At 63.5% G+C, this 114,589-nt stretch carries 103 protein-coding genes, 1 tRNA gene and 1 pseudogene (1 of these 105 only partly in view); 53 read left to right on the top strand and 52 right to left on the bottom strand.

Annotation, left to right across the window (positions count from 1 at the left end):
- Nucleotides 1-1,355, top strand: partial view of a carboxylesterase/lipase family protein gene (locus tag NVV93_RS16765; RefSeq protein ID WP_258251772.1) — the 3' portion only. Its footprint begins 340 nt before the window's first position; only the last 1,355 of its 1,695 coding nucleotides appear in the window; the start codon falls outside the window, past its left edge; it ends in the stop codon at nt 1,353-1,355.
- Between the two features lie 37 nt (nt 1,356-1,392).
- Here NVV93_RS16765 and NVV93_RS16760 read toward each other — a convergent pair whose 3' ends face one another.
- Both NVV93_RS16760 and NVV93_RS16755 read right to left on the bottom strand, forming a co-directional pair.
- Entirely contained in the window at nt 1,393-1,842 is a 450-nt protein-coding gene (locus tag NVV93_RS16760; RefSeq protein WP_258251771.1) for a DMT family transporter, read from the bottom strand.
- Between the two features lie 359 nt (nt 1,843-2,201).
- The gene (locus NVV93_RS16755) at nt 2,202-3,449 is read right to left on the bottom strand and encodes a DUF1835 domain-containing protein (protein WP_375162934.1); all 1,248 of its coding nucleotides are present in this window, start codon (nt 3,447-3,449) and stop codon (nt 2,202-2,204) included.
- A gap of 283 nt (nt 3,450-3,732) precedes the next feature.
- Here NVV93_RS16755 and fdnG point away from each other — a divergent pair, with 283 nt between their 5' ends.
- The 7 genes from fdnG (at nt 3,733) to NVV93_RS16720 (ending at nt 13,472) form a co-directional block, all read left to right on the top strand.
- Complete coding sequence (gene fdnG, locus NVV93_RS16750; RefSeq protein ID WP_258251769.1) at nt 3,733-6,810, top strand: formate dehydrogenase-N subunit alpha; 3,078 nt, start codon at nt 3,733-3,735, stop codon at nt 6,808-6,810.
- A gap of 11 nt (nt 6,811-6,821) precedes the next feature.
- The gene (gene fdxH / locus NVV93_RS16745; protein ID WP_258251768.1) at nt 6,822-7,757 is read left to right on the top strand and encodes a formate dehydrogenase subunit beta; all 936 of its coding nucleotides are present in this window, start codon (nt 6,822-6,824) and stop codon (nt 7,755-7,757) included.
- A gap of 128 nt (nt 7,758-7,885) precedes the next feature.
- Nucleotides 7,886-8,521, top strand: a complete 636-nt coding sequence (locus NVV93_RS16740; RefSeq protein WP_258251767.1) for a formate dehydrogenase subunit gamma — start codon at nt 7,886-7,888, stop codon at nt 8,519-8,521.
- Nucleotides 8,522-8,811: 290 nt separating this feature from the next.
- Nucleotides 8,812-9,741, top strand: a complete 930-nt coding sequence (gene fdhE / locus NVV93_RS16735; RefSeq protein WP_258251766.1) for a formate dehydrogenase accessory protein FdhE — start codon at nt 8,812-8,814, stop codon at nt 9,739-9,741.
- A 272-nt stretch (nt 9,742-10,013) separates the two neighbouring features.
- Complete coding sequence (gene selA / locus NVV93_RS16730) at nt 10,014-11,420, top strand: L-seryl-tRNA(Sec) selenium transferase (protein ID WP_258251765.1); 1,407 nt, start codon at nt 10,014-10,016, stop codon at nt 11,418-11,420.
- Nucleotides 11,417-13,333 carry a selenocysteine-specific translation elongation factor gene (selB, locus tag NVV93_RS16725; RefSeq protein WP_258251764.1) on the top strand — a complete coding sequence of 639 codons (1,917 nt, stop codon included), beginning with the start codon at nt 11,417-11,419 and terminating at the stop codon, nt 13,331-13,333. The genes selA and selB overlap by 4 nt, the downstream gene beginning before the upstream one ends.
- 43 nt (nt 13,334-13,376) lie before the next feature.
- Nucleotides 13,377-13,472 (top strand) — tRNA-Sec (locus NVV93_RS16720).
- 297 nt (nt 13,473-13,769) lie between these two features.
- On the opposite strand, the gene NVV93_RS16715 is transcribed toward NVV93_RS16720, so the two are convergent.
- The 10 genes from NVV93_RS16715 to NVV93_RS16670 form a co-directional block, all read right to left on the bottom strand.
- Complete coding sequence (locus NVV93_RS16715; RefSeq protein ID WP_258251763.1) at nt 13,770-14,441, bottom strand: hypothetical protein; 672 nt, start codon at nt 14,439-14,441, stop codon at nt 13,770-13,772.
- A 404-nt stretch (nt 14,442-14,845) separates the two neighbouring features.
- Complete coding sequence (locus NVV93_RS16710) at nt 14,846-15,511, bottom strand: M15 family metallopeptidase (RefSeq protein WP_258251762.1); 666 nt, start codon at nt 15,509-15,511, stop codon at nt 14,846-14,848.
- A 338-nt stretch (nt 15,512-15,849) separates the two neighbouring features.
- The gene (locus NVV93_RS16705) at nt 15,850-16,311 is read right to left on the bottom strand and encodes a glycine cleavage system protein H (protein ID WP_258251761.1); all 462 of its coding nucleotides are present in this window, start codon (nt 16,309-16,311) and stop codon (nt 15,850-15,852) included.
- Entirely contained in the window at nt 16,308-16,682 is a 375-nt protein-coding gene (locus NVV93_RS16700; RefSeq protein ID WP_258251760.1) for a DsrE family protein, read from the bottom strand. The genes NVV93_RS16705 and NVV93_RS16700 overlap by 4 nt, the downstream gene beginning before the upstream one ends.
- Nucleotides 16,683-16,697: 15 nt before the next feature.
- Nucleotides 16,698-17,258, bottom strand: a complete 561-nt coding sequence (locus NVV93_RS16695) for a DUF4136 domain-containing protein (RefSeq protein WP_258251759.1) — start codon at nt 17,256-17,258, stop codon at nt 16,698-16,700.
- A gap of 91 nt (nt 17,259-17,349) precedes the next feature.
- Nucleotides 17,350-17,949, bottom strand: a complete 600-nt coding sequence (locus tag NVV93_RS16690; protein ID WP_258251758.1) for a DUF4136 domain-containing protein — start codon at nt 17,947-17,949, stop codon at nt 17,350-17,352.
- A gap of 114 nt (nt 17,950-18,063) precedes the next feature.
- Entirely contained in the window at nt 18,064-18,813 is a 750-nt protein-coding gene (locus NVV93_RS16685; protein WP_258251757.1) for a methyltransferase domain-containing protein, read from the bottom strand.
- The gene (locus tag NVV93_RS16680) at nt 18,810-19,115 is read right to left on the bottom strand and encodes a nucleotide pyrophosphohydrolase (RefSeq protein WP_258251756.1); all 306 of its coding nucleotides are present in this window, start codon (nt 19,113-19,115) and stop codon (nt 18,810-18,812) included. The genes NVV93_RS16685 and NVV93_RS16680 overlap by 4 nt, the downstream gene beginning before the upstream one ends.
- Before the next feature lie 67 nt (nt 19,116-19,182).
- On the bottom strand, nt 19,183-20,037 hold the full coding sequence (locus NVV93_RS16675) for a MaoC/PaaZ C-terminal domain-containing protein (RefSeq protein ID WP_258251755.1): 855 nt from the start codon (nt 20,035-20,037) through the stop codon (nt 19,183-19,185).
- 237 nt (nt 20,038-20,274) lie between these two features.
- Nucleotides 20,275-21,504, bottom strand: a complete 1,230-nt coding sequence (locus NVV93_RS16670) for an alpha/beta fold hydrolase (protein WP_258251754.1) — start codon at nt 21,502-21,504, stop codon at nt 20,275-20,277.
- 267 nt (nt 21,505-21,771) lie between these two features.
- Here NVV93_RS16670 and NVV93_RS16665 point away from each other — a divergent pair, with 267 nt between their 5' ends.
- From NVV93_RS16665 to lipA, 12 genes are all read left to right on the top strand, one after another.
- Nucleotides 21,772-23,037, top strand: coding sequence for a glutamate-5-semialdehyde dehydrogenase (locus NVV93_RS16665; RefSeq protein WP_258251753.1), 1,266 nt, complete (start codon nt 21,772-21,774; stop codon nt 23,035-23,037).
- Nucleotides 23,030-23,680, top strand: a complete 651-nt coding sequence (nadD, locus tag NVV93_RS16660; protein ID WP_258251752.1) for a nicotinate-nucleotide adenylyltransferase — start codon at nt 23,030-23,032, stop codon at nt 23,678-23,680. The genes NVV93_RS16665 and nadD overlap by 8 nt, the downstream gene beginning before the upstream one ends.
- A 33-nt stretch (nt 23,681-23,713) precedes the next feature.
- On the top strand, nt 23,714-24,073 hold the full coding sequence (gene rsfS, locus NVV93_RS16655; RefSeq protein ID WP_258254402.1) for a ribosome silencing factor: 360 nt from the start codon (nt 23,714-23,716) through the stop codon (nt 24,071-24,073).
- A gap of 9 nt (nt 24,074-24,082) precedes the next feature.
- On the top strand, nt 24,083-24,550 hold the full coding sequence (gene rlmH, locus NVV93_RS16650) for a 23S rRNA (pseudouridine(1915)-N(3))-methyltransferase RlmH (protein WP_258251751.1): 468 nt from the start codon (nt 24,083-24,085) through the stop codon (nt 24,548-24,550).
- 14 nt (nt 24,551-24,564) lie between these two features.
- Nucleotides 24,565-26,463 carry a penicillin-binding protein 2 gene (mrdA, locus tag NVV93_RS16645; protein ID WP_258251750.1) on the top strand — a complete coding sequence of 633 codons (1,899 nt, stop codon included), beginning with the start codon at nt 24,565-24,567 and terminating at the stop codon, nt 26,461-26,463.
- 38 nt (nt 26,464-26,501) lie between these two features.
- Nucleotides 26,502-27,605, top strand: a complete 1,104-nt coding sequence (gene rodA, locus NVV93_RS16640; RefSeq protein ID WP_258254401.1) for a rod shape-determining protein RodA — start codon at nt 26,502-26,504, stop codon at nt 27,603-27,605.
- Between the two features lie 11 nt (nt 27,606-27,616).
- Nucleotides 27,617-28,627 (top strand): lytic murein transglycosylase B, encoded by a 1,011-nt coding sequence (gene mltB / locus NVV93_RS16635; RefSeq protein ID WP_258251749.1) that lies wholly within the window; start codon nt 27,617-27,619, stop codon nt 28,625-28,627.
- A complete protein-coding gene (locus NVV93_RS16630) occupies nt 28,627-29,625 on the top strand; it encodes a septal ring lytic transglycosylase RlpA family protein (RefSeq protein WP_258251748.1) in 999 nt (332 codons plus the stop codon). Before mltB ends, NVV93_RS16630 begins: the two co-directional genes overlap by 1 nt.
- A gap of 62 nt (nt 29,626-29,687) precedes the next feature.
- On the top strand, nt 29,688-30,845 hold the full coding sequence (locus NVV93_RS16625) for a D-alanyl-D-alanine carboxypeptidase family protein (RefSeq protein ID WP_258251747.1): 1,158 nt from the start codon (nt 29,688-29,690) through the stop codon (nt 30,843-30,845).
- An 86-nt stretch (nt 30,846-30,931) separates the two neighbouring features.
- Nucleotides 30,932-31,210 carry a DUF493 domain-containing protein gene (locus NVV93_RS16620; RefSeq protein WP_258251746.1) on the top strand — a complete coding sequence of 93 codons (279 nt, stop codon included), beginning with the start codon at nt 30,932-30,934 and terminating at the stop codon, nt 31,208-31,210.
- A complete protein-coding gene (lipB, locus tag NVV93_RS16615) occupies nt 31,210-31,869 on the top strand; it encodes a lipoyl(octanoyl) transferase LipB (protein WP_258251745.1) in 660 nt (219 codons plus the stop codon). The genes NVV93_RS16620 and lipB overlap by 1 nt, the downstream gene beginning before the upstream one ends.
- Nucleotides 31,866-32,870, top strand: a complete 1,005-nt coding sequence (lipA, locus tag NVV93_RS16610; protein WP_258251744.1) for a lipoyl synthase — start codon at nt 31,866-31,868, stop codon at nt 32,868-32,870. The genes lipB and lipA overlap by 4 nt, the downstream gene beginning before the upstream one ends.
- A 69-nt stretch (nt 32,871-32,939) precedes the next feature.
- Here the strand turns inward: lipA and NVV93_RS16605 are convergent, their stop codons facing one another.
- The 5 genes from NVV93_RS16605 to leuS all read right to left on the bottom strand — a co-directional run bounded on the left by NVV93_RS16605 (nt 32,940) and on the right by leuS (nt 39,089).
- On the bottom strand, nt 32,940-34,244 hold the full coding sequence (locus NVV93_RS16605) for a lytic murein transglycosylase (RefSeq protein WP_258251743.1): 1,305 nt from the start codon (nt 34,242-34,244) through the stop codon (nt 32,940-32,942).
- 65 nt (nt 34,245-34,309) lie between these two features.
- On the bottom strand, nt 34,310-34,468 hold the full coding sequence (gene arfA / locus NVV93_RS16600; RefSeq protein WP_258251742.1) for an alternative ribosome rescue factor ArfA: 159 nt from the start codon (nt 34,466-34,468) through the stop codon (nt 34,310-34,312).
- Between the two features lie 240 nt (nt 34,469-34,708).
- Nucleotides 34,709-35,746: a DNA polymerase III subunit delta gene (gene holA / locus NVV93_RS16595; RefSeq protein ID WP_258251741.1), complete on the bottom strand. Its 1,038-nt coding sequence runs from the start codon at nt 35,744-35,746 to the stop codon at nt 34,709-34,711.
- Between the two features lie 45 nt (nt 35,747-35,791).
- A complete protein-coding gene (gene lptE / locus NVV93_RS16590; RefSeq protein WP_258251740.1) occupies nt 35,792-36,403 on the bottom strand; it encodes an LPS assembly lipoprotein LptE in 612 nt (203 codons plus the stop codon).
- A gap of 79 nt (nt 36,404-36,482) precedes the next feature.
- Nucleotides 36,483-39,089 (bottom strand): leucine--tRNA ligase, encoded by a 2,607-nt coding sequence (leuS, locus tag NVV93_RS16585; RefSeq protein ID WP_258251739.1) that lies wholly within the window; start codon nt 39,087-39,089, stop codon nt 36,483-36,485.
- Between the two features lie 256 nt (nt 39,090-39,345).
- On the opposite strand from leuS, the gene NVV93_RS16580 reads away from it, so the two are divergent.
- Together NVV93_RS16580 and NVV93_RS16575 are read left to right on the top strand one after the other, a co-directional pair.
- On the top strand, nt 39,346-39,792 hold the full coding sequence (locus NVV93_RS16580; RefSeq protein WP_258251738.1) for a hypothetical protein: 447 nt from the start codon (nt 39,346-39,348) through the stop codon (nt 39,790-39,792).
- Between the two features lie 24 nt (nt 39,793-39,816).
- Entirely contained in the window at nt 39,817-40,578 is a 762-nt protein-coding gene (locus NVV93_RS16575; RefSeq protein ID WP_258251737.1) for a YdcF family protein, read from the top strand.
- A 23-nt stretch (nt 40,579-40,601) separates the two neighbouring features.
- Here NVV93_RS16575 and lnt read toward each other — a convergent pair whose 3' ends face one another.
- From lnt to miaB, 5 genes are all read right to left on the bottom strand, one after another.
- Nucleotides 40,602-42,122 (bottom strand): apolipoprotein N-acyltransferase, encoded by a 1,521-nt coding sequence (lnt, locus tag NVV93_RS16570; RefSeq protein ID WP_258251736.1) that lies wholly within the window; start codon nt 42,120-42,122, stop codon nt 40,602-40,604.
- A gap of 206 nt (nt 42,123-42,328) precedes the next feature.
- Complete coding sequence (locus NVV93_RS16565; protein WP_258251735.1) at nt 42,329-43,168, bottom strand: HlyC/CorC family transporter; 840 nt, start codon at nt 43,166-43,168, stop codon at nt 42,329-42,331.
- A gap of 21 nt (nt 43,169-43,189) precedes the next feature.
- Entirely contained in the window at nt 43,190-43,645 is a 456-nt protein-coding gene (gene ybeY, locus NVV93_RS16560; RefSeq protein ID WP_258254400.1) for an rRNA maturation RNase YbeY, read from the bottom strand.
- A complete protein-coding gene (locus tag NVV93_RS16555; protein ID WP_258251734.1) occupies nt 43,638-44,642 on the bottom strand; it encodes a PhoH family protein in 1,005 nt (334 codons plus the stop codon). Before NVV93_RS16555 ends, ybeY begins: the two co-directional genes overlap by 8 nt.
- Before the next feature lie 87 nt (nt 44,643-44,729).
- Entirely contained in the window at nt 44,730-46,085 is a 1,356-nt protein-coding gene (miaB, locus tag NVV93_RS16550) for a tRNA (N6-isopentenyl adenosine(37)-C2)-methylthiotransferase MiaB (RefSeq protein ID WP_258251733.1), read from the bottom strand.
- 129 nt (nt 46,086-46,214) lie between these two features.
- On the opposite strand from miaB, the gene NVV93_RS16545 reads away from it, so the two are divergent.
- Nucleotides 46,215-46,538 carry a DUF1820 family protein gene (locus NVV93_RS16545; protein WP_258251732.1) on the top strand — a complete coding sequence of 108 codons (324 nt, stop codon included), beginning with the start codon at nt 46,215-46,217 and terminating at the stop codon, nt 46,536-46,538.
- Between the two features lie 43 nt (nt 46,539-46,581).
- Here NVV93_RS16545 and NVV93_RS16540 read toward each other — a convergent pair whose 3' ends face one another.
- The 4 genes from NVV93_RS16540 to NVV93_RS16525 form a co-directional block, all read right to left on the bottom strand.
- On the bottom strand, nt 46,582-47,148 hold the full coding sequence (locus NVV93_RS16540; RefSeq protein ID WP_258251731.1) for a tetratricopeptide repeat protein: 567 nt from the start codon (nt 47,146-47,148) through the stop codon (nt 46,582-46,584).
- Nucleotides 47,149-47,303: 155 nt separating this feature from the next.
- On the bottom strand, nt 47,304-48,587 hold the full coding sequence (gene hemL / locus NVV93_RS16535) for a glutamate-1-semialdehyde 2,1-aminomutase (RefSeq protein ID WP_258251730.1): 1,284 nt from the start codon (nt 48,585-48,587) through the stop codon (nt 47,304-47,306).
- Nucleotides 48,588-48,609: 22 nt separating this feature from the next.
- A complete protein-coding gene (gene thiE / locus NVV93_RS16530) occupies nt 48,610-49,245 on the bottom strand; it encodes a thiamine phosphate synthase (protein ID WP_258251729.1) in 636 nt (211 codons plus the stop codon).
- A gap of 13 nt (nt 49,246-49,258) precedes the next feature.
- The gene (locus NVV93_RS16525) at nt 49,259-50,053 is read right to left on the bottom strand and encodes a hydroxymethylpyrimidine/phosphomethylpyrimidine kinase (RefSeq protein ID WP_258251728.1); all 795 of its coding nucleotides are present in this window, start codon (nt 50,051-50,053) and stop codon (nt 49,259-49,261) included.
- Between the two features lie 198 nt (nt 50,054-50,251).
- Between NVV93_RS16525 and NVV93_RS16520 the strand changes: the two genes are divergently transcribed.
- The 4 genes from NVV93_RS16520 (at nt 50,252) to amn (ending at nt 56,895) form a co-directional block, all read left to right on the top strand.
- Nucleotides 50,252-52,657 carry a 7TM diverse intracellular signaling domain-containing protein gene (locus tag NVV93_RS16520; RefSeq protein WP_375162896.1) on the top strand — a complete coding sequence of 802 codons (2,406 nt, stop codon included), beginning with the start codon at nt 50,252-50,254 and terminating at the stop codon, nt 52,655-52,657.
- A 269-nt stretch (nt 52,658-52,926) separates the two neighbouring features.
- Nucleotides 52,927-53,574 carry a TetR/AcrR family transcriptional regulator gene (locus NVV93_RS16515; RefSeq protein WP_258251727.1) on the top strand — a complete coding sequence of 216 codons (648 nt, stop codon included), beginning with the start codon at nt 52,927-52,929 and terminating at the stop codon, nt 53,572-53,574.
- Nucleotides 53,575-53,576: 2 nt separating this feature from the next.
- A complete protein-coding gene (locus NVV93_RS16510) occupies nt 53,577-55,226 on the top strand; it encodes an acyl-CoA dehydrogenase family protein (protein WP_258251726.1) in 1,650 nt (549 codons plus the stop codon).
- Nucleotides 55,227-55,419: 193 nt separating this feature from the next.
- On the top strand, nt 55,420-56,895 hold the full coding sequence (gene amn / locus NVV93_RS16505; RefSeq protein ID WP_258251725.1) for an AMP nucleosidase: 1,476 nt from the start codon (nt 55,420-55,422) through the stop codon (nt 56,893-56,895).
- Between the two features lie 168 nt (nt 56,896-57,063).
- Here the strand turns inward: amn and NVV93_RS16500 are convergent, their stop codons facing one another.
- Nucleotides 57,064-57,984, bottom strand: coding sequence for a LysR family transcriptional regulator (locus NVV93_RS16500; RefSeq protein ID WP_258251724.1), 921 nt, complete (start codon nt 57,982-57,984; stop codon nt 57,064-57,066).
- A gap of 212 nt (nt 57,985-58,196) precedes the next feature.
- Between NVV93_RS16500 and NVV93_RS16495 the strand changes: the two genes are divergently transcribed.
- Together NVV93_RS16495 and NVV93_RS16490 are read left to right on the top strand one after the other, a co-directional pair.
- Nucleotides 58,197-59,543, top strand: coding sequence for an aspartate aminotransferase family protein (locus NVV93_RS16495; protein ID WP_258251723.1), 1,347 nt, complete (start codon nt 58,197-58,199; stop codon nt 59,541-59,543).
- Nucleotides 59,544-59,774: 231 nt separating this feature from the next.
- Nucleotides 59,775-61,271: a CoA-acylating methylmalonate-semialdehyde dehydrogenase gene (locus tag NVV93_RS16490; RefSeq protein WP_258251722.1), complete on the top strand. Its 1,497-nt coding sequence runs from the start codon at nt 59,775-59,777 to the stop codon at nt 61,269-61,271.
- A gap of 449 nt (nt 61,272-61,720) precedes the next feature.
- On the opposite strand, the gene NVV93_RS16485 is transcribed toward NVV93_RS16490, so the two are convergent.
- From NVV93_RS16485 to NVV93_RS16435, 11 genes are all read right to left on the bottom strand, one after another.
- A complete protein-coding gene (locus tag NVV93_RS16485) occupies nt 61,721-61,996 on the bottom strand; it encodes a hypothetical protein (RefSeq protein ID WP_258251721.1) in 276 nt (91 codons plus the stop codon).
- A 62-nt stretch (nt 61,997-62,058) separates the two neighbouring features.
- Nucleotides 62,059-62,289 carry a hypothetical protein gene (locus tag NVV93_RS16480; RefSeq protein ID WP_258251720.1) on the bottom strand — a complete coding sequence of 77 codons (231 nt, stop codon included), beginning with the start codon at nt 62,287-62,289 and terminating at the stop codon, nt 62,059-62,061.
- Between the two features lie 243 nt (nt 62,290-62,532).
- On the bottom strand, nt 62,533-62,733 hold the full coding sequence (locus NVV93_RS16475; protein WP_258251719.1) for a heavy-metal-associated domain-containing protein: 201 nt from the start codon (nt 62,731-62,733) through the stop codon (nt 62,533-62,535).
- A 494-nt stretch (nt 62,734-63,227) separates the two neighbouring features.
- Nucleotides 63,228-64,442 carry an enoyl-ACP reductase FabV gene (gene fabV, locus NVV93_RS16470; protein WP_258251718.1) on the bottom strand — a complete coding sequence of 405 codons (1,215 nt, stop codon included), beginning with the start codon at nt 64,440-64,442 and terminating at the stop codon, nt 63,228-63,230.
- Between the two features lie 405 nt (nt 64,443-64,847).
- Entirely contained in the window at nt 64,848-65,660 is an 813-nt protein-coding gene (locus tag NVV93_RS16465) for an NYN domain-containing protein (RefSeq protein ID WP_258251717.1), read from the bottom strand.
- A 187-nt stretch (nt 65,661-65,847) separates the two neighbouring features.
- Entirely contained in the window at nt 65,848-66,219 is a 372-nt protein-coding gene (locus NVV93_RS16460) for a nuclear transport factor 2 family protein (RefSeq protein ID WP_258251716.1), read from the bottom strand.
- Nucleotides 66,220-66,456: 237 nt separating this feature from the next.
- Nucleotides 66,457-66,798 carry a zinc ribbon domain-containing protein YjdM gene (locus NVV93_RS16455; RefSeq protein WP_258251715.1) on the bottom strand — a complete coding sequence of 114 codons (342 nt, stop codon included), beginning with the start codon at nt 66,796-66,798 and terminating at the stop codon, nt 66,457-66,459.
- A gap of 79 nt (nt 66,799-66,877) precedes the next feature.
- Complete coding sequence (gene gstA / locus NVV93_RS16450) at nt 66,878-67,486, bottom strand: glutathione transferase GstA (RefSeq protein ID WP_258251714.1); 609 nt, start codon at nt 67,484-67,486, stop codon at nt 66,878-66,880.
- Nucleotides 67,487-67,578: 92 nt separating this feature from the next.
- Nucleotides 67,579-68,067 carry an LEA type 2 family protein gene (locus NVV93_RS16445; RefSeq protein WP_258251713.1) on the bottom strand — a complete coding sequence of 163 codons (489 nt, stop codon included), beginning with the start codon at nt 68,065-68,067 and terminating at the stop codon, nt 67,579-67,581.
- On the bottom strand, nt 68,068-68,949 hold the full coding sequence (locus tag NVV93_RS16440) for a neutral zinc metallopeptidase (RefSeq protein WP_258251712.1): 882 nt from the start codon (nt 68,947-68,949) through the stop codon (nt 68,068-68,070).
- Between the two features lie 100 nt (nt 68,950-69,049).
- A complete protein-coding gene (locus tag NVV93_RS16435) occupies nt 69,050-69,490 on the bottom strand; it encodes a DUF411 domain-containing protein (RefSeq protein WP_258251711.1) in 441 nt (146 codons plus the stop codon).
- A 430-nt stretch (nt 69,491-69,920) separates the two neighbouring features.
- Here NVV93_RS16435 and NVV93_RS20210 point away from each other — a divergent pair.
- Nucleotides 69,921-70,649, top strand: a pseudogene (locus tag NVV93_RS20210) (PAS domain-containing protein); the annotation flags it as partial.
- Nucleotides 70,650-70,658: 9 nt separating this feature from the next.
- Nucleotides 70,659-71,237: a methyl-accepting chemotaxis protein gene (locus NVV93_RS20205; protein ID WP_258254398.1), complete on the top strand. Its 579-nt coding sequence runs from the start codon at nt 70,659-70,661 to the stop codon at nt 71,235-71,237.
- 94 nt (nt 71,238-71,331) lie between these two features.
- On the opposite strand, the gene trmA is transcribed toward NVV93_RS20205, so the two are convergent.
- Together trmA and NVV93_RS16415 are read right to left on the bottom strand one after the other, a co-directional pair.
- Nucleotides 71,332-72,417, bottom strand: coding sequence for a tRNA (uridine(54)-C5)-methyltransferase TrmA (trmA, locus tag NVV93_RS16420; RefSeq protein WP_258251710.1), 1,086 nt, complete (start codon nt 72,415-72,417; stop codon nt 71,332-71,334).
- 247 nt (nt 72,418-72,664) lie between these two features.
- On the bottom strand, nt 72,665-73,960 hold the full coding sequence (locus NVV93_RS16415) for an NCS2 family permease (RefSeq protein ID WP_258251709.1): 1,296 nt from the start codon (nt 73,958-73,960) through the stop codon (nt 72,665-72,667).
- Nucleotides 73,961-74,365: 405 nt separating this feature from the next.
- On the opposite strand from NVV93_RS16415, the gene NVV93_RS16410 reads away from it, so the two are divergent.
- Nucleotides 74,366-74,917: a DJ-1 family glyoxalase III gene (locus tag NVV93_RS16410; RefSeq protein WP_258251708.1), complete on the top strand. Its 552-nt coding sequence runs from the start codon at nt 74,366-74,368 to the stop codon at nt 74,915-74,917.
- Nucleotides 74,918-75,017: 100 nt separating this feature from the next.
- Here the strand turns inward: NVV93_RS16410 and NVV93_RS16405 are convergent, their stop codons facing one another.
- Nucleotides 75,018-76,253 (bottom strand): MFS transporter, encoded by a 1,236-nt coding sequence (locus NVV93_RS16405; RefSeq protein WP_258251707.1) that lies wholly within the window; start codon nt 76,251-76,253, stop codon nt 75,018-75,020.
- A 604-nt stretch (nt 76,254-76,857) separates the two neighbouring features.
- Here NVV93_RS16405 and NVV93_RS16400 point away from each other — a divergent pair.
- Genes NVV93_RS16400 through NVV93_RS16390 form a run of 3 tightly spaced genes read left to right on the top strand, consistent with a single transcriptional unit; the run spans nt 76,858 to nt 79,445 of the window.
- Nucleotides 76,858-78,297 carry a cytochrome ubiquinol oxidase subunit I gene (locus tag NVV93_RS16400; protein ID WP_258251706.1) on the top strand — a complete coding sequence of 480 codons (1,440 nt, stop codon included), beginning with the start codon at nt 76,858-76,860 and terminating at the stop codon, nt 78,295-78,297.
- Nucleotides 78,298-78,300: 3 nt separating this feature from the next.
- Nucleotides 78,301-79,308 (top strand): cytochrome d ubiquinol oxidase subunit II, encoded by a 1,008-nt coding sequence (cydB, locus tag NVV93_RS16395; RefSeq protein ID WP_258251705.1) that lies wholly within the window; start codon nt 78,301-78,303, stop codon nt 79,306-79,308.
- The gene (locus tag NVV93_RS16390; protein WP_258251704.1) at nt 79,308-79,445 is read left to right on the top strand and encodes a DUF2474 domain-containing protein; all 138 of its coding nucleotides are present in this window, start codon (nt 79,308-79,310) and stop codon (nt 79,443-79,445) included. Before cydB ends, NVV93_RS16390 begins: the two co-directional genes overlap by 1 nt.
- 244 nt (nt 79,446-79,689) lie before the next feature.
- Here NVV93_RS16390 and NVV93_RS16385 read toward each other — a convergent pair whose 3' ends face one another.
- On the bottom strand, nt 79,690-80,814 hold the full coding sequence (locus NVV93_RS16385) for a class I SAM-dependent methyltransferase (protein WP_258251703.1): 1,125 nt from the start codon (nt 80,812-80,814) through the stop codon (nt 79,690-79,692).
- 154 nt (nt 80,815-80,968) lie between these two features.
- Between NVV93_RS16385 and NVV93_RS16380 the strand changes: the two genes are divergently transcribed.
- Both NVV93_RS16380 and NVV93_RS16375 read left to right on the top strand, forming a co-directional pair.
- On the top strand, nt 80,969-81,745 hold the full coding sequence (locus NVV93_RS16380) for a ferredoxin--NADP reductase (RefSeq protein WP_258251702.1): 777 nt from the start codon (nt 80,969-80,971) through the stop codon (nt 81,743-81,745).
- 284 nt (nt 81,746-82,029) lie between these two features.
- A complete protein-coding gene (locus NVV93_RS16375; protein WP_258251701.1) occupies nt 82,030-83,595 on the top strand; it encodes a TerC family protein in 1,566 nt (521 codons plus the stop codon).
- A gap of 50 nt (nt 83,596-83,645) precedes the next feature.
- Here the strand turns inward: NVV93_RS16375 and mscL are convergent, their stop codons facing one another.
- Entirely contained in the window at nt 83,646-84,047 is a 402-nt protein-coding gene (gene mscL, locus NVV93_RS16370) for a large-conductance mechanosensitive channel protein MscL (protein ID WP_258251700.1), read from the bottom strand.
- Between the two features lie 195 nt (nt 84,048-84,242).
- Between mscL and NVV93_RS16365 the strand changes: the two genes are divergently transcribed.
- The 3 genes from NVV93_RS16365 (at nt 84,243) to radA (ending at nt 86,263) form a co-directional block, all read left to right on the top strand.
- A complete protein-coding gene (locus NVV93_RS16365; protein ID WP_258251699.1) occupies nt 84,243-84,488 on the top strand; it encodes a YdcH family protein in 246 nt (81 codons plus the stop codon).
- A gap of 87 nt (nt 84,489-84,575) precedes the next feature.
- Nucleotides 84,576-84,851, top strand: coding sequence for a hypothetical protein (locus NVV93_RS16360; RefSeq protein WP_258251698.1), 276 nt, complete (start codon nt 84,576-84,578; stop codon nt 84,849-84,851).
- Nucleotides 84,852-84,901: 50 nt separating this feature from the next.
- Nucleotides 84,902-86,263, top strand: coding sequence for a DNA repair protein RadA (gene radA, locus NVV93_RS16355; RefSeq protein WP_258251697.1), 1,362 nt, complete (start codon nt 84,902-84,904; stop codon nt 86,261-86,263).
- Nucleotides 86,264-86,316: 53 nt separating this feature from the next.
- Here the strand turns inward: radA and NVV93_RS16350 are convergent, their stop codons facing one another.
- Nucleotides 86,317-86,682, bottom strand: coding sequence for a PilZ domain-containing protein (locus NVV93_RS16350; RefSeq protein WP_258251696.1), 366 nt, complete (start codon nt 86,680-86,682; stop codon nt 86,317-86,319).
- Between the two features lie 28 nt (nt 86,683-86,710).
- Nucleotides 86,711-87,172 (bottom strand): isoprenylcysteine carboxylmethyltransferase family protein, encoded by a 462-nt coding sequence (locus NVV93_RS16345; protein ID WP_258251695.1) that lies wholly within the window; start codon nt 87,170-87,172, stop codon nt 86,711-86,713.
- A 123-nt stretch (nt 87,173-87,295) separates the two neighbouring features.
- On the opposite strand from NVV93_RS16345, the gene NVV93_RS16340 reads away from it, so the two are divergent.
- The 4 genes from NVV93_RS16340 (at nt 87,296) to yjiA (ending at nt 91,378) form a co-directional block, all read left to right on the top strand.
- Nucleotides 87,296-87,802, top strand: a complete 507-nt coding sequence (locus NVV93_RS16340) for a DUF3015 domain-containing protein (protein ID WP_258251694.1) — start codon at nt 87,296-87,298, stop codon at nt 87,800-87,802.
- Nucleotides 87,803-87,960: 158 nt separating this feature from the next.
- Nucleotides 87,961-90,027: a carbon starvation CstA family protein gene (locus NVV93_RS16335; RefSeq protein WP_258251693.1), complete on the top strand. Its 2,067-nt coding sequence runs from the start codon at nt 87,961-87,963 to the stop codon at nt 90,025-90,027.
- A gap of 71 nt (nt 90,028-90,098) precedes the next feature.
- A complete protein-coding gene (locus tag NVV93_RS16330) occupies nt 90,099-90,302 on the top strand; it encodes a YbdD/YjiX family protein (RefSeq protein WP_258251692.1) in 204 nt (67 codons plus the stop codon).
- A 98-nt stretch (nt 90,303-90,400) separates the two neighbouring features.
- Nucleotides 90,401-91,378, top strand: coding sequence for a GTPase (yjiA, locus tag NVV93_RS16325; RefSeq protein ID WP_258251691.1), 978 nt, complete (start codon nt 90,401-90,403; stop codon nt 91,376-91,378).
- Here the strand turns inward: yjiA and NVV93_RS16320 are convergent.
- From NVV93_RS16320 to NVV93_RS16310, 3 genes are all read right to left on the bottom strand, one after another.
- Nucleotides 91,375-92,013: a 3'-5' exonuclease gene (locus tag NVV93_RS16320; protein ID WP_258251690.1), complete on the bottom strand. Its 639-nt coding sequence runs from the start codon at nt 92,011-92,013 to the stop codon at nt 91,375-91,377. The two genes, yjiA and NVV93_RS16320, sit on opposite strands and share 4 nt — an antisense overlap.
- A gap of 98 nt (nt 92,014-92,111) precedes the next feature.
- Complete coding sequence (glyA, locus tag NVV93_RS16315; RefSeq protein WP_258251689.1) at nt 92,112-93,365, bottom strand: serine hydroxymethyltransferase; 1,254 nt, start codon at nt 93,363-93,365, stop codon at nt 92,112-92,114.
- A 123-nt stretch (nt 93,366-93,488) separates the two neighbouring features.
- Nucleotides 93,489-97,691: an EAL domain-containing protein gene (locus NVV93_RS16310; RefSeq protein WP_375162895.1), complete on the bottom strand. Its 4,203-nt coding sequence runs from the start codon at nt 97,689-97,691 to the stop codon at nt 93,489-93,491.
- Nucleotides 97,692-97,999: 308 nt separating this feature from the next.
- Between NVV93_RS16310 and ettA the strand changes: the two genes are divergently transcribed.
- Both ettA and gdhA read left to right on the top strand, forming a co-directional pair.
- On the top strand, nt 98,000-99,667 hold the full coding sequence (gene ettA, locus NVV93_RS16305; protein ID WP_258251688.1) for an energy-dependent translational throttle protein EttA: 1,668 nt from the start codon (nt 98,000-98,002) through the stop codon (nt 99,665-99,667).
- A gap of 178 nt (nt 99,668-99,845) precedes the next feature.
- A complete protein-coding gene (gdhA, locus tag NVV93_RS16300) occupies nt 99,846-101,183 on the top strand; it encodes an NADP-specific glutamate dehydrogenase (RefSeq protein WP_258251687.1) in 1,338 nt (445 codons plus the stop codon).
- Nucleotides 101,184-101,269: 86 nt separating this feature from the next.
- Here the strand turns inward: gdhA and NVV93_RS16295 are convergent, their stop codons facing one another.
- Nucleotides 101,270-102,490, bottom strand: a complete 1,221-nt coding sequence (locus NVV93_RS16295) for an RtcB family protein (RefSeq protein WP_258251686.1) — start codon at nt 102,488-102,490, stop codon at nt 101,270-101,272.
- A 67-nt stretch (nt 102,491-102,557) separates the two neighbouring features.
- Here NVV93_RS16295 and NVV93_RS16290 point away from each other — a divergent pair, with 67 nt between their 5' ends.
- Entirely contained in the window at nt 102,558-102,704 is a 147-nt protein-coding gene (locus NVV93_RS16290; RefSeq protein WP_258251685.1) for a hypothetical protein, read from the top strand.
- Between the two features lie 49 nt (nt 102,705-102,753).
- Here the strand turns inward: NVV93_RS16290 and NVV93_RS16285 are convergent, their stop codons facing one another.
- Nucleotides 102,754-104,712, bottom strand: a complete 1,959-nt coding sequence (locus NVV93_RS16285; RefSeq protein ID WP_258251684.1) for a LuxR C-terminal-related transcriptional regulator — start codon at nt 104,710-104,712, stop codon at nt 102,754-102,756.
- A 51-nt stretch (nt 104,713-104,763) separates the two neighbouring features.
- Between NVV93_RS16285 and NVV93_RS16280 the strand changes: the two genes are divergently transcribed.
- Nucleotides 104,764-105,042 (top strand): hypothetical protein, encoded by a 279-nt coding sequence (locus NVV93_RS16280; RefSeq protein WP_258251683.1) that lies wholly within the window; start codon nt 104,764-104,766, stop codon nt 105,040-105,042.
- A gap of 382 nt (nt 105,043-105,424) precedes the next feature.
- On the opposite strand, the gene NVV93_RS16275 is transcribed toward NVV93_RS16280, so the two are convergent.
- A complete protein-coding gene (locus NVV93_RS16275; protein ID WP_258251682.1) occupies nt 105,425-106,792 on the bottom strand; it encodes a DUF1329 domain-containing protein in 1,368 nt (455 codons plus the stop codon).
- Nucleotides 106,793-106,820: 28 nt separating this feature from the next.
- Nucleotides 106,821-108,734, bottom strand: a complete 1,914-nt coding sequence (locus NVV93_RS16270) for a DUF1302 domain-containing protein (protein ID WP_258251681.1) — start codon at nt 108,732-108,734, stop codon at nt 106,821-106,823.
- Between the two features lie 930 nt (nt 108,735-109,664).
- Between NVV93_RS16270 and NVV93_RS16265 the strand changes: the two genes are divergently transcribed.
- From NVV93_RS16265 to NVV93_RS16245, 5 genes are all read left to right on the top strand, one after another.
- Nucleotides 109,665-110,672 carry an AraC family transcriptional regulator gene (locus NVV93_RS16265; protein WP_258251680.1) on the top strand — a complete coding sequence of 336 codons (1,008 nt, stop codon included), beginning with the start codon at nt 109,665-109,667 and terminating at the stop codon, nt 110,670-110,672.
- 185 nt (nt 110,673-110,857) lie between these two features.
- On the top strand, nt 110,858-111,973 hold the full coding sequence (locus NVV93_RS16260) for a CaiB/BaiF CoA-transferase family protein (protein ID WP_258251679.1): 1,116 nt from the start codon (nt 110,858-110,860) through the stop codon (nt 111,971-111,973).
- A 244-nt stretch (nt 111,974-112,217) separates the two neighbouring features.
- Nucleotides 112,218-112,781: a DUF2889 domain-containing protein gene (locus tag NVV93_RS16255; RefSeq protein WP_258251678.1), complete on the top strand. Its 564-nt coding sequence runs from the start codon at nt 112,218-112,220 to the stop codon at nt 112,779-112,781.
- 218 nt (nt 112,782-112,999) lie between these two features.
- Nucleotides 113,000-114,190, top strand: coding sequence for a lipid-transfer protein (locus NVV93_RS16250; protein ID WP_258251677.1), 1,191 nt, complete (start codon nt 113,000-113,002; stop codon nt 114,188-114,190).
- Nucleotides 114,191-114,246: 56 nt separating this feature from the next.
- Nucleotides 114,247-114,372: a hypothetical protein gene (locus NVV93_RS16245; RefSeq protein WP_258251676.1), complete on the top strand. Its 126-nt coding sequence runs from the start codon at nt 114,247-114,249 to the stop codon at nt 114,370-114,372.
- The last annotated feature ends 217 nt before the right edge of the window (nt 114,373-114,589 follow it).

Raw genomic sequence — 114,589 nt, 5'->3', positions numbered from 1 at the left:
CCAACGCCACGGCGTCGTCCAAGCTGCCGGTAATGGTGTGGATCCACGGTGGCGGCTTCCAGGTCGGTTCGGCGCGCAACTACGACGCCACCGAATACGCCAACCAACACAACGTGGTGGTGGTGTCGACCAACTATCGCATGGGCGCCATGGGCTTCCTGGCCCTGGATGGCCTGCGCAGCGAGGCGGCGGATCAGTCCACCGGCAACTACGGCCTGCAGGACCAGATCGCCGCGCTGCAATGGGTCAAGCGCAATGTCGCGGCGTTCGGCGGCAACCCCGGCAACGTGACCATCGCCGGCGAGTCGGCGGGCGCCATCAGTGTCATGTCGCTGCTCACCTCGCCGAAGGCTGCCGGGCTGTTCCACCGCGCCATTGCACAGAGCGTGCTGGCGCTCGGCGAGCAGGGCGAGGGCTCGGTGCACAGTATGAGCACCTCGCTAAGCAAGGGTGGCGACTTCGCCGCCCAGAACGGCTGCCCGAGTGGCCCGACACAGGTCGCCTGTATGCGTGGCAAGAGCGGTGCCGAGATCGGCCAGAACAGCCAGTTCGCCTTCAGCGCGCTGCAGCGTGCTATCGAGACCGATCTGCCGTGGGCGCCGACCGTCGATGGTGTAGTGCTCGGTGACTTCCCGCGCAAGCTGATCCGCCAGGGCAACTTTCATCGCGTGCCAGTCCTGATTGGCTCCAATCAGGGAGAGGTCAAGGGGCCGATAGGCATCACCGAGTTCGTCAATAACCAGCGTTTGACCAGTGACCAGTACAACACCATCCTGCAGTCGCTGGCACCGAGCGTTACCTGGGTTGGCATGCGTGCCACCTACCCGGTGATCGGCTACGGCTCGCCAGCCCTGGCGGCCAACGCATTGCTCACCGACGCCACCTTCGCCTGTGCGACTCAGAGTCTGCGCCAGGACTTGATGCGCTACACCCAGGTGTACGGCTACGAGTTCATCGACCCGAACTCCGAGCCGGCGCTCGGCCCGGCCTCGGTGGCGATCTCCAACGACACCCGTGGCTCCAGCCATGCCGACGAACTGGCCTACTTGTTCAACCGGCAGAGCCCGATTGGCTACTACCTGACCAACATGTCGGTAAAGCAACTCGAACTGTCCGGGCGGATGACCGCCTACTGGGCCAACTTCATCCGCGGCGGCAACCCCAACGGCTCGGGCTTGCCGAACTGGAAGGCATTCAGCAACGGCGTGCTGGGCCTGGAGCGCGAGGGGGTGATGATGCTGGAACCGGGCAAGGCCAAGATGGTGTACTCCAGCGTGTTGTTGTCGGATTTCAATGACGACCATAAATGCTTGTTCTGGGGGCCGATCTTGCCGCTCGCCGGCATATTCATGTAAGTGCTATGCCAAGGGGTCCATTCGGGCCCCTTTCTCGTCAGCCGCGACGAATCAGCCAGATACCCGCGATGATCGCCAGCACGCCGAGCAGCTTGCCGAGGCTGATCGGCGCCTCGCGGAAACCGGCCCAGCCGAAGTGGTCGAGCAGCAGCGCCATGCCCAACTGGCCGGCGATCACCAGTGCCATGAACAACAGCGCGCCGACCCGCGTCCCGGCATAGGCCGCGGTGACGATGAAGAACACACCGAGAAAGCCGCCGCACCATTGCCACCATCTGACCCCGCGCAGCACGTCGAGGCCCGGAATTTCCCGTTGCCAGAGGACCAGCAGCAGCAGGGCCAGGCTGCCGACGGTGAAGGAAATCAGCCCGGCGGCCAGCACGCTGGACACCTGCCTGGCCAGCTGACCATTGATACCGGCTTGCAGCGGTAGGCAGGCGCCAGCGATGAGGGGCAGGGCAAGCAACCACCAAGCAATAGTGGGCATGAGCGATCTCCAGACGGGAGGCAAGATTATGCCGGCAATTGATTCGTCGGGTCAGTCGAGCGAGCCGTGGGCTGGCGGTGTTGTGTCGGCGCGGATTTATCCGCGAATAGGGCCGGGCCATTTCGCGAATTAATTCGCTCCTACGAAAGCCGAAGCTTTTGTAGGGTGGGTTAGCCGCGTAGCGGCGTAACCCACCAGCGGCACGACTCGGAACACTGGCGTCCAGTCCGGTCCTTCGGCTAACCCACCCTACGAATCATCGTCGCAGGCATCACCTGGCGGGCCTGCACGTCTCAACACGTAGCTGGGACATAGCCAATGAATTCGCTCCTACGAAAGCCTAAGCTCGTTGAGTGGGATCAACCGCGCAGCATCGGTCTCATTTGGTCGTCGATACACCAATGCGGCTCACCGGCGCGCAAACGCACGCCGCCGACCCAGCGTTCGGGCGCATCACAGTCCAGCCAATACCGCCGCCCCGCCAGCACCTCACGACCCAGCTCGGTGAGTTGCAGAGGGCGCTTCGGCCAGGGCAGTTCGGGGTGCTCTTCGCGCAGTAGGGGCGTCGCTGAGTCGAGCAGCGGGCGTAGCAGCGCATGGAACATCATGTCGCCGAGATAAGGCAGCGGCTCCGCGCGGCTCATCAGTTGGGCGAATACCAGGCCGAAGGTCGGCTGTTCCCGTTCGGCGACCAGACCCAGGCTGAGTCGCTCGGTCAACGACAGACCGTCATGGATGCCCGGCAACTCCTGCAGCTGGCGCCGCAAGGCCGGGCCGAGCAACGGCAGCGCCGGTGTCTCGGCCTGAGCCAATTCCGCCCAGACGCGTGGATCGGCGCTGCTGTAGGCGCTCCATGCCTGGCGCGCCAGGCTGATGGCGGCGGTGCCCAACACGCGGCGTTGCGGCCACAGCCAAGCCAGTAGATCGGGCGCCAGTTGGCCGATGCCGATAAAGCGCTCGACTCCTGGTACGCGGTCGATTTCGATCAGTTCAAAACGCTCCGGCAGTTGCTGCGCCCCGGCGAGGACGCGGATCAGAAACAACTGGTCGTAGGCATCGGCCTCGCACCACAGCACCACCCGCGAATACTCGTGCAGGCGCTCGAGCAAGGCGTATTCGCGCTGCGAACCGGCGAGCACGTCGCTGGCGTTCATGGCGAAGGTCGCGGCGACAAATTCGCTGCGCACCGCGAGGTACTCGGGCAATGGCAAGTCCGGCACCGGGCCCATCACCAGCGGATCGATGAAGCTGTGGAACTCGCCCTGAAAACCGGCCAGGCGCAGCGTATGGCTGATGTCGTTGCCGCAGCGCAGGTGCAGCGTGGCGGCTTCATCGTCGGCGCGGAAATTCGGCTGGCGGGCGGCGAAGGCGACCGCGTCGAGGTGCGCCTTGAGCTTCGGCCAACTGGCGAACCCCAGTTCGCGGGCGATCAGGCATTGCGCATCGGCCAGGCGCACCTCAGCCGGTGTGCTGGCCAGGCTATGCGTGCGCATCGCCTGCCAAGCCTGCGGGTCGGCGGCCTTCAGTTGGCGCAGCAGTTCCTTGGCGCGTTTGCGTTGCTGTTCGAGATTGATGCGGCCGTCGTGGCAGGCCGTGGCGTAGCGGATGGGTTGTGGCGTGGACAAACGTGGCGTGGACATACGAACCCCTATGGCTGGCCTTGTCCGCTGGGAGGCCGGGAGTCGTATGACGAAGTCGGCAAATGCAGCCTGGGCGCAGCCCTTTCCGCGGACGGGTGGCGTGGCGAACGCCGTGCCCGACTATAGCCGATGGGCCTGGATGCGCCTACCCAGAGCGCTGCTGGATTAATACTGGGGGAGGGCTACCCTCTATGGGGCGAGATGCCCGGCAATGCCCCGGGCATCCACTGCCTGATGCAGGAGAGCCACGATGGACATGAACCGTCGACAGTTCTTCAAGGTCTGCGCTGTGGGCCTTGGAGGATCGAGCCTGGCGGCTCTGGGGGTAGCTCCCCCGGCAGCTTTCGCCGACCAGGTGCGCCATTTCAAACTGGCGCGCACGATCGAGACGCGCAACACCTGCCCCTACTGTTCGGTCGGCTGCGGCCTGATCATGTACAGCCAGGGTGATGCGGCGAAAAACGTCGCGCAAAACATCATCCATATCGAGGGCGACGCCGACCACCCGGTCAACCGCGGCACCCTCTGCCCGAAAGGCGCCGGTCTGTTGGATTTCATCCATAGCCCGAACCGCCTGAAGTATCCGCAAGTTCGCGAGCCCGGTACCAAGGAATGGAAGCGCATCGAATGGAATGAAGCGCTCGATCGCATCGCCAAACTGGTGAAAGAAGACCGCGACGCCAACTTCATCGAGAAGAATGCCGACGGCTTGACGGTCAACCGCTGGCTGACCACCGGTTTCCTGGCGGCCTCGGCCTCGTCCAATGAAGCGGGCTACATCACCCATAAGGTGATGCGTTCTCTCGGCATCCTGGGATTCGATAACCAAGCGCGTGTCTGACACGGCCCGACGGTGGCAAGTCTTGCCCCGACGTTTGGCCGAGGAGCCATGACCAACCACTGGACCGACATCAAGAATGCCGATCTGGTGCTGATCATGGGCGGCAACGCCGCCGAAGCGCATCCCTGCGGGTTCAAATGGGTCACCGAAGCCAAGGCGCACAATAACGCTCGGCTGATCGTGGTCGATCCGCGTTTCACCCGTTCGGCCTCGGTGGCGGATTTCTACGCGCCCATCCGCACCGGCACCGATATCGCCTTCCTTGGCGGGCTGATCAATTACCTGATCGAACACGACAAGATCCAGCACGAATACGTACGCAACTACACCGATGTGTCGTTCATCGTGAAGGAAGGTTTCAGCTTCGAGAACGGCATGTTCAACGGCTACGACGCCGCCAAGCGTACCTACCCGGACAAATCCGCCTGGGGCTATGAGCTGGACGAGCAAGGCTTCGCCAAGGTCGACCCGACCCTGGAAAACCCGCGTTGCGTGTTCCAGTTGATGAAGCAGCACTACAGCCGCTACACCGCGGACCTGGTCAGCAGCATCTGCGGCACGCCGAAGGACGCCATGCTCAAGGTCTGGACGGAGATCGCTGAGACTTCGGCGCCCGGCAAGGCCATGACCATCATGTACGCGCTTGGCTGGACTCAGCACTCGGTCGGCTCGCAGATGATCCGCACCGGCGCCATGGTCCAGTTGCTGCTGGGCAACATCGGCATGCCCGGCGGCGGCATGAATGCCCTGCGCGGTCACTCCAACATCCAGGGCCTCACCGACCTCGGCCTGCTGTCCAATTCGCTGCCCGGCTACCTGACTCTGGCGATGGATGCCGAGCAGGATTACCCGGCCTATATCGCCAAGCGCGCGAGCAAGCCGCTGCGCCCAGGGCAGATGTCGTATTGGCAGAACTATGGCAAGTTCCACGTCAGTCTGATGAAAAGCTGGTTTGGTAAGAACGCCAGCGTCGAGAACAACTGGTGCTACGACTGGCTGCCGAAGCTCGATGTGCCCGGCGGCTACGATGTGCTGCGCTACTTCGACATGATGTATCAGGGCAAGGTCAACGGTTACTTCTGCCAGGGCTTCAACCCGCTGGCCTCGTTCCCCAACAAGGCCAAGGTCAGCGCCGCGCTGGCCAAGCTGAAATGGTTGGTGGTGATGGACCCGCTGGCCACCGAGACCTCGGAGTTCTGGCGTCACGCTGACGAATACAACGAAGTCGATACGGCGAACATCCAGACCACGGTGTTCCGCCTGCCGATCAGTTGTTTCGCCGAAGAGGACGGCTCGATCGTCAACAGTGGGCGCTGGCTGCAGTGGCACTGGAAGGGCGCTGAACCGCCCGGCCAGGCGCGTACGGATATCTTCGTCATGGCGGGTTTGTACCATCGCCTGCGTAGCGCCTATCAGAAAGACGGTGGGGCTTTTCCGGCGCCGATCCTCGGCCTCGACTGGGCGTATCTGAAGCCCGAAGAGCCGGGCCCGGACGAACTGGCCAAGGAGTACAACGGCAAGGCGCTCGCCGATGTCAGCGACCCAGCCAGCGGTGCCGTGTTGGCCAAGGCCGGCGAACAATTGCCCGGTTTCGCTCTGCTGCGTGACGACGGCAGCACGGCCAGCGGCTGCTGGATCTTCTGCGGCTCCTGGACTCAGTTGGGTAACCAGATGGCCCGGCGTGACAACTCCGACCCCTACGCCATGGGCCAGACCGCTGGCTGGGCCTGGGCCTGGCCGGCCAACCGGCGGATTCTCTACAACCGCGCCTCGGCCGACGTGTCCGGCAAACCCTGGGACCCGGTGAAGAAACGCCTGGTGTGGTGGAACGGCAAGGCCTGGGCCGGTACCGACGTGCCGGACTTCAAGGTCGACGTGCCGCCGGAGGCGGGCATGAGCCCGTTCATCATGAACCCGGAAGGGGTGGCGCGTTTCTTCGCCATCGACAAGATGGCCGAGGGGCCGTTCCCTGAGCACTACGAGCCGTTCGAGACGCCGATCGGGCGCAACCCGTTGCACCCGAACAATCCGCAGGCCACCAGCAGTCCGGCGGCACGGGTGTTCAAGGGCGACATGGAGCTGTTCGGCAAGGCCGACGAGTTCCCCTATGCGGCGACCACTTACCGGCTCACTGAGCACTTCCACTTCTGGACCAAGCACTGCCGACTGGCCGCGATCACCCAACCCGAGCAGTTCGTCGAGATCGGCGAAGTGCTGGCCGGCGAGCTCGGCATCGTCGCTGGCGAGCGGGTCAAGGTGTCCTCCAATCGCGGCTATATCAAGGCGGTGGCGGTGGTCACCAAACGCCTCAGACCGCTGACCGTGGACGGCAAAACCGTGCACCAGGTCGGCATCCCGCTGCACTGGGGTTTCTCCGGTGTGGCCCGCAACGGCTACCTGACCAACACCCTGACCCCCTTCGTCGGCGACGGTAATACGCAGACGCCGGAGTTCAAGTCGTTCCTGGTCAACGTGGAAAAGGCATAAGGAGCTGAGCCATGGCCTCACAAGACATCATCGCCCGCTCCGCCACCACCACACCGATGCCCTCGGTGCGCCAGATGGACGAGGTGGCCAAGCTCATCGACGTGTCCAAGTGCATCGGCTGCAAGGCCTGCCAGGTTGCCTGTTCGGAATGGAATGATCTGCGTGACGAGGTTGGCCAGAACCATGGCACCTACGACAACCCGGCGGACCTGAGCGCAGAAACCTGGACCCTGATGCGCTTTACCGAAAACGTCCGCGGCGACGGCAACCTCGAATGGCTGATCCGCAAGGACGGCTGCATGCACTGCGACGAGCCCGGCTGCCTGGCGGCCTGCCCGAGCCCCGGGGCGATCGTCAAGTACGCCAACGGCATCGTCGACTTCAACCAGGACCACTGCATCGGTTGCGGCTATTGCATCACCGGCTGCCCGTTCAACATTCCGCGCATCTCGCAGAAGGACCACAAGGCCTACAAGTGCACCTTGTGTTCCGACCGCGTGTCGGTGGGCCTGGAGCCAGCCTGCGTGAAGACTTGCCCGACCGGCGCCATCGTCTTCGGCACCAAGGAAGACATGAAAGTGCACGCCGAGGAACGCATCGTCGATCTCAAGTCGCGCGGCTACGAGCACGCCGGTCTGTACGACCCGGAAGGCGTCGGCGGCACCCATGTGATGTACGTGCTGCACCACGCCGACACCCCGGCGCTGTACGCCGGCCTGCCCGCCGACCCGCACATCAGCCCGGTGGTCAGCCTGTGGAAGGGAGTGAGCAAACCGATCGGCCTGCTGGCGATGGGCATGGTCGCCCTGGTCGGTTTCTTCCACTACATCCGGGTCGGCCGCAACGTGGTCGAGGAAGACGAAGAGCCGGGCGTGGTGGTCGGCGAATCGGCCGTGCATCAGGTCGATCCGGCCGTGCACACCTTTGATCCCAAGGCGCCGCGGTAGGCCTGTTAGCTCCCTCTCCCATTTATGGGAGAGGGTTGGGGAGAGGACCGTGTCGCCTGACGACCCTCTCCCCCGGCCCCTCTCCCACCGGTGGGAGAGGGGAGACTGAGCAAGTTCAGGAGTCGACGATGAACAAAGACATCCAGCGCTACAACGCCTCCGAACGCACCAATCACTGGGCGGTGGCGATCTTCTTCGTGCTCGCCGGGTTGTCCGGGCTGGCGCTGTTTCATCCGGCGATGTTCTGGCTCACCAACCTGTTCGGCGGCGGGCCGTGGACGCGCATCCTGCATCCGTTCCTCGGCATCGGCATGTTCCTGTTCTTCCTCTGGCTGGCGGTGCGTTTCGCCGGCCACAACCGCCTCGACCGCAGCGACGGGCAATGGCTCAAGCAATGGCGCGACGTGGTCAACAACCGCGAGGAAAACCTGCCGGAAGTCGGGCGCTACAACGCCGGGCAGAAGCTGCTGTTCTGGACCCTGATCCTGTGCATGCTGGTGCTGCTGCTAAGCGGGGTGGTGATCTGGCGCGAGTACTTCAGTCACTGGTTCGGCATCGAATTGATCCGCGTGGCGGCGCTGGCTCATGCGCTCGCGGCCTTCGTGCTGATCGCCTCGATCCTCGTGCATATCTACGCCGGTATCTGGATCAAAGGCTCGGTCGGCGCCATGACCCAAGGCTGGGTCAGCCGCGGCTGGGCCCGCAAACACCACCGGCGCTGGTATCGGCAAATGACCGAAGGCAAGGGCGACGGCAAGCCGTAACCAAGGCGACGTGCGGGCTTTTGTAGGTTGGCGTTGAGCGCAGCGATACCCAACGACTCACGCCAGCCGCAGGTTCCGCGTTGGGCATCAGCGCCTTGCGCTTCAGCCCAACCTACGACCACCCCGCAACGGCGCCTTTCCCCGTAGGTTGGCGCTGAGCGTAGCGATGCCCAACGGCCTGTAGCCAGACAGCCACCTGAATCCAATCCGGCAGCCTCCCGACTTCAGCAACGGTCGCCTATAACCACCTACGCTCTAACCAAGCCCTCAACCCTGCGAGGAGTCCTTGCGTGCCAGGCATCATTCTCGAATCCGGCCAGATCGAAGCCGCGGCGAATATTCCGCCGCTCTTCAACCTGCCGCTGCATGACCTGTTCCAACTCCGCGCCGCACGCCTGCGGCACCTCGCCGAAGGTCATCCATTGGCCGGCTATCTGGGCTTGATCGCCGCGCTTTGCGAAGCCCAACAACAGGTGCTGGATATCCCGCCTAAGCTACCCGGCCCGACACCCGAAGCGCTGGCCCTGAGCCAGGAGCACCGCATGCCGCCGTTGGCCTTCGAGGCGCTGGTGCGCGCCGACGGCTGGTTGCCGGCGCTGGATGCGTTGCTGCAGGTTTATCAGGCGCGCAATCCGCTCGTCGCCACCGCGCTGGAACAGCTGCACAGCGCCGACAGCGGCCAGCGCAAAGCCTGGGCGATCGGCCTGCTCAGCGGCCAGTTTGATCTGCTCCCGGCGGCGCTGGTGCCGTTCCTCGGCGCGGCCTTGCAAGTCGCGTTCAGTCACTGGCTGCTGGCCTTGCCGGACGGCGCGGTGGTGGAGTCCGAGGCGCAGACCCTGTGCCCGGCCTGCGGCTCGCCGCCGGTCACCGGGCTGATCCGCCATCGCGGCAAACAGGCCGGCCTGCGTTATCTGGCCTGTTCGCTGTGCTCCTGCGAGTGGCATTACGTGCGGGTCAAATGCAGCCATTGCCAGGAGAGCAAGCAGCTCACCTATCTGTCCCTGGAGCGTGACGGCGTGAAGGGTGAGCATGCGCCGATCCGCGCCGAGGCCTGCCCCAACTGCCAGGGCTATCTGAAACAGTTCTATCTCGACCACGACGCTCACGCCGAAGCCCAAGCCGACGACCTCGCCAGCCTCGACCTCGACCTGCGCCTGAACGAGGAAGGCTTCCAGCGCCGCGCCCCCAACCTGCTGCTCGCACCCGGCGGCAGCGATTGACGCGATTTGCTTTTCCTCCCCTCTCCCGTCCACGGGAGAGGGGCTGGGGGAGAGGGAAGAGTGACGTAGGGCGGGTGCAACCCGCGAGTGGTGAACCTTGGCGGGTTGCACCCGCCCTACAGGCCTGTGTTTGTCGATGGGCTGCGCGGTTGCCAGGCCGTAGACCGGATGCAATCCGGAGTATCAGGCAACTCCCCCGTTCTGCCTCTATTCCATAACCCCACGCGATCCCTGCCTACACTGGTGAAGGTAAATCGTCACGAGACTCGTGCATGACTGCCATTCGCCTGCCCTCCATCGACCGCCTGTTGCGCAGCCCGGCCTGTTCGCCGCTGCACCAACGCTACGGCCGCGATGCCCTGCTGAAAACTCTGCGCGACCTGCTCGACGAACTGCGCGAGCCGGCCCGCCACGGCCACCTCGCCGCCGTCGAACTCAGCGAAGCGGTGCTCGCCGGACGCGCCGGCGAACGCCTGGCGGCCGGTCACGCGAGCAAGGTGCGGCGGGTGTTCAACCTCACCGGCACCGTGCTGCACACCAATCTTGGCCGCGCGTTGCTGCCAGACGAAGCGATCGAAGCGATCACCCTGGCCGCGCGTTACCCGCTAAACCTCGAATTCGACCTGGCCAGTGGCAAGCGCGGCGACCGCGACGACCTGATCACTGGGCTGATTCGCGAGCTGACCGGCGCCGAGGCCGTCACCGTGGTCAACAACAACGCCGCCGCGGTGCTGCTGGCGCTGAACAGCCTCGGCGCGCGCAAGGAAGGAGTGATCGGGCGCGGCGAGCTGATCGAGATCGGCGGCGCCTTCCGCATCCCCGACATCATGGCCCGCGCGGGCGTGAAGCTGGTCGAAGTCGGCACCACCAACCGTACCCACGCCCGCGATTACGAGGCGGCGATCACTCCGCGCAGCGGCCTGCTGATGCGCGTACACACCAGCAACTACAGCGTGCAGGGCTTCACCGCCAGCGTGCCGACCGCCGAACTGGCGGCCATCGCCCACGCCCACGGCCTGCCGCTGCTGGAAGACCTCGGCAGCGGCAGCCTGCTCGACCTCACGCGCTGGGGCCTGCCCAAGGAACCGACCGTGCAGGAGGCCTTGGCCGATGGCGCCGACATCGTCACTTTCAGCGGCGACAAACTGCTCGGCGGCCCGCAGGCCGGGCTGATCCTCGGCAGCAAGGAGCTGATCGCCAAGATCAAAAAGAACCCGCTCAAACGCGCCCTGCGTGTCGACAAGCTGACCCTCGCCGCGCTGGAAGCGGTGCTCAACCTGTACCGCGACCCGGACCGCCTCGCCGAGCGCTTGACCACCCTGCGCCTGCTCAGCCGACCACAGGCGGAAATCCAGACTCAGGCCGAACACCTGCTGCCCGCCGTGGCCGCGCAACTCGGCACTACTTGGCAGGTCAGCGTCGAACCGGCATTAGGGATGATCGGCAGCGGTGCGCAGCCGGTCGCCCGCCTGCCCAGCGCCGCCTTGTGCCTGCGCCCGCAACAACCCAAGCGCCTGCGCGGGCGCGCCCTGCGAACGTTGGAAGAGTTCCTGCGCAGCCTGCCGATTCCGGTGCTCGGCCGTCTCGACGATGACGCCCTGTGGCTCGACCTGCGCCAGCTCGACGACGAGCCGGCCTTCCTCGGCCAACTGGCCCTGCTGGCGGAGGCGTCGGTTTGATCGTCGGCACGGCGGGGCACATCGACCATGGCAAGACCGCGCTGCTGCGCGCCCTCACCGGCATCGAGGGCGACCGTCGCCCGGCCGAGCGCGCGCGCGGCATCACCATCGACCTCGGCTACCTCTACGCCGACCTTGGCGACGGAGCGCTCACGGGCTTCATCGACGTACCGGGCCACGAGCGCTTCATCCACAACATGCTCGCCGGGGCCAGCGGCATCGACCTGGTGCTGCTGGTCGTTGCCGCCGACGACGGGGTGATGCCGCAGACCCGCGAGCACCTGGCGATCGTCGAACTGCTGGGCATTCCCCGCGCGCGCGTGGCCCTGACCAAGGTCGACCGGGTCGACGCCGCGCGCGTCGCCGAAGTGCGCGAGCAGATCGGTAGCCTGCTGGCCGGCGGGCCCTTCGCCGGTGCGCCGATCCATCCGGTGTCGAGCATCACCGGAAGCGGCATCGACATGCTGCGCCTGACCCTGGCGGCGGACGCCGCGGTGGCCGGAGAACGGCGCGCCGAAGGCCACTTTCGCCTGGCGGTGGACCGCGTGTTCACTGTCGACGGCGCCGGGCTGGTGGCGGCCGGCACCGCCTTCGCCGGCCAGGTGCGGATTGGTGATGAATTGCTGCTCAGCCCGTCTGGCCTGCGCTTGCGGGTACGCGACCTGCGCGCGCAGAGCCTTAACGTTGAGCACGCCGGCGCCGGCCAGCGGGTTGCCCTCAACGTCGCCGGCGACAAACAGGCGCTGGAACGCATCCAGCGCGGCGACTGGCTGCTGGCGCCGGTGCTGCACGCACCGACCACGCGGATCGACATTCAACTGCGGGTTCTGGCCAGCGAAACGCGGGCGCTGGCGCACTGGACGCCGGTGCACGTGCACCTCGGCGCCCAGGACGTCACCGCTCGCGTCGCACTGCTCGACAGCGAGCGCCTGGCGCCCGGTGACTACGGCCTCGCCCAGCTGCTGCTCAACGCCCCGGCGCACGCCGTGCATGGCGACCGCCTGGTGCTGCGCGACCAGTCGGCGCAGCGCACGATTGGCGGCGGCCGGGTGCTCGATCCCTTCGCCCCGGCGCGCGGCCGCCGCAGCCCGGAGCGCCTGGCACAACTCGAGGCTCTGCGCTCGACGAACCTGGAGGCCGCACTGCCGGTATTGCTGGAGCGCGCCGACAACGGCCTCGACCCCGCCGTGCTGGAGCGCCAGTTCAACCGCGCCGCCGGCACCTGGCAACTGCCGGTGGCCGTCTGCACCGCGAACACCCGCCAGGGCCCACGACTGTTCGCCACGGCTCGCTGGACCGCGCTGCAGATCGACGTGCTGGAAGGTCTGGCGCGCTTTCATGCCGAACAGCCCGACGAGCTAGGCCCGGACCGCGACCGCTTGCGCCGCTACGCTTTTTCGCACCTGGAACGACCGGTGTTCATCGCCCTGCTGGACAACCTGCTCGGCGACGGCCGCCTGCAGAGCAGCAGCCCCTGGCTGCACCTGCCCGAGCACCAAGTGCAGCTCAGCGAAGCCGACGAAGCGTTGCGCCAACGCCTCTGGCCGCTGCTCGAAGCCGGCGGCTTCGACCCACCTTGGGTGCGCGAACTGGCCGGCGCGCTGGAGCACAGCGACGCCGAGGTGCGCCTGCTGCTGCGCAAGCTCGCGCGCCTCGGCCTGCTGCATCAGGTGGTCAAGGATCTGTTCTACCCCGAAGCGACCATCCGCCAACTGGCCGCAGTGCTGGCCAAGATGCAGGACGAAACCGACTCAATCGCCGCCGCCCTATTCCGCGACCGCATCGGCGCCGGCCGCAAACGCAGCGTCCAGATACTCGAATACTTCGACCGGATTGGTTTTACGCGGCGGCATGGCAACGAGCGCAAGATCAGAGCTGATTCGGCGCTGGCAATGAGTTCTGGCTCTGGCTGAGAGGCGAGGGAGGTGCGAAGTAGGAGCGGTAAATCCAGTACATGGAAGGCAATCACGCCCGGTGGCGTGGCCGGGCTTCAAACCCGGTGGGGGACGGCAGCCGTTCCTGGGTGGGTTCGACTCCCACTGCCTTCCGCCATTTCCCTGTCTGGAGGCCCCTATTTATGGGCACCTCAGCGTGGTTCGCTCAGGCTGTTGAGGCCAAGTATCGAATTGTCAGCGTACCTGCCCCCAGACCTCGACTGCATGCGTGCTGACTTTGCATTCGCCTTGACCATGCGGCGCCGAAGGCGCGACCGGTAGCCCGCGGCCAGAAGCTACCGTTCGAGGAGGGCAGTTTTGACCCTAAGCTGCCGGTGGCAACTGGCAGAAATCGGCCAGAAGCAGACGCAAGGAGATGTCGACAAAATTAGGGGCGATTCAGTTTGCGTCATTTTTAACTCCTTTTAATTGAATGAACTTCAATAAATCGGAGTGATTGGCTTGAAACCTGCCCCCATGAACCTAGAAGAACACCGTCAAAACTAATAGTTACGGCGGCTGATTTATTCGGCAGGTACTGAATTAGCTCACACCTACGTGCATTCTCTAGACCCACAAGCCGACAGGTCATAAATAAATCAACCTTCGAGCCATCTATTCTCCAGTAGTACTCCTCCTCTCTCCCTTCAAGACTCCTCGTAAACCGATACAGGCCGAGACTTTCATTAAACATGGACTTGCTGACCTGTGAGACTCCAACTCCAGCTTTTGCAGACAAGAATCTCGAAAAATCAGTTTGTCCGGAAACAACTGAGTCAATTTTTATGGTTATGTGGTCGGGATTTGGATCAGATTGAATTGGTAAATTTCCGGCCGGAGTAAAATCAGGCCAATAAACCTCAAGACTCAAACTGCTGATTTCGTCTTTACAGCCTCGCGAACGGCGTGCTTTCCCTCTCTCCCAGTCGCTATCGCCTTTGTAGCTAACCCAAAAATAATAAAACTCTTTCTCAAACTTCACCTCGGAATCGCCGATCGTTCCACACCCAAACTGCGATGTGGCTTCGTCAGGCTGACTGCATCCGGTCATCCATAAAATAAAAAATGCGAGAAGCACGGTCTTCATCGGTGACACCTGCAATATTTTTTCGCCTTTTAGCGTTGCATGGCAAAGCTATCGTTTATTTAGATTTTCGTTAAGACTGAATCGACCCTGTTTTTGTGGACGCTTCCGAACGTCCGCAAAGGGTCGAAACAGTCCCAGCAGAAAGCCTTCGACGACCGATACAACAGCAACGAATGTCGATTCTGGCGAGAAATGAATGCCGAAAAACCCTAGCGAGAGAACCCGAAGCGGGTTGGCTCGCGAATGTCCGTAGTGTCGATAAAAATTCGAAACTGAAGGCTCGCAATGGCCATTGACCACTCTTGGTAAAATGCTCGCGCCAGCAATGACGCGGCATGACCCACACTGGCTCTCACAAAGCGCGAGCTCGACTCCCACTGCCTTCTGCCATTTCTCGCCCGCCGCTACTGCGCCGGAAAATCGAAGTAGGTGTCTGGATAGAGCTCGTCGCGCAGGCGGTAGTGCCACCATTCGGCGGCGTAGGGTTCGAAGCCGTGGCGGCGCATCAGGTCGCGCAGCAGTTGGCGGTTGTGGCGCTGCGCGGGGCTGATCAGCGAAGTGTCGTGGTGGGAGATGGGACCGAAAAAGTCGAACGGGCTGCCCATGTCCAGTTCCCTTCCGCTCTTGGTGTCGACTAGGGTCAGGTCGACGGTGCTGCCCCGTGAGTGGCCGGATTTTTTTGCGATGTAGCCGAGGTGGAACAGCTGCGGTTTGTCCACGTCGGGATAGAGGTGGGCTTTCATCCGGGTGTCTCGCGGGTCGCTGGCCCAGTGTTTGAAGTCGTCCACGGCCCGTTGCGGGCGATAGCCATCGAAGATTTTCAGGCGCAGGCCGTGTTGCTGGGCGTCGCGTTCGACGGCGGCGAGAGCCGTGGCGGCGGCTTGGCTGAGGATGACGCGCGGTGTGTGGTAGCCGTCGATGCGTCGGCCGACGAAGTTGTCGCCGCTGTAGTAGCGGACTTCGTAGAGGGCGCAGCAGAGGGTTTGGTCGAGGTAGATGAGGTCGGCCGGGCGCTGGGTAGTGCAGGCGGCGAGGATTAGGAGGAGGGCGGGGGCGAAGAGTTTTTTCATCCAGTCCTCCGTGGGAGTTTGATTCGATGGGTATTGCTGCGCTCGACCTGGGAGGCCCCACCCATCTTACGAACCATGGTTGGGCGGTTGATCGGCGTTGCCTGTTTCCCCTCACCCTAGCCCTCTCCCCGGAGGGGCGAGGGGATGTAAGCAGAAGCACTCGGGGCAGCATCGGCGCTGGGGTGGGTTGATGGTGCGAGCGCGTAGGCGGCGACCGCTCGTCCTGCGGCTGTTGTAGGAGCGAATTTATTCGCGAAGGGGCGAGTCGGGGTCAGCCATTTATCGCGAATGAATTCGCTCCTACGGATTTTCGGTTCCGCTGCTGTAAGCGAGGGGGCTTAGGGTCGGAGCGCTTGGACGCCGGTGTCGTCGGGATCGAAGTTGTCGAGGCGCATGCGTTCGGCGAAGGCGGCCAGGGCGGTGGCGCCGCTGAGCAGCTGGCTGCGTGCTTCCGGCCAGTCGTCGGGCTGCAGGCGGATCATCCAGCCGGCGCCGTAGCAGTCCTGATTGATCAGCGCCGGGCGCCGCACCACCGCCTCGTTGCTGTCTAGCAGTACGCCGCTCAGCGGGCTGCGCGCCGAGGAGGCGGCCTTGGCGAATTCGACCACGCCGAAGCCGCGGTCGCGCTCGATGTGTTGGCCGTTGCGCTTGGGGGTGAAGGCGAAGATCTGCCCATACACCGCGCAGCCGTAGGCGCTGAGGCCGATGGTCAGACTGTGATCGGGCTCTTCCTGCAGCCACAGGTTGTAGTCCGGGGCGTAGAGCAACGCGTCGGGAAACTCCAGGCCGTGCAGGTTCATAGGCTCAGCACCCGGTCGAATTCGAGGATCATCTGCGCCAGTTCGCCGCCGCTGGTGATGTCGTCCAGCTCAGGGATCAGCGTCTGCGGGTCGATCTCAACGCCCGGCGCGCGGCACATCAGCAGGCGCACACCGGCTTCTTTGGCTTGCTGGATAAAGTGTCGCAGCGGCTCGCCGCCCGGCGCGGCGTACAGCGTGTCGGCGACCGTCTGGCGTGCCAGCTGCGCGCCTTCGCCACTGAGAAACAGCGTCACTTGGGCGTCCATGCAGGCCAGCAGGGTGGCGGTGTGAAACGGCGCCGCGCAGCGCGCCGGCGTGCTTGGCCCGCTGGTGACCAGAATCAGCACGCGTGGCGCGGATGCGGCGGGCATTGGCCGATTCCTCGGTCAGTGCGGCGGGTACTGGGTGAGGATCTTGCCGATCGTTTCGCGAATCGCCGCCTCGCGCTCCTGCGGGCTCGGTGGGGCGCTGCGCATGATCTGCTCGCCGCTGCCGCGCCAGACGAGTTTGCCGTCTTTGGCGTCGTACAGGTCGATCTGCAGGGTGGCGACTTTGTAGGTCACGTTGCGGGTTTCGGTGACCGCGGGGCCGCCCCAATAGCCATTCCAGTAACCGCCCCAGTAACCGCCGTAGCTGGTGCTGACCTGGTTTTGCTGCTGTTCTACGATCAGCGCGGTTTGCACCAGCAGGTCGCCGCGACCACCGGTCGGCGCGACGCGCACGCCACGTTGGTCGAGCTGCTGCTCGGTGGCCTGGCGAATGCGCTGTTCGGTGAGGTCGCTTTTGATCCGCGGATCGTCCGGAGTGTAGAGCAGTGCCGGTTGCTTCCAGGTAAAGCTGCGGTAGGCGCCGAAGTCACGGGCGGAATCGTAATCGCGGCTCAGCTGCACGGATTCGCAGCCACTCAGCAGGAGTACAAAAGACAGGACTAACAGACGTAACGACATGATGAATCTCCCAAGCTAGAGCCTTTAGCCAAGCTTACCGGCAGGGCGCTGACAAGTCCGCGAGAATTCCGCGACAGCGCCGGAAGCCGATTCAATGCGGCGGGTAGTTAGCCAGTGCATCACGCACCGCCTGACGCAGCGCATCGCTGCGCTTGGCGCGATCACCATCGGCCGTCGCCTCGGCGCTGCCGCTCCAGACGGGTTGGCCGTTGCGGGTATCGAACAGGTCGACATGCAGGACCATCACTTCCTGCTGATAGGTGCGAATCAGCGGCACGCTGGCGTAGCCGCCGTAGCGATCGCCCCAGTACGGGCCGCTGCCGTAGTAACCGCCGACGTTGTCCTGCACTTGGTACTGGCGCTGTTCGATGCTGACGTTGGCGCGCGCCTGCAGATCGCCGGGGCGATTCGGTTGCGCTTGGCGCAGGCCGCGCTGTTCGAGGCCATTGCCGAGCATCTCCTGCAACTGTGCGGCGCTCAGCGTGCCGGTGGCGTTGGGCAACGTCTGCCAACTCCAGGTGCGGTACTGCGCGTAATCGATGGGCGCCGCCGGATAGGCGCTGAAGTCGTGCGTGGTGGCGGCAGCCGGCGGCGCCGGGGGCAGGGCGGCGGAGTCGCTTTTGTAGGGGTTGACGCTCTGGCAGGCGGCCAGGCTCAGACCGATCAAGGTGATGGCGATGACATGCTTCATGGTGCTCTCCTCGCCTTATTCGCTAACGGTGCGGCGCTTGCCTGGCGGCTGTAGGAGCGAATTCATTCGCGATGCGGATAACCCGATCGCGAATGAATTCGCTCCTACACGCGTTTAGAGCGGCCGGCAGATCCAGTGCAGATAACGACCGAGGCCGGCGAAGGCTGGATGGCGACGGTAGGCCAGCTCCATTTCGAGCAAATCCTGCAGTTCGGCCTTGGCCTGAAACTCGGCGGGCATGTAGTCGTGGAAGACCCGCACACCACTAGTGTTTTCGACCTGCCAGTGGCCGGCGAGTTGCGCCGACAATTCGCGTGGATCGAGCGGCGTTTGCGGGGTCAGGCTCTGCCGCACGCCTGCGAAGTGCTGCTTGCGCAGCTTGCGGAAATGGCCCTTGAGCAGGTTGCGGTAGATCAACGCGTCCTTGTTATAGAAGGCCAGCGATAGAAAGCCGTCGGGCGCGGTGAGCTGGTGCAGCACGGGTAGGATCGCATGCGGCTCGGCCAGCCATTCGAGTACCGCGTGGCAGAGCACCACGTCATAGGGTGCGGTGAGCTGGCCAAGCAGTTCTTGCCAGGGCGCGAGGAGAAAGGTGGCCGACTGATTGGCGGCGGCGAAGCGCTCGTGGGCGCCGGTGAGCATCGGCTCGGCGGGTTCGGCGAGGGTCACCTGATGGCCGCGCTCGGCCAGCCACAAGGCCATGTGGCCAAGGCCGGCGCCGATGTCGAGAATCCGCAGCGGGCGCTCGGGCAGCACTTCGGCCAGATCGGCCTGGAGCACGGCCAGGCGGATCGCACCCTTGGCGCCGCCGTAGATCTTCTCGGCGAAGCGCGTCGCCAGCTCATCGAAATGGCGGTCGCTCATGAGGCGAACCGCCGTTCGTTGTCGGCCAGCTTGGCGCGCACCACCTGTTCCATGTCGATGCCCAGTTCGGCGCACATCAGCAACAGATAGAGGACGATGTCGCCAACTTCCTGGCCGGCGTGTTCGAGGGTCGGCGCCGGCAGCTCGCGGGACTGCGCCTCGCTCAGCCACTGGAAGATTTCCACCAGCTCGGCCATTTCCACGCTGGCAGCCATGGCCAGGTTTTTCGGGCTGTGAAATTGTTGCCAGTCATTGCGGTCGCGAATGGCGTGCAGGCGTTGGGTCAGTTCATCGAGGTTCATACGGCTCTCCTTCAGCCGCATAGCTTCGGCCGCATCGACGGACCCTGCAAGCACGCCGCGCCGCCGCTCAGCTTTTTAGTCGCCAGCTGCCGCTCATGTGCAGCAGATCGTCCTTACCCTGCAACTGGAACTGACCCTGCTCGGCGGGCGCACTGGCCAGCAGGCGCACATGGCTGGGCAGCAGTACCGGCTTGCGGAACTGCACCTCGACTTCGTAACCCGCAGCGGGCAGGCGATCGGCGAGGGCGGCCAGGGCGCGGCCCTTGTTCCATAGGCCATGAGCGATGGCGCGCGGAAAGCCGAACAGACGGGCGCTCAGGGCGGTCAGGTGGATCGGGTTGTAGTCGCCGGCCACCCGCGCATAGCGGCGACCGATATTGGCCGGCGCCGCCCAGTCGGCTAACGGCAGCACCTCAAGTGGCGCGAGTTCGCCGGGCTCGCTCGGTGCGCCGTCGAGCTGCACGCTGCGGCACAGGAAGCGACTTTCGCCTTCCCAGAGCAGGCCGAGCTGATCGTCGAGACGAGTAATCAGGCTGAACAGCGCGCCCTTGGCATGCGGCTGCAGATTCTCCAGCTGCACGCTGATCTGGAACGGCCCCAACCCGCCAAGCGGACGCAGCACGTGCACACGGTTGTGCAGATGCACCAGGCCGAGCAGCGGAAACGGAAAGGTTTTGTCGGTGAGCAATTGCATCTGCAGCGGAAACGCCAGCAGATGCGGATAGGCGGGTGGCAGCTGGCCGTTGTCGGCTGCATTGCAGAGCTGCCGATAGGCCTGCAGATGCGCCGGGTCGACGCTCACCGGGCAGCGCAGGCCGAAGTCCGGGAGCTGCTTGCCGGTCACGCTGCGGCGCAGCAGGGCGCGCGCGAAAAGAGCGGGCAACGCCGGCGGCGCGGGCAGATCGTGCCAATCGATGGTCATGGAAATCTCCTGTGGCTGATGCCAGCAGAGTAGCCAGCTCAGCCGCGCATGCATTGGCTGGGTGGCGGGTAACGGCGGCGACGTAGTCAATGACGGGTAGTGGATCACATCGGCATGCGGTTATTCAGCCACTCGTGGGCAGGAGGGTTGCTGCGGATGGCCGCGACCTGGGTTGCAGATAGAGCCCGAACGAGGCGAGCGGGCCGGTCGCACCCGCCTAACCAGTTACAGGTCAGCTCACGCGCACGCCGCGGTGGGCAGGGGCTGCGCGTGGCGCGCTTCGGCCAGGGCGGCGCTGGCCAAGGCATCGGTGTGGGTGAAGATGCAGGCCAGACCATTGTGATCGCGGCGCAGCGGCAGCAACGGCAGGGCGGGCAGCTCATCGGCCAGCAGCAACCAGCCGCGCGCCGGCAGTTCCGCCGGTAGATCTCCGTGCAGCAGGCAACCGAAAAACCCCAGTTCGGCCATCTCCACCGACCATTCGGCGCCGCTCAGGTGGCGCAGGCGGGCGCGCCGCTGGCGTGGCGCATGGCGCACTTCCTGGCGGCGCTCGAGGTGTTCCAGCTGACCCCGCGACAGGCGAGTGGCGCCCGGGCTGCTGAGCGGCTGCTCGGCGCCGCGCAGAAACGGCGCATACAAGCCCGCGCACGCGGCGCGCCGCTCGAACTGGGCGAGGTGGTCGGCGCCGTGGATCAACGCGCAATCCGCCTGGGCGCAGGCGGCGGCGAACTGGGCGTGCTCCCAGGGTTGGGTGAAATGATCGTGCTCGCCGGCCAGCACCAGAGTTGGGCACTGCGGATGCTGGGCAAAGCCGCTGAAGTCGAGCAGGCGGCGGCTGTTCTGCCGGTAGCGTTCGATTTCCGTCGGGCCGAGACGCTGCAGCTGGCGCAGCAAGACCTTGCGAAACAACGGCGAAACCCCGGTCGCTTCGCTATGCAGGGGGTTGAGCAGGCCGGTCAGGGCGCCTTGAGCAAACGCGTCGAGTTGACCTTCGTCGAGCAACTCCAGGCTTTCCTCAAGCAGACGGCGCGCACCGGGACGGCCAAAAGCGGTGATGCCGGCCAGTAACAAGCGCGCGCAATGTTGCGGATGGCGCACGGCAAACAGCGCGGCGAGGGCCGAGCCGTAGGACAGGCCGATGGGTTGCACGGCCGGCAACTGCATCTCTTCGACGAAGGCGGCGATCAGGTCGGCGAGGTCTTCCAGGCGCAATTCGGCGGCCAACTGGGTATTGCAGCCCTGGCTCGGCAGATCGAGCAGGATCACCGGATGTTCGCTGAGTAGCTCGGCGGCTTCGGCGGCGAACGAGCGAAAGCTCTGAAACGCGCCGCCGAGCAGCAGCACCGGTGCGCGCTTGTCGTCGGCGTGGGCGGAGAAGGCCAGGTAGTGCAACTGCCAGCGGCCGATAGTGAGCACGGCGGGAGCGTCCGCTAGCAGGCTGACGTGGTAGTCGGTACGGTATTGCATGACGGTTGCTCCGGCAGTTTCTTGTTGTTCGGCAAACTGCGCCGGTGGGGAGTCAACTTGAAGGTAAACAGCCAGCATGGGTTTGGTTACCCAACCTTCGGGCGGCATGCGCGGCGAGTGTCACCGTCTTGCCGATTTTGCGCCGCCGAGCGTTACCGCACGGTGCCAATCAGGCATGCGCTCGACTATCCGCCCGGCGCCGCTGGGCGTAGGACGGCGCGACCGCTATAATCAGCCACTTTTCTCAACTTCCAGACCTCCGAGACCATGACCGAGTCCGTACTCGACTACATGACCCGCCTGGGTCGCGCCGCCCGTGAGGCTTCGCGCGTGCTTGCCCGTGCCAGTACCGCGCAGAAGAATCGTGCCCTGCACGCCGCCGCCGATGCGCTCGACGCCGCTCGCAGCGAACTGACTGCCGCCAACGAGCAGGACCTGGCCACTGGCCGCGCCAACGGCCTGGATGCGGCCATGCTCGATCGCCTGGCGCTGACCCCGGCGCGCATCGACGAGATGATCGAAGGCCTGCGTCAGGTCGCCACGCTGCCCGACCCGATCGGCGAGATCCGCGACATGCGTTATCTGCCTTCGGGCATCCAGGTCGGCAAGATGCGCGTGCCGCTCGGCGTGATCGGCATCATTTATGAGTCGCGGCCCAACGTAACCATCGATGCCGCCAGTCTGTGTCTGAAGTCCGGTAACGCCACCATCCTGCGCGGCGGCTCGGAGGCGATTCACTCCAACCAGGCGATCGCTCGCTGCATCCAGCACGGCTTGGCCCAGTCCGGTCTGCCGGCGGCGGCTGTGCAAGTGGTGGAAACCACCGATCGCGCCGCGGTCGGTGCCTTGATCACCATGCCGGAGTTCGTCGACGTGATCGTGCCGCGCGGCGGCAAGGGTCTGATCGAGCGCATCAGCCGCGACGCCAAGGTGCCGGTGATCAAGCATCTGGACGGCGTCTGCCATGTCTACATCGACATCGCCGCCGATCTCGACAAGGCGATCCGCGTCGCCGACAACTCGAAAACCCAGCGCTACGCGCCGTGCAACACCATGGAAACCCTGCTGGTGCACGCCGCTATCGCCGCGCGGGTATTGCCGCCGCTGGCCGCCATCTACCGCGACAAGGGCGTTGAGTTGCGTGGCTGTGCGCGTACCCAGGAAGTCTTGGGTGCCGACGTGCTGGCCGCCAGCGAAGACGACTGGTTCGCCGAGTACAACGCGCCGATTCTGGCGATCCGCGTGGTCGACGGCCTCGAGCAGGCCATCGAGCACATCAATCACTACGGCTCGCAGCACACCGACGCAATCGTTACGGAAAATTTCAGCGATGCGCGGCGCTTCCTCACCGAAGTCGATTCCAGTTCGGTGATGGTCAACGCTTCGACCCGCTTTGCCGACGGCTTCGAGTACGGCCTGGGCGCGGAGATCGGGATTTCCACCGGCAAGCTGCACGCCCGCGGCCCGGTCGGCCTGGAAGGCCTGACCAGCGAGAAGTACGTAGTGTTCGGCGACGGACACGTGCGTGGTTAAACCTCGACGCATCGGCCTGTTCGGCGGCACCTTCGATCCTGTGCATATCGGCCACTTGCGTGGCGCACTGGAAGTCGTCGAACAATTTCGGCTCGACGAGCTGCGCCTGATTCCCAGCGCGCGGCCGCCGCATCGCGACACTCCGCAAGTGGCGGCCGCGGCGCGCCTGGCGATGGTCGAACTGGCGGTAAACGGTGTGGCCGCGCTGACGGTCGACGACCGTGAACTGCGCCGCGACAAGCCGTCGTACACCATCGATACGCTGGAATCGCTGCGCGGCGAACTGGCCGCCGATGATCAGTTGTACCTGTTGCTGGGCTGGGACGCCTTCTGTGGGCTGCCGACCTGGCATCGCTGGGAAGAGCTGCTCGACCATTGCCATATCCTTGTGCTGCAACGCCCGGATGCCGACAGCGAACCGCCGGAAGCCCTGCGCAACCTGCTCGCGGCGCGCAGCAGCACCGATCCACAGGCCATCGACGGACCCTCCGGACAGATTGCTATCGTCTGGCAGACGCCGCTTGCGGTCTCCGCCACGCAGATTCGCCAGTTGCTCGTCAACGGCAAGTCCGCGCAATTCCTGGTGCCCGACGCGGTACTGGCCTACATCCATACGCACGGTCTGTACCGTGCTTTGAACTGAACTGAGAACCCCGAGTTATTTATGAGCAAAAAAATGCAAAGCGACGCGCTGGTTACCCTGGCTGTCGCGGCCCTGGAAGACATGAAGGCGCAGGACATCCTGACCATCGATGTACGCGACAAAACCAGCATCACCGATTACATGGTGATCGCCAGCGGCACCTCCAACCGCCACGTCAAGTCGCTGGTCGACAACGTGCTGGAGAAGACCAAGGAACAGGGCGTGCGCCCGATCGGTAGCGAAGGCATGGACACCGGCGAGTGGGCGCTGCTCGACCTCGGCGATATCGTCGTGCACGTCATGCTGCCGGCCACCCGCCAGTTCTATGACCTCGAACGCCTCTGGCAGGGCGCCGAGCAGAGCCGCGCACAGCATCAGGCCGAGCAGGAATAAGGGCATCCTTTGCGTCTGCGATTGATCGCGGTGGGTTCGCGCATGCCTGGTTGGGTCGAGGAAGGTTGGCGCGAGTACGTCAAGCGCCTGCCTGCCGAGCTGCCGCTGGAGCTGGTGGAAATTCCCCTTGGCACGCGTGGCAAGAACGCCGACGTGGCGCGCCTGATTCGCCAGGAAGGCGAGGCGATGCTGGCCAAGGTGCAGCCGGGTGAAAAGGTGGTGACCCTGGAAGTCACCGGCAAGCCCTGGACCACCGAGCAGCTGGCGGTCGAGCTGGAACGCTGGCGGCTGGACGCGCGGACCATCAACCTGATGGTCGGCGGCCCCGAAGGGCTGGCGCCCGAGGTGCAGGCGCGCAGCGAGCAACGCTGGTCGCTATCGCCGTTGACGCTGCCGCATCCGTTGGTGCGCATTCTGATTGGTGAACAGATTTATCGCGCCTGGACGGTATTGTCCGGGCACCCTTATCACAAGTAGTCCCGCCGTCGCCGATGCCGCAACCGATTCGCCTCAAAGATCACGAAAAAGACGCCCGCCTGGTCCGGGCGCGGGTCATCGTGGGCGCCGTTGCGGTGCTGCTGCTGACCTGCGTGCTGATCGCCCGCCAGTATTACCTGCAGGTGATCCAGTACGACTACCACTCGACCCTGTCGGAAAATAACCGCGTCCACGTGCAGCCGATCCCGCCGACCCGCGGGCTGATCTTCGACCGCAATGGGGTGGTGATCGCCGACAACCGGCCAAGCTTCAGCCTGAGCATGACCCGCGAGCGCGCGGGCGACTGGCAGCAGGTGCTCGACGTGATCGTCGAGGTGTTGGGCTTGTCCCAGGAAGACCGCACGCTGTTCGAGAAGCGCATGCGCCAGGGGCGCCGGCCGTTCGAGCCGGTGCCGATTCTGTTCGAGTTGTCCGAAGAGCAGATCGCCCGCATTGCGGTGAACCAGTTCCGCCTGCCCGGCGTCGAGGTGGTCGCCCAGCTGGTCCGTCATTACCCGCAGAAGGAGCACTTCGCGCATTCGGTCGGTTATGTCGGGCGGATCAACGAGGCCGAGCTGAAGAAACTCGACCCGATCAACTACAGCGGCACCCACCACATCGGCAAGACCGGTATCGAACGCTTTTATGAGGACAAGCTGCACGGCAAGGTCGGCTACGAGGAAGTCGAAACCAACGCCCGCGGCCGCGTGTTGCGGGTGCTCAAGCGGACCGATCCGATCCCCGGCGATGACCTGGTCCTGGGCCTCGACGTGCGGCTGCAGGAGGCCGCCGAACAGGCCCTCGGCGGGCGACGTGGCGCGGTGGTGGCGCTTGAGCCGAACACTGGCGAGGTGCTGGCGATGGTCAGCCAGCCGAGCTTTGACCCCAATCTGTTCGTCACCGGGATCAGCTTCAAGGCCTATTCCGAGCTACGCGATTCGATCGATCGGCCGCTGTTTAATCGGGTGCTGCGTGGCCTGTATCCGCCCGGCTCGACGGTGAAACCGATGGTGGCGATCTCCGGCCTGGATGCCGGCGTGGTCACGGCGGCGACGCGGGTCTTCGATCCGGGCTTCTATCAACTGCCCAATTACGATCACAAGTACCGCAACTGGAACCGCACTGGCGATGGCTGGGTGAATCTGGAGACGGCGATCATGCGTTCCAACGACACCTACTTTTACGACCTCGCGCACAAGATGGGCATCGATCGGCTGCACAGCTACATGAGCCGGTTCGGCTTCGGTCAGCGTATCTCGTTGGACATGTTCGAAGAGTCCGCCGGGCTGATGCCATCGCGTGACTGGAAGCGCGGCCGTTATCGGCAGGCCTGGTACCCGGGCGAAACGCTGATTCTCGGTATCGGCCAGGGCTATATGCAGTCGACGCCGCTGCAGTTGGCCCAGGCGACGGCGCTGGTGGCCACCCGTGGCAAGTGGATTCGCCCGCATCTGGCCAAGACCATCGAAGGTCAGCCGCCGGTCGATCCCAATCCGCTGCCGGACATCGTCCTGCATGATCCGAAATTCTGGGATTATGGTCGCAACGGCATGGAACAGGTGATGCACGGCGCCCGCGGTACGGCGCGCAAGGTCGGTGATGCGGCGGTCTACCGGATCGCCGGCAAGTCCGGTACCGCGCAGGTGGTGGCGATCAAGCAGGGCGAGAAATACGATCGCTCGAAAGTTCAGGAACGGCACCGCGACCACGCCTTGTTCATTGGCTTCGCGCCGGCGGACAACCCGCAGATCGCGGTGGCGGTGATGGTCGAAAACGGCGAGTCTGGCTCCGGCGTGGCCGCGCCGGTGGTCAAGCAAATCATGGATGCCTGGCTGCTCGGCGAAGACGGTCAGCTCAAGCCCGAATACCGTCTGCCGCAACCGACCGACGACAAATTGAGTGTCAGCCGATGAACAGCAATTTCGACCGCACCCTGTCCAGCGAAGACGTGCTGCGCCGCCGTTCGAGCCTGCTGCAGCGCCTGCACATCGATGGCTGGCTACTGTTGCTGCTGCTGATCTTGGCCTCCGGCAGCCTGTTCGTGCTGTATTCGGCCAGCGGCAAGAACTGGGATCTGCTGATTAAACAGGCGACCTCATTCGGCCTCGGCCTGGCGGGCATGATCATCATTGCCCAGTTCGAGCCGCGCTTTCTGGCGCGCTGGGTGCCGCTCGGCTATGTGATCGGGGTCGGCTTGCTGGTAGTGGTCGACGTCATGGGCCACAACGCGATGGGCGCCACGCGCTGGATCAATATCCCCGGCGTCATTCGCTTTCAGCCTGCCGAATTTCTGAAAATTATCATGCCGGCGACCATCGCCTGGTATCTGGCCAAGCGCAGTCTACCGCCCAAGCTCGGGCATGTTGCGGTGAGCCTGGCGCTGATCGTCGTGCCCTTTGCTTTGATCGTGCGGCAACCCGACCTGGGCACCGCGTTGCTGATTCTCGCTTCCGGGACGTTCGTGCTGTTCATCGCCGGGCTGCAGTGGCGCTGGATTCTCGGCGCGGTGGCCGGCGTGGTGCCGATTGCGGTGGCGATGTGGTTCTTCGTCATGCACGACTACCAGAAGCAACGGGTGCTGACGTTCCTCGATCCGGAAAGCGATCCGTTGGGCACCGGCTGGAACATCATTCAGTCCAAAGCAGCCATCGGTTCCGGCGGCGTGTTTGGCAAGGGCTGGCTGCTCGGCACCCAGTCGCACCTGGATTTTTTGCCGGAAAGCCATACGGACTTTATCATTGCGGTGCTTGGCGAAGAGTTCGGCCTGGTCGGTATCTGTCTGTTACTGCTGGTTTATTTGCTTTTGATCGCCCGTGGACTGGTGATCACCGTCAATGCACAGACATTGTTCGGTAAGCTGTTGGCCGGAAGTCTGACGATGACGTTCTTCGTCTATGTATTTGTAAACATCGGCATGGTCAGTGGCCTGTTGCCGGTGGTGGGGGTGCCCTTGCCCTTCATTAGTTACGGCGGAACTCACCTGGTGACGCTGCTGTCTGGGTTTGGGCTTTTAATGGCGGTCCACACGCACCGCAAATGGATCGCACAGGTTTGATGGGGAATGTAATGCAAGTACTGCGTCGCTGGGCGGCTCGAAGGGTATGTGGAGCTGGTCTGGTCGGTCTGTTGGGGGTTGCCCCGGCAGCGCTGGCTGCCGACTACGAAGGGTCGCCGCAGGTTGCCGAGTTCGTCGCGGAAATGACCCGCGACTATGGCTTCGCCGGCGAGCAATTGATCGGCCTGTTCAATGAGGTCGAACGCAAGCAGAGCATTCTCGATGCCATCTCGCGCCCGGCCGAACGGGTCAAGCAGTGGAAGGACTACCGGCCGATCTTCATTACCGACAAACGCATTGCCAATGGCGTGGCCTTCTGGCGCGAGCACGAGGCCAGCTTGACCCGTGCCGAGCGCGAGTACGGCGTGCCGGCGCAGTTCCTCGTCGCGATCATCGGGGTGGAAACCTTCTACGGCGGCAATACCGGCAGCTTCCGGGTGATGGACGCGCTGTCCACGCTGGGCTTCGACTATCCGCCGCGCGCCGATTTCTTCCGCAAGGAGCTCAAGCAGTTCCTGCTCCTGGCCCGCGAACAGCAGGTCGATCCGCTGACCCTGAAAGGTTCGTATGCCGGTGCCATGGGCTTGCCGCAGTTCATGCCGAGCAGCTTCCGTGCCTATGCCGTGGATTTCGACGGCGACGGCCACATCAATATCTGGAGCGACCCGGACGATGCCATCGGCAGCGTCGCCAGCTACTTCAAACGCCATGGCTGGCAGAGCGGCCAGCAAGTGGTCAGCGCCGCGACGATCAGCGGCGGGCAGGCCGATGCGGGGCTGAGCCCCGGTCTCGACCCGATGAAGACAGTCGGCGAACTGCGGGCCCTCGGCTGGGCCAGCCAGGAGGCGCTGCGTGACGACCTGCCGGTGACTGCCTTCCGTCTGGAAGCCGAGGCCGGCCCGGAGTACTGGCTGGGTTTGCCGAACTTTTATGTAATCACTCGTTATAATCGCAGCGCGATGTACGCCATGGCGGTCTATCAACTGTCCGAGGCATTGGTGAAAGCACGGAGCACCAAGTGATGCAAGCACTGCCGACCAGGCTGATGGCCTATGGCGCACTAGCGCTGGCGCTGGCCAGTTGTTCGACCAGCCGTGCGCCACAACCGGCGCAGCCCAGTCCGACCTTGTCCGGCCCTGGTGACTACAGTCGCCCGCATCGCGATGGCGCCCCCTGGTGGGAAGTCGACGTTTCGCAGATTCCCGATGCCGTACCGATGCCGCACTACGGCGCCTACAAAGCCAACGCCTACACCGTGCTCGGGCAGACCTACTACCCGATCAACGACGCGCGCAATTATCAGGCGGTCGGCACCGCGTCCTGGTACGGCACCAAATTCCACGGCCAGGCCACCGCCAACGGCGAGAAATACGACCTCTACGGCATGAGCGCGGCGCACAAGACCCTGCCGTTGCCGAGCTACGTGCGGGTCACCAACCTGGATAACGGCAAGAGCGTGATCCTGCGCGTCAACGACCGTGGGCCGTTCTATTCCGATCGGATCATCGACTTGTCTTTCGCCGCGGCAAAAAAGCTCGGCTATGCCGAAACCGGCACCGCGCGGGTCAAGGTCGAGGGCATCGATCCGCAAAAGTGGTGGGCCCAGCAGGGTCGCCCAGTGCCGATGGTCCTGGCCCAGCCGCAAATGGCGCAGGTCAAGCCGCAGCCGGTGACTCAACTCGCCAGTGCACCGATCGAGCAATACACTCCGCCGCCGCAACAGCACGCTGCGGCCGTCGTGCCGGTGCAGATTGACGCAAAAAAAAACGCTTCAGTCGGAGTCTCTGGCCTGTATCTCCAAGTGGCAGCCTTCGCCAATCCGGACGCTGCCGAACTCCTCAAGGCGAAGCTGAGCGGGACAGTGGCTGCGCCGGTCTTCATCAGCTCGGTAGTGCGCAACCAGCAGATCCTGCATCGGGTCCGCCTGGGGCCGATCGACACGCAGGGTGAAGCCCAGCAACTGCAGAACAGTGTGCGGCTGGCCAATCTCGGTCAGCCCACCTTGGTCAAGCCGGAATAACCGCTGACCGCACTAGGCCCGCCAGGGCACGCTTTTTTTCATTGAGAATCTCAGAGAGACGGATGAACATCACCACCTTTGCCAAACGCCTGTTATTGCCTGCTTTGTTGATCCTCACGCCCACCGCTTGGGCCGCCGAAGTGGTGCCGGCGGCACCGCAATTGGCCTCCAAAGCTTATGTGTTGATGGATGCCGCCAGTGGCAATGTGCTGGTGGAAAACAACGGTGACCAGCGCCTGCCACCGGCCAGCCTGACCAAGCTGATGACCGCCTATATCGCCACCCTGCAAATCCGCAAGGGCCAGATCGGCGAAAACGACTTGGTGACTGTCAGCGAGCACGCCTGGCGTACCGGTGGTTCGCGGATGTTCATTCAGGTCGGTACCCAGGTCAGCGTCAGCGATCTGCTGCACGGCATCATCATCCAGTCCGGCAACGATGCCAGCGTCGCGCTCGCCGAGCACATCGCTGGTAGCGAAGACGCCTTCGCCGACATGATGAACACGACGGCCGCCACGCTCGGCATGTCCGGTAGCCACTTCATGAACGCCACCGGTCTGCCGAATCCGGAGCATTACTCCACCGCTCATGACATGGCTCGCCTGGCCCGCGCGATCATCTATGAAGATCCGGCGCACTACGCGATCTACTCGCAGAAAGAGTTCTTCTGGAACAACATCAAGCAGCCCAACCGCAATCTGCTGCTGTGGCGCGACAAGACCGTCGACGGTCTGAAGACTGGCCACACCGACGAGGCCGGTTACTGCTTGGTGGCCTCTGCCGTGCGCGACAACATGCGTCTAATCTCCGTGGTGTTCGGCACCAACAGCGAGCAAGCGCGCGCGGCGGAAACCCAAAAACTGCTGACCTACGGCTTCCGTTTCTATGAAACCCGCACCTTCTACCAGAAGGGTGCAGAACTGGCCCAGGCGCCGGTATGGAAAGGCGCCGATCGGCAGATCAAGGCCGGCCTGGCTGAAGACCTGACCATGAGCATGCCGCGTGGCCAGGTGAAGAACCTGACCGCCAACATGAGCATGAACCCGCAACTGATCGCGCCGATCAAGCAAGGCGACGTGATCGGCAAGGTCGAGGTCAAGCTCAACGACCAGGTGGTCAAGACCGCCGACCTGATCGCCCTGCAGAATGTCGACGAAGGTGGTCTGTTCCGCCGTCTGTGGGATAGCATTCGCCTGTTCTTCTACGGGCTGTTCAACTAAGTCCGTTCCACCTGTTGCTGACTAGCGCCCCCGGCCCCCAAAAAGCGGCCGGGAGTACTGGCTCCGCGGATCACGAGTTCGCCGCCATGACCGATACCGAAATTCAGAACGTCACCATCCAGTTTCCCTGCGAGCGCTATCCGATCAAGGTGATCGGTGATGCCGGCGAAGGCTTCGTCGATCTGGTCATCGAAATCCTCCTGCGCCACGCCCCCGACCTCGATGCCGGCACCCTGGTATTGCGCGACAGCCGCACTGGTCGTTACCAGACCGTGCAGTTGCTGATTACCGCCACCGGGATCGAGCAGTTGGAGGCCCTCAACAGCGACCTGCGGGCCACCGGCCGCGTGCACATGGTGCTCTGATGCCTGTAACGGCATGCTTGGGCTTTCATGAGCTTGGCCTGGTGCCCTACGAACCGACCTGGCAAGCGATGCAGCGCTTCACCAGCGAACGGGGGGCGGATACCGCCGACCAAGTCTGGTTGCTGCAGCACCCACCGGTGTTCACTCAGGGGCAGGCCGGCAAGGCCGAGCATTTGTTGGTACCGGGCGACATTCCGGTCGTGCAGGTCGATCGCGGTGGGCAAGTGACCTACCACGGCCCTGGACAATTGGTCGGTTACCTGATGTTGGACGTGCGCCGCTCGGGCATTGGCGTGCGCGAGTTGGTCAATCGCATCGAACGCAGCCTGATTGCCCTGCTCGCCGACTATGGCGTGCAGGCCGAGGCGCGGGCCGATGCACCGGGCGTGTATGTCGAGGGCGCGAAGATCGCCTCGCTCGGCCTGCGCATCCGCAACGGCCGCTCCTTCCACGGCCTGGCCTTGAACGTCGATATGGATCTGCAACCCTTCCAGCGCATCAATCCATGTGGGTATGCCGGTCTGGCCATGACCCAATTGCGCGATCTGGTCGGACCGCTTGAATTCGCTGAGGTATGTGCCAGGTTGCGCGCGCAACTCGTCCACCACCTTGACTACGCTGAACAGACGACCCTGACGGGCGGAATCGAATCGCTATGAGCACAGTAGAAATCGCGGGCCTGGGCCCGTCTGAGGCGACCTCGGCGAAGGCGCCTCCGGCAAAAGTGGAAGCCGGCGTGAAGCTGCGTGGCGCCGAGAAGATGGCGCGCATTCCGGTGAAGATCATCCCCACCACCGAGCTGCCAAAAAAGCCGGATTGGATTCGTGTGCGTATCCCGGTATCGCCCGAGGTCGATCGCATCAAGCAACTGCTGCGCAAGCACAAGCTGCACAGCGTCTGCGAAGAGGCGTCCTGCCCGAACCTTGGCGAGTGCTTCAGCGGCGGTACTGCGACGTTCATGATCATGGGCGACATCTGCACCCGGCGCTGCCCGTTCTGCGATGTTGGCCACGGCCGACCCAAGCCGCTGGACGCCGACGAGCCAATGAACCTTGCCGTGGCGATCGCCGATCTGCGCCTGAAGTACGTGGTGATCACCTCGGTGGACCGCGACGACCTGCGCGACGGCGGCGCCCAGCACTTCGTCGATTGCCTGCGCGAAATCCGCAAGCTGTCGCCGGGGGTCCAGCTGGAAACCCTAGTCCCGGATTACCGCGGGCGCATGGACGTGGCCCTGGCGATTACCGAGCAGGAGCCGCCGGATGTGTTCAACCACAACCTGGAAACCGTGCCGCGTCTGTACAAGGCGGCGCGTCCGGGCTCGGACTTCGAGTGGTCGCTGGACCTGCTGGAAAACTTCAAGAAGCGTGTTCCGCACGTGCCGACCAAGTCCGGGCTGATGCTTGGCCTGGGCGAGACGGACGAGGAAGTGATCGAAGTGATGCAGCGCATGCGCGAGCACGACATCGACATGCTGACCCTCGGCCAATACCTGCAACCGTCGCGCAGCCACCTGGCGGTGCAGCGTTTCGTGCACCCGGACACGTTCGCCTGGTTCGCTGAGGAAGGCGCCAAGATGGGCTTCAAGCATGTCGCTTCAGGGCCGCTGGTACGTTCGTCGTACCACGCCGATCAGCAGGCCCATGGGGTCAAAAGCTGAGTTGCTCTGACATGAAAAGGGCGACCCGTGGGTCGCCCTTTTTTATGCCTGATCGTGACGCTCGATGGGTCAGGGTTTTCCGCGCATTTGTTCGAGCAGCTGCAAGCTTGGGTAGCCGTCGGCCGGCTCACCGAGGTGCTGCTGGTAGGCGCGCACGGCTTTGCGTGTGTTGGCACCGATGATGCCGTCCGCTGCGCCGGGCTCGAAGCCTTGCTGAACCAGGCGCTCCTGCAGCTCGATACGTTCGCTGCGGCCCAGCTGGCGGTCATCGCGTGGCCAAGGCGCCAGCACTTGGCTGGTGCCGCCGCGTAGGCCGTCAGACAGCAGGCCGATCGCCAAGGCATAGGACGAGGAGTTGTTGTAGCGCAGGATGCTGCGGAAGTTGTTCAGCAGTAGGAACGCCGGGCCGCGATGGCCGGCGGGTAGCAACAAGGCCGCCGATTCGCCGGACAGCGTCGGGGCGATGGCGCCATTGACCGGTTGAATGCCCAGCGCGGTCCATTCGGCGACACTGCGACGGCTGTCGGGGTCGGCCAGGTTGAAATCGAAGCCGTTCGGTAGCCGCACTTCGAAGCCCCATGGCTGGCCACTCTGCCATTTGGATTGCTGCAGGTAGTGCGCCGCGGAGGCCAGGGCGTCGGCAGAGGAATTCCACAGGTCGCGGCGACCATCGCCGTCGAAATCCACCGCGTGTTCGTTGTAGGTGGTGGGCATGAACTGGGTCTGCCCCATCGCCCCGGCCCAGGAGCCGATCAAGCGCTCGGGAGCGATGTCGCCATGCTGGAGAATCTGCAGGGCGGCGAGCAGCTGTTCGCGCCAGAACGCCTGGCGGCGGCCTTCATAAGCCAGCGTAGCCAGCGAACGGATCACGTTGTGGTTGCCGATGTGGCTGCCATAGGCGCTTTCCATGCCCCAGATCGCCACCAGGACTTCTTCGGCGACGCCATAGCGCTTCTGAATCTGCTTCAGGGTGCTCTGGTTCTGCGCAATCAGCGCCTTACCGCGCGCGATGCGCGATGCGGAGACGGCACCGTCGAGATACTCCCAGACCGGTCGGGTGAATTCCGGCTGGCTGCTATCGGCGGCCACGACGCTCGGGTCGAGGGTAACGCCGGCGAAGGCACGATCGAACAGGCTGGCGCTGATGCCGGCGGCCAGGGCTTCCTGGCGCAGCTGGTCGCGCCAGGCGGCGAAGCTCTGCGCGGGGATCGGCGTCGGTGCAGCCGCAGGTGGCTGGCTGGGTCCGCTTTTACTGCTGGCGGTGGCGGCGGGAGGAGTGATGGTTTGCGCTGGCGCATCGGCGCAGGCAGAGAGCAAGCCCAGATGCAGGCTCAGGGCGGCGCACGTCAGGCTGCGCAACGGCTGTTTCAACATGAACAAAATCTCATAGCGTTTAAAACCAGCGGCAACCTTAGCATGGCTCGCCCCGGAAGCGACTTTCACGCCGCCATAAGCGACGAAGCCCCCCAGTTGTCCTGGGAGGCTTCGCGGCGGTAGCTACCTTTGCCTTTTTTCGCGCGCTGTTGGCGACAGCGAAACAGGGGTTGGGCGATCAGTGATTTGGCCTTGTTCGGGCCGTGGGCGGGTTGCTTGGCCATGCGCGCTCCTCGTGGTCAATGCCTGCGGTTGCAAGCGCGCGGATCATCGGCCAGGCCTGGGGAAAAGTCCAGCGGCTGGTTAGTGGCCTGCTTGGTTAATTCAGTTAGTCAATTTCGGCGCCGGAGACCCTGATACTGCGTTACCGCTCCTCGCCATAGCCCTGCTATGACTCGTCGCGGCGCCTTGTCTCAGCGCCTCAGTCATCCGAACTTGAGATAACCAATTAACCGCACAGGCCACTATGCGCCAGGCAGCGACAGGCGTTTGCCGGCCAGCAGCAGGGTCAAGCGGCTGAGGCTCGTCCACGGATCGCCGGCCGCTTGGCCTTTGATCTGCGCATCGATGAGCTGAGCGTCCTGCAACAGTTGTCCCCAGCGCGCTGCACTATGGCGTTGCAGGGCTTTGCCGATCAGCGGCTTGCGCTTGTCCCAAACCGGTGGGCGGGCGGCGGCGAAGGCTTTGTCCAGCGGCACGCCCTGGCTGTGTTGATGGGCGATACCGGCGAGCAGGCGCAGTTCGCGTGCTAGTGCCCAGAGGATCACCGCGCTTTCCACGCCTTCGCCGCGCAAACCTTCCAAGGTGCGCAGGGCATGAGCGGGTTCGCCGTTGAGGGCGGCATCGATCAGGCCGAACACGTCGAAGCGCGCGCTGTCGGCCACTGCCGCCTGAACCGTGGCGACATCGACCTGACCGCCCTCGGCGAGCAATTTGAGTTTCTCGATTTCCTGGGCGGCGGCCAGCAGGTTGCCTTCCACGCGCGCGGCGATCAGCTCGACGGCGGCCTGATCGGCGGCCAGCCCGGCTTGCGCCAAGCGCTGGCGAATCCACTGCGGCAGCTGGCCGACATCGACCGGCCAGATCTGCACGAACTGTGCGGCCTGACCGTCGATCAGCGCCTTTGCCCACTTGGTTTTCTGCGCGCTGCCATCGAGTTTGGGCAGGCTGATCAGAAGGACCGTGTCTTCCGGCGGGCGGGCCAGGTATTCCAGTAGGGCCGCAGTGCCTTTGTCGCCCGGCTTGCCGTTGGCGATGCGCAGTTCCAGCAGGCGCTTCTCGGCGAACAGCGACAGGCTGGCACCGGCTGCGTAGAGCAGGCCCCAGTCGAAATTGGCGTCGGCATTAAACACTTGGCGCTCGCCGAAACCCTGAGCGCGGCAAGCGGCGCGGATGGCGTCGGCGGCTTCCTGGCACAGCAGCGGTTCGTCGCCGCTGACCACGTAGACCGGGGCCAGGCCGTTCTGCAAGTGTTTACCGAGTTGGGCAGGGTTGAGCTTCATGGAGAGAGACCTGTGGGGCCGCGTGAGCGGCGGCCCTGGAGGGTCTTAGCGCATCTTGATCGGCAGTTGCAGCGGCGATTGCTGCGGCTGCGCGTCGCGAGCCTTGTTGGCCTGCTCGATGGCCTCTGCTTCGGCCTTGGCCTTGGCTTCGGCGGTTGCCTGCAGCTGGTCGAGCTGGGTGGGGCTGAGCTGTTGCAGGCGCTGGGCCAGTTGCTGAACCAGGTCGCGGCGGATTTCCTGACGCAACTGGGCGGCTTCCTGATCGGAACCGACCAGGTTGTTGTCGTCTTGTACGTAGACCTTCTGTACTTCCAGCTTGTCGCTGGTCAGCAGCAGGTCGTTAGCGCCGCGCAGTTCATAATCCAGGGCCAGCTGCAGTTCGTACTCGGCGCTGCGCGCATTGGTGGTGTAACTGACGGTGCGCTGCGATTCGCTCTCGCGGGCGAGGACCAGGGTGTACGGCGCGCCGGTATAGACTTTGACGTCGTTGTTTTCCAGAACCTGACGCACTTGCTTGACGGTTTCGCCATAGGTGTTGCGGGCGGTGAGGTTGAGTTCCGTGATAGCGAACTGCGTATCGCCGGTGCCGCGCAGCTGAAAGCCGCAGGCGCTGAGCAGGGCGGCCAGGCCGATTACCATCAGATTCCGTTTGAGCATCGTGTATCCCCTTACCATGTGGCGCGCCACCCTGCGGAAGGCGCTACCGGAAGTCATTCCCTGCGAATGCAGAGCTTAATCAGCTGGCGACGATGTTGACCAGCTTGCCGGGCACGACGATGACCTTGCGGATCGTCAGGCCGTCGGTAAAACGCAGCACGCCTTCATTCTGCCGAGCCGTGGCTTCGACCTGCTCGCGGCTGGCGCTGGCCGGGACTTCGATATGCCCGCGCAGCTTGCCGTTGACCTGCACGACCAGTTGCAGGTTTTCCTGAACCAGAGCCGACTCATCCACCAGCGGCCACTGGGCATCGATGATCGCGCCGCGGTTGCCCAGTTGCTGCCACAACTCGTGGCTGATATGCGGGGTGATCGGAGCGAGCAGCAGGGCGACGGTTTGCAGACCTTCATGCAGCAAGGCGCGGTCGAGATCGGTGGCCTGCGCGGATTTTTCCAGCACGTTCATCAGGGTCATCACTTGGGCGATAGCGGTGTTGAACTTGTGGTGCTGGCCGACATCCTGGCTGGCCTGCTTGATCGCCAGGTGGATGGCGCGGCGCACGGCTTTCTGCTCGTCGCTCAGGCTGCTGATCGCTACTGCGCCCGGCAGGCCGGCGCTGACGTGGCTGTGGGCCAGGCGCCAGACACGGCGCAGGAAGCGGCTCGCGCCTTCGACACCGGAGTCGGACCATTCCAGGCTCATGTCGGGCGGCGAGGCGAACATCATGAACAGACGGCAGGTGTCGGCGCCGTAGGCATCGATCATCGCTTGCGGGTCGACGCCGTTGTTCTTCGACTTGGACATCTTCTCGGTGCCGCCGATTTCCACTGGCAGGCCGTCGGATTTCAGTTTGGCGCTGATGACCTTGGCTTTGCTGTCACGTTCCAGCTCGACATCGGCCGGGTTGAACCAGTCCTTGCCACCATTTTCCAGGGTGCGGTAGTAGGTTTCGGCGACCACCATGCCCTGGGTCAGCAGGTTCTTGAACGGTTCGTTGGAGGAGACCAGGCCTTCGTCGCGCATCAGCTTGTGGAAGAAGCGTGCATAAAGCAGGTGCAGGATGGCGTGTTCGATGCCGCCGATGTACTGGTCGACCGGTAGCCAATGGTTAGCCGCGGCTGGATCGACCATGCCGCCGGTGTACTGCGGCGAGGCGTAGCGGGCGTAGTACCAGGACGACTCGACAAAGGTGTCCATGGTGTCGGTTTCGCGCTTGGCCGCGCTGCCGCATTTCGGGCAGGTGCAGCCGTAGAACTCCGGCATGCGCGCCAGCGGCGAACCGGCGCCGTCCGGCACCACGTCTTCCGGCAGCACCACCGGCAGCTGGTCTTCCGGTACCGGCACGTCACCACAGCTGTCGCAGTGGATGATCGGAATCGGGCAGCCCCAATAACGCTGGCGGCTGATGCCCCAGTCGCGCAGGCGGAACTGGGTGCGTGCCTGGCCGAGGTGTTTTCTCAGCAGGGCGACTTCGATGGCGTCGAAGGCACCAGGGAAGTCGAGTCCGTCGAACTCACCGGAGTTGATCAGCTGGCCGTGTTCGCCGTAGGCATCCTGCCAGGGCGCCGGGGTGTGATCGCCGGCACTGGTGCGCACCACTGGTTTGATCGGCAGGTCGTATTTGTGGGCGAATTCGAAATCGCGCTCATCGTGGGCCGGAACGGCCATCACCGCGCCGTCGCCGTAATGCATCAGTACGTAGTTGGCGACCCACACCGGGAGCAGTTCGCCGGTCAGCGGGTGCTGCACGCGCAGGGCCGTGGCCAGGCCTTTTTTCTCCTGGGTGGCAATGTCCGCTTCGGCGACACCACCGCGCTTGCATTCGTCGATGAACGCTTGCAGCTCGGCATCGTTCTGCGCCGCTAGGGTGGCCAGCGGATGTTCGGCGGCGACGGCCACGTAAGTAGCGCCCAGTAGGGTGTCCGGGCGCGTGGTGAAGACTTTCAGTGCGCCTTCGCTGCCGATACTGGCGGCGTCGTAGGGGAAGCTGACTTCCATGCCGCGCGACTTGCCAATCCAGTTGCGCTGCATGGTCTTGACCTGTTCCGGCCAACCATCCAGTTCGTCGAGGCTGCTCAAGAGCTCATCCGCATAAGCGGTGATCTTGAAGTAGTACATGGGGATTTCGCGCTTCTCGATCAGCGCACCGGAACGCCAGCCGCGGCCGTCGATGACCTGCTCGTTGGCCAGTACGGTCTGGTCGACCGGGTCCCAATTGACGGTGCCGTTCTTGCGGTAGATCACGCCTTTCTCGAACAGCTTGGTGAACAGCCATTGCTCCCAGCGGTAATAGTCCGGCTTGCAGGTGGTGACTTCGCGAGTCCAGTCGATGGCCAGGCCCAGGCTCTTCAGCTGGGTCTTCATGTAGTCGATGTTCTCGTAGGTCCACTTGGCCGGCGCCACGTTGTTTTTCATCGCGGCGTTTTCCGCCGGCATGCCGAAGGCGTCCCAGCCCATCGGCTGCAGCACGTTCTTGCCCTGCATACGCTGGTAGCGGGCGATCACGTCACCGATGGTGTAGTTGCGCACGTGACCCATATGCAGCTTGCCGCTCGGGTACGGGAACATCGATAGGCAATAGAAAGTGTCCTTGCCTGGCTGTTCGCTGACGACAAAGGATTTCTGCGAGTCCCAATGGGTTTGGGCGGCGGCTTCGATTTCGCGGGGCTGATACTGTTCGTGCATGGCTACTGGCGCTGAAAAAAGAGGATTTCATTCCATTGCCGCTCGGGCCTCGGCCGGAGAAGTCTGCGGCTCGCGTGGCCGAGCAACGCTTGGAATTACAGGAAGCGCCGTAGCATACATGACCCCCCTTGGCCGAGGGAAACCCTGATTGCGCGCGGCTCGCGCTGCTCCGCCGTTGGTCGCGGCGTGTCGCCGTACGGAACGCTGCCGCTAAGCTTTCAGCATGGGCGATTCTTCGCCTGCGTGAGGTGTGTGAATGTCGGAGTTGCGGCGAGCGGAAGGGGGCGGCGGCCTATATGAGCGGTTGCTGCACCGGCTGGCCTTGGCCCTCGACGAGGCCGATAGCGCCGAGCGGCTGCGCAACGAGTCTCCCGGGGAGCTCGAGTTGCAGGGTCTCAGTCCGGCCGAAGTCGAATTGATCCAGGCGTACATGGCTCACGATCTGCGCTGGTTGAGTGGCTGGCACGCCGCTGCGGAGGAGTTGGCGCTGATCGAACGCAAGCCGCTGCGCCCGGCCAAATCGTTACGCAATGGCCAGCACCCAACGATCCGCGTGCCGGGGCGAGTCAAGCCCTTGGCCAGGCGTCATCAATGTTTGAGCTGTGCGCTGTGTGGCACTCCGGCCGATTGGCGTCCCGGGCAAGGCATCCGCGGTTGTGCGGTGTGCGGTTCGCGACTGTTCCGCGCCAGCAGTCCCCGTTAGGCTAAGGCCCCTCAAGGGGGGCTGATGCTGATTCGCTATATTTTCAAACAATTGTTATTGCCGCCGGGCGGGCTACTGCTCCTCATGCTGGCGGCCTGGTGGATGCGCCGGCGCTTTCCGCGCCTGGCCCGTGCGTGTTTCGTGCTCGGCTTCGGCGGCCTGTGGCTGATGAGCCTGCCGATCATGGTCGAGTGGTCGGCCGCCCTTATCGAGCGCGAGGCGCCGTTGCTGGAGGCGCAGTGGCCCGGTCTGGCCCAGCGCGCCGATGCAATCGTCGTGCTGGGCGGCGGTCGGGAGCCGGGCGATCCAGCGTGGGGCAGTGATCAGCCGGCGTTCGCGGCCGTCGAGCGTCTGCGTTATGCGGCGCGCCTGGCGAAAGCCAGCAATCTGCCGGTGCTGACCAGCGGTGGCCTGCCGTATGGCAAGCCGCCCAGTGAAGCCGCACTGATGGCCGACAGTCTGGCCCGCGATTTCGGCGTGATCGCGCGCTGGCAGGAAGAACAGAGCCATACCACCTGGGAAAATGCCCGCGACAGTGCCGAATTGCTGGCAGGGCAGGGCATCCGGCGGATCGTATTGGTCACCCAGGCCAGCCATATGCCGCGGGCGCGCTGGTGTTTCGAGCAGGCCGGCTTCGAGGTGATCGTCGCGCCGTTTGGTTATCTCAGTGTGCCGAATGGGCGCCCGGGCGGTGGTTGGCTGCCGGAAGGCAAGGCGCTCTGGCAGAGCACTCAATTGCTTAATGAAGTGCTCGGGCAATTGGTGTATCCGCTGGTCTATCGCTGAAAGCGGTAGACCAGCAGCCAGCTTCAGAGCGTTTTGGCCATCCGGCTGGCCAGCAGCGCCCAGGCGAGTAACAGGAGGCAGAGCACCGCCAGCGGCCAGCCGCGCCAGTACAGGTACGGCGTCAGCTGCTGCATCGGCACCACTTCGCCATACAGCACGCCTGGCTGGAACTGCGGGATTTGCGTGGTGATCTGGCCGAACGGGTCGATCAGTGCGGTGACCCCGTTGTTGGTGGCGCGAATCATCCAGCGGCCGGCTTCGAGGGCACGCATCTGCGCCATCTGCATGTGCTGCAACGGGCCGATTGAGGTGCCGAACCAGGTGTCGTTGCTGACCGTCAGGAGCAATTGGCTCTGCGCGGCGAGACCGGCAGCGAACTCCGGGTAGACCACTTCGTAGCAAATGTACGGGGCGATGCTGTAGCCCTTGGCCTGTAGCAGGGGTTGGTCGGCTGGGCCGCGGGCGAAGTCCGACATCGGCAGGTCGAAGAAGGCGATCAGACCGCGCAGCACATCCTGCAGCGGCACGTACTCGCCAAACGGCACCAGTTTTTGCTTGAGGTAGGTGCCCTGGCCTTCGCCGGTCACCGTGATGCCGTTGTAGTAGCGCTTTTCGCCTTCCGGAGTCAGCTGGCGGATCGGTACGCCGGTGATCAGCGCCGCCTGGCGATCCTGGGCGAAACGGCCCATCACCCCAAGAAAACCTTCGGCAAACTCCTTGAGCACCGGCACGGCGGTTTCCGGCCAGACGATCAGGTCGGTGCGCCGAGCGCTGAAGCTCATGTCGCGGTACAGCTGGAGCTGCGCCTCCAGTTGCGCGGGCTCCCATTTCATCTGTTGGGCGACATTGCCTTGGATGGCGGCGACACTCAGCGGCGCGCCCGCTGGCACGGTCCAGGCATGACCCTTGAGCGCCAGGCCGGCGATCCACGGGCCGAGCAACAGGACCACGCCAAGGGCCAGGAACAGCTTGCGCGTGCGCAGCTTGAACAGATTGACCAGCAGCGCCGCCGTCAGCGCCAGAACGAACGACACCAGCCACATGCCGCCAATCGGCGCGAGGCCGGCGAGCGGTCCGTCCAGCTGGCTGTAGCCGGCATACAGCCAGGGGAAGCCGGTGAGGAACCAGCCGCGGAACGCTTCCTGGGTCAGCCACAGGGCGGCAAAGGCCAGCGCGTCAGCCAGCGGCGCCTCGTTGCGGCGCAGCCAGCGCGCCCAGAGCCAGGCCGGCACGGCGAAGAAAAAGGCAATTGCGGCACTGAACGCGATGGTCAGGAAAGCCGCCAGTGGCATCGACGCGGCGCCGTAATCGTGAATGCTCACATAGATCCAGCTGGTACCTGCCGCGAACAGGCCGAAGCCGAACAGCCAGCCACGCCACAACGCCTGCCGTGGGGTCAGCTGGCGCAAGCCCACGTAGAACAGGGCGAGCGACAGCAGGGTCAGCGGCCACAGATCAAACGGTGCCAATGTCAGCGGCGTGAGGGCGCCGGCCGCTAGGGCCAGGAGATTGCCGGGCCAGCCGGGGCAGGTAATCCAACGCATCGTGTGCAGGTCCTTGGATTGGAAAGGGCGAGTCGAGCCGTGCGGGAACCGTATTTACAGGAATCCAGGCGAGCTGGCGATATGGACTGTGATTCGAAGCATGGGCGCGGCAGGCATGAGGTCTGCCTCCGGTGCGCTCACAGGCGTGCTCGTGGCGGGGTCAATCTGGCGCTCGGCAGAGTTGCCGAGCGCCAGGCGATGCAAACCTACTGATCCAGCGGCGTCAGGCGCAGCAGGTGAATCCGCCGGCTATCGGCGCTGAGCACGCGGAAGCGGAAATCGCCGATCTCGGTCACTTCGTTGCGCTTGGGCAGGTGGCCGAAGGAACTCATCACCAGGCCGCCGACGGTGTCGAACTCGTCGTCGCTGAACTGGCCCTTGAAGGTCTCGTTGAAGTTCTCGATCGGCGTCAGTGCCTTGACTAGGAAGTCGCCACTGGGCAGCGGCTTGATATAGCTGTCTTCCTCAACATCATGCTCGTCCTCGATATCGCCAACGATCTGCTCGAGCACATCCTCGATGGTCACCAGGCCGGCGACGCCGCCGTACTCGTCGATGACGATGGCCATGTGGTTGTGGTTGGCGCGGAACTCGCGCAGCAGCACATTGAGGCGCTTGGACTCCGGCACGAAGGTCGCCGGGCGCAGCAGATCCTTGAGGTTGAAGACCTGGTCGGCATTCTGCAGCACCAGCGGCAGCAGGTCCTTGGCGAGCAATACGCCGATCACGTCATCGAGGCTTTCGCCAAACACCGGGTAGCGTGAGTGGGCGGATTCGATGATCGCCGGGAGAAACTCGCTGGGCATGTGGCTGGCCTTGATGCTGACCATCTGCGAGCGCGGCACCATTATGTCGCGTACCTGCAGATCGGCGACCTGGATGGCGCCTTCGACGATAGCCAATGCTTCGCTATCGAGCAGCTTGTTCTGGTGGGCTTCCCGCAGCAACTCGAGTAGCTCCTGGCGGTTCTTCGGCTCATGGGCAAAGGCCTGGGTGATTTTTCCCAGCCAGGACCTGTGCCCGTTGCTCGATCGATCTTCGCTCATATGTCCTTGCTCAGTGTTTGCTTATTCGTCATCGCGATAGGGGTCGGGATGACCCAGTTCGGCCAGCAATTGTCGTTCCAGGGCTTCCATCTCTTCGGCTTCGACTTCGTCGATATGGTCGTAGCCGAGCAGATGCAGGCAGCCGTGGATGACCAGATGCGCCCAATGCGCCTCGCTGGTCTTGCCCTGTTCCGCTGCTTCGCGCTCGACGACGGCAACGCAAATCACCAGGTCGCCAAGCAGCGGGATATCCAATAATTCGTCGGGAACTTCGGCAGGGAAGGACAGCACGTTGGTGGCGTAATCCTTGTGCCGGTAGGTGCTGTTCAGCTCGCGCGCTTCCGCTTCATCGACCAAGCGGATGGTCAGCTCGGAGTCGGCGCTGCGCTGGCGCAGGGCCAGTTCGCACCATTGCTGGAACTGGCTGATGGTAGGCGTAGCGGTTTGGGTGGCAACCTGCAGATCCAGCTCAAGCATCGTTGCCATTCGCCTCGTCGTCGACCTTGCCGTGCATACGGTTGTCGTACCGTTCATAGGCCTCGACGATCCGTTGCACCAGCGGGTGGCGAACCACGTCCTTGGATTTGAAGTGGGTAAAGGAGATGCCCGGAACTTCGTGCAGGACATCGATCACGTGGGTCAGACCCGAGCGCGTGCCGCGCGGCAGGTCGACCTGGGTGATGTCGCCGGTGATCACCGCGGTGGAGCCGAAGCCGATCCGGGTAAGGAACATCTTCATCTGTTCCAGAGTGGTGTTCTGGCTTTCGTCGAGGATGATGAAGCTGTTGTTCAGCGTACGACCGCGCATGTAGGCGAGCGGGGCGACTTCAATGATCTGTTTCTCGATCAGCTTGGCGACCTGCTCGAAACCGAGCATTTCGTAGAGCGCGTCGTATAGCGGACGCAGGTACGGGTCGATCTTCTGCGACAGGTCGCCTGGCAGGAAGCCGAGCTTCTCGCCCGCTTCGACCGCTGGACGCACCAGCAGGATGCGTCTGATCTGCTCACGCTCCAGGGCATCCACCGCGCAGGCTACCGCCAGGTAGGTCTTGCCAGTACCGGCTGGGCCGATGCCGAAATTGATATCGTGCTCGAGGATCGATTTGACGTAGCGCTGCTGGTTAGCGCCGCGCGGGCGGATGCTGCCCTTGCGTGTGCGCAGGGTGACACTGGGCTCGACGCTGGGATTGACCAGCTCTTCGATGCCGGATTCCTGCAGGAACAGATGGACCATGTCCGGCGACAGTTCAGTCGCCTGCGTCTCGCGGTACAGGCGGCGCAGCAGTTGCTCGGCGGCGTGGGTTTTTTCCACCGCGCCAAGCAGTTCGAATTGGTTACCGCGATTGCGGATTTCGATGCCCATGCGCTGTTCGATCAGGCGCAAATGCGCATCGAACTGTCCGCTGAGGTTGGCGAAGCGGAGCGCTTCGAAAGGTTCGAGGGTGAAGCGAAGAGGCTGTGTGGGTGCGTTCAATGTGGTGTGAGGCCGCCAGTCGGCTGGGGTGATAAGACGAAGAATAAACCCAGGCGCGCGACTGTGAAAGTCGCAGCGCCTGCGGCTTTAGTGCAAGGTCGTGGCATGCGCGCCGTCGCCACGCAGCGAGCCGCGCAGTGAGTGGGGATACGCCTCGTCGATATGCACATCGACGAACTGGCCAATCAGGCGGGGATTGTCGCAGCGGAAGTTGACGATTCGATTATTCTCGGTGCGGCCGGTGAGCATGCCAGGGTCGCGTTTGGAATAATCGTTGACCAGGATGCGCTGAACGCTGCCAACCATCCGTCGGCTGATCTCGAAGCCGTGCTGGTTGATGCGTTGCTGGAGGATGTTCAGGCGCTGCTTCTTCAGCTCTTCCGGGGTTTCATCGAGCATGTCCGCGGCTGGAGTGCCGGGTCGCGAGCTGTAGATGAAGGAATAGGAGAAGTCGAAGCCAACGTCCTCGATAAGCTTCATGGTCTGCTCGAAGTCTTTTTCGCTCTCGCCGGGGAAGCCGACGATGAAGTCCGAGCTGATGCAGATGTCCGGCACCGCGGCGCGCAGCTTGCGGATCCGCGACTTGTACTCAAGCGCGGTGTGATTGCGTTTCATCGCGGCGAGAATCCGGTCGGAGCCGGCCTGCACCGGCAGGTGGACGAATTTGACCAGCTCCGGCACTTCGGCGTGCGCGGCGATCAGTGCGTCGGAAAATTCCAGCGGGTGCGACGTGGTGTAGCGGATGCGGTCGATGCCGTCGATGGTCGCGACGATGCGGATCAGCTCGGCAAAATCGGCGATGCGGCCATCCTGGGTGGCGCCGCGGTAGCCGTTGACGTTCTGGCCAAGCAGCGTCACTTCACGCACGCCGTGCTCGGCCAGGTGAATGACCTCGGCCAGCACATCGTCGAGCGGGCGGCTGACTTCTTCGCCGCGGGTATAGGGCACCACGCAGAACGTGCAGTATTTGCTGCAGCCTTCCATGATCGACACGAAGGCGCTGGGGCCCTCGACGCGCGGTTCGGGCAGGCGATCGAATTTTTCGATTTCGGGGAAGGAGATGTCGACCTGCGCGGTCTTGGTGCTGCGCGCGGCGTCGATCATCTCCGGCAAGCGGTGCAGGGTTTGCGGGCCGAAGACCACGTCGACGTAGGGTGCGCGGTCGCGGATCGCGGCGCCTTCCTGGCTGGCCACGCAGCCGCCGACGCCAATCACCAGGTCCGGGTTGGCCAGCTTCAACTCGCGCCAGCGGCCCAGCTGGGAGAACACTTTCTCTTGGGCGCGCTCGCGAATCGAGCAGGTGTTGAGCAGGATCACGTCGGCTTCGGCCGGATTCTCCGTGACTTCCAGAGCCTGATGTTCGCCCAGCAAATCGACCATGCGCGAGCTGTCGTACTCGTTCATCTGGCAACCGTGGGTTTCGATGTAAAGCTTCTTGGTCATGCGCGTTCGTCGGCAGGTTCACAGGACCGCGCATTATAGGGCGCGCGCGGCTGGCTTCCTAGCGTAGTGCGTCGGAACCCTGTGGTATGATGCGCGCCCTCATTTTTCCCCGCCGTCAGTCTTCCTTTTATGAGCAAGCGCGAACCCATCTACAAGGTGATTTTTCTTAACCAGGGCCAGGTCTTCGAGATCTACGCCAAACAGATCTATCAAAGCGATCTGTGGGGTTTTCTCGAGGTGGAGGAGCTGGTTTTCGGTGAGCGCACCCAAGTAGTGGTCGATCCCAGCGAGGAAAAGCTCAAGGCGCAGTTCGACGGTGTGGTGCGCAGCTTCCTGCCGATGCATGCCATCGTGCGCATCGATGAAGTCGAGCGCCTGGGTATCCCGAAAATCAGCGAAGCACGTGGCAGCAGCAACGTCATGCCGTTTCCGGTGCCAATGCCGGAAAAGTAAGCGCTAGGAGACAGGCTGAGCGGCCGGCTTTACCTGTCCGGCGTCAGGGCGACAGGGGTGGCGGCGGTAGCGGGGCGAACGGTGTGGTGCCGTCGGCGGTCTGCAACTCTTGCAGATAACTGCGGAAGATTTGCCCTAGTACCTGAGTAGCAATTTCCAGTTCATCGCTGCGCATCTGCGCGGCGACCAGGTCGGCGCTATCCATGGCGTCTTCGGCGCCGTTGACGGCAGCCATCTTCAGCACGATATAGGCCTGCACATTGTTGGCTGGCACGCCTTCGCCGCGGAAGAACATCATCCCCAGACGTGATTGAGCCAGCGCGTGGCCTTGTAGCGAGGCTTGTTCGAACCAGTTCAATGCTTGACTGAGATCGCGTGGAGCGCGTTGGCCGTCGTAATAGAACTCGCCGAGCTCGTACTCGGCCTGTACGTCGCCGTTTTGCGCGGCTTGCCGGCAGGTGGACAGCGCGTCGGCCAGGGCTTCGGGCGCGGTATTCAGCGTGCAGCGGCCAGTCGCTGGAATCAGCAGGGAGTTACCGCCCGCTTGAGCCAGCAGGGGCAGGATAAGCATCAGGCAGCCCCAGAACAGGCTGCGGCCGGTGCGATTCATGGAAATCCAGACGCCTCAAAAACCGAGCGGGCGGTAGGCCCACCGACGAAACGCGTCGGCTTTCACATTATGAAATAAGCGGGCTCGTTCTTACAAAGGCTTTACTTGCTTTTCTGCGCCGACGATCAACGGCCTGGCCATCGGCGCAGTGCGCCTCATTTCAGTGCAGCGAAGGCGCGCTCGGCGGCATCCAAGGTGATCTTCAGCTCGGCATCGCCGTGGGCGATGGAGGTGAAACCGGCCTCATAGGCACTCGGTGCCAGGTACACGCCACCATCCAGCATCAGGTGGAAGAAGCGCTTGAAACGCTCGGCATCGCTGGTCATTACGTCGGCGAAGGTAACGATATCGTCGGCCCCGCTGAAATACAGGCCAAACATGCCGCCGGCCTGAGTGGTGACGAACGGGATGCCGGCCGCATCGGCGCGATTCTGCAGGCCTTGCAGTAGATGGCTGGTGTAGTCGCTCAGCTCGGCATGGAAGCCCGGACGGCTGATCAGTTTGAGGGTGGTCAGGCCGGCGGCCATCGCCAACGGGTTACCGGACAAGGTGCCGGCTTGGTAGACCGGGCCGAGCGGGGCGATCCGCTCCATGATCTCGCGCTTGCCGCCGAAGCAGCCGACCGGCATGCCGCCGCCGATGATCTTGCCGAAAGTCGACAGGTCCGGAGCGATGCCGTAGTGCGCCTGGGCGCCGCCGAGGGCGACGCGGAAGCCGGTCATCACTTCGTCGAAAATCAGCACCACACCATGTTTGTCGCATTGTTCACGCAGGCCTTCGAGAAAGCCCGGCGCCGGCGGTACGCAGTTCATATTGCCGGCCACTGGTTCGACGATGATGCACGCGACCTCCTGACCGACTGCGGCCAGGCATTCTTCTACCGCATCAAGATCGTTGAACGGCAGAGTCAGGGTGTGTTTGGCGAAGGCCGCCGGCACGCCAGCGGAATTCGGCACGCCTTGGGTCAGGGCGCCGGAGCCGGCTTTGACCAGCAGGCTGTCGGAATGGCCGTGGTAGCAGCCTTCGAACTTGATGATGCTGTCGCGGCCGGTGAAGCCTCGAGCCAGACGGATGGCGCTCATGGTCGCCTCGGTGCCGGAGCTGACCATGCGTACCATTTCCATCGACGGCACCAGCGTGCAGACCAGGTCGGCCATCTCCACTTCCAGCGCGGTCGGCGCGCCGTAGGAGAGGCCGTGTTCGAGCTGCTTGCGCACCGCCTCGAGGACGTCCGGGTGGCTGTGGCCGAGGATCATCGGGCCCCAGGAGCCGACATAGTCGACATAGCGCTTGTCGTCCTCGTCGGTGACGTAGGCGCCGGCGGCGTGCTTGAAGAACAGCGGCGTGCCACCGACGCTCTTGAACGCGCGCACCGGCGAGTTGACGCCGCCGGGGATGTGTTTCTGGGCGTTGGCGAACAGGGTTTCCGAACGGGACATGGCGAGGCTCTCTAAAGCGGAATCAATGAGTGTCGAACAGGGCGCTGAAGGCGCGCGCGCGGAGTTCGACTTCGAGGGCTGAGTCGGCGGCGAATAGCGCATGGATCACCGCGATCGAGCTGGCGCCGCGGGCGATCAGGGCGGCGGCATTGGTGTGGCTGATGCCGCCAATCGCGACGATCGGCAGTGTGAAGCGGCGCCGCGCCTCATCCAGCAGTTCGACGTTGGCGGCTGGTGCACCGGGTTTGGTGGTCGAATTGAAGAAGCGGCCGAAGGCGATATAGCTGGCGCCATCGGCGACGGCTTGGGCGGCGAGTTCCAGCTGTGCATGGCAGGTGGCGCCAACTATGGCCTGCGGGCCGAGGCGCTGACGGGCGACGGCGAGTGAACCATCGTCCTGGCCGAGGTGCACGCCAGCGCCGAGTTGCGCGGCCAGTTCGAGGTCGTCGTTGATCAGCAGCGTTGCTTCGTAGCGTGCGCAGAGATCGGCCAACGCGCCGGCTTCGTCCCGGCGTCGGCCGGTGTCGGTGGACTTGTCGCGGTACTGCAACAGTCGGGCGCCACCGGCCAGCGCGGCTTCGACGTAGGGCAACAGCTTGCCGCCAGCCAGCAGTTGGCTGTCGGTAATCGCATACAGGCCGCGCACGGAATGGCTCACGAACAGCTTTCCATCAAAGGTCATCCAGCGGCAGGCGGCGCGGCACGAACTGCCCGCGGCCCGGTTGCTCGGCATCGCGCAGGGTGCGCCAGGTATAGGCCAGCGCCGTTTGCACCGCGCTGACCAGGTTTTCGCCGTGCGCCAGGCGACCGGCCAAGGCGCTGGCCAGGGTGCAGCCCGAGCCATGGTAGCTGCCTGGCAAGCGCTGGCAGGTGAAGGTGTGCTGGCTGCCGTCGCGGGAGTACAGGCGGTTATGCACTTCGCTCTCGTCGCCGTGGCCGCCGGTGATCAGCAGGTGTTGGATATACGGCAGCAGCTTCTCCGCGCACTGATCGGCGCTGCCGTCTGGCAATTCGGCGAGGATGCGCGCTTCCGGCAAATTCGGCGTGGCGATGCTGGCGATCGGGAACAGTCGCTCGCGCATCGCGTAGCCGACTTCATCCTTGCCCAGCGCACCGCCGCCGCCGGCGCGCAACACCGGATCGCAGACCAATGGCACGCCCGGCAGGCGCTGCATGATTTCCAGCACGGTTTCGACCATCTGCACCGAGCCGAGCATGCCCAGTTTGACTGCGGCGACCGGCAGGTCGGCGATCACCGCATGGGCCTGGGCGAGCACCCATTCGCGGTCGAGCACGCGAAAGTCGGAGACGTTGACGGTGTCCTGCACGGTGAGTGCGGTGACCGTCGGAGCGGCGTGGCAACCCTGAGCGAGCAGGGCTTCGATATCCGCCTGCAGACCGGCGCCGCCACTAGGGTCGTGGCCGGAGAGGCAGAGAACAACGGGGCGTGAGGTATAGGTCGTCATGGTGCGCGAGCTTATCATTTTTCCGTTATTCGGGGCTTTATTGACCGGGTTGTCAGCTATTTGCCGGACACCGACAGGCGGTATTCCGTCCAGATCGCTATGTTAAAGTGTCGGCCTTCTAATAATCAGGTTCTGCGCACCGGCATCACTATGGGGAGGAGTCTCCGACGCAGCGCGACAGGACTTTGCGGGGGCAGCATGCGGCATAGCCTGTTTCTCATGTTCTGTTTGCTGGCGAACTTCTTTTCCCCGAGCCTTGCCGGCGCTGTCGAGTTCGACGAACACACGCGCCAACTCCTACTCGGTCGCCATGTCTACGTGTTCGAAGACGTGCGCGGCGACGCCAACATCGACGAAATCACCTCGTCCGCCCTGCAAACCAGCTTCCGCCGTCTGGATCAGGATGTCCTGAACGCCGGTTATTCGCGCTCGGTGTTCTGGTTGCGCGTGGATTTGAACTTTCGCCCGCAAGTGTCGCGTGGTCAGCAGGCCTGGTTGCTGGAGCTGGCCTACCCGCCGCTCGACCATGTCGATCTGTACCTGGCCGATGAGCGTGGCGGCTTCCAGCTTATCCAGCGCACCGGCGACGCGCTGCCGTTCTCCAGCCGGCAGATTCGCCAGAACAACTATCTCTTCGAACTCAACCTGCAGCCGGGTCAGCCGCAGCGCGTGTACTTGCGCCTGCAAAGCCAGGGTTCGATCCAGGCACCGCTCAGCCTGTGGGCGCCGACAGCTTATCTGGAGGCGCAGCCGGGGCGCATCTATGTGCTTGGCATCATCTACGGCGTGTTGCTGGTGATGCTGATCTACAACCTGTTCATCTATCTGAGTGTGCGCGACACCAGCTACCTGTATTACATCTTCTATATCGCCTCGTTCGGCTTGTATCAAGTGTCGGTGAATGGCGCCGGCATCGAGTATTTCTGGCCCAACAGTCCCTGGTTGGCGAACGCCGCGACGCCTTTTTTGATCGGCTCGGCGGCGCTGTTCGGCAGCCAGTTCGCGCGCAGCTTCCTGCATACCGCCGAGCACAGCCCGTGGGTCGATCGCAGCCTGTGCACGATGATGGGGCTGGGGGGCTTGGCGATGGCCCTGGCGCTCACCGCCAGCTACGGCTTGTCGCTGCGCTGGGCGACCACGGTGGCCCTGCTGTTCACCGTAGTGATCTTCACCGCGGGCATTTCCGCCTGGCGCCGCGGCATGCGCGTGGCGCGTTATTTCATCATCGCCTGGAGCGCCTTCCTGCTCGGCGGCATCGTCAACACCCTGATGGTCCTGGGCTATCTGCCGAACATGTTCCTGACCATGTATGCCAGCCAGATTGGTTCGGCGATCGAAGTCGGTCTGCTGTCGCTGGCGCTGGCCGACCGCATCAACGCGATGAAGGAGGAGCGCGCGCGGATTCTCTACGAGTCCGGGCGCAAGCTGGAGGCGCTGAACCAGGAGCTGGCCAACAGCAACCGTCTCAAGGACGAGTTCCTCGCCACAGTCACCCATGAGCTGCGCACGCCGATGAACGGGGTGATCGGTTCGCTGGAACTGATGCAGACGGTGGCGCTGGACAGCGAGCTGGCGCAGTACCAGAAGACTGCGGCCAGCTCGGCGCGCGACATGATGCGGATGGTCAACGACATCCTCGCCCTCACCGAACTGCAGGCCGGCAAGCTCTACCCCCGGCGCGAGCCGTTCAGCCTACGTGGGCTGTTCGACGGTGTGCGCGCCCAGTTCGCCCCGCACGCCGAGGTCAAGGGGCTGAGTTTTGTCGTGGAGCTGGATGACAGTCTGCCCGACACCCTGGAAGGTGATGCCGGCAAGTTGGCCCAGTGCATCGGCTATCTGCTCGACAACGCGATCAAATTCACCGCCAGCGGCGGCGTGCGCTTGCGCGTTCGGCGGGCGCGGACCGAGCAGGAAAACCTGCCGCTGTGCATCGAGGTGGTCGACACCGGGATCGGCTTTGCGGTCGCCGACTCCGGCCTGTATCAACGCTTCCATCAACTGGATGGCTCGATGACGCGCGCCTATGGTGGCCTGGGTGTCGGTCTGGCGATCTGCCGCCAGCTGGTCGGTTTGCTCGGCGGCGTACTCGACCATCAATCCTCACCGGGTAAGGGCAGCCGTTTCCAGATATCCCTGCCACTCTCCCTGCCGGCCCAGGTGGCGCAGGCGCTCGAACCGAAACGCCCGAGCGGCGCGCGGTTTCGGCATCCCGAGCAATGCACGGTGCTGGTCGTCGAGGACAATGCGATCAACCAACTGGTGACCCGCGGCATGCTCCTTAAGCTCGGTTATCAGGTGCGTTGTGCCGACAACGGCGCGCAAGCCCTCGACCTGTTGCGTGAAGAACGCGCCGACGCGGTGCTGCTCGATTGCCAGATGCCGGTGATGGATGGCTTCGCCACGTGCCGGGCGTTGCGCGCATTGCCGGGTTGCGCAGATCTGCCAGTGCTGGCGATCACCGCGCACAGCCACAGCGGCGATCGCGAGCGCTGTTTGGCTGCGGGGATGAGCGATTACCTGGCCAAGCCGGTGAAGTTCGATGCCCTGCAGTTGCTGCTCGAAGCCTGGCTGCTCTATCAGCCGGCGGGTAAAACCGAAGCCTGAGCCGCTCGTCGCGACAATATTTCGCGGCCCCGGCTATCGGCCGCGCGGCCTCTGTTATGCCGGCTTAGCACCGTAGGATGGGTCGGGCTGTTCTATCAGCCGGTGGATACCAGCGAAGATTGAGGCCTGCGGCGACATTCCCGGGGGTCGCGGCCATGGGTTGCTCCTAATGCACGCGGCCTTTATCGGTGCGGTTTTGGCGTAAATCCCACTTTCTGCAAAGTCTGAATCCTGATTCACTGAAGAAACTCTGAATCAGGATTCACGCTATGGCCTATCGCACCTCCGAAGCCCGTCAGGATCGCGACCTCGAACTGCGCGAGCGGATTCTCCATTGTGCGCTGCAGCGCGTGGTGGTCGGCGGGTTCGCCGCGCTGACCATGCAGGCGTTGGCCGAAGATGTCGGTATCGCCACCGGCAGCCTGTATCGGCACTTTCGCGGCAAGGGCGAGTTAGCTGCCGAGGTCTTCGCCCGCGCCAGTCAGCGCGAAGTGGAGGCGCTGGCCGCCGCCTTGCGCGGCCCCGGTTCGGTCATCGAGCGTCTGGCCGCCGGGGTCGAGCAGTTCGCCGCGCGAGCCTGGCATAGCCGGCGCCTGGCCTTTGCGCTGATCGCCGAACCGGTCGATCCGGAAGTCGACGAGCAGCGTCTGCTGTATCGCGAAGCCTATGCCGGACTGTTTATCGAGCTGCTTGACGAGGGCGTGCGCAGTGGCGCGCTGCGGGTCAGTCAGATCTCCTTGAGCGCCGCCTGCCTGGTCGGTGCCATCGCCGAAGCGCTGGTCGGGCCGCTGTCGCCGCCGGCCCGGGCGGCGCGCGAATCGGGACGGCCGAGCCTGGAGCTGGCCGACGTCAGCCAGGCCCTGGTCACCTTCTGCCTGCGCGCCGTGGGCGGGCAATTGCCAACTGAGGAGAAATAACCATGAACCTGCATCAGTTCGCCGAAACCCACGAAGTGCTCAATCAGGTGCCGCCACTGGATGGCGCCAATCTGTATCGCGTTGATCTGCCGTTGCAGGAGTGGACGCGCCGCTTCGGCGGTGGTTGGGCCGAATCGCGCATCGACGCCTATGGCGCGCTGGCCGGTGGGCCGCTGATGGCCGCCGGCTTCCTCGCCAACGAGAACAAGCCGGTGTTCAAGAGTCATGACCGCTACGGCCATCGCATCGATCTGGTCGAGTTCCACCCGGCCTACCACGAACTGATGCGCACGGCCATCGAGCACGGCCTGCCGTCCATGCCCTGGACCGATCCGCGCGCCGGGGCCCAGGTCGCCCGTGCCGCGATGAGTTATCTGCACAGTCAGGCCGAGGCCGGCAGCGGCTGTCCGCTGACCATGACCTACGCCAGCGTGCCGGCCCTCAAGTTGCAGCCAAACATCGCCGAAGCCTGGCTGCCGAAGATCCTTTCCACCCAATACGACCCGCGCAACCTGCCGATCGGGCAGAAGAGCGGTGCCACCATCGGCATGGCGATGACAGAGAAGCAGGGCGGCACCGATGTGCGCGCCAACACCACCAAGGCCTATCCGGTGGGCATTCCCGGCCCGGGCCAGGCCTACGAGCTAGTCGGCCACAAGTGGTTCTGCTCGGCGCCGATGTGCGACGCGTTCCTCACCCTGGCCTACACCGACAAGGGCCTGACCTGCTTCCTGCTGCCGCGCCACCGTCCGGACGGCAGCCGTAACGAGTTCTACATCCAGCGCCTGAAGAACAAGCTGGGCAACTGGTCGAATGCCTCCAGCGAGGTGGAGTTCCGCGGTGCGCTGGCCTGGATGGTCGGCGAGGAAGGCCGTGGCGTGCCGACCATCATCGAGATGGTCGCGCTGACCCGCTTCGACTGCATGGTCGGCTCCAGCGCCTTGATGCGCCAGGCGCTGAGCCAGGCCGCGCACCACTGCGCGTACCGTCAGGTCGGTGGCCGGGTGCTCGCCGAGCAGCCGCTGATGCAGAACGTGCTGGCCGATCTGGCCCTGGAAAGCGAGGCAGCGTTGGCGCTGACCATGCGCATGGGCAAGGCGCTGGACAACCCGCACGACGCCCAGGAAGAGAAGTTTGCCCGCCTGGTCACCGCGGTTGGCAAGTATTGGATCTGCAAGCGCGCGCCGGCGATGGTCAACGAGGCTGCCGAATGCATGGGCGGCGCCGGCTATGTCGAGGAGACCATCCTGCCGCGGCTGTACCGTGAAGCGCCGGTCAACTCGACCTGGGAGGGTTCGGGCAACGTACAGTGCCTGGACGTGCTGCGCGCGCTGTCCAAGGAACCGGGCGTGCTCGACGCGCTGTTCGCCGAACTGGGCGACGGCCATGGTGACAAGCGCCTGGCTGGTTTTATCGGCAAACTCAAGGCCGGCTTTGCCGACACCGTCGACATCCAGTACCGCGCCCGCCAACTGACTGAAGAAGTCGCCGTGGCGCTGCAGGCCAAGTTGTTGCTCGAAGCGGGCAACAGCACGGTCAGCGATGCCTTTATCGCCAGCCGCCTGGGTGAGGGCGGGCGCGTGTATGGCACCTTGCCGCGCGGGATCGATGTCGAGGCGCTGGTGGCGCGTGCCACGCCGCATCTGATCTGACGCTCTTGTGGGTAGCCCGGATGCAATCCGGGATGAACCGACGCGTGGCCATCCCCGGATTGCATCCGGGCTACGCGCTGTGAAGCGCGGTGGGTGATCCGTCGCCGGATCATCCGAAACGCCGCCGTGCGATAGCGCCCGGCGGCGGCAAAGGTGCAAGATAGGGCGGTATTTCCCCGTCAGGAAGTTGCCCGTGACTGCTATTGCCCCCCACGATTTCATCGTTGCCACCACCCCCGAAGAGGCCGTCGAGCGCCTTGCCGTCCTGCACCGTCAGGCCGCCAGCGGGCTCAGCCAGGCGCTGAGGCGGTATATCAAGGAACGCGTGGGGCCCGATGAGGCGTCTCGTGGTCAGTTCCGCTACCCCGAGCTGCGCCTGACCTATCACTGCCAGGGCGAAGTGCCGAGCACCACGCGGGCCTTTGCCAAGGTTCAGGTACCGGGTGTTTACAGCGTCACCGTGACTCATCCGGACGCCTTCCGCGGTTATCTGCTCGATCAGCTGCGGCCGCTGATGGAGGATTTCACCGTCACCGTGGAAGTCGGCACCAGCCAGCAGAACATTCCGTATCCCTACGTAGTCGACCAGGGCGACGAACTCGCCGGCTCCGGGGTGACCGCCGCCGAATTGGCTCGGGTGTTCCCCAGCACCGACCTGTCGGCCGCCACCGATGGCGTGGCCGACGGCCTGTACGACTGGGAGCATGCCGACCCGATGCCACTCGCACTGTTCGATGCGGCGCGGGTGGATTTCTCCCTCAAGCGCCTGCAGCACTACACCGGCAGCGACTGGCGGCACGTGCAGCCGTGGATTCTGCTGACCAACTATCACCGCTACGTCGACCAGTTCATCCGCCACGGCCTGGCGCAACTGCGCGACAACCCGCGCTACATGCGCATGGTGCTGCCGGGCAACGTCGTCATCGAGCGCGGCACGTCCGAGGACGATGCCCAGGCGGTGGCTGACGCGGTGGTCTGGCACCGCTACCAGATGCCGGCTTACCACCTGATCGCCGCCGACGGCCACGGCGTGACCCTGGTGAATATCGGCGTCGGTCCGTCCAACGCGAAGAACATCACCGATCACCTGGCCGTACTGCGCCCGCATTGCTGGCTGATGATTGGCCACTGCGGCGGCCTGCGTCAGTCGCAGACCATCGGCGACTACGTGCTGGCCCACGCCTATATGCGCCGCGACGGCATCCTCGACCGCGTGCTGCCGCCGCACATCCCGCTACCGGCCCTGGCCGAGGTTCAACAGGCGTTGCAGGAAGCCGCGGCGACGGTCACTGGCGAGCATGGCGAAGCCCTCAAGCGGCGCCTGCGCACCGGCACCGTGCTGACCTACGACGACCGCAACTGGGAGTTGCGCTGGGCCCAGGAGCGCCCGTTGATCAACCTGTCGCGGGCCGTGGCGGTGGACATGGAAAGCGGCACCATCGCCGCCCAGGGCTATCGTTTGCGCGTGCCGTACGGCACCTTGCTGTGCGTCTCGGACAAACCACTGCATAGTGAAATCAAGCTGCCCGGTGCCGCTGGCGCCTTCTATGAGCGGGCGGTAACCCAGCACCTGCACATCGGCATCGCCGCGTTGGAGCTGCTGCGCAGCCAACTCAACTCGCTGCACTCACGCAAACTGCGCAGCTTCGACGAGCCACCGTTCCGCTAACGCGCGGCTTCCGTCTAGGTACGTAGGTTGGCGCTGAGCAAAGCGATGCCCAACAGCGATGTTTGACGCGATAGGTGTGCTGCGCCAGCCACCGCTCGTTGGGCATCGTCGCTGCGCTCCTCAGCCCAACCTACAGGGCGGGTGCAACGCGCCAATTGTTCTGGCGGGTCACGCCGTCGCCGCCAAGGCTTCGAGAAAACTCTCCAAAACCAGATGCGGGCGTCGTCCCTTGCGCGTCACCGAAGCCAGGCTCAGGTCGTAGAAGCGGTGGGCCGGCTTCAGCGCACGCAATCGCCCCTGCTGCACCCAGAACGCCGCGTAGTGATCGGGCAGGTAACCGATAAAGCGCCCGGTGAGGATCAAAAAGGCCATACCTTCGCGGTCCGAGGCACTGGCCGTGCAGTTGAGCGCCTGGTAATGCGCCTGGATCTCGCCGGGTAGGCGAAACGTCGGCGCGATGGCGTCCTGGCTGTTCAGCCGTTCATCGTCGAGCTGCGCGTCGTCGGCGTAGAACAGCGGATGGCCGACCGCGCAGTACAGCAGCGAGCGCTCGTCATACAGCGGCTGGTATTCCAGACCGGACAGCGCGCCGGCCTGCGGCACCACACCGACGTGGATGCGCCCGTCGAGCACGCCCTGTTCCACTTCGCTGGGCGGCGTCATGCGGATGTTGATGCGCACGTCCGGGCCGCGCTCCTTGAGGCGCGACAGGGCGTTAGTGATGCGCATGTGGGCGATGGTCACCAGGTTATCGGTGAGGCCGATGTTCAGCTCGCCGCGCAGATGGCGGTGCAGGCCGTTGACCTCGGTGCGAAAGCTTTCCAGCGCGCCGAGCAGCTGCAATGACGAGTGATAGACCTCGCGGCCTTCCTCGGTCAGGGCGAAGCCGGCACGACCGCGCTGGCACAAGCGCAAGCCGAGGCGCTGTTCGAGGTCGCTCATCTGCTGGCTGATCGCCGAGCGGCCGATGCCCAGCGCGCTTTCCGCCGCGGAGAAACCGCCGCACTCGACCACGCTGCGGAACAGCCGCAGCAGGCGGATATCGAAGTCGCTGACCTGCGCCAATGGGTCTTGCCGATGGGTGCTCATTGTTTAGCTGGCTCTAACCTAAAGATTGGAAAATCTGAATTTTCCTGACTTTAGGCCCGTGGCAACTTGATCGGCAAGCGCATTCCGTTCCCTCTCCCGTGTGCGGGAGAGGGCTAGGGAGAGGGTGGCGGCGCTGATTCAGATCGCCCCCTCTCCCCCGGCCCCTCTCCCATAAATGGGCGAGGGGAGACCAGACCGACAAGAGGCCCGTCATGAACCTGCCGCAATCCGCCACCCCGACCATTTCCAGCCAGCTCAAGCTGGACGCGCACTGGATGCCGTTCACCGCCAACCGCAACTTCCAGCGCGACCCGCGGATTATCGTGGCCGCCGAAGGCAGCTGGCTGGTCGACGAGCACGGGCGGAAGATCTACGACAGCCTGTCCGGCCTGTGGACCTGCGGCGCCGGCCATTCGCGCAAGGAAATCCAGGAAGCGGTGGCCAAGCAGCTCGGCACCCTCGACTACTCGCCGGGCTTCCAGTACGGCCACCCGCTGTCCTTCCAGCTCGCCGAGAAGATCGCCGACCTGCTGCCGGGCGAGCTCAACCATGTGTTCTTCACCGGCTCCGGCTCTGAGTGCGCCGACACCGCGGTGAAGATGGCGCGCGCCTACTGGCGCCTGAAAGGCCAAGCCAGCAAGACCAAACTGATCGGCCGCGCCCGTGGCTATCACGGCGTCAACGTCGGCGGCACGGCGCTCGGCGGCATGGGCGGCAACCGCAAGATGTTCGGCAGCCTGATGGACGTCGACCACCTGCCGCACACCCTGCAGTCGCATCTGGCGTTCACCAAGGGCCAGGCCGAGACCGGCGGGGTCGAACTGGCTAACGAGCTGCTCAAACTGATCGAACTGCATGACGCGTCGAACATCGCCGCGGTGATCGTCGAGCCGATGGCCGGTTCCGCCGGCGTCATCGTCCCGCCGCAGGGCTACCTGCAGCGCCTGCGCGAAATCTGCGACGCCAACAACATCCTGTTGATCTTCGACGAAGTGATCACCGCCTTCGGGCGCATGGGCAAGGCCAGCGGCGCCGAGTACTTCGGCGTCACCCCGGACATCATGAACGTCGCCAAACAGGTCACCAACGGTGCCATCCCGCTCGGTGCGGTGATCGCCTCCAGCGAGATCTACCGCACCTTCATGAACCAGGCCACGCCCGAGTACGCGGTGGAATTCACCCACGGCTACACCTACTCGGCGCACCCGGTCGCCTGCGCCGCCGGCCTCGCCGCGCTGGACCTGCTGGCCAAGGAAAACCTGATCCAGCAATCCGCCGAACTGGCGCCGCACTTCGAGCAGGCGATCCACGGCCTGCGCGGCAGCAAGCACGTGGTCGACATCCGCAACTGCGGCCTGGCCGGCGCCATCCAGCTCGCCCCGCGCGACGGCGACGCCATCGTGCGGCCGTTCGAGATTGGCATGGCGCTGTGGAAAGCCGGCTTCTACGTGCGCTTCGGCGGCGACTGCCTGCAGTTCGGGCCAACCTTCAACGCCAAGCCCGCCGAACTGGATCGCCTGTTCGACGCGGTTGGCGAAGCGATCAACCAGGTCGCCTGACGCGTCAACCGTAGGGCGGGTGCAACCCGCGCGGGTTTCACCCGCCCTACAGATTTTCCTCCCCTCTCCCATTTATGGGAGAGGGGCCGGGGGAGAGGGCCGGGCCCAGCAGCAAAGCCACCCTCTCCCTAACCCTCTCCCTAACCCTCTCCCGTAAACGGGAGAGGGGACTACTTCTGCGGTGGACGCCTGTGTGTCTTCCCCGCCTGAATCGAGAACAAGGACCACCCCATGAGCCACATCCCGCACCTGATCAACGGCGAACGCGTCGCCGGCCAAGGCCGCAGCGCCGCCGTCTACAACCCGTCCACCGGCGAGGCGATCCGCCAGGTGCCGCTGGCCGACGACGCCACCGTGCAACTCGCCATCGACGCCGCCAAGGCCGCCTTCCCGGCCTGGCGCAACACCCCGCCGGCCAAGCGTGCCCAGGTGCTGTTCCGCTTCAAGCAACTGCTCGAGCAGAACGAGGCGAAGATCGCCCAACTGATCAGCGAAGAGCACGGCAAGACCGTGGAAGATGCCGCCGGCGAACTCAAGCGTGGCATCGAGAACGTCGAGTACGCCTGCGCCGCCCCGGAAGTGCTGAAGGGCGAGTACAGCCGCAACGTCGGCCCGAACATCGACGCCTGGAGCGACCAGCAGCCGCTCGGCGTGGTCGCCGGCATCACCCCGTTCAACTTTCCGGCCATGGTGCCGCTGTGGATGTATCCGCTGGCCATCGCCTGCGGCAACTGCTTCATCCTCAAGCCCTCCGAGCGCGACCCGAGCTCGACCCTGCTGATCGCCGAACTGTTCCACGAAGCCGGCCTGCCCAAGGGCGTGCTCAACGTGGTGCACGGCGACAAGGGCGCGGTCGACGCGCTGATCGAGGCGCCGGCGGTCAAGGCCATCAGCTTCGTCGGCTCGACGCCGATCGCCGAATACATCTACAGCGAAGGCGCTAAGCGCGGTAAGCGCGTGCAGGCCCTCGGCGGCGCCAAGAACCACGCCGTGGTGCTCGGCGACGCTGACCTCGACAACGCGGTCAGTGCGCTGATGGGCGCCGCCTACGGCTCCTGCGGCGAGCGCTGCATGGCCATCTCGGTGGTGGTGGCAGTCGGTGACCAGGTCGCCGATGCGCTGATCGCCAAGCTGGTGCCGCAGATCCAGGCGCTGAAGATCGGCGCCGGCACCACCTGCGGCCTCGACATGGGCCCGCTGGTCACCGCCGCGGCGCGCGACCGCGTGGTCGGCTACATCGACGACGGCCTCAAGGCCGGCGCGGAACTGGTGGTCGACGGCCGCGACCTGCGCGTTGCCGGGCACGAGGACGGCTTCTTCGTCGGCGGCACGCTGTTCGACAAGGTCACTCCGGACATGCGCATCTACCAGGAAGAAATCTTCGGCCCGGTGCTCTGCGTGGTGCGCGTCAACAGCCTGGAAGCCGCCATGCAGCTGATCAACGACCACGAATACGGCAACGGCACCTGCCTGTTCACCCGCGACGGCGAAGCCGCCCGGCTGTTCTGCGACGAGATCGAAGTCGGCATGGTCGGCATCAACGTACCGCTGCCGGTACCGGTCGCCTACCACAGCTTCGGCGGCTGGAAACGCTCGCTATTCGGCGACCTGCACGCCTACGGCCCGGACGGCGTGCGCTTCTACACCCGCCGCAAGGCCATCACCCAACGTTGGCCGCAGCGTGCCAGCCATGAGGCGGCGCAGTTTGCGTTTCCGAGTAATGGTTGATGTAGGAAGTTAAAGCGGGAAACAAAAAGGCCGGTCGAGAGACTGGCCTTTTTTATTTGCGGCGATGGGTATCGCTGCGCTCAACCCATCCTACGAACTAGATCAACCGCCAGGGCGGGTGTCTGCAGATCGGCCGCCACAGGACGAGCCATCTTTTGCTGTCTGCCAACTATGGTCGCAAGAGCCAGCGAAGGCAGTTGACGCAAACAAGCTAAACAGAACTACGGTGAACAACTTCTTCATATTCATACCATCCGTTTGGGCGCCAGAAATCAGGCGTTCTCGGACTGTAGCTGGGCAGCATTCTGGTGACCAATAGATAATTCCCATGCCATTGATATGGGAATTATAAGGAGTCATATGGCGGCTGACTTTTTTGTCCTTGCGTGGAGAAAGCTACTGTGTGATGTGCAACTCAACCGAACGCCGCGTTAGGCCTACGCGATGAGCTATTCGTCGTCATCGTCATAACCGTAGTCATCCTCATCGTCCTCTGATGTCACCGCCCCATCGCCACCTTCGACATATGACTGACACCCCTCATTGAACGAGTTGGAAGGGGTATCGCAAGCCGACTCGTCGTCGATGTCGTTTTCCTCCGCCCAGTCGTAACCAGCCTGATGGCCTGAGCAATCGTCCGTGCATTCATAGTCATCGAAGCTATCGGCGCTCACCTCTTGCAGGGCTCCTAGTAAAAATATCGTGGCCAGAACAAGGGATTTCATTTTCTCTCCAAGATAAGTGGCCCATCCTACGAGCTACCAGGGGTGGAGCTGGGCATGGGTGGCTAGCATCTGGTGCATGGTCCGAAGATCATTCCATAGAAATAGAGCGGGATGCCGATCAGCATGGCCAGGCCAACAATCAGCAACCAGATAGTGGCGAGTACGACCTGTGCCGTCTTCGGGAGGATACTCCAGAGCCACTTACCGAACCTGACCGTGGGATGGTGCAGGAAGATCAGATACAGGGAGATCGCGAGTAACAGGCCTACGAAGAAAGCAATGGTGACCCACATGCTCAACCTCCGGGCCTGAGGAGCCCCAGGCCAATCCGCACCATCTAAGTTTTGGGGCGATCAGACGCCACTGGTTAGCCATGTAGGGTAGATGACGTTTTTTCATTCACCGGCCCTTTCGATGGTTTGATGGTTCCCACGCTCCTGCGTGGGAACCATCAACGGGGCGGGCGCGGCTGGTTCGCTCGCGGCTCGGCGAAGTGCGTTCGCCGGAGGGTAAGGCGCGGGAGGAGTGGGTTTTGATCAGGCGCTGACCTGAGCCGCGTAGCCAAGCTCCTGGATGACCTCGCGGATCGATTCAGCACTTTCTGTGCTCTCAACCGTCACCTTGCCGGCCGCTCGATCCACTTCTACCTGTGCGTCCCGATCCAGTGCCTGGATGGCCTTCGTGATTTTGCTGACACAGCTGCCACAGCCCATCCCGGTAACCTGCAGAGAAAACATATATCACCTCACTGATTGAACGGCGGAGTGGCCGTACGACCAGCATCAACCCTCCCGCTCTGGGAAGGTCAAGTGATTGCCAGATTCTCGATGGTTCCCACGCTTCTGCGTGGGAACTCAGCCAGGGACGCTCCGCGTCCCGAAGCCTGGACGCTGGGGCATCCGGGGCGGCATTCCCACGCGGAGCGTGGGAATGATCAACTGGGCGGGAGCGGCTGGGTTGGGGGGCAGAAAAGAAAAAGGCCAGTCGCGAGACTGGCCTTTTTCGTGGATCAGAGGCGCGGCTGGGATCAGCGAGTAGGGTGGATGTCGCTTTTTACATCCACCGGCTCTCGGTGGAAAACGCTTCGCGGTTTTCCACCCTACGGTACGGGGCGGCAGCGTGGTTGCTTGCTGGGGCTTGATGGCTCCCACGTTCCTGCGTGGGAGCGCGCGCAAAGAAAAAGGCCAGTCGCGAGACTGGCCTTTTTCGTGAAGCAGCAGCTAGGGCGTGATCAGCCTTGCAGCTCGATTACGTCGAACTGCACCGCCGGCGAGACATCGGCGTCGTAGTCGACGTCGTCGCGCTCGAAGCCGAACAGCTTGAGGAACTCGTGCTTGTAGCCGGCGTAGTCGGTGAGTTGGAACAGGTTCTCGGTGGTCACTTGCGGCCACAGGGCCTTGCAGGCGTCCTGTACGTCGTCGCGCAGTTCCCAGTCGTCGAGGCGCAGGCGTTGTTCTTCGTCGGTCTCCGGCGCCTGGCCGTCTGCGCGGTAGAGGCGGTCGCGGAACAGGCGGTTGAGCTGGTCGCCGGTGCCTTCGTGCAGGCCTTTGTCCTTCATGATCTGGAAGACCATGGACAGGTACAGCGGCATCACCGGGATGGCCGCGCTGGCCTGGGTGACCACCGACTTCAGCACCGCCACGTTGGCGCCGCCGCCGTTGAGTTTCTGCAGGCGCGCGTCCAGACGCTTGGCGGTGTTGTCGAGGTCGACCTTGGCTTGGCCCAGAGCGCCGTGCCAGTAGATCGGCCAGGTGATGGCGGTGCCGATGTAGCTGAACGCCACGCTGCGCGCGCCTGGGGCCAGCACGTCGGCTTGCTCAAGGGCGTCGATCCACAGTTCCCAGTCCTGGCCGCCCATTACGGTGACGGTGTCTTCGACTTCCTGCTCGGTGGCCGGCTCGATCGAGGCTTGGACGATGGTGTCTTTGTTGGTGTCGATGGCGGTGGAGGTGTAGGGTTCGCCGATCGGCTTGAGCGCCGAGCGCTTGAGTTCGCCGGTGCTTGGCAGTTTGCGCACTGGCGAGGCCAGCGAGTAGACGACCAGGTCGACCTTGCCGCCCATTTCGTTCTTGATCAGCTCGATGGCTTGGGCGCGGGCTTCATCGGAGAAGGCGTCGCCGTTGATCGAACGGCTGTACAGACCGGCTTGTTTGGCGAACTTGTCGAACGCGGCGGCGTTATACCAGCCGGCGGTGCCGGGCTTGGTGTCGCTGCTGGGCTTCTCGAAGAACACGCCGAGGGTGTCGGCACCGAAGCCGAACGCGGCGGTGATCCGCGCGGCCAGGCCGTAGCCGCTGGAGGCACCGATCACCAGGACCTTTTTCGGTCCGTCAGTGCGTACGCCTTGGGCGCGGGTTGCTTCGATCTGGTCGCGGACGTTGAGCTCGCAACCCAGCGGGTGCGTGGTGGTGCAGATGAAGCCGCGGACTTTGGGATGGATGATCAACTTGTCTACCTCGTCTGGGAGTGCGCCTGGCGGATCTGAACGCCTCTCGAGGAGGCCAAGCCATTCAGATGCCGACACGCGTCGTCGCGAAATGGGGACCCGAGTTTAGCGCAAGGCGTCGGGTTTACGGTCCAGTGCGGCCGGCGTTCGCCGCCGCATCGTGGATGTTGACGCCGGTTGGCGGCGATCCGACACGTATTGAGGGCTTGTCACGTTACGGGCTGATGGTTCCCTGCCCGGGGCCGGCCAGCCACGTAGGGTGGATGACGCTTTTTTCATCCACCGGCTTTTGGATGGCGACCGCGTGGATGCCCACCGCGTGGAAAACGCTTCGCGGTTTTCCACCCTACGGATCTGGGGCGTCCGGGCGGCGTTCCCACGCGGGAGCGTGGGAACGATCAGTGATTATTTGCCCGGCTTGCGGTTGCGCACGTAGAGGTCTTTGCCACCGGTGGTGTTGCTGCTGCGGGCCTCCAATTCGAAGCGTTTGGGCTGGGCCTTGATCAGTTCGCTGAGTTTCTTGAAGCCGTACAGGCGTGGGTCGAACTCTGGACGCAGTTTGCCGATGTTGGAGCCGACCGCGCCGAGCTGCACCCAGTCGTCCTCGTCGTCGGCGATGTCGTCGAGGACCTTGGCGATGAAGTCCACCGGCACCCTTTGCGCTTTAACCGAGGTGGCGGCGGGTTTTTCGCTGGGCTTGGCATCCTGACTGCTGCCGCCAACTGGTGCGCTGGTGGGCTCGGCGGCCGGTTCGACGGCATCGGCGCGGAGGATTTCCGTGTAGACGAACTTGTCGCAGGCGGAGACGAAGGGCTTGGGCGTCTTCTGTTCGCCGAAGCCGTAGACGGTCAGGCCTTCCTCGCGCAGGCGCACGGCCAGGCGGGTGAAGTCACTGTCGCTGGAGACCAGGCAGAAACCGTCGAAGCGCCGGGTGTAGAGCAGGTCCATGGCATCGATGATCAGCGAGCTGTCGGTGGCGTTCTTGCCCTTGGTGTAGGCGAACTGTTGCATCGGCTGGATCGAGTGATCGAGCAGCACCTTCTTCCAGCCGCCGAGGTTGGGCTGGGTCCAGTCGCCGTAGATGCGTTTGACGCTGGCGATGCCGTATTTGGCGATTTCCTCGAACAGCCCTTCGACGATGGCGGCGGGGGCGTTGTCGGCGTCGATCAGCACCGCGAGGTGCTTCTGCTGGCGGGAGGTTTGCGGCTTGTTGGCCATGGTTCGTCCTTGCTGGAGGTTGGGTCGACCTTACTGCGACTGGGTGGCAGAGCGCCAGGGTTTGGCGGGCAAGCGACCGCGGGTCTAGCGCATGGAGGGCCATCGGCACCGTAGGAGCGAATTCATTCGCGATAGGCGCACACCACGATCGTGAATGAATTCGCTCCTACACGAGCAGGGCCGCGCTTCAGTCGTGCACGTAGGCTTTGTTGACGATCTGCCAGCGGCCGTCGAGTTGGCTGAGGGTCAGGTAATCGGTGAAGCGCAGACCGAGGTAGAGCACCGCCACTTTGACGATCGCCACCTGGCCGCTGACGTCGGTGCTGACGATGCGCATGTCATACGCTTCGTCGTTGTCGATGGGCTTGGGCGTGTCGGCCACTTCTTTCATCCAGGCATCCAGCGAGTCATGGCAGAACTTGCCGTTGAAGTAGCCGAACAGAAAGGCCTGCGGATGGAAGGCTTGGCGCAGGCGTGCGGTGTCGCCGTGGTGCATGCCGTCGAAGTAGAGCTGAATGGTTTCGCCGATGGCGGTCAGTTCGCGGGTGGTGGTTGGCATGGCTCCTCCAGTGCGTGCGGTGACAACTGTGCCGTACGGCAGGCCCGGCGGATCTCGGCGCACGTGCGCCGACTGACCTTCAACCATAGTCGCGGAAGGAGTGACTTACCGAGTGAGCGAGGTGTTTGGCGACAGACGCGTGCAGCGGGCGAAACCGGCCAATGCCGCCATGCGGGCATAAAAAAGCCCGGACAACTGCCGGGCTTGGGTATCGCGGATAAGCGCCTCAGGCGCTACTCAGACCTTGCGGACGAACTCGGATTTCAGCTTCATCGCGCCGATGCCGTCGATCTTGCAATCGATGTCGTGGTCGCCATCCACCAGGCGGATGTTCTTCACCTTGGTGCCGACCTTGACCACCAGCGACGAGCCTTTGACCTTGAGGTCCTTGATCACGGTGATGGTATCGCCGTCCGCCAGCACATTGCCGACCGAATCCTTGATCACCTTATCGCCTTCGGCTGCCACTTCCACGCCATCGGCCGACCATTCGTGCGCGCATTCCGGGCAGATCAACTGCCCGCCGTCTTCATAGGTGTATTCGGATTGGCATTTTGGGCAGGCTGGCAGGGTGCTCACGTAAACCTCGATCAGGCAGAAATGAAAGGCCGCGGATTCTATAGGGTTTTACCGCGGCCTGCGCTTGCCGGCGGCCTGGCTACTTGATCAGCCCTTCGGCCTGCATCGCCCGCTGCACGGCGGGACGTGCGCCGACCCGCTTGTGGAAGGTCTGCACGGTCGGGTAGGGCGCGAGGTCGATACCCATCGGGAAGGTCCAATTGACGATGGTGAACAGGTAGGCGTCGGCCACGCTGAATTGCTCGCCCATCAGGTAGTCGCGGCCGGCGAGGGCCTTGTCGATAAAGCCCAGACGCTTGCCGATAGCGGCCTTGGCGCTGGCTTTGACTTCTTCCGGGGTGGTCGGATTGAACAGCGGCGAAAAGCCCTTGTGCAGTTCGGTGCCGATGAAGTGCAGCCATTCCTGCGCGCGTGCCCGCTGCAGCGTGCCGGCGGCAGGCAACAGGCCGGCGGCGGGCTTCTGGTCGGCCAGATACTGGACGATGGCCGGCCCCTCGGTGAGCACTTCGCCGCCATCCAGTTGCAGGGCGGGCACGTAGCCTTTCGGATTGATGGTGGTGAAGTCGACGCCGCTGGCGGTGGTGTGCGCCTTGAGGTCGACCTTTTCCAGGTTGTACGGCAGATCCAGTTCGTTGAGGACGATGTGCGGGGATAACGAGCAGGCGCCAGGGCTGTAATAGAGCTTCATGATGATCTCCGGGTGGCTGGGGCCAGGCCTGCACAACGGCAGGTCTGACGGGGGATTCACGGGTGCCCGCCGACCGTCGTCCGAGGCGGTGGTTAGGGAGCCGCCAGTGGCGCGGGCAGGTTCAAGGTGCCGGCATCATTGAAGCGCCGGGTACCGAACAGCCCGCCGTTGAGCTTGCCGCTGATCACATAGGGTAGGCCGTTGCGCAGCGGTCCGCCGCTCAGGCCCCAGGCCTGGCGAACCGCGGAGAACGCGGAAATGCTCACCGGCACGCCGATCACCGCCTCGCCAAAACGTGGCACCTCGCCGCTGGCGTCGCTGACCCCGCTGGCCAGCGGTTGGCCGTTGATTTCCAGATCCAGCGCCACGCCGTTGTAGCGGATCGCGTCGTCATTGGGGTTCTGCACCCGCAGTTTGACCAGCATGCGCATCTCCATACCTTGGCCGGGCAAGGGCTCCACGCCGGCCAGGTCTATGCGCAGCGGATCACGCGACAAGCTGCTGCACGCGGCGAGGTTGAGCACCGCCAGTAGCAGCGCGAGACGCCAGATGAAGCCGGACACGCGCGGCGCGCCGGTCATTCAGAGGCGCGCCGACTTGAAGGTGTCGCACTTGCCGATCTGCCCATCGGCGAAGCCGGTCTTGAACCAGCGCACGCGCTGCTCCGAGGATCCATGGGTGAACGAATCAGGCACCACGCGGCCGCGACTCTGCTGTTGCAGGCGGTCGTCGCCGATGGCGTTGGCGGCGTTCAGGGCTTCTTCGACGTCGCCGGGTTCCAGCCAGTTGAGGCGTTGCTGGGCATGGAACGCCCACACGCCGGCCAGGCAGTCGGCCTGCAATTCCTGGCGCACCAGCAAGCCGTTGTCGCCTTCCATGCGCTCGCCTTGCTGGCGCGCCGAGTTGATCCGGTTGCTGATGCCGAGCAGGGTTTGCACGTGGTGGCCGACCTCGTGGGCGATCACATAGGCCTGGGCGAAATCCCCGGCGGCGGCAAAGCGTTGGGACATTTCGTGGAAGAAATCCAGGTCGAGATACACCTGGCGGTCGCCGGGGCAATAGAACGGGCCGGTGGCCGAGGAAGCGAAGCCGCAGGCGGAATTCACTCCGCCGCGAAACAGGATCAGTTTCGGGTCCTGATACTGCTTGCCGCCCTGCTGGAAAATCGCCCGCCAGGTGTCTTCGGTATCGCCGAGCACGGCGCTGACGAACTGCGCTTGTTCGTCGTTCGTCGTCGGGGCTTTGCCTTGTGGCGGGCTGACGCTGCTGGTCTGGCCCATCTGCCCGGCCAGGTTGCCGAGGATCTGCATCGGGTCCTGGCCGCTGAGCAAACCAATCACCACCACCACGGCGACCGCGCCGAGACTCAGGCCTTTGCCGCCCATGCGCATGCCACCGCTACCGCCGCCGCTGTCGCGGGCATCTACCACGTTGTCGCTGCGTCGGGCTTTTTTCCAAAGCATATCGGTGTCCTCGCTAGTCGGCACTTGAGTGTTGTAGCTGGGCGCGTTTGGCGCCAGTCCGGCTGTCTAGTTGCGGGCGGTCGGCTAGTCGAGGTCGCTGCTATTTAGCGGTACCGGGGTAGTCGGCGAGTACCTGTTGCTGGCCCTCGCGGCTAACGCCGATGACTTGATAGCTGTCCTGCATGCCGTCCATTTCCATCCCCGGCGAGCCCATCGGCATGCCTGGCACGGCGGCGCCGAGCAGGTCGGGGCGTTGGCGCAGCTTGAGAATGTCGGCGGCCGGCACATGCCCTTCAACGAACTTGCCGTCGATCACTCCGGTGTGACAGGAGCCCAGGCCGTGCGGCACGCCGAGGCGGGTCTTGACCGCGTGCATGTCGGTTTCGACATGGTCGCGAACCGTGAAGCCATTGGCTTGTAGGTGGCTGATCCAGGCCTTGCAGCAGCCGCAGTTGGCGTCGCGATGCACGTCGATATTGAGCGGTTCGCTGGCCTGGGCCAGACCGGCGAGGAGGGTGGAAAGCAGCAGAATGCGACGCATGGCAGAACTCCTGAAAAATATCGCTCAGCTTAGGCGCAGCGCTGCAGGAGCCCAAGCGCGTCGCTGTTTCCAGATGTTCCCCTTCGGCGTGGGGCGTCCCGGACGGTGGGTCGCGCCGGGCCCGGCAGGCGTTTGGAGGTGGTCATCCGCTGCTCGATGTGGATGACTGCATGCCCATCGATCAGGTCGGCGGCCGCTATATCCAGCTCGTCGAAAGCCCGCATCAGGGCATCGCTAAGTTCAGCGCTTACATCGTCCTCGCTTAGTGCCATGGGGCTTACAGGCAGCCATTCGTCGGCCAGATGAAGATTGTCGGACAATTCATGGGTAACGATTCATGAAATCTATTTTGGTGCCGATGCGCTGAAGGTACGGAAGCAAATCCTCTGAATTTCCACCTTCGCGCTACCCGAGCGCATTGAGGCTAACCATGTTCGGATCCCATCTGCGTAGTGAACTGCTGCAGTGTCAGCTTGATCTCGCGTCCTGCCAGCAAATGTTGGCCACGATCAAAAAAACCGTCGCGCTGATCGAATTCACCCCGCAGGGGGAAATTCTCGATGCCAACGGGCCGTTCCAGGCCACCATGGGTTACCAGCTCAGCGAGTTGCGCGGCCAGCACCATCGGCTGTTCTGCACGCGGGAATTGGCGGCCAGCCCCGCCTATGTGCAGTTCTGGAGGCGCCTGGAAGCCGGCGAAAGCTTTAGCGATCGCTTTATGCGGGTGGCCAAAGGGCAGCGTCCGGTCTGGTTGGAAGCCAGCTATATGCCGGTGCGCGATACGCACGGCAAGGTCGTCAAAGTGCTCAAACTGGCCACCGAGATCACCAAGCAGGTGCATGACGATCAGCAGCACGAAAGTATGCTGAACGCGATCAACCGCTCGATGGCAGTGATCGAATTCGACCTGACCGGCAAGGTCATCACAGCTAACGACAACTTCCTGCAGACCATGGGCTATCGCCTGGAAGACGTGGTCGGCAAGCACCACAGCCTGTTCTGCGATCCGCGCGAGGCGAGCAGCGAGACGTACAAGCGTTTCTGGCAGCGCTTGAATCAGGGTGAATACATCGCTGACCGCTTCAGGCGCGTCGCCCGCTCCGGTAAGGATGTGTGGCTGCGGGCCACCTACAACCCGTTATTCGACACGGCTGGCAAGCTCTATGGGGTGGTCAAGTTCGCCAGCGACATTACCAGTCAGGTCGAGCGCCGCGAGGCGGAAGCGGCGGCGGCAACCCTGGCCTTTGATATCGCTCGGGAAACCGATCAGAGCGCGATCAAGGGCGCCGGTACGGTCGATGAAGCCGTGCAAGTAGTGCGCGGCATTGCCGACGAATTAAGCCAGGTGGGCGGGCAGATCGGCGCGTTGCGCGAACAGTCGGAACGGATCAGCAGCATCGTCCAGGTGATCCGCGGGATTGCCGAGCAAACCAACTTGTTGGCCTTGAACGCCGCGATCGAAGCGGCGCGCGCCGGTGAGCAGGGTCGTGGTTTTGCGGTGGTGGCCGACGAGGTGCGCAACCTCGCGGCGCGCACCAGTCAGGCGACCGTGGAAATCAACGAAGTGGTGCGCCTCAACCATGAGCTGGCCCAGCAGGCGGTGAGCGGTATGGACGGCGGCAAACTGAAAGCCGAGCAGGGCGTGCATCTGGTCAACAAGGCCGGTGAAGTCATGCAGGAAATCCGCGAAGAAGCCCAGCGCGTGGTGGATGCCATCGAGCAGTTCACCGTGGCCTTCGAGGATTGAGCCAAGCCCGGCGCGTGGCCGGGCTTGCGTGGTTTAACCGGGAGTTTGCAGGCTCCCGGATTGCATCCGGGCTACGGAGGCTGTGCCGGCGCGGTTAACGCCGGACCAGCAACACCCCGGCTTCCATGTGATGGGTGTAGGGGAATTGGTCGAACAGCGCGCAGCGCTCGATCTTGTGCGTGTCGTGCAGCTGGGCGATGTTCGCCGCCAGCGTCTCCGGGTTGCAGGAGATGTACAGGATGCGCTCGAAGCGCCGGGCCAGCTCACAGGTATCCGGGTCCATGCCGGCGCGCGGCGGATCGACGAACACGCTGCCGAACTCATAACTCTTCAGATCGATGCCCGCCAGGCGGCGGAACGGGCGCACTTCGTTGAGCGCCTCGGTCAGTTCCTCGGCGGACAGGCGCACCAGCGTCACGTTGTCGACGCGGTTGTCGGCCAGGTTGGCCAGCGCGGCATTCACCGAGGTTTTGCTGATCTCGGTGGCCAGCACCTTGCGCACTCGCGTGGCCAGCGGCAGGGTGAAGTTGCCGTTGCCGCAGTACAGTTCGAGCAGGTCGTCGTCGCGCTCGCCGAGGGCGTCGTAGGCCCAGTTGAGCATCTTCGCGCAGACCACGCCGTTGGGCTGGGTGAACGCACCTTCCGGCTGGCGGTAGCGGAAGGTGCGACCGGCGACGGCGAGTTCTTCGCTGACGTAATCGCGGCCGATGACGATGCGCTTGCCGCGCGAACGGCCGACCAGGCTGACCCCCAGTTCGGCGGCGGCGTTCTCGGCGGCGGCTTGCCAGGCGGCATCCAGCGGGCGGTGATAGCACAGGGTGATCAGCGCATCGCCGGCCAGGGTGGTGAGAAATTCCACCTGGAACAGCTTGAAGCCCAGCGCCGGATCGGCCCAGGCCGCCTTCAGGCGCGGCATCAATTCATTGATGCGCTGGCTGGCGATGGGGAAGTCGTCGAGCAGGATCGGCGTGCGCTTGTCGCCCTGCTCGAACATCGCGTAGTGCCGCGCCTCGCCTTCGCGCCACAGGCGGAACTCGGCGCGCAGGCGGTAATGCTCGCGCGGCGAGTCGAAAACCTGCGGCTCGGGGGCGGCGAACGGCGCCAGCAGCTCGCGCAGGCGGGCGGCCTTGTCGGCCAGTAGGCTGTCGTATTGAGAGGGATCGAAACGCGGACTGCTCATGGGGAAACTCTTCAAAGGTCCGGCTTGGCCGGGACGCTTTTTATCTAGGAATAACTCGAAACTATCGGGGCTCGCGAGCTAGGTCAGACAAGGCGCCAGGTCAATTCGGAAGCGGAGTTTACGACTGTAAATGAGCATGACTCGCTTCGCTCGCCCCTTCGGGGCCGCCCTACGGACGTTAGCCGCAAGCGGCTTTCCGGATTGACCTGGCAACGCAGTATGGCCGACGCGCAGCAGCCCCCTTCACTTAAGCGTTGAACCAGCCCAGTTTGATGACAAACAGCACCGAGAGGATCACCAACGCCGAATTCAGCTCGCGGTAGCGCCCGGACAGCAGCTTGCAGGCGGTCCAGGTGATGAAGCCGAAGGCGATACCGTTGGCGATCGAGAAGGTCAGCGGCATGGCCAGCGCGGTGACCACCACCGGCGCGGCTTCGGTGATGTCGTCCCAGTTGATTTCGGCCAGGCCCGACGCCATCAGCACGGCGACGAAGAACAGCGCCGGCGCGGTGGCGAAGGCCGGCACGTTGCCGGCCAGCGGGGCGAAGAACAGCGCCAGGAGGAACAGGAACGCGACCACTACGGCGGTCAGCCCGGTGCGTCCGCCAGCGGAAACCCCGGCGGCCGATTCGATATAGCTGGTGGTGGTCGAGGTGCCGAGCAGCGAACCGGCCATCGCCGCGGTGGAGTCGGCAATCAACGCGCGGCCCATCTTCGGCATGTGGCCGTCCTTGCCCATCAGCCCGGCGCGTTTGGCGACGCCGATCAGGGTGCCGGAGTTGTCGAACAGGTCGACGAACAGGAAGGCGAAGATCACGCTGAACAGACCGATGTCCAGCGCGCCCTTGATATCCAGCTGCAGGAAGGTCGGCGCCAGCGACGGCGGCATCGACATCACCCCACCGAACTGGGTGATGCCCAGGCCGATGGCAGCGAAGGTGGTCAGCAAAATGCCGATCATCACCGCACCGGTCACCCGGCGGGCCTCCAGGGCGATGATCACGAAGAAGCCGAGAATCGCGAGGAGCGGCGCCGGTTTGGCCAGGTCGCCCATGCCCACCAGCGTCGCTTGGTTGGTGACCACGATGCCGGCTTCCTTCAGCGCGATCAGGGCGAGGAACAGGCCGATGCCGGCGGCGATGGCCGAGCGCAGCGCCAGCGGGATGCTGTTGATGATCCACTCGCGGATGCGGAAGATCGAGATCAGGAAGAACATGCATGCCGAGAGAAACACCGCACCGAGCGCCACCTGCCAGGTGTGGCCCATGTGCAGCACCACGGTGTAGGTGAAGAAAGCGTTGAGACCCATGCCGGGGGCGAGGGCGATCGGGTAGTTGGCGATCAAGCCCATGATCGCCGAGCCGATGGCCGCGGCCAGGCAGGTAGCGACGAACACCGCGCCCTTGTCCATGCCGGTTTCGCCGAGAATCGCCGGGTTGACGAAAAGAATGTAAGCCATGGTCAGGAACGTCGTGATCCCGGCAAGGATCTCGGTTCGCACCGTAGTGTTATGGGCTTGGAGTTGGAACAATCTGTCCAGCATGGCGAGCTCCGCGGCTTCGAGAGTGGCAGGCAAAAGCTAAGCACAGCGCCATCATGGCGTTGTGCTGGCAGGTCGTTGAAAAATGTAGGCGAGGCAGCCGAGACAAGGCGCAACGCAGCGAAGCAGAGTAACAGCCAAAGGCTGGCCCGCAGGGCGAGCGTAGCGAGTCAAACGGCCGAAAAAGCGCAGTTTACGTGTTGTAAATGAGCATTTTGAGGCTGTTTTTAACGCCGTATCGGCAACGTAGGTAATTTTTCAACGGTCTGCCAATGCCCGTCGGCAAAGGGCGCGCATCATACCAGCTGGCCTGCAGACGGTGAATTTGTTGGCGCATCGGTCAGCAAGGCTCAGACTGTGAGCCATCGATTACGCGCCTCGTGCGCCAGCCCAGACAAGGACCCCTCTATGACCAGCCGTGCCCTGATCGCCGTCGCTGACGGTTCGCAAGACCTGGAGACCATTACCGTGCTCGACGTCCTGCGGCGCGCCGGCGTGGAAGTGGTGTTGGCGAGCATCGAAGAGCGGCGCATGGTCACCTGCGCGCTCGGTACGCGCCTGACTGCTGACACGATGCTGGTCGATGTGCTGGCCCAGGACTTTGACCTGATCGTCCTGCCCGGCGGCATGCCCGGCGCACAACGCCTTGGCGAACACGCACCGCTGGCCGAGCGGGTGCAGCAACAGGCCAAGGCCGGCAAATTGTTCGCCGCAATCTGCGCCGCGCCGGCGTTCGCCCTGCAACCGTTCGGTGTGCTGCGCCAGCGCCGGATGACCTGCTACCCGGCGGCCAGCGACAAGCTGTCCGGCTGCACCTACGTCGACCAGCCGGTGGTCATCGACGGCAACTGCATCACCGCCCAAGGTCCCGCCAGCGCCCTGGAGTTCGCCCTGACCCTGGCCGAACAACTGGTCGGCAAGAACACGCGCAAAGAAGTGGAAAAAGCCATGTTGGTGTAGGGCGGGTGAAACCCGCCGGGACTGTTGGCACCCGCTGAGTAAACGTAGCCCGGATGCAGTCCGGGAACTGCCGCGAACATGGCCCCGGATTGTATCCGGGCTACGCGTGCTCCTTTGCCGCCTCATGCATCCGATCGCGCTTAGCCAGACTCGGGAACAGCTTGATCCACGCGCCGGTGACCAGCAGTGTGCCGACGCCGCCGAGCACTACCGCCGGCACGGTGCCGAACCAGTGGGCGGTGAGGCCAGATTCGAATTCCCCCAACTGATTCGAGGCGCCAATAAACAGGCCGTTCACCGCGCTGACCCGGCCGCGCATCTCGTCCGGGGTTTGCAGCTGCACGAAGGCGCCGCGAATCACCATGCTGATCATGTCTGCCGCGCCCAGCACCACCAGCACCGCCAGCGAGAACCAGAACGAGGTGGACAGGCCGAAGGCGATGGTCGCCACGCCGAACACGCCTACCGAGATGAACATCACCCGGCCGACCTGGCGCTCGATCGGGTAGCGGGCCAGCCAGAACGACATCAGTAGCGCGCCCACTGCCGGCGCCGAGCGCAGCAGGCCGAGGCCCCATGGGCCGGTGAGCAGGATGTCTTGGGCGAATACCGGTAACAGCGCGGTGGCGCCGCCGAGCAGCACGGCGAACAGATCCAGGGAGATGGCGCCGAACACATCCGGCCGGCCACGGATGAAGCGGATGCCGGCGAGCAGCGAATCCAGCGAGGCGCGTTCCTGACGCAGCGGCTGCTGGCGCGCCGGCAGGCCGAGCACCAGCGCGCAGGCCAGCACATAGAGCAGCGCGGTCGGCGCGTACACCCACAAGCTGCCGAAGGCATACAGAAAACCGCCGAGCGCCGGGGCGGCGATGGTCGCCATCTGCAGCGCCGAAGCCGACGCCGCCACTGCCGCGGGGAACAATGCGGTGGGCACCAGGCTTGGCAGCAAGGCCTGGGTCGCCGGCATTTCGAAGGCACGCGCGGCGCCGAGCGCGAAGGCAAGGACGAAGATCATCTCGCGGCTGATCTCGCCGCTGCCGCTGCCCAGCACCAAGGCGAGGGCGATCAATGCCTGGGCGGCTTGGCAGAGCGCGGTGACTTTGCGCCGATCGAAGCGGTCGGCGACATGCCCGGTGTGCAGCATGAACAGCACGCGCGGGGTGAACTCGACCAGGCCGACCAAACCGAGATCAAGCACGCTGCCGCTGAGTTGGTAAATGTGCCAGCCGATGGCCACGGTGAGCATCTGGAAGCCGCTGGCGGTGCATACGCGGGCTAGCCAAAAGGCCAGAAACGGCCGGTGATGGCGCAGCAGAAGCTTTTCGTGGGTGGACATAAACCGCCAGTCAGGGTGCCAAGGATTTGTTCGGGAGTACGCGGGCCGACCTGAGGTTGCACCGGTGACTCGGCGGAATGACAGGTCGGGCGGGCGCCGTGCTGGCCTGTGACGAGGGCGGGCCAGTAAAGCGCTTAGCTGGCTAATAGTTTGCCAGCCTGGAAGGGTAGTCGTAAGCAAATGTTACGCAGCGGCTAGCAGGCCATTGAAAAATTACCTGCGTTGCCGATACGGCGTTAAAAACGGCCTCAAAATGCTCATTTACAACACGTAAACTGCGCTTTTTCGGCCGTTTTTGCCTTGTCTCGGCTGCCTCGCCTACATTTTTCAACGGCCTGCTAGCGCGTGACAATCGGCCACAGCGGCAATCAACCACAGTGGCAATCGACCACAGAGGCAGTCGGGCGGCTAGCAGCTACGATTCATCTATCGCCTGATCCAGATCAAAACCCGCCTTGGGGTTTTGCTGCAGGCCATCGTAGGCGCAGACCGCTGCGCCCACGCCGCGACAACAAGAACAATTGCCTACCGTCGTACTCCAAAGCCTGCAGCCCCTGGTTGGCCCGTTGCCGGTTCATCGTGTAACCCTGATCGAGGACACCCCATGTTCGGCTTAGAAGCTCTGGACCTGGCCCGAATACAGTTCGCCTTCACCATCTCGTTCCACATCCTGTTTCCGGCCATCACCATCGGTCTGGCCAGCTACCTGGCGGTACTCGAAGGGTTGTGGCTGAAGACCGGCGAGGAGGTGTATCGCGACCTCTATCACTTCTGGTCGAAGATCTTCGCCGTCAACTTCGGCATGGGCGTGGTTTCCGGTCTGGTGATGGCCTACCAGTTCGGCACCAACTGGAGCGCCTTCTCCGACTTCGCCGGCTCGGTCACCGGGCCATTGCTGACCTACGAGGTGCTCACCGCGTTCTTCCTCGAGGCCGGCTTCCTCGGCGTCATGCTGTTCGGCTGGAACCGCGTCGGGCCGGGCCTGCACTTCTTCTCCACGGTGATGGTGGCGATCGGCACGCTGATCTCGACCTTCTGGATTCTCGCCTCGAACAGCTGGATGCAGACCCCGCAGGGTTTCGAGATCATCGACGGGCGAGTGATTCCGGTCGACTGGTTCGCGGTGATCTTCAACCCGTCGTTCCCCTACCGCCTGCTGCACATGGCCACCGCCGCGTTCCTCGCCACGGCCTTCTTCGTCGGCGCCTCGGCGGCCTGGCACTTGCTGCGCGGGCGCGACAATCCGGCGCTGCGGCGCATGCTGTCGATGGCCATGTGGATGGCGCTGCTGGTTGCGCCGCTGCAGGCGTTCATCGGCGACCTGCATGGCCTCAACACGCTCAAGCATCAGCCGGCGAAGATCGCCGCTATCGAAGGTCACTGGGAAAACAAGCCGGGCGAGCCGACCCCGCTGATCCTCTTCGGCTGGCCGGACATGGAGCGCGAGGAAACCCGCTTCAAGGTCGAGGTGCCCTATCTGGGCAGCCTGATCCTCACCCACAGCCTGGACGAACAAGTGCCGGCGCTGAAGGAGTTCCCCAAGGCGGATCGGGCCAATTCGACCATCGTGTTCTGGACCTTCCGGATCATGGTCGGCCTCGGTCTGCTGATGCTGTTCACCGGCGTGTGGAGTCTGTGGCTGCGCTGGCGCGGCACGCTCTATGAGTCGCGGGCCTTCCTGCATCTGGTGGTGTGGATGGGGCCGTCGGGCTTGATCGCCATTCTCGCCGGCTGGTTCACCACCGAAGTCGGCCGCCAGCCGTGGGTAATCTACGGATTGATGCGCACTGCCGATGCGGTCTCGCAGCACGGCGTGACGCAAATGAGCGTGACCCTGGTGAGCTTCGTACTGGTGTATTTCGTGCTGTTTGGCATTGGCATCAGCTACATGCTGCGGCTGGTGCGCAAGGGTCCGATGACGGGCGAAGGGCAACAGTCGGAAAGCGGCGGCCCCGGCCAGCAACGCACCCCGGCGCGGCCGCTGTCGGCGGCGGACGACGACCTGGACGACGAAGCCAGCGACAGCCTGGCAGAGAGGAACTGAGCCATGGGTATCGATCTTTCCCTGATCTGGGCGGTGATCATCGTCTTCGGCATCATGATGTACGTGGTGATGGACGGTTTCGACCTGGGCATCGGCATCCTCTTCCCGTTCGTCAAGGACGAGGGCGAGCGCGACATCATGATGAACACCGTGGCGCCGGTCTGGGACGGCAACGAAACCTGGCTGGTGCTCGGTGGCGCCGGCTTGTTTGCGGCCTTCCCGATGGCCTATTCGGTGGTGCTCTCGGCGCTGTATCTGCCGATCATCTTCATGCTGATCGGCCTGATCTTCCGTGGTGTGGCGTTCGAATTCCGCTTCAAGGCCAAGCAAAGCAAACGCCACTGGTGGGACAAGGCGTTCATCGGCGGCTCGCTGGCCGCGACGTTCTTCCAGGGTATGACGCTGGGCGCGTATATCGACGGGATTCCGGTGGTCAATCGCATGTATGCCGGCGGTCCGCTGGACTGGCTGACGCCGTTCTCGGTGTTCTGCGGCCTGGCGCTGATCGTCGGCTACGCGCTGCTCGGCTGTACCTGGCTGATCATGAAGACCGAAGGCCGCCTGCAACAGCAGATGCACGACCTCGGTACGCCGCTGGTCTGGGCGGTGCTGCTGGTGACCGGCATCGTCAGTATCTGGACCCCGCTGGCCCACGATGAAATCGCCCAGCGCTGGTTCAGCCTGCCGAACTTGTTTTTGTTCATGCCGGTGCCACTGCTGGTGCTGCTGTGCACCTTCGCGTTGCTGCGGGCGATCAAGCGCTACGCTAACTACGCGCCGTTCATCCTCACCTTGGTGCTGATTTTCCTCGGCTACAGCGGCCTGGGCATCAGCCTGTGGCCAAACATCATCCCGCCCTCGGTGAGTATCTGGGCCGCCGCCGCTCCGCCGCAGAGTCAGGGCTTCGCGCTGGTCGGCGCGCTGTTCATCATCCCCTTCATCCTGGTGTACACGGCGTGGAGCTACTACGTGTTCCGCGGCAAGGTGACGCCGGATCAGGGTTATCACTGATGGACAAGGAAGCGCAGAAACCGCTCTGGCAGCGCCTGGCCTGGCTGGTGGGCATCTGGACCGCCAGCGTCCTGGCCCTCGGCAGCGTGGCCTGGCTGTTGCGCCAGTTCATGAATGCGGCGGGACTGACCTCGTGACCCTCTCCCCCGGCCCCTCTCCCGTGAACGGGCGAGGGGTGACTCGCGGCTTGGATGCTCGTGTAGTCCTGTAAAAGCCTCAGTTTGCAGGATGGGTTCGGCCAACTCCGAACAGCCCCCTCTCCCATTTATGGGAGAGGGTTGGGGAGAGGGCAGAAGGCAGTTCGTAGGATGGCTTGAGCGAAGCGATACCCATCGGTGCATGGTTGATGGGTCTCGCAGGCTCAACCCATCCTACGGCGGGCTATTTGCGGGCGCGCAACACCACGAACTTCGGATTCGCCGCCACCTGCTCGACCCCACGGAATAGCCGCTTGAGCTTGGCGTGATAGCCGAGGTGGCGGTTGCCGACGATCCACAGCTCGCCGCCGGTGACCAGTGCCGCGCGGGCCTGTTGGAACATCCGCCAGGCGAGAAAGTCGCCGACCACCTGCTGCTGGTGGAACGGCGGATTGCACAGCACCACATCCAGCGAATCCGCGGGCTGCTCGGCCAGGCCATCGGCGGCATGGATGTCTACCTCCCGTTCGCCGAGCGCCGCCAGCCAGTTCTCCTGCGCTGACTGCACAGCCATGTACGACTCATCGACCAGCGTCAGCTGTGCCTCGGGATTGGCCAGCGCGCAGGCAATGCCGAGTACGCCGTTGCCGCAGCCGAGGTCGGCCACCCGTGCGCGGCCCAGATTCAGCGGCAAGTGCGGTAGGAAGGCGCGCGTGCCGATATCCAGGCCGTCGCGGCAGAACACATTGGCGTGGTTGAGTAGCTGCAGCGCCGGTTTGTCCAATTGATAGCGACTCGGGTAGGGCGAGCGGGGCGCAGCCTTGGCCTCGGGCGTCGCCAGCAGCAGGCGCGCCTTCTTCACCGCCAGCGAGGCCTGCACCGGGCCGACGTATTGTTCGAGCAAGTCGCCGGCGGCGCGCGGCAGATGTTTGATCATCGCTCCGGCGATCACCCGTGCGCCGGGCGCCAGCTGGCCGTGCAGGCGGATCAGCTGTTCCTCGAGCAGCGCCAGGGTCTTCGGCACACGAATCAGCACCCAGTCGAACGGCCCGCTGGCGGTCGCGCTGGCCGGTACGAAGGCGACGCCATCCCAGGCCAGGCCGTTGCGCGCGAGGTTCTGTTGTAGGGCCAGATGGCCGAGGTGCGAGTCGCCGCTGCTGGTCACTTGCGCATGCGGTGCCAGCGTGGTGGCCAACGCGCCGAACGCGTCGTTGAGCACCAGCACGCGCGCGTCGGCGGCCAGACCCAGTTCGTGCAGATGGGTGAGCAGGTATTCGTCGGCGGCGTCGAAGGCTTGCAACGGTTCGTGGGGCTGTTCCGGCTGGCGGACGAGGTCGAGCTGGGCGAACGGGGTGGTGAAGAGCGGCATGTCGATTCGGGCGTGGTGGCGGGGCGTTGGCCGGCATTGTCGGCGCAACCGGCGCAAAAGTCTCGGCTGCGACGAATAGCCCCGGAACTCGCGGGTGTTTCTCGCCGGCCGATTGCGGGACACTGGTGCCATGCGTTAATCACGAGTCCGCGACATGTCCGCCAGCGAAGAGAAGTTCACCCGTCAGCGCGTCTATGACATCCAGACGCTGACCCCCAACCTGTTCACCTTCCGCGCCAGCCGCGATCCCGGCTTCCGCTTCCGCGCCGGGCAGTTCGCCCGCCTCGGCGTGACCAAGGCCGATGGCAGTGTGGTCTGGCGCGCGTACTCGATGGTCTCCTCGCCGTTCGACGAGCACATGGAGTTCTTCTCTATCGTGGTACCGGGCGGCGAGTTCACCAGCGAACTGAGCCGTCTGCGCGAGGGCGACACGCTGCTGGTCGACAAGCAGGCGTTCGGTTTCCTCACTCTCGACCGCTTTCCCGATGGCCGCGACCTGTGGCTGCTCGGTACCGGCACCGGGCTGGCGCCGTTCCTGTCGATCCTCCAGGATTTCGAGGCCTGGGAGCGCTTCGAGCGGATCAAGCTGGTCTATAGCGTGCGCGAGCCGGCCGAACTGGCCTATCAGGAGTTGATCGCCGGTCTGGGCGAGCGCGACTACCTGGCCGAGTACGCGCACAAGCTGCAGTACATTCCGATAGTCACCCGCGAGGCGCATCCCGGTGCGCTGGGTGAGCGCATCACCACGCTGATCGACAACGGCGAACTGGAGCGCGCCGCCGGCCTGGCGCTGGATCCGGAGCATTCGCGGATCATGCTGTGCGGCAATCCGCAGATGAACGAGGACACCCGCGCGGTGCTGAAGACCCGCGGCATGCGCCTGGCGCTGACCCGCAAACCCGGGCAGATCGGCGTGGAGAACTATTGGTAGTGGAGAACGACTGGTAGGCCGCGCGTACACGATTGGAAAAGATTCGCGGCTTAAGTCGCGCGGCGATCTGCCTTAGGATGGCCATCCGTTTTTTCCAACCGGATACCGATGGACAGTCATAGTTGCCAGCCACCCGCGCCCCGCTCGCGGGTGGCGCTCCCCCTCCTAGACGCCGCAGCGCGGCGCCTGCCCGTTACCCACCTCTGCACTCCTGCTGGCCTGCGCCGCCGCTTCGGCGAGCGCCGCGTATCGCTGCCTGTCCCTGTTAATGGGAGGCACGCCTGATGCCCTTCGAATGGCTGGCCGATCCCACGGCCTGGCTGGGGCTGCTGACCCTGATCGTCCTCGAACTGGTGCTCGGCATCGACAACCTGGTGTTCATCGCCATCCTCGCCGACAAGCTGCCGCCGCATCAGCGCGACCGCGCGCGGCAGATCGGCCTGGGCCTGGCGTTGATTATGCGCCTCGGCCTGCTGGCCAGCATTTCCTGGCTGGTGACGCTCACCGCGCCGCTGTTCGAGGTGGCCGGCAAGAGCTTCTCCGGGCGTGACCTGATCATGCTGTTCGGCGGCCTGTTCCTGCTGTTCAAGGCCACCATGGAGCTGCACGAACGCCTCGAAGGTCGCGTGCACAAGAGCGGCGGCAGTCGCGCCTACGCGCTGTTTTGGCCGGTGGTGGCGCAGATCGTGGTGCTCGACGCGGTGTTCTCTCTCGATGCGGTGATCACCGCAGTGGGCATGGTCGAGCACCTGGAAGTGATGATGATCGCGGTGATCGTCTCGATCGGCCTGATGATCGTCGCCAGCAAGCCGCTGACCGCCTTCGTCAACGCCCACCCGACGGTGATCATGCTGTGCCTGGGCTTCCTGATGATGATCGGCTTCAGCCTCACCGCCGAAGGCCTGGGCTTCCACATCCCCAAGGGCTACCTGTACGCGGCGATCGGCTTCTCGATCCTCATCGAGCTGGCCAACCAGGCCGTGCGCTGGAAGCGCAAGCGTCAGCTGCAGGATGGCCGCGGCGTGCGCGAACGCACCGCGCATGCGGTGCTGCGCCTGCTCGGCGGCAAGCTCGAAGCGGACGAGGTAGGCGAGGAGATCGCCGACCTGCTCGGCAGCGCGGAGGGCGGTGCCGGCCTGTTTGACCGCCGCGAGCGGGTGATGATCAGCGGCGTGCTGCACCTCGCCGAGCAGCCGATCACCGCGGTGATGACCACCCGCACGGAGGTCGACCACCTCGACCTCGACGGCAGCACCGCGCAGATCCACCAAGCGCTGCTGGCCTCGCCGTACTCGCGGCTGCTGGTGATCCGCGCCGGCCAGGTCGACGAACCGCTGGGCTACGTGCACAAGAAGGAACTGCTCAAGCAGCTGCTCGACGGCCAGCCGGCGGACATTGAGCCGTTGCTGCGTGCGCCGCTCAACCTGCCGGACAGCTGTTCGGTGCTCAACGCCCTGGAGCAGATGCGCCAGGCCTCGACCCACGTGGCTTTCGTGGTCAACGAGTTCGGAGGCTTTGAGGGCATGCTGACGCTGACCGACATCCTCGAGGCAATCGCCGGCGAGCTGCCGGACGCCAACGAGGTGGACGGCCTGGATATCGAGGCGGTGGCCGGTGGCTACCGGGTCAGCGGGGCGCTGAATCTCACCCTGCTGCGCGAGCGACTGAGCTTCCTGGCGCGGCCGACCGAGGACTATCAGACCCTCGCCGGGCTGGTAATGAGCCTGCTCGACCGCCTGCCGCTGATCGGCGACCGCCTGGAGCACGCCGGCTGGCGGCTGACCGTGGTCGAGGTCAAAGAGCGCCGGGTGGCCCGTCTGCTGCTGCAGCCGCTGGACACGGCGGGTTAACGCAAAACGGCGCCCATGGGCGCCGTTGTGCAGTTCCAGATGCTGGCGAACTACTTGTTTTGCTGCGTTTTGAGCAGGTCTCGGATCTCGCTCAGCAACTCCTGATCCTTGGTCGGCGCCGCCGGCGCGGTTTCCTCGGCGCGCTTGAGTTTATTGATCATCTTGACGCCCATGAAAATCGCGAAGGCGACGATCAGGAAGTCCAGCACCGTCTGGATGAATTTGCCGTAGCTCAGCACCACTGCGGGGATGTTGCCCTCGGCCGCCTTGAGGGTGACTGCGAGGTCGGAGAAGTCGACGCCACCGATCAGCAGGCCGATCGGTGGCATGATCACGTCGCCGACGAAGGACGAGACGATCTTGCCGAACGCCGCGCCGATGATGATCCCCACCGCCATGTCGACGACGTTGCCTTTGACCGCAAAGGCCTTGAACTCGCTGATCACACTCATGAATCGACTCCCTGTTTTGAATAAATAGTGAAAGGAGTGTAATCCAGCTCTAGAGCCACTGCGGTGTGATTTAGCGGCGAACCTGGCGGGAAAATGCGTCCTGCCTCCAGGTATGAAGTGGATTTCGTCGGTCGAGCCGCCATCTTCCGAAGCACTGGTCTAGCCTGAAAGTACCATCGTGCAGGAGGGTCGATCATGCCGCTCGAACATCATCCCTTGAATCGCGAATTTCCCGACCATCGCCGCCAGATGCTCAACTTATTGCAACACGATGCGCGCTTTTCCCGTTTAGCCCAGGAATACAAATCCCTCGACGATCAAGTCTATGCCGCTGAAGACGGTCGCCAGCCGCTCGACGCCCTGGCGTTGCAGGGATTGAAATCGCAACGGGTAACGCTAAAGGATCAGATCGCCCAGCTGTTGCAGCAACCGGACAAATAGCTCGCCGTTGTTGATCGAGGTCAATCACTGACCCGCCATGGGTGGCTAGGCTACCTATCCTCTGACTTTCTCGCAGGAGCCAGCACCATGGCTTTCAAGCTGCACACATTCGATTCCATCGCTGCGCCGCGCCAAATCGCCCTGATGAATGAGCGCCTGAGCCGGCTGCAGCTGCAGTTCGAGGCCGTGGATAAACGCATTTTTCGTCTCGAGAACGGGATCGAACGCGAGGAAAACCTCAGTCTGGCCGCGCTGATGCTGCACCGCAGCGGTCTGCGCGAGGATATCGAGCGGCTGCTGGCGCGCCCGTCGCTGAGCAAAAAAAGCCAGTTCACTGCGAGTGCGATGACCTCGACGCGGTAATTTCGCTTCAGCCTGTATGATGCGCACTTTCGTCTGACGGAGTGGGTTTCATGGCCAAGGCCAAGCGCGTCTACGGCTGCACCGAGTGCGGCACGACCTTCCCCAAATGGGCCGGACAATGCGCGGACTGCGGGGCTTGGAACACCTTGGTGGAAACCATCGATCCCGGCACCGATGCGGTAAGCGCACGGGTTGGCTGGGCTGGCCAGCAGGCGCAGCTCAAAACCCTGGCCGAAGTCAGCGTCGAAGAAATGCCGCGTTTCTCCACCGCCTCGGGGGAGCTCGACCGTGTGCTCGGCGGCGGGCTGGTCGACGGTTCGGTGGTCCTGATCGGCGGTGACCCGGGCATTGGCAAGTCGACAATCCTCCTGCAAACCCTCTGCAATATCGCCACGCGCCTGCCGGCGCTGTACGTCACTGGCGAGGAGTCTCAGCAACAAGTGGCCATGCGTGCGCGCCGCTTGGGTTTGCCGGAAGACAAACTGAAAGTCATGACCGAGACCTGCATCGAGGCAATCATCGCCACCGCGCGGACCGAGCAGCCCAAAGTCATGGTCATCGATTCGATCCAGACCATCTTTACCGAACAATTGCAGTCGGCCCCTGGCGGCGTTTCCCAGGTGCGTGAGAGCGCGGCGCTGCTGGTGCGCTACGCCAAGCAGAGCGGCACGGCGATCTTCCTGGTCGGTCATGTCACTAAAGAGGGCGCGCTGGCTGGTCCGCGCGTGCTCGAGCATATGGTCGACACGGTCCTGTATTTCGAGGGTGAGTCCGATGGCCGCCTGCGCTTGCTGCGCGCGGTGAAGAACCGTTTCGGCGCGATCAACGAGTTGGGCGTGTTCGGCATGACCGATCGCGGTCTCAAAGAAGTCTCCAATCCTTCGGCGATTTTCCTCACCCGCGCTCAGGAGGAGGTGCCCGGCAGCGTGGTCATGGCCACTTGGGAAGGCACCCGGCCGATGCTCGTGGAAGTGCAGGCGCTGGTCGATACCAGCCATCTGGGCAATCCGCGTCGCGTCACCTTGGGTCTCGATCAGAACCGTCTGGCCATGCTGCTCGCCGTGCTGCACCGGCATGGCGGCATCCCGACCCACGATCAGGATGTGTTTCTCAACGTGGTCGGCGGGGTGAAAGTGCTGGAAACCGCCTCCGATCTGGCGCTGATGGCCGCGGTCATGTCGAGCCTGCGCAATCGGCCGCTACCGCATGACTTGCTGGTGTTCGGCGAGGTCGGCTTGTCCGGCGAAGTGCGTCCGGTGCCGAGCGGGCAGGAGCGCTTGAAGGAAGCCGCCAAACACGGCTTCAAGCGCGCCATCGTACCCAAGGGCAACGCGCCGAAAGAAGCGCCAGCCGGTCTGCAGGTGATTGCGGTAACGCGCCTGGAGCAGGCGCTGGATGCTTTGTTCGATTAGGGCGTGAACGGGTTGGGCTGCGTTGCACCGAGTCCAACTCGGCTCGACCTCGGTTAGTTACCTAGGGCGGCCAAGTCCCGCTCTAGCAGCGCTTCGTCGCCCAGGTTGAGCTCTACCAGGCGGCGCAGGTGGCTGATTGAATCGAGGTCGATATGCTGGCAGGCGAAGCCGAGCAGCTGGCCTTGACTGCGCGCCAAGGTCGCTTGCATGTTCAGCTCGACATCCTGGGCCAGGTGGATGCACACCTCGAAGGGTTGCTCCGGGTCGCCGTCCCAGCCCTCTGGGCGTTCGACCAGCAGGCCGTGCAACGATAAATCCTGCAGCTCCACCGGCCAGCGGCGCTCGCCCTGGCTTATTTCCGTGCTGGCGTCGAAGGCCACGCGGTGGAAGCGTCGCCGCTCATCTGTTGAATTACTCATATCCGCGCTCCTGGGCAGGTTCTATCCACTATAGCCAGCGCCGCACACGAGCGCGGTAGCGGCGGTAACTCTCGCCGAACAGGCGATCGAGAATCTGCTCTTCCGGGAGAATCACCCCGCGGGTCATCACCACCAGCAGCACTGGCAGGACGATCCACGGCCAGCCGCTGTCCAGCAATAGGCCGATCCCGCAATAAATCAAGTTGAAGCCCAGGTAGATTGGGTTGCGCGAATAGCCAAATGGGCCGCTCTCGAGTAGGCGCTTGGGCTTCTTGTAAGGGTTGATGGTGGTCTTGTGCTGCGCCATCGCCAGCGCCGACCACGCGGCCAGGAGGATGCCGGCGTCGATGGCGCCCCAGCCCACATAACGGGTCCAGGCATTCGCCGGTAACGGTAGCGGCAACAGCTCGGCAAGTAGCCAGGCCAAGGCGATTGCAATCAGGTAGATCAGCGGCGGAGCAAGGATGATGCGGTCCTGGCGAGTTGACATGGTGCCTCCTGGCGGAAAGTCCGGCGCAGTGTAGCGGCATTGCGGCCTGTGGTTTGACAGCATAGGAAGTGTCGCCAAAGCTGCTAATGCAGTTTTACGACAATACCTCTATGGAGTGGACATATGGACAAGCGACTGCTGGGCAAGGGTTTGATCATTGGGATGCTGAGCGCACTGAGCCTGGCCGCTCAGGCCAATGAGGCCGGTGGCAAAGGGTGCGGTTGGGGCAACATGTTGTTCGAAGGCCAGAGTGGCTTGTTTCCGCACCTGATTGCCACTACCACTAACGGGACTTCGGGGAACGCCACTTTCGGTCTGACTTCCGGCACCAACGGCTGCGATTCCAGCGTCAAACTGGGCTATGGCGGTCGCTCGATGCTGGCAATGAACGGCATGCTCGACTCCATCGCCGAAGACATGGCCCAAGGCAAAGGCGAAGCGCTCGATGCCTACGCGACCTTGCTCGGTGTGGAGCAAGGCGACCGTGCGCATTTTGCCAAGGTCACCCACGAAAACTTCAGCACCATCTTCAGTAGCGCCCAAGCCACCAGCGAGCAGGTTTTGGCCGCGACTCTGGATGTCATGAGTCGCGACAGCCAGCTGGCACGTTACGCCAAGCAACCCGCCTGACGGATGAGCTTCACCCCACCAGAGCCGGGTGTCCCCCCGGCTTTTTTATGCACTGAAACAGCGCTGCGCAGGCTCTATACCAAGGTCTGATAGTTGTTTGTCGGAGACAAGTCTAGACTTACGCGGCAGCCTGTCAGTCCTTCCGTTTGGAGCTCTCCATGAATAATAACAACAGCGTTATGCGCCATATTCCCTGGGTGGTGCTGGCCATAGTCGGTGCCTGTGCCCTGGGGGTCGTGGCTCTGCGCCGTGGCGAAGCCATCAATGCGCTCTGGATCGTGGTGGCGGCCATCGCCATCTATCTGGTTGCCTACCGCTATTACAGCCTGTTCATTGCCGAAAAGGTGATGAAGCTGGACCCCACCCGCGCGACTCCTGCGGTCTTGCATAACGACGGTCTGGACTATGTGCCGACCAACAAGCATGTGCTGTTCGGTCACCACTTCGCCGCCATCGCCGGCGCGGGACCACTGGTGGGGCCGGTGTTGGCCGCCCAGATGGGCTATCTGCCCGGCACCTTGTGGCTGATCGCCGGCGTGGTGCTGGCCGGTGCCGTGCAGGACTTCATGGTGCTGTTCATGTCCACTCGCCGCGACGGCCGCTCGCTAGGCGAGATGGTCCGTGAGGAAATGGGGCGGATTCCCGGCACCATCGCGCTGTTCGGCTGCTTCCTGATCATGATCATTATCCTCGCGGTGTTGTCGCTGATCGTGGTCAAGGCCCTCGCGGAAAGCCCATGGGGCATGTTCACGGTGATGGCGACCATCCCCATCGCGATGTTCATGGGCGTCTACATGCGTTACATCCGCCCAGGCCGGATTGGCGAAATCTCAGTGGTTGGCGTGCTGCTCTTGCTTGGATCGATCTGGCTGGGCGGGGTAGTTGCCGCTGACCCGGTGTGGGGGCCGCGCTTCACCTTTACGGGCGTGCAAATCACCTGGATGCTGATCGGCTACGGTTTCGTCGCCGCGGTGTTGCCGGTATGGCTGATTCTCGCGCCGCGCGACTACCTGTCGACCTTCCTGAAAATCGGCACCATCATCGCCCTGGCGATCGGCATCCTGATCGTTATGCCTGAGCTGAAAATGCCGGCGCTGACCCAGTTCGTCGACGGTACCGGGCCGGTGTGGAAAGGCACGATGTTCCCATTCCTGTTCATCACCATCGCTTGTGGCGCGGTGTCCGGTTTCCACGCGCTGATTTCTTCCGGCACCACGCCGAAGTTGCTCGCCAACGAGTCGCATGCGCGCTACATCGGCTACGGCGGCATGCTGATGGAATCCTTCGTCGCCATCATGGCCATGGTCGCCGCGTCGGTGATCGAACCGGGGATCTATTTCGCGATGAACAGCCCGCCCGCGGTCGTCGGTGCCGACGTCACCAGCGTGGCGGCGACCATCAGCAGTTGGGGCTTCGCCGTCACGCCTGAAATGCTCACGGCCACCGCCAAGGACATCGGCGAGAACACCATCCTCGCCCGCGCCGGCGGGGCGCCGACCCTGGCAGTGGGGATCGCGCACATCCTTCACCAGGTGTTGCCGGGTGAGAACACCATGGCGTTCTGGTACCACTTCGCAATCCTGTTCGAGGCCCTGTTCATCCTCACTGCCGTCGATGCCGGTACGCGTGCTGGACGCTTCATGCTCCAGGACTTGCTGGGCAGCTTCGTGCCCGCGCTGAGCAATACCGCATCCTGGGGCGCCAACGTGGTTGCTACCGCCGGTTGTGTGGCGCTGTGGGGTTGGCTGCTCTATCAAGGCGTGATCGACCCGTTGGGTGGCATCAACACCTTGTGGCCGCTGTTCGGCATTTCCAACCAGATGCTCGCCGGTATTGCGTTGATGCTCGGCACCGTGGTCCTGATCAAGATGAAGCGTCAGCGCTACGTGTGGGTGACTCTGTTGCCGGCGCTGTGGCTGCTGATCTGCACCACCGCGGCAGGGCTGATCAAGCTGTTCGATCCGAATCCGGCGGTCGGTTTCGTCGCCCTCGGCCAGAAATACAGCGATGCCCTGGCTGCCGGTCAGGTGCTGGCGCCAGCCAAGGACATCGCTCAGATGCAGCATGTGATCTTCAACGCCTACACCAACGCGACGCTCACAGCGCTGTTCCTGTTGGTGGTCTTCAGCGTGCTGCTGTTTGCCATCAAGACTGGGATCCGGGCGCTGTCGAAGGCCGAAAGGACGGATCGGGAAGCGCCGTTCCAACCGATTCCTGAGGCGTAATAGGCTGCGGTATCCGCCACTTGGCGGGTACCGCATTCATCTAACGGCCGCATCACCTAAGGTACGCCGCGATGTTCAATGACCTCAGTCGATTGGGTAAATACCTGGGCCAGGCCGCCCGCCTGATGGTGGGTATGCCGGACTACGACAACTACGTCGAGCACATGCACAAGACCCACCCTGATCTGCCGGTAATGACCTATGAGGAGTTCTTCCGCGAACGCCAGGAAGCCCGCTACGGCGGCGGTAAAGGTCGACCAATCCGCTGTTGTTGAGCCCCAGCTCGACCCCCGCGCCACGCTTAGTCGTGGCGTTTTTCATTACCAGGTCGGGCTGAGTTGGTAGCCCGACAGCTGAACCTGCAGGAATCCCTATGTCCCATCTGCCCATTCCCGTCACCGTGCTCAGCGGCTTTCTCGGTGCCGGCAAGACCACCTTGTTGCGCTATCTGCTCGAAGCCGAGCACGGCCTGAAGCTCGCCGTGATCGAAAACGAATTCGCTGAATCCGGCATCGATAGCCAGTTGCTTGGCGACCAGCCGGTAGAAGTGCTGACGCTTGCCAATGGCTGCGTGTGCTGCAGCATCCATGGCGACCTGGAGCGCGCGTTGTTGTTGCTGCTCGAGCGCTTGGATAGCGGCGCCATCGCCTTCGATCGCCTGGTGATCGAGTGCACTGGCCTGGCCGATCCGGCCCCGGTGGCGCAGACCTTTTTCGTCGACGAGGAGCTGCGCGAGCGCTATGTGCTCGACGGCATCATCACTCTGGTGGATGCCGCGCATGCCGACATCCATTTGCAGGAAGCCATCGCCCAGGCACAGGTCGGTTTCGCCGACCGTCTGTTGCTGAGCAAGACCGATCTGGTCGATGCTGCCCAGGTCGAGGCGCTGAGTCTGCGATTGTCGCGGATCAATCGGCAGGCGCAGATTCGTGTGGTCGAGCATGGCCGTATTGATCTGGCCGAGCTCCTCGATGTGCGCGGCTTCAACCTGAACGCCGATGTAGGCGCGGCGGCTATCAGCCTGCGACCGGTGGTGCCGGCGGGGCAGGGAGCGGACCGAATCGGCACCTTGGTTCTGCGCAGCGATCAAGCGCTGGACTTGGACAAGCTCAGTGAGTTCATGAACCAGTTGCTTGAGCAGCACGGTAAATCGCTGCTGCGCTACAAGGGCGTGCTGAGCATCGCCGGCGAACCGCGCCGCCTGGTCTTTCAAGGCGTGCTCAAGCTCTACGGGTTCGATTGGGACAGCGAGTGGGGCGCCGACGAGCCACGTGAAAGCGTGATGGTGTTCATCGGTGACAGTCTGCCGGAAGAGCAGATTCGCCAGGGTTTTGCCGAGGTCGCTGGCTAAATAGGCTGGTCGTCGCCCATGCCGAGCGCATAAAACACCGCCAGCGCCGCAAAGGCGTCTTCCCCCGCGTACTGCACCTGGTTATCGGAGAGGTGCGTGGCCGCCCAGTTGGAGGTGGTGGCCGATTTGGATTTGCGCAGTTGCCTGCCCAGGGCGATGGCGACCGCTGTACGTACGCCGACCGCCTGCTTGTAGCCGAGCCTGCGAATGCCGCTCGCCAGATCGACCGCGGCGCCGAGCTTCAGTCCCAGCTTGCGCTGGAGTGGGCCTCGGTCGGACTTGAGGCCGAAACCGACTTTGACCATGCGCTGCGACTCGATCACCTCGCGAAGAAAGTCGAGTGGTGGATTGGCGTTCAGTTGAACGATGAACGCCTTGTCGCGGGTGGCGAACTGCAGGACATGCGGGCCGGTGCGGGGTGCATCGCTGGTGAAACAGGGCTTGGACTCGGTATCGAAGCCGATGAACGGTTCGTTACGCAATTGCGCCAGGGCGAAGGCAAAGTCTGCCGGCGTGCGCAGTAAGTGGATGTGCTGCAACGGAAGGGCGTCGAATGACGGCAGCAGCTTGATCTGCTCCTTGCTCGGGCGTTCGAGGTGGCGACGCGTGGGCTTTGGCGGGTGATCCGTGCTCATTGCATTCTTCTTCGGACGCGGTACGCCGCACCCTACGGCAAAGGTCAGGTATAAAAAAGCCCGGCACTTGGCCGGGCATTTTTATGTCGCGGAAAGGCTTACTTGCCGTACACCGGGAACTTGGCGCACACGGCTTTGACCTGCTCACGCACGCGGTCGACTACCGACTCGTCGCCCATGTTGGCGAGGATCTCGCAGATCCAGCCAGCCAGAACGCGGCACTCGGCTTCTTTGAAGCCGCGAGTGGTCACGGCTGGAGTGCCAATGCGCAGGCCGGAAGTCACGAACGGCGAGCGCGGGTCGTTCGGCACCGAGTTCTTGTTCACGGTGATGAACGCGCGACCCAGGGCGGCGTCGGCGTCTTTACCGGTGATGTCCTGCTTGATCAGGCTGAGCAGGAACAGGTGGTTCTCGGTACCGCCGGAAACCACGTCGAAGCCGTTCTCGATGAACACGCTGGCCATCGCCTGGGCGTTCTTCACGACCTGCTGCTGGTAGGTCTTGAACTCCGGCTGCAGGGCTTCCTTGAAGCACACCGCCTTGGCGGCAATGACGTGCTCCAGCGGACCGCCCTGGGCGCCCGGGAAGACGGCGGAGTTGAGCTTCTTCTCGATTTCTTCGTTCTTGCGAGCGAGGATCAGGCCGCCACGCGGACCGCGCAGGGTCTTGTGGGTGGTGGTGGTGACCACGTCGGCGAACGGTACCGGGTTCGGGTACACGCCAGCGGCAACCAGGCCGGCCACGTGGGCCATGTCGACGAACAGGTAGGCCCCGACTTTGTCGGCGATCGCGCGGAAGCGCGGGAAGTCCAGCACCTGCGAATAAGCGGAGAAGCCGGCGACGATCATCTTCGGCTTGTGCTCGACAGCCAGACGCTCGACTTCGTCGTAGTCGATCAGGCCGTTACCGTCGATGCCGTATTGCACGGCGTGGTACAGCTTGCCGGAGGAGCTGACGCTGGCGCCGTGGGTCAGGTGACCGCCGTGGGCCAGGCTCATGCCGAGGATGGTGTCGCCAGCCTGCAGCAGGGCCAGGTAGACCGCGCTGTTGGCTTGCGAACCGGCGTGCGGCTGGACGTTGGCATAATCGGCGCCGAATAGTTGCTTGGCGCGGTCGATGGCCAGTTGCTCGACCACGTCGACGTACTCGCAGCCACCGTAGTAACGCTTGCCCGGATAGCCTTCGGCGTACTTGTTGGTCAGCACCGAACCTTGCGCTTCCATCACCGCCGGGCTGGTGTAGTTTTCCGAGGCGATCAGCTCGATATGCTCTTCCTGGCGCTGGGCTTCTTGCTCCATCGCGGCGAACAAGTCGGCATCGTAGTTGGCGAGAGTCAAATCACGGCTGAACATGGCAATCCCCTGAAAAATCAGCTGGGCGGTTAAAGGAGGGAGCGGATTCTAACCCATCCGCTTCGGCCTGGCATATGAAAGGCAATCACGTCGCAGACGAGCGGAACTCAAGGCGCGCGCTGGCTATTCGAAGATGAATAGCGCGGCGCCGCCGTACTGCGCGGCGAATTGGTTGGCCGGCATTGGCTTGCCGAACAGATAGCCCTGCACCTCGTCGCACTGGTGCTCGCGAAGGAATTCCAGCTGCGCGTAGCTCTCCACACCTTCGGCGATCACCGCCAGGTTCAGGCTATGGGCCATGGCGATGATTGCGCGGGCGATCTGCGCATCCTGGTCGCCGCTGGGCAGGCCGTCGACAAAGCTGCGGTCGATTTTCAGCACGTCGATAGGGAACTGTTTGAGGTAGTTGAGCGAGGAATAGCCGGTACCGAAGTCGTCGACTGCAATCGACACGCCGAGGCGCTTGAGATCCATCAGCGTCTCCAGGGTGGCCTGCACGTCGCGCATCAGGATGCTCTCGGTGAGCTCCAACTCCAGACATGCCGGCGGCACCCGGGTTTCCTCGAGGATCAAGGCGATCTGTTGATCCAGATGGCCTTCGCTGAACTGCCGGGCCGACAGGTTCACGGCAATCTTCGGTACCCGAATCCCGGCCTTTTGCCAGGCCTTGATCTGCCGGCAGGCTTCGCCAAGCACCCAGTCGCCGACTTGCACCACCAGGCCGAGTTCTTCCAGGACCGGAATGAAATCGCCGGGCGGCACCAACCCACGGCGCGGATGCTGCCAGCGCAGCAGGGCTTCGGCGCCGGTCAGGCGGCGGCCGTTGCCGCTGAATTGTGGCTGGTAATAGAGGACGAATTCGTTTTGCTCGAGCGCATGGCGCAAGTCGCTTTCCAGCTCCAGGCGCTCCAGCGCGCTGGCGTTCATGGCCGCCTGATAGAACTGGAAGTTGTTCTTGCCGCGCTCCTTGGCGTGGTACATCGCCGTATCGGCGTTTTTCATCAGATGGCTGAGTTCTTTGCCGTCTTGCGGGCTGAGCGCGACGCCGATACTGGCGGTGACGAAGAACTCCCGTCCTTCGAGAATGAACGGCCGCGCCAGGCTGGCGAGAATCAGCTCGGCCACATGCACTGCGCGGTTCAGCGCCCCTTCGCGGGTACTGCGTGGTTGCAGCAGCAGGGTGAACTCGTCGCCGCCCATGCGCGCCACAGTGTCGTCTTCGGCGACGCAGGCGGCCAGGCGCACCGCCACATCCTTGAGCATGCGATCGCCGGCGGCATGGCCGAGGGAATCGTTGATCGGTTTGAAACGGTCCAGATCGAGGAACATCAGTACCACCCATTCGCGATGCCGTTCGGCATGCTGCAAAGCGGTGTGCAGACGGTCCTGGAACAGTGTGCGGTTGGGCAGTAGGGTCAGCGCGTCGTAATAGGCCAGGCGGTGGATGCGTTGCTCGCTGGCCTTGCGCTCGCTGATGTCGCTGAAGAAGCACACGTAGCTGACCAGATCGCCTTCGGCATCCTGCACTGCGGTAATCCCAACCCAGGATGGGAAGGGTTCGCCGTTGCGCCGCTTGAGCCACAGTTCGCCTTCCCAGCTGCCCTGCAGGTTGAGCTGGGCGAGCACATAGTGCAGCTGCTGGGCTTGCTGGCGATCGGCAGTCAGCATGCCCGGCAGTTGATCGAGCACCTCGGCCGCCGGATAGCCGCTGACCCGAGTGAACGCCTCGTTGACCTGGACGATATAGCCGGCCGGATCGGTGACCAGGATCGCCGAGGTGGAGTGCTCGAACACCGTGGCCGCCATGCGCAGTTCTTTTTCGGCGTGACGCTGCTGGCTGATGTCGCGGATCATCCCGAGCAAACCCTCGAAGGCACCGTGGGTGTCCCACATCAGGCTCAGGCGCAGCTCCACGGGAATCTTGCGGCCGTCAGCGCGCAGACAGTCGAGGGTCAAAAGTTGGGTCGGTAGTTGGCGGCGCAATTCGGCCAGGCGTTGCGGGTGCCCAAGCGCCTGGCGTACTTGTTCGAGCAGGGCGTGGACGCTGTCGAGCTGTTGCGGGTTGGCCAGCGCCGGGGCAAACCCGGTGCTGCGCAGTCGCTCGATGCTGTAGCCGAACATACCTACCGCTGAGGGGCTGATGTAGCTGAGCTGCAGCTGATTATCGGTAGAGAAAATCACGTCGCTGATGCTTTCCGCCAATAGCCGGTAGCGCTGCTCGCCGGCCTGCAGCAATTGGCTGGCTTCGATCTGCTCGGTGATGTCCTTGGCGACCCCAATCAGGCGGCTGACCCGACCGTTTGAGTCATGGCTGAGCGCCTGTTCACGGATATCGAACCAATGCCAGCTGCCATCGCGATGACGCCAGCGCAACTGGCAGGTCAGCAACTGACCCTTGCCGAGCACCTGCTGCAGGCTGCGCATGCTTTGGTACAGCTCCTGGTCGTCGGGGTGCAGGATCTTTTCCCACATGCGCTCGCCCATGACTCGCAACTCGGGCTTGCTGTAACCCAAATCCGGTCCCAGACGGTGGTTGTGGAACAGCACCCGGCGATTGCTGATGTCATGCACATACAAGGTATCCGGCAGGCTGCGCACCACTTCTGACCAGAACGCCTCGCGCTCGATCAGCGACAGTTCGATGCGCTTGCGGCTGGTGATGTCGTTGATGCTCAAGGTCACCGCATGATGGCCCTGGCTGCTATCGGGCAAGCGCAACAACAGCCACAGGTGACGCTCATGGCCCAGGCGCGTGACGATGCGGCTTTCCATTTCAAGCTGCGGGCGTCCGTCGAGCACCGCGGCGAGCAGTTGATAGCGGATGCCGTCGGGCTGCAGCGCGCGGTGGCCGATCAGTTGTCGCCAAACCTGATCGAGCGAATCCACCCCGAGCAGACGCAGGGCGACCTCATTGGCATCGCTGAAGCGGATGGCTTGCATCAGTTGCGCATGGCGCTCGGGGTGCGCCTGCACCCAGCGCTGCAAATCCGCGCTGCTGCGCAGGTTTTGCTGGCGCAGATACTCGTGCAGCTGGGCCAGATCGAGTACGCACAGGGCGATGCCGCAGCCCTGGAAAATGTCCTGATAGCGGCGTTGCGCTTCATCTTGCGCCTGCTGGGCGCGGCGCCGTTCGGTGATGTCGCGCAACACCCAGACATAGCCCTGATCGTCGAGCAGGCTACGGCTGATGGCGAACAATCGCGGCTCGCCGTCACGGCTGAAGGTTTGCGGCTCGACGCTGCTCTGGCTGTCCTCGATCAGTGCGGCGAGGCCCGGCAGCAGATCGGTGATCGGTTTGTCTGTGCTTGCACCGCTGGACAGGCCGAACAATTGTTCGGCCTGTGGGTTGAGATAGCGGATGCGGCCGACATGATCGGTAGTCAGCACACATTCCTCAATCGACCGCAGTACGCTATCGGCGCGTTGCAGCTCGCGTTGCGAGGCCATGTTCTGCGCCTGCAGACCGCGCTGCGAGCGGTGTAGATAGAGCAGCGCGAAGGTGGCGAGCAGCATGCAGATGACCAGCAGCCACAGCTGGCCGCTGAAGGTAGGCAGCAGTTCGGCGGCGGCCTGCCGTTCATCGAACAGCGAGCGCAACTGCCAGTCGGTGCCGGCCAGGGGAATGGCTGGCAGACTCTGGCGCTGCTCCTCGGCGGTCAGCGGGGTATTGCTGATTTCCAGGCGATCGCCAATCCAGCGCAACACCACCCGCTGCGAGTGGCGATCTTCGATTAGCCAGCGATGGTTGCCCTGTTTGAAGGCATTCAAGGTGCTCTGGATACTTTCCAGTCCGCCGCGGACCACCCAGTAGCCGGACGGCGCACGGGGCTCGCCCTGACGCAGGGTCAGATACAGCTGGCCGTCGGCCAATGCGCTGAGGGTCACGTGATAGGGCCGATCGCCAAGCGAGGCAGGTAAGTCATGAAGAAGCGCTTGATCGCCAGACGCGCCTGCGCTGTCGGCCAGGATGCGCCCGTTCGTGGTCAGCCAGACCAGGCTGTGCAGGGCCGGGAAAACTTCCCGTAAATGGTTCAGTAGTCGCTCATCGGCGCTCGGTGACAAATCTATTTGGCGGAACAGGGCGAGGCCGGCATCGGCCTTGAGCTGCATGCTCAGGGCCATGTGATTGGCCAGTTGCACGCTGTATTCCTGGCTGCGCTGGCGCTGGTTGTCCAGGCGCTGGCTGAAATCCTGCTGCAACTGCCAGCCCAACACACCAAGAATCAGCACCAGCAGCAGCCACAGCGCGCCCTTCACCGGCGCACGCGAACGTGCGGCGATATCGCCGAACGTACGAAACTCAGTGGTGGGCTCAGGCTTGGACACGAAAAATCCTGAAAAGACTGCTGATTAAGGCAGGTACGCCGCGCAAATTCAGGAATTGAGCGCGGACTGGGTAGCATGCCTCGAAAAATGGCCAAGTGCCAGCCTGCCTGACGTGTGACGGTTTGCCCTGTCCGGTACAATCCGGTAGCTTTGCCGCACGCGCGGGAGCACTGGTATTGGCGAGGCAAACGGTGCGCCAGAATGCTTGGCCTATTCGCCTCAGGGTGCAATTGGACATCGAGCATCGCGCAACCGCCGGTCAGGCGCGTTCCCGCCATTTCTTTCACCAAGTCACCTAGGTTTCTCCAATGGCTCAATACGTCTACACCATGCATCGGCTCGGCAAAGTTGTGCCGCCGAAGCGGGAAATCCTCAAGAACATCTCCCTGTCGTTCTTCCCCGGCGCCAAGATCGGCGTGCTCGGCTTGAACGGCTCGGGCAAATCCACCCTGCTGAAAATCATGGCGGGCGTCGACACTGAATTTAACGGTGAAGCGCGGCCGATGCCGGAGCTGAACATCGGTTACCTGCCACAGGAACCGCAGCTCGACCCGGAAAAGACCGTGCGTGAAGTCGTCGAAGAAGCGGTCGGCCATATCAAGAACGCCCAGGCGCGTCTCGACGAGGTCTACGCCGCCTATGCCGAGCCGGATGCCGACTTCGACAAGCTGGCCGCCGAGCAAGGCAAGCTGGAAGCCATCCTGCAGGCCGCCGACGGCCACAACCTCGAGCGCCAGCTGGAAGTTGCCGCCGATGCCCTGCGCCTGCCGGCCTGGGACGCCAAGGTGGTGCACCTTTCCGGTGGTGAGAAGCGCCGCGTGGCGCTGTGCCGCCTGCTGCTGTCGGCGCCGGACATGCTCCTGCTCGACGAGCCGACCAACCACCTGGACGCCGACTCGGTGGCCTGGTTGGAGCACTTCCTCCACGACTTCCCCGGTACCGTGGTGGCGATTACCCACGACCGGTACTTCCTCGACAACGTCGCCGGCTGGATTCTCGAACTCGACCGCGGTGCCGGTATTCCTTACGAGGGCAACTATTCCGGCTGGCTGGAGGCGAAATCCAACCGCCTGGCACAGGAATCCAAGCAGCAGTCGGCCCATGAAAAGGCCATGAAGGACGAGCTGGAGTGGGTGCGCAAAGGCGCCAAGGCCCGTCAGTCGAAGTCCAAGGCGCGTCTGCAGCGTTTCGAAGAAATGCAGTCGCAGGAATTCCAGAAGCGCAGCGAAACCAACGAGATCTACATCCCGGTTGGTCCGCGCCTGGGCGACAAGGTCATCGAGTTCAAGAACGTACGCAAAAGCTATGGTGACCGCGTCCTGATCGACGACCTGTCGTTCAGCATGCCGAAAGGCGCCATCGTCGGCGTGATCGGCGGTAACGGTGCCGGTAAATCGACGCTGTTCCGCATGCTGATGGGCAAGGAACAACCGGATTCCGGCAGCATCGAAGTCGGTGAAACCGTGCAGCTGGCCTGTGTCGATCAGAGCCGCGATGACCTCGATGGTGGCAAGAGCGTATGGGAAGCCGTTTCCGGCGGTTCCGACATGATCAAGATCGGCAGCTACGAGGTGCCGTCGCGCACTTACGTCGGGCGTTTCAACTTCAAGGGCGGCGATCAGCAGAAGTTCGTCAAGGACCTCTCCGGTGGTGAGCGCGGCCGTCTGCACCTGGCCCTGACCCTCAAGGAAGGCGCCAACGTGCTGCTGCTCGACGAGCCGTCCAACGACCTCGACGTGGAAACCCTGCGTTCGCTGGAAGAGGCGCTGCTGGACTTCCCGGGCGCGGCCATTGTGATCTCTCACGATCGCTGGTTCCTCGACCGCGTCGCCACGCACATCCTGTCCTACGAGGACGACGCGCAGGTGACTTTCTTCGAGGGTAACTACACCGAGTTCGAGGCCGATCGCAAGAAGCGTCTCGGCGAAGCGGCGGCGCAGCCGCACCGCGTGCGCTACAAGAAACTGGCGCAGTAACGCGCAGTTAGAGACGGGGCCTGCGGGCCCCGTTTTTTATGCCCGCTGAACCTCGCTCGCTTATATATCCGCACCAAAAAGATACATCCAGGCGACACACTGCACTGTGAAGGTGCTTTTTAGCCTGTTAGAGTCCGGCGCCTCAAAAAAGAAGACAGTCCAACGCCGGTACTTTGCCATGACCCTTTCTGTTGATGCTTTCCTCACCCAGCTCAAGCGCCGCGACCCTGACCAGCCCGAGTTCCATCAGGCGGTGGAAGAGGTGCTACGCAGCCTGTGGCCGTTCCTCGAGGCCCGCCCGCACTATCTTGAAGCCGGCATCGTCGAACGTATCGTCGAGCCGGAGCGGGCCATCCTGTTCCGCGTGCCGTGGGTCGACGATCAGGGCAAGGTGCGGGTCAACCGTGGCTACCGCGTACAGATGAGCAGCGCCATCGGCCCTTACAAAGGCGGCCTGCGCTTCCACCCCTCGGTGAACCTCGGCGTGCTCAAGTTCCTCGCCTTCGAGCAGGTGTTCAAGAACTCGCTGACCTCGCTGCCCATGGGCGGCGGCAAGGGCGGCTCGGACTTCGATCCGAAGGGCAAGAGCGAGGGCGAGGTGATGCGCTTCTGCCAGTCGTTCATGAGCGAGCTGTACCGCCATATCGGCGCAGACCTCGACGTGCCCGCCGGCGACATCGGCGTCGGTGGCCGTGAGATCGGCTACCTGTTCGGCCAGTACAAGCGCCTGTCCAACGAGTTCACCTCGGTGCTCACCGGCAAGGGCCTGACCTACGGTGGCAGCCTGATCCGTCCCGAAGCGACCGGCTACGGCTGCGTGTACTTCGCGCAGGAAATGCTCAAGCGCCAAGGTCAGGGCTTCGACGGCAAGCGCGTGGCGATCTCCGGCTCGGGCAACGTCGCCCAGTACGCCGCGCAGAAAGTCATGGAACTGGGCGGCAAGGTGATCTCGCTGTCCGACTCCGAGGGCACGCTGTTCGCCGAGGCCGGTCTGACTGCCGAGCAGTGGGATTACCTGATGGACCTGAAGAACGTCCGGCGCGGGCGCATCAGCGAGATGGCCGAGCATTTCGGCCTGCAGTTCTTCGCCGGCCAGCGGCCGTGGCACCTGGCCTGCGACATTGCGCTGCCGTGCGCGACGCAGAACGAGTTGGACGCCGACGACGCGCGGGCACTGCTCAAGGCGGGCTGCATCTGCGTCGCCGAAGGCGCCAACATGCCCTCGACCCTGGCGGCGGTGGACCTGTTCGTCGAGGCCGGCATTCTCTATGCGCCGGGCAAGGCCTCGAACGCCGGCGGCGTGGCCACCAGTGGCCTGGAGATGAGCCAGAACGCCATGCGTTTGCATTGGACCGCCGGCGAAGTCGACCAGCGTCTGCACGGCATCATGCAGAACATTCACCACGCCTGTGTGCACCATGGCGAGGAGAATGGCCGGATCAATTACGTCAAGGGCGCTAACATCGCCGGCTTCGTTAAGGTCGCCGATGCCATGCTGGCGCAAGGCGTGGTCTGAGCCTGCTAGGCTGTGACTAACGGGCCCCTAGCGGCCCGTTTTTTATGCGTTACCCTTGCCGCCAACCGCTTCTGTAACCGTTCGCGCTAACCCTTTACGCAGACCACCTGGCGCAGGGTATGCACCACTTCGACCAGCTCGCGCTGGGCCGCCATCACCGCATCGATGTTCTTGTAGGCCATGGGGATCTCGTCGATCACCTCTTTATCCTTGCGGCATTCGACATGCGCCGTGGCGCGCACTTGATCTTCCAGTGAGAAGCGCTTCCTCGCCTGACTGCGGCTCATCACCCGCCCGGCGCCGTGGCTGCAGGAGCAGAACGCCTCTTCGTTGCCCAAGCCGCGCACGATGAAGCTCTGCGTGCCCATGCTGCCGGGGATGATGCCCAATTGGCCGCGCTGCGCCGACACCGCGCCCTTGCGGGTGACCAGCACCTCGCGACCGAAGTGCTGTTCGCGCTGCACGTAGTTGTGATGGCAGTTGACCGCCTCCAGTTCCGCCTCGAACGGCTTGCGCAACACCTGACGGGCGGCGCCGATCACCGCCTGCATCATCAGCGCACGATTCTGCCGAGCGAAGTCCTGTGCCCACTCCACGGCTTCCACATAGTCGGCGAAGTGCCGGCTGCCTTCCTCGAAATAGGCCAGGTCGCGGTCCGGCAGATTGGCCAGGTGTTGGCGCATATCGGCCTGGGCCAGTTCGATGAACAGCGTGCCAATCGCGTTACCGACCCCACGCGAGCCGCTGTGCAGCATGAACCAGACGCACTGCGCTTCGTCGAGACAGACCTCGATGAAATGGTTGCCGGTGCCCAGGGTGCCGAGGTGGCTGCGGTTGTTGGTCTTTTCCAGGCGCGGGTACTTGTCGGTGATCTGCCGGAAGCGCCCGGCCAGCGCCCTCCAGGCTTGGTCGGCGTGACCCGGTACGTGCTGCCAGGCGCCGCTGTCGTGTTTGCCGAAAGTCTTGCCGTGCGGCACTGCCTGCTCGATGGCGCGGCGTAGGCCGTGCAGGTTGTCCGGCAGGTCGGCGGCCGTCAGCGAAGTGCGCGCGGCGATCATCCCGCAGCCGATATCGACGCCGACCGCGGCCGGGATGATCGCGCCGATCGTAGGAATCACGCTGCCGATGGTCGAGCCCTTGCCAACGTGGACGTCGGGCATCACTGCGATGTGCTTGAAGATGAATGGCAGCTTGGCGGTGTTCTGCAGTTGTCGACGCGCCTCGTCTTCCACCGGCACACCGTCGGTCCACAGTTTGATCGGCTTGCCGCCAGCGACTTCGAGCAGTTGGAAGGTGGATTGTTTCATACGCCGAGTCCGTCAGTGAGCCATGGCACTATTGTGCGCTCAGCGACCGACGAAACCAGCTTGACCCGTGTCCGCCGATCACGCGACTGAATTGCCCAAACCAGTCATCGATCCAGACTGTGTCGAGATTGAGGAAATGCGTGATCCTGATGACATCGGCCGCGACCCGCTGCTGGACGATGCCGAGGTTTATCGGCACTCGCGCACCAGCTGAAACCCTGCGTTAGCTCCCGCTGAGGCCCGGCAATCGCTGGACCTTGTCATCACAGCAGGCCAATCGCCTGCGCCCGGATCACTGCTTGGGTTCGGCGTTTCACGCCGAGCTTCATGTTGATGCGCCGGGTGTGGGTTTTGACGGTGTTGGTCGAGATGAATAGATGGTCGCCAATCTCCTGGTTGGATAGTCCGGCCGCAAGCAATTGCAGGACCGCGAGCTCCTTGGGGGTCAACTCGACGCGTGGTGTTGTCTGCTGCGCATCATTGGTCGCCTCGGCACTATGGGCGGGTATTTGCTTCAGCCAGGCGTGGATGAGGCTATGCGAACCGAGTTTCTGCAGGGCCACTTGGTAGGCATCGTTGCCGATGCGGCCCAGTTCGAACTCCACTCGGGCCAGCGCGGCGAGCACTTCATGGTATAGGTGGGCGAAGTGCAAGTTTGCGCATTCGCTGGCCAGGCGCAGTAATCGCGCACGCACCTCCTCGTGCTTTCCGGTGCTGTGCTCGCCGATCGCCATCAGCAGTTGGCAACGCTGGCGCAGGGCGGGCGAGACGAAAGGCAGTTGCGGCAAGGGTTGGCTTTGGCACTTGGTTTCCATGCTGCGCGCCAGTGTTAGTAACTGCCCCCAATCGCCTTCGCGTACCAGCAAGCGCGCTTGCTGATAGTCGATGACCATCTGATAGAGATTCGCCGGGACTTTACCGCAATGCATACGCCGCTCGGCATCGAAGATGTGACGGCGGGCCAGTTCGAAATCCTGGCGGCAGGCGGCGACTTCAGCCAGCGCGAGTAGCGCATGCAAAATCACCGGGTCCTCATTGGCCTGGGTATGTTTTTTCGCCTGCATCAGCGCCTGCTCTGCACTGGCCAGGTTGCCGGCCAGGATTTCCAGCTCTCCACGCAAGAGCAGCAAACGTCCCAGTAGGAGGCTGTGCTGTGCATCGGAATTACTTTCCAGGAGCAGAAAGCTTTCTTCGAGACGCAAACTCGCTTTGCTGGTCTCGCCACGCACCATATATAGGCAGATATGGTCGGTATTGAGCAGCAGTTCGGTAGCCAGGCAATCTTGGCGTCGTGCCTGCTCCGTGGCTTGTTCGAGAAGCATGCTGGCGCGGCTATGCGCGCCGTTGATGAGTGACATCCGCGCCAGTGTCGAATAGCAGAGGTAGGCGGCGCGCCAATCGCGTGGCTCGAGGTTGGCCAGTGCCGCCTGACAATACTCGCTGGCGTCTTTGCTGTTGCCGTAATAGCCATATATGGCGCCACGCATCGCTTGCCAGTTGGCCAGCAAACGACGGTTGAGCGTTGGGTCTGCCTCGGGCAAAAAGTTACCGAGCTTTGCCAGGCAGGTTTGCGCTTCGCTTAGCCGCCAGTTGAACAGCAGGGCGCGCGTATTCAGGCCGATCAAGCGCGGGGTACTTTCCAACAATGCCGTAGGCAGTTGGGTGCGCCAAGTCATCAAGGTCTTGATATGTCGGCCGGCGAAGATCCAGTCGAACTTGAGGCGATCCATCAGGCTGATCGCCGTTTCCGGTTGGCCCGCGAGCACGGCCTGTTCGATGCCTACATCGATAAGGCCCATCGCGACGTACTCTCGGCAGGCTTTCAGACGCAGATGGGTGAGCGCGGCGCCGCTGCGTTCGTTGCTCAGAATATGTGCGACGGACGGAATTAGGCGGTACCAGCTACCGCTTCGCTCAACGGGAGCAAACAGCGACTGGTCGAGCAAGCTGCGGAAGATTTCGCCGCCGTTAAAGCCCTCCCACAGACTGTCGCACAGTGCCGCAGAAGCGCGTGGCAGGTGCGCCAGGCAGAGCAGGACCTCGCGTTGTTCGTCGCTGAGTACTCCGAGCAGTTCGCGTTGCAGATAAGCACGCAGCCAGGACCAGTTGCTATTCGTGTCGAGATCGTTCAACAGCAGGCGAACCCCGGCGCACCAGCCGTGGGTCTGTTGCCATAGACTCTCGCGGGCTCGGCTTTGCCAGTCAGGCGCAAGGGTATGCACGAGGGTTTCGAATTCGCTGGGTGAAAAGGCCAATTGAGAAGGGCCTAGCTCATGGAGCTCACCTTCCAGGTACAACCTGGGAAGGTTCCAGTTCGGGCGATGCCGGCTGCCCACGAGGAGCTGGATCAGTCTTCCCGGCTGCAGGAGCATGCGCTCTATCCAGGGTTCCAGGGAGCCATCGAGATCCGCGGGGAAATCGTCGAGGACGAGGAGCAATGGTTCGCTCAAGCTGTTGAGTTTTCGCAGCAGCGCGTCGTCGTCGTCGTCAATATCCAGTGCAGCCGCCAGGTGCGCACGAAACTGCTGAGCGGATGTTGGCTGCCGATTTAGGCTGAACCACAAACACTGGTGGGAAGCGGCGAGTTCGCGGGTGATCTCGTTGAGTAGGGCGCTTTTGCCGAATCCGGTGGGTGCGCAGAGCAAGCGCAGGCGGAATGCTTGGCGTAACGCCGGCTGCACCAGCCGTGGTCGGCAAAGGTGCGTGGCAGATAAGGGCGGAAGCCCTACAGGAAGTGCGTAATAGGAGGGCGGAGAAAGGACAATACTCAACATTGCAGTACCTGCGAACTGTATTTCCACTAGCCGGCGGGAAGGGCAAGCCTTCCAATGATCGCGCAGGGAAATATCCAGTCGTCAGGGGTGTGTGTCTATAGCAGTCCGGGACACCTATAGGTAGCCGCCCGGAAGCCGGGCGGCTTGCTAGCTGGGATGCTTAGCGGATGCCTGCGTTGCGCAGGGCAGCTGGAGTGAAGTCCGACGCGTTGGGGGTCATACCGTACTGGATGCCGCGCTTGGCCTCGTTGTTCATGCCGAACACGATGTAGCGACCGGCGATCAGGTCATAGATACCAAGCGAGGCATATTGAGCGATGCCCTGCGCGTATTCCGTGGTGCCGTAGCCTTCCATGACGCGCCACAGCTGGCCGCGGCCGTCGTAGTGGTCGACTTCGGCAAGCTGCCAGCTGTCCTCGTCGAAGTACATGTCGCGCTTGGCATAGATGTGACGTTCGCCGGACTTGAGCGTGCCGACCACATGCCAGACGCGGTGCAGCTCATAACGCGTCAGGTCCTGGTTGATATGCCCAGGGCGGACGATGTCGGCGTATTTAACCTTTGACGAGCCCAGCTTGTAATTGTTGTACGGGATGTACAGCTCCTGCTTGCCGACCAGTTTCCAGTCGTAACGGTCTGGCGAGCCGTTGTACATGTCGGCGTTGTCGGCTGTGCGCATGCCATCGGCTGCAGTGCCCGGCCCGTCGTAGGCAACTTGTGGCGCACGGCGGACACGGCGTTGGCCGGCGTTGTAGGCCCAGGCCATGCGCGGTTGTGCGACCTGATCGATGGTCTCGTGAACCAGCAGGACGTTGCCGGCCAGGCGTGCCGGCGCGGTGACGCGCTGCTTGTAGTAGAACAGCACGTTGCTGCTGCTTTCCTTGTCGACGTCCTGCATGAACTGCGGGTAGGCGACATCGTCCGTTGCCTCGACCACGGTGAAGGAGCCATTGACCTGCGGCGCAGCCTGCGCCGTCAGGCGGGTCTGGTTCTTGCCGCGATAGCGGGTCATGTGGTTCCACACCACTTCTACACCGTTCTTCGGAATCGGGAAGGCGTAGTAGCGAGAGTCAGAAAAATTACTCAGGCCGTTGCCGCCGTCGATCGACTGGGTATTCAGCGCACTCTTCTTCGCCGCGTCGTAGATTTCCTGCGGCGAGGAAGCGGTGCGCTGGGTCTTGTACACCGGGATCTTGTAGGTGCTGGCATAGCGCTTGAACATTGCCAGCTGGCCTGGGGTCAACTTGTCTTTGTACTGCTCAGCGTTGGCGGCGGTGATGGTGAACAGTGGCTGCTCACCCTCGAACGGGTTGCCGAGGAAGCCATTGGTGATCGGCGCGGCGTCCTTTTTCAGACCGCCGGTGTAGGCCGGGATACTACCGTCGGCATTGCCTTCCTTTTGCGCGCCCAGCGGCGTCAGGCTGGTGCCCAGCTTGGCGGCTTCGTCCGCCGAGACGGCGGCCATCACGCTGCTACTCAACAGAGTCAGCGCCAGGGCGCCACAGGTCAACACACTGATTTTTTTCATATTTTTATTATCCTTTGTCGGTTGACCGTTAGAAGTTCACGCCAAAGCTGAGTGCGACAAAGTCACGATCAGTATTGGTTGCGAAGTCCCCACCGAAGAAGTCTGTGTAGCTCAGGCTGGCGGTATAGGTGTTGGCGTACTCGGCATCCAGGCCCAGGCTGACGGCCTTGCTGCCTTCCTCGAAGGTCGGGCCGCTGCCATCGACATCATGCGACCAGGCCAGGCTCGGCGACAGGTTGATGCCGGCGATCACGTTGTTGTAGTTGAGGATGGCGCGACCACGGTAGCCCCATGAGCTGCTGGTGTAGTAGCCCTTGTCGTTGCACTCCTGCTGCGGGTTGCTGGCGTTCGGCCGTCCGACGTTGGTGCCGACGCAGGCATTGGAGCCGCCAGGGCCGGAGTCGATCATCTGGCCGGCACCGAAGATCGGGCTACGCCCGAAACGAACATCCGTGCCATCGGTGTCGCCCAGGCCATTGATATGGCTGTAACCCACCTCGCCAACCAGGGTCAGGCGGCTGGCGCCCCAGATCTGGTCGATGAACTTGGTCGCGCTCATCTGGGTCTGGAAGACCGGCATGCGCTTGTAGCCGGCCACGTAGTTGCCCGGGCCGGGAGTCGCCTCGCCAGCGACGAAGGCCGGGGCGATCAGGGCCGGTCGGCCGCCTACGACGCCCGGTTGGGTGATCGCCGCGAAGTTCAGATCGGCGGTATTCATCTGCAGCGGCATGTTCGGCCGGTAGCTCATCTCGCCACCCAGGGCCACACCCTCCAGGTTGGTGGCGAAGCTCAGGCCGTAGAGACGGACGTCCTCCGGGTATTCCCAGAAGTACTGGGCAGTGGTTACCCGCGTTAGCTGGTTAACGGCCGTTTGAACAGCCGTACCGGAGGCGAAGCGCGTGGTGGTCTGATTGAAGCTGAGGTTCGGGTTACGGCTGTGGTAATTCAGCGCGTAGGCGCCGAACTCGGTGTCGTTCAGCTCGGGCACGAACCAGCGCATGGCCACGCCGAACTGGCCGCCATCGCGCGCGTCCTTATCCGCAATACGCGGCATATAGACGCTATCCGCCCCCGTCAACGCCTTCAATACGTTGTTGGTCGACTCCCCTGGCGCCAGGTCCGGACCGGCAAACACCAGACGGTCATTGCAACCGTTCTGCAGCGGGTCGACCCCGGCGAAGAAGGTGCCGCAGTTATCGGTAACGGTTTTTTCCCATTCGATCTGGTAGAAAGCCTCGGCCGAAATGTTCTCGCTGAGGTTCTGCGACATGTAGAACATGTTGACCGGAATCAAGCCTTCCTTGACTTCGGCACCAGGCCGACGCAGTGCGGCGACGTCGAGCGGGTTGATCGCGTTGATGCCGTTCTGGATGAAGGTGCTCTCGCCCCAGCTCACCACCTGCTTGCCAAGACGCACGTTGCCCGGCAGCTCGCCGATGTTGTAGTTGTGGTAGACGAAGGCATCGAGCAACTGGGTGCCGGAAGACTTGGCCATGCGGTCACGACCGCTGTCGTCGATGTCGTAGAACAGGCGGTGCTCGTCTTTCAGCTCGAAGTCGTACCAGTACTTGCCGCGCACGAACACGCCGCTATCGCCGTACTTCAGCTCCAGATCGTGTAGGCCCTTGAAGATCTTCGAGAAGGTCTCGCCTTTCTTGAAGTTGGCCCGTCCGTCATCGGCGGTACGGGACGACGCCTTGCCCTTGCCGTTCGGTGCAGCACCGACCGTACCGTTGCCAAAGACCGGGTTAAAGTTGGACACGAAATCCGGATCCGCTGAGCGTGTCGACCAGCTGGCGCCCACCGACAGCGATGAGTCGAACTGCCCCTCGATTTCCCCAATATTGAAATTAATAGCCTGAGCCTGTGCGCTGACACCCAAGGCAACAGCGGCGGCTAGTAAATGCGGCTGAAAGATTCCGCGCATTGTTGTTCTTTTCATGCGGTGCTCCGGTTGCTCGAACAAATATGAAGAGCTCGCATGCTAGGGAGCGGGCCGCGTCGCCATAATTGCCAGAAGCGGCGATTTTTAATGTCACCGGTTTGGGTGATCAAAATATGCGTTGGGGTTGATGGCTAATTGCTGCTGGTTGCGCTCCCGAAAGTAACGTTTCGAGCTGATATCACGGTGCAGTGTTTCTCTGGGCGGTAACAAGCCTGCGGCTGGCGCTCAATAAATGACGATATTTGAGGATGGAGGGGTGGAACCGTAGCAAGCGGTAGTAGGGTGCTGCCTGTTTGGGTGGTGTCAGTCGAGCAGGCCTTGTGCATGGGCGATGGCAGCTGCTGTGGTGCGGCCCTGGGCGCCGAGCTTGGCGTTGATCTTGCGCAGGTGCGATTTCCGTGAGTTCAGAGAGATGCATTTTTCGGGCAGTTCAAGCGGTCGAGCAATGCTGTGCGCTGCAGGTGACTGGGCATGATCGCCGGGGCCCAGAATTTAGTGGCAGGAAGCTCTGGGCGGGGCTACGTCGTTGGTCGGAGTTGCTCGGATGCTTGTTGATAAACCCTGCGCGGCATTGCCTTTATGGGTTGTCCTCAGCGCTGGTGGCGTTCCGTCCGGGGAGCTCGCTTGCCGGATGGTGGTGCGCAAGCTCAGGCGGTTGGTGGAGGTAAGTGAGCTACCTTCTATCGCTACTCCCTGGCGTAATCCTTTGGAACGATAGGGGAAAAGCGTCCCTGTTTCCTTCCTTTGGCCGTCGTCCGCCACCCAGGCGCTTTCTACTATCGATGCTCATAGGCGTCCGCTCGCACCTCCGGGCTGATGGCGCGGTGTCGGCTTTGTACGGAGGGTGGACCTATGCAGGCAAACGCTCGACAGGCATGGCCCGGTACTCACCGGGCAGTCGCTGGAGTTGATTGGCGTGGTGTTGATGTGGGTAATTCGGCAGGCGTCGCTCAGAGCGCCAACCGGGTCCCTGCGCTGGCCCTGCTTCCGGCACTCGAAGGCCTGTTGCGACGTGGTGTCGGCGTGGAGCGGATCGAAGCGGCATTCCGCTGCCGCATCGGACATCTTTATGAGCCTACTCTGCGCCTGCCGCTGTTGTTCTCCCGGCGCTTCTGGGCGCTGGCGGTGGAGGCTAGTGGCGACCCCGATATCGCCCTAGAGCTTGCCGTCGAGCAGTCTAACGACGTGATTCAAGCGTTGGGCAGCCTGCTGCTTGATGCACCATCGCTGGAGCACGGTGTTCGCCGGCTAAATACCTATCTGCCTTCCTGCTTTGGGCCCTTCGAGATCGAGATCGCGAGAACCGCTCGGGATGTGCAGCTGCGTGTGCATGACCGTGGCGTGCTGGCGGCGCCCCAGGCCATCGACTACCTGCTGGCCAGCCTGAGTGACGTGTTCCAGCGTGCGCTTATCGCGCCAGGCATACGCGGGGTAACGCTGCTCCAGGCCACGCCGCAGCGAGTGGCGCGTTATGCACGGTTGGGTCTGGTAGTGCAGGGTCAGGCGCATGTTTCTGCGCTACATATCGATCCCGCATGCTTCGTGCCTGTGGCTGGGCCAGGCGGTCAGCTGTGCGCGGCATATGTCGAGGAGTGCTCGCCAGCCAAGCCCGATACGTTGTTGCTGCTGGTCTGCGACTACATCGCGGCCGAGTTGGCCCAAGGCCCCAGCATCGAGGGGTTCTGTGGTCGCTACGGCATGCTGCGGCGCACCGTTGCCCGGCAGCTCAGGGCCGAAGGCTGGAGCTTTCGCGAATTGCTCGAACAATATCGACAGCTGTCCGCGCTCGATCTGGTGACCGGCGCGCCGCTGGTGCAGGCGCGTGTTGCCGAGTTGCTGGGTTACCGCGACCTGTCGAGTTTTGCCCGGGCGTTTGCGCGCTGGTATGGCATCAGCCCCGGCGCATTCCGTAGTGGGTACGCCAGCCTCGCCTGAGCGTCAGGCAATCCAGCTCTGGGTTCGGGCAATGGCCAGCGACCCTGGGCATTGAGCTTGGCGTAGATATTCTCCAGCCAGCTCGCCCCCCATCATGGGGAGCGAGCTGGCGGCGAGGCTTTGTTACCGTAGATTCCTGCTTTATCGCGCCATCGCGGCGCCCAGTCACGAACGAGGAAGGCACCATGCTCAACGGTATTAAGATTGTGGAAATTTGTGGGATCGGCCCTGGTCCGTTCTGCGCCATGCACCTGGCGGATCTGGGCGCGGACGTCATCGCCGTCGAACGTGGTGCCTCCACCTCGATCACCGGTGAGGCGAACGCTTCGCAGAATCCGATGAACCGCGGTAAGCGCTCGGTGGTTGCCGACCTGAAAACCCCTGAAGGCCGCGAGACCGTGCTGAAGCTGATCGAGGGTGCCGATGCGTTAGTCGAAGGCATGCGTCCGGGCGTGATGGAGCGCCTCGGCCTGGGTCCGGATGTGCTGCTGGCGCGCAACCCGAAACTGGTCTTCGGGCGTATGACCGGCTGGGGCCAGAGCGGCCCGATGGCCAATGCCGCCGGTCACGACAACAACTACGCCTCGCTGTCCGGCGCCATGTACCACAGCGGTACGGCCGGCGAAGCACCGTCGGCGCCGATCACCCTGCTCGGTGATATCGGTGGCGGCGCGTTGTACCTGGCAATCGGCCTGCTCGCCGGCATCCTCAATGCGCGCAGCACCGGCAAGGGTACCGTGGTCGATGCGGCCATCGTCGACGGCTCGGCGCACGCGATGGGGCTGATGCTGCTCATGGCCAAGAAGGGCCTGCTCAACGAGCAGCGCGGCAGGAGCGTCCACGACGGCTCGCACTTCTATGGCACCTACTTGTGTGCTGACGGCCATTACGTATCGCTGGGTTCGATGGAGCCGCAGTTCTACGCGCTGCTGCTGCAGAAGCTCGGCCTGCAGGATGATCCGCGCTTCGCCAAGCAGTGGGACATGAAGCGTTGGGGCGAGATGCGCGCGGCCTTCGTCGAGATTTTTGTCACCCGCACCCGTGCCGAATGGTGCGAACTGATGGAAGGCACCGATGTGTGCTTCGCCCCGGTCCTCAGCCCGCGTGAGGCTGCCCAGCATCCGCACATGGTCGAGCGCGGCGTGTACTTCGAGCGTGACGGCATGCTGCAGGCTTCGCCGGCGCCGCGATTTGACGGCAAGCGGACCACCCCGGGCGCCATTCCGACCCGCGGCCAGGACACCGAACAGGTCATGGCGGCGCTGCAAGCCGGCGATCTGACGGGTGTCTGGAAGGGCTGATTGGCCTGGCTTTAGCGTTTGCGCAGGGGCGCAAAGCCCGGTCGACGGGTACTGGTTGGCTCCCCTGTCGTGAGCGTATTGGCTTCTTAGGTCGTCCTGCCGCCGCACCGCCTCAGGCGAGCGGCGGCTCCTTCTTTTCTGTGGTGGGCAGCGATCGACTCTGCGATCCGCCGGCCGCAAGGTGCATCCTCGATCGTGTCTAGCGGTCGAATGCGTTCCGTGAGTGCTGCTGCAGGAAAACATCATGACAACTCATCCTTCCCGTGAGCTTCTGCATACCCGCGAAATCGTTTGTCGGGGCTATTTGCGCAGCGATGGGCTGTTCGATATCGAGGGGCAGTTGGTGGATTCGACCGGCGCGCCGACCGACCTGCCGTTCCACACCGTTGCAGCGGGGGGCGCCATCCACGACATGCGCCTGGTAATGACCCTCGATGCTGACATGGTGATCCAGCAGATCGCCGCGGACACTGCTACCGGTGCCAGCCCGTTCTGCGGCGAGATCAGTTCTGCCTATGCCAGCCTGCAAGGCTTGAAGATCGGTCCGGGCTTCAAGCAGCAGGTCAAAGCCCGTGTGGGCGGAACGCAAGGCTGCACGCATATCACCGAGTTGGTCGAGCGGATGGCCTCGACGGCCATGCAGACGATGTTTTCCCTCATCCGTGCGCAAGCCAGCAAGCGCCGCGCCTCGGGTGAGCAGAGCGTAACCGTACGGCCTTGGGTGGTAGGTACCTGTCACGCCTATCGCGAAGACGGTGAGGCGGTGCGCTTGCTGTGGCCGCAAGGCCTTCTGGCGCAGAGTGAGTGAGATGAGCTCGACGCTACCCGCCTAGCTCGGCGAAGCCTACGGATTTGTCCTCTACGCCTGCCTATAGTCCTTTCGAACTGCGCCCGAAGTTCCTCCCTTCGACTGTCGTGGGCTTCCATGCCCCGGCCTATGATGGCTCTATGCGCGATTCCAGCTGTGCCTGCATGATCGGTGGGCGGTGGAACGCATTCGGTGTGTCTTCCTGAGGAGCTTCATCCATGAGCAATAAAGTCATCGTTGCTGGCGTCGGCATGATTCCGTTCGTCAAGCCGGGCACCAGCGGTACCTATATCGAAATGGGCTCGCAGGCCATCCGCCTGGCTCTGAAAGATGCCGGTATCGACTACAAGCTGGTGCAACAGGCTTATGCCGGTTACGTCTTTGGTGACTCCACCTGCGGTCAGGCTGCCCTGTATGAAGTAGGCATGACTGGTATTCCGGTGCTCAACGTCAACAACAACTGCGCCACCGGTTCCAGCGCCCTGTTCCTGGCTCGCCAGGCGGTGGAAAGCGGCGCGGTCGAGTGCGCCCTGGCGTTCGGCTTCGAGCAGATGCAGCCGGGCGCCCTGAAAGCCCACTGGGACGACCGTCCGCGTGCCACCACGCACATGACTCAATCGCTAGTCAACGAACTGACCGCCGATGTCACCGGCGTGCCAAGCGCCCTGCTGATGTTCGGTGGTGCTGGTCGCGAGCACATGCAGAAGTACGGCACCCAGCTGAGCACCTTCGCAGCGATCCGCGCCAAGGCCAGCCGTCACGCCGCCAACAACCCCCTGGCCCTGTTCCGCAAAGTCGTCACCACTGAAGACGTGATGAATGATCCGGTGATCTGGCCGGGCGTGATGACTCGCCTGATGGCCTGCCCGCCGACTTGCGGTGGCGCGGCAGCGATCGTCTGCTCCGAAGCCTTCGCCAAGAAGCACGGCCTGCGCACCGACGTGGCGATCGTGGCTCAGTCGATGACCACCGACAGTCCGGCCTGCTTCGAGAAGAAGTCGATGATCGAAGTGGTTGGTTTCGACATGGCTCAGCGCGCCGCCAAGGAAGTCTACGAGAAGGCCGGCGTTGGCCCGCAGGACATCCGCGTCGCCGAGATGCACGACTGCTTCGCGCACAACGAGCTGCTGACCTACGAAGCCCTGGGCTTCTGCCCGATCGGTGGTGCCGAGAAGTTCGTCCTCGACGGCAACAACACCTACGGCGGTCAGGTAGTGACCAACCCGTCCGGTGGCCTGCTGTCCAAAGGCCACCCGCTGGGCGCTACCGGTCTGGCGCAGTGCTTCGAGCTGACTAACCAGCTGCGCGGCGCTGCCGAGGCTCGTCAGGTCGAAGGCCTGAACCACGCCCTGGCGCACAACCTTGGCTTGGGCGGCGCTTGCGTCGTGACGCTCTACGGTCGCAACTGATTGTCTGTGCGTGCGCTCGCCGAGCGCACGCGCAGGCTTCTGCACGGGGTGCGCGCTTGGCCATTGCCGAGGCGCGCATCACCGGTATGCATCGCTCTGGTTTGATCCAGATGCTGGTCGATTGGTGCAATGCCAATCCATATCTGACCCTGATCCTCCCCAAACCCCACAATCTGCCGTGATTGACCGATCCTGGGCCTGATCGATTGCCCTGCGCTGTGGTGCGTGAATCTCAGCATGCAGAGGGTGCACTGGGCTGCCTTACGCCATCGTCTAGTTCGTTCGAGTGTCATCCGCTCCTCGTTCAAGTTCCTCCCTTCGGCGGTCGTGGCGCGGCCTGACCCGGCCTAGGATAGACACTGAGCGATTTCAGTTGTCCGGGCCATGCGTCATAGCCCT

This window comes from Pseudomonas sp. LS44 (genome assembly GCF_024730785.1).
In the GTDB taxonomy this organism is placed as follows: domain Bacteria; phylum Pseudomonadota; class Gammaproteobacteria; order Pseudomonadales; family Pseudomonadaceae; genus Aquipseudomonas.
The sequence above is the reverse complement of the archived record's forward strand: the minus strand, read 5'-3'. Positions and strand labels throughout refer to the sequence as shown.

Coding starts and splice junctions, on each gene's coding strand:
- NVV93_RS16760 (WP_258251771.1), bottom strand. CDS start 1,842: ATGCCCACTATTGCTTGGTGGTTGCTTGCCCTGCCCCTCATCGCTGGC.
- fdxH (WP_258251768.1), top strand. CDS start 6,822: ATGGCCTCACAAGACATCATCGCCCGCTCCGCCACCACCACACCGATG.
- NVV93_RS16740 (WP_258251767.1), top strand. CDS start 7,886: ATGAACAAAGACATCCAGCGCTACAACGCCTCCGAACGCACCAATCAC.
- selA (WP_258251765.1), top strand. CDS start 10,014: ATGACTGCCATTCGCCTGCCCTCCATCGACCGCCTGTTGCGCAGCCCG.
- NVV93_RS16715 (WP_258251763.1), bottom strand. CDS start 14,441: ATGAAGACCGTGCTTCTCGCATTTTTTATTTTATGGATGACCGGATGC.
- NVV93_RS16710 (WP_258251762.1), bottom strand. CDS start 15,511: ATGAAAAAACTCTTCGCCCCCGCCCTCCTCCTAATCCTCGCCGCCTGC.
- NVV93_RS16705 (WP_258251761.1), bottom strand. CDS start 16,311: ATGAACCTGCACGGCCTGGAGTTTCCCGACGCGTTGCTCTACGCCCCG.
- NVV93_RS16700 (WP_258251760.1), bottom strand. CDS start 16,682: ATGCCCGCCGCATCCGCGCCACGCGTGCTGATTCTGGTCACCAGCGGG.
- NVV93_RS16695 (WP_258251759.1), bottom strand. CDS start 17,258: ATGTCGTTACGTCTGTTAGTCCTGTCTTTTGTACTCCTGCTGAGTGGC.
- NVV93_RS16690 (WP_258251758.1), bottom strand. CDS start 17,949: ATGAAGCATGTCATCGCCATCACCTTGATCGGTCTGAGCCTGGCCGCC.
- NVV93_RS16685 (WP_258251757.1), bottom strand. CDS start 18,813: ATGAGCGACCGCCATTTCGATGAGCTGGCGACGCGCTTCGCCGAGAAG.
- NVV93_RS16680 (WP_258251756.1), bottom strand. CDS start 19,115: ATGAACCTCGATGAACTGACCCAACGCCTGCACGCCATTCGCGACCGC.
- NVV93_RS16675 (WP_258251755.1), bottom strand. CDS start 20,037: ATGACCATCGATTGGCACGATCTGCCCGCGCCGCCGGCGTTGCCCGCT.
- NVV93_RS16670 (WP_258251754.1), bottom strand. CDS start 21,504: ATGCAATACCGTACCGACTACCACGTCAGCCTGCTAGCGGACGCTCCC.
- NVV93_RS16665 (WP_258251753.1), top strand. CDS start 21,772: ATGACCGAGTCCGTACTCGACTACATGACCCGCCTGGGTCGCGCCGCC.
- rsfS (WP_258254402.1), top strand. CDS start 23,714: ATGCAAAGCGACGCGCTGGTTACCCTGGCTGTCGCGGCCCTGGAAGAC.
- mrdA (WP_258251750.1), top strand. CDS start 24,565: ATGCCGCAACCGATTCGCCTCAAAGATCACGAAAAAGACGCCCGCCTG.
- mltB (WP_258251749.1), top strand. CDS start 27,617: ATGCAAGTACTGCGTCGCTGGGCGGCTCGAAGGGTATGTGGAGCTGGT.
- NVV93_RS16630 (WP_258251748.1), top strand. CDS start 28,627: ATGCAAGCACTGCCGACCAGGCTGATGGCCTATGGCGCACTAGCGCTG.
- NVV93_RS16625 (WP_258251747.1), top strand. CDS start 29,688: ATGAACATCACCACCTTTGCCAAACGCCTGTTATTGCCTGCTTTGTTG.
- NVV93_RS16620 (WP_258251746.1), top strand. CDS start 30,932: ATGACCGATACCGAAATTCAGAACGTCACCATCCAGTTTCCCTGCGAG.
- lipB (WP_258251745.1), top strand. CDS start 31,210: ATGCCTGTAACGGCATGCTTGGGCTTTCATGAGCTTGGCCTGGTGCCC.
- lipA (WP_258251744.1), top strand. CDS start 31,866: ATGAGCACAGTAGAAATCGCGGGCCTGGGCCCGTCTGAGGCGACCTCG.
- NVV93_RS16605 (WP_258251743.1), bottom strand. CDS start 34,244: ATGTTGAAACAGCCGTTGCGCAGCCTGACGTGCGCCGCCCTGAGCCTG.
- arfA (WP_258251742.1), bottom strand. CDS start 34,468: ATGGCCAAGCAACCCGCCCACGGCCCGAACAAGGCCAAATCACTGATC.
- holA (WP_258251741.1), bottom strand. CDS start 35,746: ATGAAGCTCAACCCTGCCCAACTCGGTAAACACTTGCAGAACGGCCTG.
- lptE (WP_258251740.1), bottom strand. CDS start 36,403: ATGCTCAAACGGAATCTGATGGTAATCGGCCTGGCCGCCCTGCTCAGC.
- leuS (WP_258251739.1), bottom strand. CDS start 39,089: ATGCACGAACAGTATCAGCCCCGCGAAATCGAAGCCGCCGCCCAAACC.
- NVV93_RS16580 (WP_258251738.1), top strand. CDS start 39,346: ATGTCGGAGTTGCGGCGAGCGGAAGGGGGCGGCGGCCTATATGAGCGG.
- NVV93_RS16575 (WP_258251737.1), top strand. CDS start 39,817: ATGCTGATTCGCTATATTTTCAAACAATTGTTATTGCCGCCGGGCGGG.
- lnt (WP_258251736.1), bottom strand. CDS start 42,122: ATGCGTTGGATTACCTGCCCCGGCTGGCCCGGCAATCTCCTGGCCCTA.
- NVV93_RS16565 (WP_258251735.1), bottom strand. CDS start 43,168: ATGAGCGAAGATCGATCGAGCAACGGGCACAGGTCCTGGCTGGGAAAA.
- ybeY (WP_258254400.1), bottom strand. CDS start 43,645: ATGCTTGAGCTGGATCTGCAGGTTGCCACCCAAACCGCTACGCCTACC.
- miaB (WP_258251733.1), bottom strand. CDS start 46,085: ATGACCAAGAAGCTTTACATCGAAACCCACGGTTGCCAGATGAACGAG.
- NVV93_RS16545 (WP_258251732.1), top strand. CDS start 46,215: ATGAGCAAGCGCGAACCCATCTACAAGGTGATTTTTCTTAACCAGGGC.
- NVV93_RS16540 (WP_258251731.1), bottom strand. CDS start 47,148: ATGAATCGCACCGGCCGCAGCCTGTTCTGGGGCTGCCTGATGCTTATC.
- hemL (WP_258251730.1), bottom strand. CDS start 48,587: ATGTCCCGTTCGGAAACCCTGTTCGCCAACGCCCAGAAACACATCCCC.
- NVV93_RS16525 (WP_258251728.1), bottom strand. CDS start 50,053: ATGACGACCTATACCTCACGCCCCGTTGTTCTCTGCCTCTCCGGCCAC.
- NVV93_RS16520 (WP_375162896.1), top strand. CDS start 50,252: ATGCGGCATAGCCTGTTTCTCATGTTCTGTTTGCTGGCGAACTTCTTT.
- NVV93_RS16515 (WP_258251727.1), top strand. CDS start 52,927: ATGGCCTATCGCACCTCCGAAGCCCGTCAGGATCGCGACCTCGAACTG.
- NVV93_RS16510 (WP_258251726.1), top strand. CDS start 53,577: ATGAACCTGCATCAGTTCGCCGAAACCCACGAAGTGCTCAATCAGGTG.
- NVV93_RS16500 (WP_258251724.1), bottom strand. CDS start 57,984: ATGAGCACCCATCGGCAAGACCCATTGGCGCAGGTCAGCGACTTCGAT.
- NVV93_RS16495 (WP_258251723.1), top strand. CDS start 58,197: ATGAACCTGCCGCAATCCGCCACCCCGACCATTTCCAGCCAGCTCAAG.
- NVV93_RS16490 (WP_258251722.1), top strand. CDS start 59,775: ATGAGCCACATCCCGCACCTGATCAACGGCGAACGCGTCGCCGGCCAA.
- NVV93_RS16485 (WP_258251721.1), bottom strand. CDS start 61,996: ATGAAATCCCTTGTTCTGGCCACGATATTTTTACTAGGAGCCCTGCAA.
- NVV93_RS16480 (WP_258251720.1), bottom strand. CDS start 62,289: ATGTGGGTCACCATTGCTTTCTTCGTAGGCCTGTTACTCGCGATCTCC.
- NVV93_RS16475 (WP_258251719.1), bottom strand. CDS start 62,733: ATGTTTTCTCTGCAGGTTACCGGGATGGGCTGTGGCAGCTGTGTCAGC.
- NVV93_RS16465 (WP_258251717.1), bottom strand. CDS start 65,660: ATGGCCAACAAGCCGCAAACCTCCCGCCAGCAGAAGCACCTCGCGGTG.
- NVV93_RS16460 (WP_258251716.1), bottom strand. CDS start 66,219: ATGCCAACCACCACCCGCGAACTGACCGCCATCGGCGAAACCATTCAG.
- gstA (WP_258251714.1), bottom strand. CDS start 67,486: ATGAAGCTCTATTACAGCCCTGGCGCCTGCTCGTTATCCCCGCACATC.
- NVV93_RS16445 (WP_258251713.1), bottom strand. CDS start 68,067: ATGACCGGCGCGCCGCGCGTGTCCGGCTTCATCTGGCGTCTCGCGCTG.
- NVV93_RS16440 (WP_258251712.1), bottom strand. CDS start 68,949: ATGCTTTGGAAAAAAGCCCGACGCAGCGACAACGTGGTAGATGCCCGC.
- NVV93_RS16435 (WP_258251711.1), bottom strand. CDS start 69,490: ATGCGTCGCATTCTGCTGCTTTCCACCCTCCTCGCCGGTCTGGCCCAG.
- trmA (WP_258251710.1), bottom strand. CDS start 72,417: ATGAGCAGTCCGCGTTTCGATCCCTCTCAATACGACAGCCTACTGGCC.
- NVV93_RS16415 (WP_258251709.1), bottom strand. CDS start 73,960: ATGCTGGACAGATTGTTCCAACTCCAAGCCCATAACACTACGGTGCGA.
- NVV93_RS16410 (WP_258251708.1), top strand. CDS start 74,366: ATGACCAGCCGTGCCCTGATCGCCGTCGCTGACGGTTCGCAAGACCTG.
- NVV93_RS16405 (WP_258251707.1), bottom strand. CDS start 76,253: ATGTCCACCCACGAAAAGCTTCTGCTGCGCCATCACCGGCCGTTTCTG.
- NVV93_RS16400 (WP_258251706.1), top strand. CDS start 76,858: ATGTTCGGCTTAGAAGCTCTGGACCTGGCCCGAATACAGTTCGCCTTC.
- cydB (WP_258251705.1), top strand. CDS start 78,301: ATGGGTATCGATCTTTCCCTGATCTGGGCGGTGATCATCGTCTTCGGC.
- NVV93_RS16390 (WP_258251704.1), top strand. CDS start 79,308: ATGGACAAGGAAGCGCAGAAACCGCTCTGGCAGCGCCTGGCCTGGCTG.
- NVV93_RS16385 (WP_258251703.1), bottom strand. CDS start 80,814: ATGCCGCTCTTCACCACCCCGTTCGCCCAGCTCGACCTCGTCCGCCAG.
- NVV93_RS16380 (WP_258251702.1), top strand. CDS start 80,969: ATGTCCGCCAGCGAAGAGAAGTTCACCCGTCAGCGCGTCTATGACATC.
- NVV93_RS16375 (WP_258251701.1), top strand. CDS start 82,030: ATGCCCTTCGAATGGCTGGCCGATCCCACGGCCTGGCTGGGGCTGCTG.
- mscL (WP_258251700.1), bottom strand. CDS start 84,047: ATGAGTGTGATCAGCGAGTTCAAGGCCTTTGCGGTCAAAGGCAACGTC.
- NVV93_RS16365 (WP_258251699.1), top strand. CDS start 84,243: ATGCCGCTCGAACATCATCCCTTGAATCGCGAATTTCCCGACCATCGC.
- NVV93_RS16360 (WP_258251698.1), top strand. CDS start 84,576: ATGGCTTTCAAGCTGCACACATTCGATTCCATCGCTGCGCCGCGCCAA.
- radA (WP_258251697.1), top strand. CDS start 84,902: ATGGCCAAGGCCAAGCGCGTCTACGGCTGCACCGAGTGCGGCACGACC.
- NVV93_RS16350 (WP_258251696.1), bottom strand. CDS start 86,682: ATGAGTAATTCAACAGATGAGCGGCGACGCTTCCACCGCGTGGCCTTC.
- NVV93_RS16345 (WP_258251695.1), bottom strand. CDS start 87,172: ATGTCAACTCGCCAGGACCGCATCATCCTTGCTCCGCCGCTGATCTAC.
- NVV93_RS16340 (WP_258251694.1), top strand. CDS start 87,296: ATGGACAAGCGACTGCTGGGCAAGGGTTTGATCATTGGGATGCTGAGC.
- NVV93_RS16335 (WP_258251693.1), top strand. CDS start 87,961: ATGAATAATAACAACAGCGTTATGCGCCATATTCCCTGGGTGGTGCTG.
- NVV93_RS16330 (WP_258251692.1), top strand. CDS start 90,099: ATGTTCAATGACCTCAGTCGATTGGGTAAATACCTGGGCCAGGCCGCC.
- yjiA (WP_258251691.1), top strand. CDS start 90,401: ATGTCCCATCTGCCCATTCCCGTCACCGTGCTCAGCGGCTTTCTCGGT.
- NVV93_RS16320 (WP_258251690.1), bottom strand. CDS start 92,013: ATGAGCACGGATCACCCGCCAAAGCCCACGCGTCGCCACCTCGAACGC.
- glyA (WP_258251689.1), bottom strand. CDS start 93,365: ATGTTCAGCCGTGATTTGACTCTCGCCAACTACGATGCCGACTTGTTC.
- ettA (WP_258251688.1), top strand. CDS start 98,000: ATGGCTCAATACGTCTACACCATGCATCGGCTCGGCAAAGTTGTGCCG.
- gdhA (WP_258251687.1), top strand. CDS start 99,846: ATGACCCTTTCTGTTGATGCTTTCCTCACCCAGCTCAAGCGCCGCGAC.
- NVV93_RS16295 (WP_258251686.1), bottom strand. CDS start 102,490: ATGAAACAATCCACCTTCCAACTGCTCGAAGTCGCTGGCGGCAAGCCG.
- NVV93_RS16280 (WP_258251683.1), top strand. CDS start 104,764: ATGGAGCTCACCTTCCAGGTACAACCTGGGAAGGTTCCAGTTCGGGCG.
- NVV93_RS16275 (WP_258251682.1), bottom strand. CDS start 106,792: ATGAAAAAAATCAGTGTGTTGACCTGTGGCGCCCTGGCGCTGACTCTG.
- NVV93_RS16270 (WP_258251681.1), bottom strand. CDS start 108,734: ATGAAAAGAACAACAATGCGCGGAATCTTTCAGCCGCATTTACTAGCC.
- NVV93_RS16260 (WP_258251679.1), top strand. CDS start 110,858: ATGCTCAACGGTATTAAGATTGTGGAAATTTGTGGGATCGGCCCTGGT.
- NVV93_RS16255 (WP_258251678.1), top strand. CDS start 112,218: ATGACAACTCATCCTTCCCGTGAGCTTCTGCATACCCGCGAAATCGTT.
- NVV93_RS16250 (WP_258251677.1), top strand. CDS start 113,000: ATGAGCAATAAAGTCATCGTTGCTGGCGTCGGCATGATTCCGTTCGTC.